The sequence below is a fragment of the Nostoc sp. LEGE 12454 genome (assembly GCF_056620565.1).
In genome coordinates this window covers 1-115,343 of the sequence record NZ_JBWQXL010000006.1, presented here as the reverse complement: position 1 = coordinate 115,343, position 115,343 = coordinate 1, and the positions used below count along the sequence as shown (strand labels likewise).

96 protein-coding genes, 1 tRNA gene and 1 pseudogene are annotated in these 115,343 nt (G+C 42.6%); 63 read left to right on the top strand and 35 right to left on the bottom strand.

Going from position 1 to position 115,343, the window contains the following annotated elements:
* Positions 1-167: 167 nt before the first annotated feature.
* Both AC1F2U_RS08610 and cax read right to left on the bottom strand, forming a co-directional pair.
* Positions 168-1,307, bottom strand: a complete 1,140-nt coding sequence (locus AC1F2U_RS08610; RefSeq protein WP_480260722.1) for a protein kinase domain-containing protein — start codon at positions 1,305-1,307, stop codon at positions 168-170.
* Between the two features lie 208 nt (positions 1,308-1,515).
* Positions 1,516-2,610, bottom strand: coding sequence for a calcium/proton exchanger (gene cax / locus AC1F2U_RS08605; protein WP_480260721.1), 1,095 nt, complete (start codon positions 2,608-2,610; stop codon positions 1,516-1,518).
* A gap of 531 nt (positions 2,611-3,141) precedes the next feature.
* On the opposite strand from cax, the gene AC1F2U_RS08600 reads away from it, so the two are divergent.
* A complete protein-coding gene (locus AC1F2U_RS08600; protein WP_480260720.1) occupies positions 3,142-5,883 on the top strand; it encodes a DUF3536 domain-containing protein in 2,742 nt (913 codons plus the stop codon).
* A 276-nt stretch (positions 5,884-6,159) separates the two neighbouring features.
* Here the strand turns inward: AC1F2U_RS08600 and AC1F2U_RS08595 are convergent, their stop codons facing one another.
* The 4 genes from AC1F2U_RS08595 to AC1F2U_RS08580 all read right to left on the bottom strand — a co-directional run bounded on the left by AC1F2U_RS08595 (position 6,160) and on the right by AC1F2U_RS08580 (position 8,428).
* Positions 6,160-6,405, bottom strand: coding sequence for a hypothetical protein (locus tag AC1F2U_RS08595; protein ID WP_480260719.1), 246 nt, complete (start codon positions 6,403-6,405; stop codon positions 6,160-6,162).
* Positions 6,406-6,440: 35 nt separating this feature from the next.
* Positions 6,441-6,686 carry an HNH endonuclease gene (locus tag AC1F2U_RS08590; protein WP_480260718.1) on the bottom strand — a complete coding sequence of 82 codons (246 nt, stop codon included), beginning with the start codon at positions 6,684-6,686 and terminating at the stop codon, positions 6,441-6,443.
* A gap of 7 nt (positions 6,687-6,693) precedes the next feature.
* On the bottom strand, positions 6,694-7,791 hold the full coding sequence (locus tag AC1F2U_RS08585; RefSeq protein WP_480260717.1) for a Gfo/Idh/MocA family protein: 1,098 nt from the start codon (positions 7,789-7,791) through the stop codon (positions 6,694-6,696).
* A 169-nt stretch (positions 7,792-7,960) separates the two neighbouring features.
* Positions 7,961-8,428: a DUF4870 domain-containing protein gene (locus AC1F2U_RS08580; RefSeq protein ID WP_480260716.1), complete on the bottom strand. Its 468-nt coding sequence runs from the start codon at positions 8,426-8,428 to the stop codon at positions 7,961-7,963.
* A gap of 1,043 nt (positions 8,429-9,471) precedes the next feature.
* On the opposite strand from AC1F2U_RS08580, the gene AC1F2U_RS08575 reads away from it, so the two are divergent.
* The 18 genes from AC1F2U_RS08575 (at position 9,472) to AC1F2U_RS08490 (ending at position 33,437) form a co-directional block, all read left to right on the top strand.
* On the top strand, positions 9,472-11,814 hold the full coding sequence (locus AC1F2U_RS08575; RefSeq protein WP_480260715.1) for an NACHT domain-containing protein: 2,343 nt from the start codon (positions 9,472-9,474) through the stop codon (positions 11,812-11,814).
* A gap of 404 nt (positions 11,815-12,218) precedes the next feature.
* Positions 12,219-14,306 carry a glycosyltransferase gene (locus tag AC1F2U_RS08570; RefSeq protein ID WP_480260714.1) on the top strand — a complete coding sequence of 696 codons (2,088 nt, stop codon included), beginning with the start codon at positions 12,219-12,221 and terminating at the stop codon, positions 14,304-14,306.
* Positions 14,307-14,330: 24 nt separating this feature from the next.
* Positions 14,331-14,897, top strand: a complete 567-nt coding sequence (locus AC1F2U_RS08565; RefSeq protein ID WP_480260713.1) for a hypothetical protein — start codon at positions 14,331-14,333, stop codon at positions 14,895-14,897.
* Positions 14,898-14,924: 27 nt separating this feature from the next.
* Positions 14,925-16,784 (top strand): ABC transporter ATP-binding protein, encoded by a 1,860-nt coding sequence (locus AC1F2U_RS08560; RefSeq protein ID WP_480260712.1) that lies wholly within the window; start codon positions 14,925-14,927, stop codon positions 16,782-16,784.
* On the top strand, positions 16,781-18,571 hold the full coding sequence (locus AC1F2U_RS08555) for an ABC transporter ATP-binding protein (RefSeq protein WP_480260711.1): 1,791 nt from the start codon (positions 16,781-16,783) through the stop codon (positions 18,569-18,571). The genes AC1F2U_RS08560 and AC1F2U_RS08555 overlap by 4 nt, the downstream gene beginning before the upstream one ends.
* Positions 18,572-18,722: 151 nt before the next feature.
* Positions 18,723-19,307, top strand: coding sequence for an acyltransferase (locus AC1F2U_RS08550; RefSeq protein WP_335191942.1), 585 nt, complete (start codon positions 18,723-18,725; stop codon positions 19,305-19,307).
* Complete coding sequence (locus AC1F2U_RS08545; RefSeq protein WP_480260710.1) at positions 19,307-20,032, top strand: acyltransferase; 726 nt, start codon at positions 19,307-19,309, stop codon at positions 20,030-20,032. The genes AC1F2U_RS08550 and AC1F2U_RS08545 overlap by 1 nt, the downstream gene beginning before the upstream one ends.
* Positions 20,022-21,203: a hypothetical protein gene (locus AC1F2U_RS08540; RefSeq protein ID WP_480260709.1), complete on the top strand. Its 1,182-nt coding sequence runs from the start codon at positions 20,022-20,024 to the stop codon at positions 21,201-21,203. The genes AC1F2U_RS08545 and AC1F2U_RS08540 overlap by 11 nt, the downstream gene beginning before the upstream one ends.
* Positions 21,204-21,205: 2 nt before the next feature.
* Positions 21,206-22,405 (top strand): hypothetical protein, encoded by a 1,200-nt coding sequence (locus AC1F2U_RS08535; RefSeq protein ID WP_480260708.1) that lies wholly within the window; start codon positions 21,206-21,208, stop codon positions 22,403-22,405.
* Positions 22,406-22,484: 79 nt separating this feature from the next.
* Positions 22,485-23,825, top strand: coding sequence for a glycosyltransferase family 2 protein (locus AC1F2U_RS08530; protein WP_480260707.1), 1,341 nt, complete (start codon positions 22,485-22,487; stop codon positions 23,823-23,825).
* Positions 23,822-24,961, top strand: coding sequence for a glycosyltransferase family protein (locus AC1F2U_RS08525; RefSeq protein WP_480260706.1), 1,140 nt, complete (start codon positions 23,822-23,824; stop codon positions 24,959-24,961). The genes AC1F2U_RS08530 and AC1F2U_RS08525 overlap by 4 nt, the downstream gene beginning before the upstream one ends.
* A gap of 24 nt (positions 24,962-24,985) precedes the next feature.
* Positions 24,986-26,161: a glycosyltransferase family 2 protein gene (locus AC1F2U_RS08520; protein ID WP_480260705.1), complete on the top strand. Its 1,176-nt coding sequence runs from the start codon at positions 24,986-24,988 to the stop codon at positions 26,159-26,161.
* Positions 26,158-27,288, top strand: coding sequence for a glycosyltransferase family 2 protein (locus AC1F2U_RS08515; protein WP_480260704.1), 1,131 nt, complete (start codon positions 26,158-26,160; stop codon positions 27,286-27,288). Before AC1F2U_RS08520 ends, AC1F2U_RS08515 begins: the two co-directional genes overlap by 4 nt.
* Positions 27,289-27,315: 27 nt before the next feature.
* Entirely contained in the window at positions 27,316-28,530 is a 1,215-nt protein-coding gene (locus AC1F2U_RS08510) for a glycosyltransferase family 2 protein (RefSeq protein WP_480260703.1), read from the top strand.
* A gap of 152 nt (positions 28,531-28,682) precedes the next feature.
* Complete coding sequence (locus tag AC1F2U_RS08505) at positions 28,683-29,978, top strand: efflux RND transporter periplasmic adaptor subunit (protein ID WP_480260702.1); 1,296 nt, start codon at positions 28,683-28,685, stop codon at positions 29,976-29,978.
* A gap of 157 nt (positions 29,979-30,135) precedes the next feature.
* Positions 30,136-31,314, top strand: coding sequence for an ABC transporter permease (locus AC1F2U_RS08500; RefSeq protein ID WP_480260701.1), 1,179 nt, complete (start codon positions 30,136-30,138; stop codon positions 31,312-31,314).
* A 614-nt stretch (positions 31,315-31,928) separates the two neighbouring features.
* Complete coding sequence (locus AC1F2U_RS08495; RefSeq protein ID WP_480260700.1) at positions 31,929-32,324, top strand: hypothetical protein; 396 nt, start codon at positions 31,929-31,931, stop codon at positions 32,322-32,324.
* A gap of 363 nt (positions 32,325-32,687) precedes the next feature.
* On the top strand, positions 32,688-33,437 hold the full coding sequence (locus AC1F2U_RS08490; protein ID WP_480260699.1) for a hypothetical protein: 750 nt from the start codon (positions 32,688-32,690) through the stop codon (positions 33,435-33,437).
* A 488-nt stretch (positions 33,438-33,925) separates the two neighbouring features.
* On the opposite strand, the gene AC1F2U_RS08485 is transcribed toward AC1F2U_RS08490, so the two are convergent.
* Entirely contained in the window at positions 33,926-35,197 is a 1,272-nt protein-coding gene (locus AC1F2U_RS08485) for a RuBisCO small subunit-like domain-containing protein (protein ID WP_480260698.1), read from the bottom strand.
* A gap of 342 nt (positions 35,198-35,539) precedes the next feature.
* Positions 35,540-35,788 (bottom strand): hypothetical protein, encoded by a 249-nt coding sequence (locus AC1F2U_RS08480; RefSeq protein ID WP_480260697.1) that lies wholly within the window; start codon positions 35,786-35,788, stop codon positions 35,540-35,542.
* Positions 35,789-35,893: 105 nt separating this feature from the next.
* On the opposite strand from AC1F2U_RS08480, the gene AC1F2U_RS08475 reads away from it, so the two are divergent.
* Positions 35,894-36,046 carry a hypothetical protein gene (locus AC1F2U_RS08475; RefSeq protein WP_480260696.1) on the top strand — a complete coding sequence of 51 codons (153 nt, stop codon included), beginning with the start codon at positions 35,894-35,896 and terminating at the stop codon, positions 36,044-36,046.
* Between the two features lie 130 nt (positions 36,047-36,176).
* A complete protein-coding gene (trmFO, locus tag AC1F2U_RS08470; protein WP_480260695.1) occupies positions 36,177-37,493 on the top strand; it encodes an FADH(2)-oxidizing methylenetetrahydrofolate--tRNA-(uracil(54)-C(5))-methyltransferase TrmFO in 1,317 nt (438 codons plus the stop codon).
* A gap of 101 nt (positions 37,494-37,594) precedes the next feature.
* Here the strand turns inward: trmFO and AC1F2U_RS08465 are convergent, their stop codons facing one another.
* Positions 37,595-37,882, bottom strand: a complete 288-nt coding sequence (locus AC1F2U_RS08465) for a hypothetical protein (RefSeq protein WP_480260694.1) — start codon at positions 37,880-37,882, stop codon at positions 37,595-37,597.
* A 357-nt stretch (positions 37,883-38,239) separates the two neighbouring features.
* Here AC1F2U_RS08465 and AC1F2U_RS08460 point away from each other — a divergent pair, with 357 nt between their 5' ends.
* The 6 genes from AC1F2U_RS08460 to AC1F2U_RS08435 all read left to right on the top strand — a co-directional run bounded on the left by AC1F2U_RS08460 (position 38,240) and on the right by AC1F2U_RS08435 (position 48,784).
* Complete coding sequence (locus AC1F2U_RS08460; RefSeq protein WP_480260861.1) at positions 38,240-39,418, top strand: murein hydrolase activator EnvC family protein; 1,179 nt, start codon at positions 38,240-38,242, stop codon at positions 39,416-39,418.
* Positions 39,419-39,462: 44 nt separating this feature from the next.
* A tRNA-Arg gene (locus AC1F2U_RS08455) sits at positions 39,463-39,535 on the top strand.
* Between the two features lie 327 nt (positions 39,536-39,862).
* Positions 39,863-40,441, top strand: coding sequence for a Uma2 family endonuclease (locus AC1F2U_RS08450; protein ID WP_480260693.1), 579 nt, complete (start codon positions 39,863-39,865; stop codon positions 40,439-40,441).
* A gap of 185 nt (positions 40,442-40,626) precedes the next feature.
* The gene (locus tag AC1F2U_RS08445; RefSeq protein ID WP_480260692.1) at positions 40,627-41,010 is read left to right on the top strand and encodes a VOC family protein; all 384 of its coding nucleotides are present in this window, start codon (positions 40,627-40,629) and stop codon (positions 41,008-41,010) included.
* A gap of 72 nt (positions 41,011-41,082) precedes the next feature.
* Positions 41,083-41,964, top strand: coding sequence for a ribosome biogenesis GTPase YlqF (gene ylqF / locus AC1F2U_RS08440; RefSeq protein WP_480260691.1), 882 nt, complete (start codon positions 41,083-41,085; stop codon positions 41,962-41,964).
* Positions 41,965-42,469: 505 nt separating this feature from the next.
* Positions 42,470-48,784: an ATP-binding sensor histidine kinase gene (locus AC1F2U_RS08435; protein ID WP_480260690.1), complete on the top strand. Its 6,315-nt coding sequence runs from the start codon at positions 42,470-42,472 to the stop codon at positions 48,782-48,784.
* 74 nt (positions 48,785-48,858) lie between these two features.
* On the opposite strand, the gene ctpA is transcribed toward AC1F2U_RS08435, so the two are convergent.
* Entirely contained in the window at positions 48,859-50,103 is a 1,245-nt protein-coding gene (gene ctpA, locus AC1F2U_RS08430) for a carboxyl-terminal processing protease CtpA (protein WP_480260689.1), read from the bottom strand.
* A gap of 408 nt (positions 50,104-50,511) precedes the next feature.
* On the opposite strand from ctpA, the gene petB reads away from it, so the two are divergent.
* From petB to AC1F2U_RS08400, 6 genes are all read left to right on the top strand, one after another.
* Positions 50,512-51,159, top strand: a complete 648-nt coding sequence (gene petB / locus AC1F2U_RS08425; protein WP_099102529.1) for a cytochrome b6 — start codon at positions 50,512-50,514, stop codon at positions 51,157-51,159.
* Positions 51,160-51,414: 255 nt separating this feature from the next.
* A complete protein-coding gene (petD, locus tag AC1F2U_RS08420) occupies positions 51,415-51,897 on the top strand; it encodes a cytochrome b6-f complex subunit IV (protein WP_181930359.1) in 483 nt (160 codons plus the stop codon).
* Between the two features lie 619 nt (positions 51,898-52,516).
* Positions 52,517-52,960 carry an ATP-binding protein gene (locus tag AC1F2U_RS08415; protein WP_292739730.1) on the top strand — a complete coding sequence of 148 codons (444 nt, stop codon included), beginning with the start codon at positions 52,517-52,519 and terminating at the stop codon, positions 52,958-52,960.
* Between the two features lie 521 nt (positions 52,961-53,481).
* Entirely contained in the window at positions 53,482-54,471 is a 990-nt protein-coding gene (locus AC1F2U_RS08410; RefSeq protein WP_480260688.1) for a GDP-mannose 4,6-dehydratase, read from the top strand.
* Positions 54,472-54,481: 10 nt separating this feature from the next.
* The gene (locus AC1F2U_RS08405) at positions 54,482-55,663 is read left to right on the top strand and encodes a glycosyltransferase (RefSeq protein ID WP_480260687.1); all 1,182 of its coding nucleotides are present in this window, start codon (positions 54,482-54,484) and stop codon (positions 55,661-55,663) included.
* Between the two features lie 84 nt (positions 55,664-55,747).
* Positions 55,748-56,119, top strand: coding sequence for a hypothetical protein (locus AC1F2U_RS08400; RefSeq protein WP_480260686.1), 372 nt, complete (start codon positions 55,748-55,750; stop codon positions 56,117-56,119).
* 42 nt (positions 56,120-56,161) lie between these two features.
* On the opposite strand, the gene AC1F2U_RS08395 is transcribed toward AC1F2U_RS08400, so the two are convergent.
* Complete coding sequence (locus tag AC1F2U_RS08395; RefSeq protein WP_480260685.1) at positions 56,162-56,593, bottom strand: hypothetical protein; 432 nt, start codon at positions 56,591-56,593, stop codon at positions 56,162-56,164.
* 298 nt (positions 56,594-56,891) lie between these two features.
* Here AC1F2U_RS08395 and AC1F2U_RS08390 point away from each other — a divergent pair, with 298 nt between their 5' ends.
* From AC1F2U_RS08390 to AC1F2U_RS08340, 11 genes are all read left to right on the top strand, one after another.
* Entirely contained in the window at positions 56,892-57,230 is a 339-nt protein-coding gene (locus AC1F2U_RS08390) for a hypothetical protein (protein ID WP_480260684.1), read from the top strand.
* Positions 57,231-57,521: 291 nt separating this feature from the next.
* Positions 57,522-59,660 (top strand): pentapeptide repeat-containing protein, encoded by a 2,139-nt coding sequence (locus tag AC1F2U_RS08385; RefSeq protein ID WP_335178865.1) that lies wholly within the window; start codon positions 57,522-57,524, stop codon positions 59,658-59,660.
* Between the two features lie 168 nt (positions 59,661-59,828).
* On the top strand, positions 59,829-60,317 hold the full coding sequence (locus AC1F2U_RS08380) for a hypothetical protein (RefSeq protein ID WP_194044196.1): 489 nt from the start codon (positions 59,829-59,831) through the stop codon (positions 60,315-60,317).
* Between the two features lie 124 nt (positions 60,318-60,441).
* Positions 60,442-60,648 carry a hypothetical protein gene (locus AC1F2U_RS08375; protein ID WP_104907762.1) on the top strand — a complete coding sequence of 69 codons (207 nt, stop codon included), beginning with the start codon at positions 60,442-60,444 and terminating at the stop codon, positions 60,646-60,648.
* A 208-nt stretch (positions 60,649-60,856) separates the two neighbouring features.
* Positions 60,857-62,113, top strand: coding sequence for an N-acetyltransferase family protein (locus AC1F2U_RS08370; RefSeq protein WP_480260683.1), 1,257 nt, complete (start codon positions 60,857-60,859; stop codon positions 62,111-62,113).
* Between the two features lies 1 nt (position 62,114).
* The gene (ruvX, locus tag AC1F2U_RS08365) at positions 62,115-62,591 is read left to right on the top strand and encodes a Holliday junction resolvase RuvX (RefSeq protein WP_480260682.1); all 477 of its coding nucleotides are present in this window, start codon (positions 62,115-62,117) and stop codon (positions 62,589-62,591) included.
* Between the two features lie 147 nt (positions 62,592-62,738).
* Positions 62,739-63,311: a DUF3727 domain-containing protein gene (locus tag AC1F2U_RS08360; protein ID WP_480260681.1), complete on the top strand. Its 573-nt coding sequence runs from the start codon at positions 62,739-62,741 to the stop codon at positions 63,309-63,311.
* Between the two features lie 226 nt (positions 63,312-63,537).
* Positions 63,538-64,149 carry a hypothetical protein gene (locus AC1F2U_RS08355; protein ID WP_480260680.1) on the top strand — a complete coding sequence of 204 codons (612 nt, stop codon included), beginning with the start codon at positions 63,538-63,540 and terminating at the stop codon, positions 64,147-64,149.
* Positions 64,150-64,217: 68 nt separating this feature from the next.
* Positions 64,218-64,757 carry a YqeG family HAD IIIA-type phosphatase gene (locus AC1F2U_RS08350; RefSeq protein WP_480260679.1) on the top strand — a complete coding sequence of 180 codons (540 nt, stop codon included), beginning with the start codon at positions 64,218-64,220 and terminating at the stop codon, positions 64,755-64,757.
* A 257-nt stretch (positions 64,758-65,014) separates the two neighbouring features.
* Positions 65,015-66,124, top strand: coding sequence for a glutamate 5-kinase (gene proB, locus AC1F2U_RS08345; protein ID WP_480260678.1), 1,110 nt, complete (start codon positions 65,015-65,017; stop codon positions 66,122-66,124).
* 51 nt (positions 66,125-66,175) lie between these two features.
* Entirely contained in the window at positions 66,176-66,763 is a 588-nt protein-coding gene (locus AC1F2U_RS08340) for a Uma2 family endonuclease (RefSeq protein WP_480260677.1), read from the top strand.
* A gap of 77 nt (positions 66,764-66,840) precedes the next feature.
* On the opposite strand, the gene AC1F2U_RS08335 is transcribed toward AC1F2U_RS08340, so the two are convergent.
* The 3 genes from AC1F2U_RS08335 to AC1F2U_RS08325 all read right to left on the bottom strand — a co-directional run bounded on the left by AC1F2U_RS08335 (position 66,841) and on the right by AC1F2U_RS08325 (position 70,456).
* Entirely contained in the window at positions 66,841-67,482 is a 642-nt protein-coding gene (locus AC1F2U_RS08335) for an HAD family hydrolase (protein ID WP_480260676.1), read from the bottom strand.
* Between the two features lie 59 nt (positions 67,483-67,541).
* Entirely contained in the window at positions 67,542-69,125 is a 1,584-nt protein-coding gene (locus AC1F2U_RS08330) for a right-handed parallel beta-helix repeat-containing protein (RefSeq protein ID WP_480260675.1), read from the bottom strand.
* Positions 69,126-69,481: 356 nt separating this feature from the next.
* Positions 69,482-70,456 (bottom strand): ROK family protein, encoded by a 975-nt coding sequence (locus tag AC1F2U_RS08325; RefSeq protein WP_480260674.1) that lies wholly within the window; start codon positions 70,454-70,456, stop codon positions 69,482-69,484.
* 109 nt (positions 70,457-70,565) lie between these two features.
* On the opposite strand from AC1F2U_RS08325, the gene AC1F2U_RS08320 reads away from it, so the two are divergent.
* The gene (locus AC1F2U_RS08320) at positions 70,566-70,787 is read left to right on the top strand and encodes a hypothetical protein (protein WP_194045201.1); all 222 of its coding nucleotides are present in this window, start codon (positions 70,566-70,568) and stop codon (positions 70,785-70,787) included.
* Positions 70,788-70,791: 4 nt separating this feature from the next.
* On the opposite strand, the gene AC1F2U_RS08315 is transcribed toward AC1F2U_RS08320, so the two are convergent.
* On the bottom strand, positions 70,792-71,544 hold the full coding sequence (locus AC1F2U_RS08315; protein ID WP_480260673.1) for a Mut7-C RNAse domain-containing protein: 753 nt from the start codon (positions 71,542-71,544) through the stop codon (positions 70,792-70,794).
* Between the two features lie 90 nt (positions 71,545-71,634).
* On the opposite strand from AC1F2U_RS08315, the gene AC1F2U_RS08310 reads away from it, so the two are divergent.
* Together AC1F2U_RS08310 and AC1F2U_RS08305 are read left to right on the top strand one after the other, a co-directional pair.
* On the top strand, positions 71,635-71,820 hold the full coding sequence (locus AC1F2U_RS08310) for a hypothetical protein (RefSeq protein WP_480260672.1): 186 nt from the start codon (positions 71,635-71,637) through the stop codon (positions 71,818-71,820).
* Between the two features lie 829 nt (positions 71,821-72,649).
* Positions 72,650-73,633 (top strand): sucrase ferredoxin, encoded by a 984-nt coding sequence (locus AC1F2U_RS08305; RefSeq protein WP_480260671.1) that lies wholly within the window; start codon positions 72,650-72,652, stop codon positions 73,631-73,633.
* A 168-nt stretch (positions 73,634-73,801) separates the two neighbouring features.
* On the opposite strand, the gene AC1F2U_RS08300 is transcribed toward AC1F2U_RS08305, so the two are convergent.
* Positions 73,802-75,397, bottom strand: coding sequence for a helix-turn-helix domain-containing protein (locus AC1F2U_RS08300; RefSeq protein WP_480260670.1), 1,596 nt, complete (start codon positions 75,395-75,397; stop codon positions 73,802-73,804).
* Between the two features lie 1,074 nt (positions 75,398-76,471).
* Here AC1F2U_RS08300 and fdxB point away from each other — a divergent pair.
* From fdxB to ctaD, 3 genes are all read left to right on the top strand, one after another.
* Positions 76,472-76,765 carry a ferredoxin III, nif-specific gene (gene fdxB, locus AC1F2U_RS08295; RefSeq protein ID WP_334956926.1) on the top strand — a complete coding sequence of 98 codons (294 nt, stop codon included), beginning with the start codon at positions 76,472-76,474 and terminating at the stop codon, positions 76,763-76,765.
* A gap of 477 nt (positions 76,766-77,242) precedes the next feature.
* Positions 77,243-78,232: a cytochrome c oxidase subunit II gene (locus tag AC1F2U_RS08290; protein WP_480260669.1), complete on the top strand. Its 990-nt coding sequence runs from the start codon at positions 77,243-77,245 to the stop codon at positions 78,230-78,232.
* A 122-nt stretch (positions 78,233-78,354) separates the two neighbouring features.
* On the top strand, positions 78,355-80,043 hold the full coding sequence (gene ctaD, locus AC1F2U_RS08285; protein ID WP_480260668.1) for a cytochrome c oxidase subunit I: 1,689 nt from the start codon (positions 78,355-78,357) through the stop codon (positions 80,041-80,043).
* Positions 80,044-80,095: 52 nt separating this feature from the next.
* Here ctaD and AC1F2U_RS08280 read toward each other — a convergent pair whose 3' ends face one another.
* The gene (locus AC1F2U_RS08280; protein WP_480260667.1) at positions 80,096-80,365 is read right to left on the bottom strand and encodes a hypothetical protein; all 270 of its coding nucleotides are present in this window, start codon (positions 80,363-80,365) and stop codon (positions 80,096-80,098) included.
* A gap of 329 nt (positions 80,366-80,694) precedes the next feature.
* On the opposite strand from AC1F2U_RS08280, the gene AC1F2U_RS08275 reads away from it, so the two are divergent.
* The 4 genes from AC1F2U_RS08275 (at position 80,695) to AC1F2U_RS08260 (ending at position 83,528) form a co-directional block, all read left to right on the top strand.
* Positions 80,695-81,294, top strand: coding sequence for a cytochrome c oxidase subunit 3 (locus AC1F2U_RS08275; RefSeq protein ID WP_334838857.1), 600 nt, complete (start codon positions 80,695-80,697; stop codon positions 81,292-81,294).
* Between the two features lie 128 nt (positions 81,295-81,422).
* Positions 81,423-81,908, top strand: a complete 486-nt coding sequence (locus tag AC1F2U_RS08270) for a hypothetical protein (protein WP_480260666.1) — start codon at positions 81,423-81,425, stop codon at positions 81,906-81,908.
* Between the two features lie 360 nt (positions 81,909-82,268).
* Positions 82,269-82,880, top strand: coding sequence for a cysteine dioxygenase family protein (locus AC1F2U_RS08265; RefSeq protein WP_480260665.1), 612 nt, complete (start codon positions 82,269-82,271; stop codon positions 82,878-82,880).
* A gap of 198 nt (positions 82,881-83,078) precedes the next feature.
* Positions 83,079-83,528 (top strand): ArsC/Spx/MgsR family protein, encoded by a 450-nt coding sequence (locus AC1F2U_RS08260; protein WP_480260664.1) that lies wholly within the window; start codon positions 83,079-83,081, stop codon positions 83,526-83,528.
* A gap of 117 nt (positions 83,529-83,645) precedes the next feature.
* Here the strand turns inward: AC1F2U_RS08260 and AC1F2U_RS08255 are convergent, their stop codons facing one another.
* From AC1F2U_RS08255 to AC1F2U_RS08245, 3 genes are all read right to left on the bottom strand, one after another.
* Positions 83,646-84,725: a fatty acid desaturase gene (locus AC1F2U_RS08255; protein WP_480260663.1), complete on the bottom strand. Its 1,080-nt coding sequence runs from the start codon at positions 84,723-84,725 to the stop codon at positions 83,646-83,648.
* Positions 84,726-84,945: 220 nt separating this feature from the next.
* Positions 84,946-85,998, bottom strand: a complete 1,053-nt coding sequence (locus AC1F2U_RS08250; protein ID WP_480260662.1) for a fatty acid desaturase — start codon at positions 85,996-85,998, stop codon at positions 84,946-84,948.
* Positions 85,999-86,196: 198 nt separating this feature from the next.
* On the bottom strand, positions 86,197-87,018 hold the full coding sequence (locus AC1F2U_RS08245; RefSeq protein WP_480260661.1) for an acyl-CoA desaturase: 822 nt from the start codon (positions 87,016-87,018) through the stop codon (positions 86,197-86,199).
* Positions 87,019-87,104: 86 nt separating this feature from the next.
* Here AC1F2U_RS08245 and AC1F2U_RS08240 point away from each other — a divergent pair, with 86 nt between their 5' ends.
* Positions 87,105-88,340, top strand: a complete 1,236-nt coding sequence (locus tag AC1F2U_RS08240) for a methionine gamma-lyase family protein (protein WP_480260660.1) — start codon at positions 87,105-87,107, stop codon at positions 88,338-88,340.
* Between the two features lie 54 nt (positions 88,341-88,394).
* Here the strand turns inward: AC1F2U_RS08240 and AC1F2U_RS08235 are convergent, their stop codons facing one another.
* On the bottom strand, positions 88,395-89,111 hold the full coding sequence (locus AC1F2U_RS08235) for an SGNH/GDSL hydrolase family protein (RefSeq protein ID WP_480260659.1): 717 nt from the start codon (positions 89,109-89,111) through the stop codon (positions 88,395-88,397).
* 48 nt (positions 89,112-89,159) lie between these two features.
* On the opposite strand from AC1F2U_RS08235, the gene AC1F2U_RS08230 reads away from it, so the two are divergent.
* From AC1F2U_RS08230 to AC1F2U_RS08220, 3 genes are all read left to right on the top strand, one after another.
* Entirely contained in the window at positions 89,160-89,303 is a 144-nt protein-coding gene (locus AC1F2U_RS08230) for a hypothetical protein (RefSeq protein WP_480260658.1), read from the top strand.
* A 206-nt stretch (positions 89,304-89,509) separates the two neighbouring features.
* Positions 89,510-89,794, top strand: a complete 285-nt coding sequence (locus tag AC1F2U_RS08225; RefSeq protein WP_480260657.1) for a hypothetical protein — start codon at positions 89,510-89,512, stop codon at positions 89,792-89,794.
* Complete coding sequence (locus tag AC1F2U_RS08220; protein WP_480260656.1) at positions 89,794-90,642, top strand: alpha/beta fold hydrolase; 849 nt, start codon at positions 89,794-89,796, stop codon at positions 90,640-90,642. Before AC1F2U_RS08225 ends, AC1F2U_RS08220 begins: the two co-directional genes overlap by 1 nt.
* A gap of 170 nt (positions 90,643-90,812) precedes the next feature.
* Here the strand turns inward: AC1F2U_RS08220 and AC1F2U_RS08215 are convergent, their stop codons facing one another.
* From AC1F2U_RS08215 to carA, 5 genes are all read right to left on the bottom strand, one after another.
* On the bottom strand, positions 90,813-91,115 hold the full coding sequence (locus AC1F2U_RS08215) for a DUF1816 domain-containing protein (RefSeq protein WP_480260655.1): 303 nt from the start codon (positions 91,113-91,115) through the stop codon (positions 90,813-90,815).
* 86 nt (positions 91,116-91,201) lie between these two features.
* The gene (gene rlmB, locus AC1F2U_RS08210; RefSeq protein WP_480260654.1) at positions 91,202-92,383 is read right to left on the bottom strand and encodes a 23S rRNA (guanosine(2251)-2'-O)-methyltransferase RlmB; all 1,182 of its coding nucleotides are present in this window, start codon (positions 92,381-92,383) and stop codon (positions 91,202-91,204) included.
* A gap of 93 nt (positions 92,384-92,476) precedes the next feature.
* Complete coding sequence (locus AC1F2U_RS08205; RefSeq protein WP_194044898.1) at positions 92,477-92,956, bottom strand: Mini-ribonuclease 3; 480 nt, start codon at positions 92,954-92,956, stop codon at positions 92,477-92,479.
* A gap of 582 nt (positions 92,957-93,538) precedes the next feature.
* Positions 93,539-93,904 carry an STAS domain-containing protein gene (locus AC1F2U_RS08200; RefSeq protein ID WP_084227153.1) on the bottom strand — a complete coding sequence of 122 codons (366 nt, stop codon included), beginning with the start codon at positions 93,902-93,904 and terminating at the stop codon, positions 93,539-93,541.
* A 270-nt stretch (positions 93,905-94,174) separates the two neighbouring features.
* Positions 94,175-95,341: a glutamine-hydrolyzing carbamoyl-phosphate synthase small subunit gene (gene carA / locus AC1F2U_RS08195; protein ID WP_480260653.1), complete on the bottom strand. Its 1,167-nt coding sequence runs from the start codon at positions 95,339-95,341 to the stop codon at positions 94,175-94,177.
* A 257-nt stretch (positions 95,342-95,598) separates the two neighbouring features.
* Here carA and AC1F2U_RS08190 point away from each other — a divergent pair, with 257 nt between their 5' ends.
* Positions 95,599-96,648 (top strand): retropepsin-like aspartic protease family protein, encoded by a 1,050-nt coding sequence (locus AC1F2U_RS08190; RefSeq protein WP_480260652.1) that lies wholly within the window; start codon positions 95,599-95,601, stop codon positions 96,646-96,648.
* Here the strand turns inward: AC1F2U_RS08190 and trpD are convergent.
* From trpD to AC1F2U_RS08175, 3 genes are all read right to left on the bottom strand, one after another.
* Positions 96,578-97,645: an anthranilate phosphoribosyltransferase gene (trpD, locus tag AC1F2U_RS08185; protein WP_480260651.1), complete on the bottom strand. Its 1,068-nt coding sequence runs from the start codon at positions 97,643-97,645 to the stop codon at positions 96,578-96,580. The two genes, AC1F2U_RS08190 and trpD, sit on opposite strands and share 71 nt — an antisense overlap.
* Before the next feature lie 80 nt (positions 97,646-97,725).
* Positions 97,726-98,607 (bottom strand): DNA adenine methylase, encoded by an 882-nt coding sequence (locus AC1F2U_RS08180; RefSeq protein WP_480260650.1) that lies wholly within the window; start codon positions 98,605-98,607, stop codon positions 97,726-97,728.
* A gap of 18 nt (positions 98,608-98,625) precedes the next feature.
* Positions 98,626-99,762 carry a hypothetical protein gene (locus AC1F2U_RS08175; RefSeq protein ID WP_480260649.1) on the bottom strand — a complete coding sequence of 379 codons (1,137 nt, stop codon included), beginning with the start codon at positions 99,760-99,762 and terminating at the stop codon, positions 98,626-98,628.
* 304 nt (positions 99,763-100,066) lie between these two features.
* On the opposite strand from AC1F2U_RS08175, the gene AC1F2U_RS08170 reads away from it, so the two are divergent.
* Positions 100,067-100,246 carry a high light inducible protein gene (locus tag AC1F2U_RS08170; RefSeq protein WP_069071239.1) on the top strand — a complete coding sequence of 60 codons (180 nt, stop codon included), beginning with the start codon at positions 100,067-100,069 and terminating at the stop codon, positions 100,244-100,246.
* Positions 100,247-100,348: 102 nt separating this feature from the next.
* Here AC1F2U_RS08170 and AC1F2U_RS08165 read toward each other — a convergent pair whose 3' ends face one another.
* From AC1F2U_RS08165 to AC1F2U_RS08140, 6 genes and pseudogenes are all read right to left on the bottom strand, one after another.
* Positions 100,349-101,440: a hypothetical protein gene (locus AC1F2U_RS08165; protein WP_480260648.1), complete on the bottom strand. Its 1,092-nt coding sequence runs from the start codon at positions 101,438-101,440 to the stop codon at positions 100,349-100,351.
* Between the two features lie 117 nt (positions 101,441-101,557).
* Positions 101,558-104,533: a molecular chaperone gene (locus tag AC1F2U_RS08160; RefSeq protein ID WP_480260647.1), complete on the bottom strand. Its 2,976-nt coding sequence runs from the start codon at positions 104,531-104,533 to the stop codon at positions 101,558-101,560.
* Positions 104,533-104,667, bottom strand: coding sequence for a hypothetical protein (locus AC1F2U_RS08155; protein ID WP_480260646.1), 135 nt, complete (start codon positions 104,665-104,667; stop codon positions 104,533-104,535). The genes AC1F2U_RS08160 and AC1F2U_RS08155 overlap by 1 nt, the downstream gene beginning before the upstream one ends.
* Positions 104,639-104,902, bottom strand: a complete 264-nt coding sequence (locus AC1F2U_RS08150; protein WP_480260645.1) for an aspartate aminotransferase — start codon at positions 104,900-104,902, stop codon at positions 104,639-104,641. Before AC1F2U_RS08150 ends, AC1F2U_RS08155 begins: the two co-directional genes overlap by 29 nt.
* Positions 104,903-104,958: 56 nt before the next feature.
* Positions 104,959-105,783, bottom strand: a pseudogene (locus AC1F2U_RS08145) (Rpn family recombination-promoting nuclease/putative transposase).
* Positions 105,784-105,814: 31 nt separating this feature from the next.
* Positions 105,815-108,361 carry a proteasome protein gene (locus AC1F2U_RS08140; RefSeq protein WP_480260644.1) on the bottom strand — a complete coding sequence of 849 codons (2,547 nt, stop codon included), beginning with the start codon at positions 108,359-108,361 and terminating at the stop codon, positions 105,815-105,817.
* A gap of 936 nt (positions 108,362-109,297) precedes the next feature.
* On the opposite strand from AC1F2U_RS08140, the gene AC1F2U_RS08135 reads away from it, so the two are divergent.
* The 3 genes from AC1F2U_RS08135 (at position 109,298) to AC1F2U_RS08125 (ending at position 114,866) form a co-directional block, all read left to right on the top strand.
* Positions 109,298-112,162: a PAS domain S-box protein gene (locus AC1F2U_RS08135; RefSeq protein ID WP_480260643.1), complete on the top strand. Its 2,865-nt coding sequence runs from the start codon at positions 109,298-109,300 to the stop codon at positions 112,160-112,162.
* Positions 112,163-112,537: 375 nt separating this feature from the next.
* Entirely contained in the window at positions 112,538-113,260 is a 723-nt protein-coding gene (locus AC1F2U_RS08130; protein WP_480260642.1) for a cyclase family protein, read from the top strand.
* Positions 113,261-113,369: 109 nt separating this feature from the next.
* A complete protein-coding gene (locus tag AC1F2U_RS08125; RefSeq protein WP_480260641.1) occupies positions 113,370-114,866 on the top strand; it encodes an aldehyde dehydrogenase family protein in 1,497 nt (498 codons plus the stop codon).
* Positions 114,867-115,343: the final 477 nt, after the last annotated feature.

The following is a 115,343-nucleotide window of genomic DNA, read 5'->3' as shown; positions in this document are numbered from 1 at the left end:
TTTCCCTTCACCTTTACCCCGACTTTTGCAACAGGTCTAATTAACTTGCATCTTTTTCATTTTAGAGAAAAGGCATCAATCTTTCTCTCTTGTTCCTCTGCCCCTCTGCTGCCTAAATGTGCTTTCTTAGATGTATAACATCTTATGTCTTTCTCACTACCTTAATATTAAGGGTTGTTATTTCCAAGATATTTGGTTTTTAATTCTTCTAACTCTTCATCTATTTTACTTTTATTAGAAGGCTGAGGTGTGGGGTTTTGTGGCTGTATTTTATTTGGTTGAGGTTTGCTACTACCCAAAAATTGGGTTTTCATTTGTTCTAATTCTAGATCAATTTGACTAGGAGATTTTGAGACAAAATTGGGTGGAGAATTTGATGGTGATTGAGGGATAGGTTTTGGTGTAACCGCTGGGTTTGATGCTGCTGGCGAGTATTTATTTAAGTCTTTGAGAACTTCGTCTACAGTTTGATAACGCCGAATTGGAATACTTTCTAGCATCTTGTTGAGAATGCGACTCAACTCATTACTAACGGGAGTTTGCAAGTATTGCTGCCATATCCAAGTATCGTTGTTAGTATCATAAGAATCGAAGGGCGATCGCTTAGTTAATAAATTAATACAAGTAGCACCCAAACTGTAAATATCGCTGGCAAATACAGCCCTACCTCTCATTTGCTCTGGGGCTACATATTCTGGACTACCAATACTTGTACCAGTTTGATTTAAGGCAGCGCCAGTGGCAGATTTAGCAGCACCGAAATCTACTAATACTAGTTTGCGATCGCTCTCGCGTAAAATAATATTTTCTGGCTTGATATCGCGGTGAATTACGTGTCTGGCGTGACAAAATTGCAATACTGATAATAAATCATTTAATAGTTGCCGGATTTGTATTTCATTGAAAGCGCCTCTATGTGCTAATTCTTGAGCTAAGTTTTGCCCGTCGATAAATTCTTGTACGAGATACTGCCGAGCTTCTTGGGTAAAATATGCCAGTAGTTCGGGAATTTGGGGATGTTTGCCCAATTCATCTAACTGCACCGCTTCTTGATTAAATAACTCTACGGCTTTTGCCAGAGTGTTAGTGCCTTGAGATTGAGGATAAAATTGCTTAATTACGCAGCGTGGTTTTGAGGGTTTATCCTCATCTACAGCTAAGAAAGTTTTGCCAAAACCACCTTGTCCGATTGGTTTTATAGCACGATAACGTTCTTTGAGGAGTAATTTTGCACCGCAAGTCACGCAAAAATTTACATGATTGGGATTTTCAGGCTTAGGACAATGAGGGTTAAGGCAGTAGCTCATACAGGCGATCGCTCTTATATCTCTTTATTTTACTGGCGTTAAGGGTGGAGACTTTTGCGAATCCGTTAAAATATGAGCGATCTCTACGACGGGCTACTCGGCGTCGCACTACTAACTAGTACAGCGCGGCGGAAATCAAGCCACTATTTTAAACAAGCAAAAGCCTTGATATACAAAACTTTTAACTTTTGACTTCCGCCTTGCGGTACTACCCCATACCTTCCATAACTGGATGGAAGTAGAAGGCGAACCCCAATACTGTATAAGCAGCTAATAACAAAGTGCCTTCCAGCCAATTGGACTTACCATCAGAACTAATACTGTTGGCAATCAACACTGACACAACCACAGCTACTAATTCAAAGGGTTTGAAATCTAAATCCATTGGTTTACCTAATATCCGCCCTGCTATAACTAACACGGGTGCAACAAATAGGGCAATCTGCATACTCGATCCCACAGCTACCGAAAGGGAAAGATCCATCTTATTTTTCATTGCCACGGTGACTGCTGTAGCGTGTTCAGCCGCGTTACCGACGATGGGAACCAATATCACCCCTGTAAACAGTGCCGTCAAACCTAGCTGAGATGTGGCCACTTCTAGAGAATCTACTAGCATTTCTGACTCAATTGCCACTAGTAAGGTACATACTAGCAGCACACCAACCCACAACATCATATTTGGTTTTGCGTGAGGGGTTTCTTCTTGTTCTTCTGTCTCCGCTACACCTACATCATACAAATAGGAGTGGGTTTTCATCGAAAATAGCAGCGTTAGGGCATAAACCAAGATTAAGACTACGGCAACAGCAATAGAAAGATTTTGCAGTGTTTCTTCGTTAATTCCTTGAGAAGTATAATTCATTGCCGTTGGCATCAAAATGGCAATCACTGCCAAATTCATCGAAGCAGCATTCACCCGCGCCACAATTGGCTGAAATGTCTGTTCTTTGTAGCGCAGTCCTCCCAAAAGCATGGAAAAACCCATCACTAGTAGTAAGTTGCTAATAATCGATCCCGTGATACTAGCTTTGACTACATCGATTAACCCAGCGTTCAACGCTACTAAGGCGATGATTAATTCTGTAGCATTGCCAAAGGTGGCGTTTAACAAGCCTCCCAGCGATGGCCCAACTACGACAGCAATTTCTTCTGTCGCTGTACCCATCCAAGCTGCTAAGGGCAGAATGGCTAATCCGGCTGTAATGAAAACTGTCAATTCTCCCCATTCCAGAAAGTGGGCTGCTACAGAAACCGGGATGAACAGTAGTAAAACGAAAAGAATAATGTTTTTGGTTGACATTTGTTGTCTTAAGTTGAGGGTATCATTCACAGCGAGCAATCCTAAGTTTCAAATTTGGAGTGTTGAATTAACAATTATTTTCATTCAGCACTCCGATATGGTACTCTCAACCGCCTGTAGAACCATTCAGAGATTGTACTGTTTTCCATTCAACGCTGCGGATGTTGTGTAACGCAAAATTGCGATATAATCAGTTCTTGTAATCTTTTGTTGCAAAAGTATGAATTTAAGCCAAAATATTACATCAAAAATGGGGTTTAATATATTAAAAGACAATTAAAATTTTGATTGGCGCTAAAGAAGAAAAAAACCCTAACTGAGGCTTTGTTCAATGGCTAATTATTTTAAGCCTCCAGGGAAAGGGCTGTGCGATAACGCAGATTTCCCACTACAATAAAACAGCTTTGTCGAAAATTTAATTGGATTTCATAGTTGTTGTTTATACCGGATTTTGTGTTCAAACTATTGGAGAAAGGTTTACGCACAATGTTTTCGGTGCAACTGTAAGTTTTTTGTTTTGGATAAATATACATGACTTCTGCTGCTGAAATGCCAGCTAGCTCTGGCTCAACGTTAACATTACATTCAGATCCCAATAACACTAAAGAAACCGATCCCCTGAACAAGGCTAATGGTGTTTATGTGACGGTGCATGGTCATTTTTACCAGCCACCAAGGGAAAACCCTTATCTGGACGCAATTGAACGCCAACCGAGCGCTGCACCTTTCCATGACTGGAATGAGCGGATTCATTGGGAATGCTATCGTCCAAACGCCTTTGCCAGAGTCTTAAATGACCAAGGTGAAGTGGTGGGGATCGTCAATAATTACGAGTATTTCAGTTTTAATATTGGCCCAACGCTGATGTCGTGGCTAGAACGCTACGATGTGGAAGTTTATCAGCGGATTTTAGAGGCGGATGCCAAGAGTAGCCAACGCTTACATGGTCACGGCAATGCGATCGCGCAAGTATACAATCACATCATCATGCCCCTGGCGAATGAACGCGACAAATATACCCAAATTCGCTGGGGTAAAGAAGACTTCCGCTCCCGCTTTGGACGCGATCCCGAAGGGATGTGGCTAGCAGAAACTGCTGTAGACTACGCAACCTTAGAAGCTCTAGTTGCTGAGGGTATTCGCTTCATTGTCCTGGCACCGTCTCAAGCACTGCGTTGTCGTCCCCTCCCCACAGAAGATCGTCCCCATCCTGAATGGATCGAAGTCGGTGGTAGTCAGATTGATTCCACCCGTCCCTATCGTTGTTATTTGAAGCCGACACTAGACACTTCATCTTCACCTCTGAGTGCGATGGGCTACGCCCCGCCGGAGGCGATCGCCACTAGCCCCAACAATAGCGGGACAGAAGAATTACCCTACATTGATATCTTCTTCTACGATGGGCCGATATCGCGGGATATGGGTTTTAGTGATGTCGTTTATAATTCCACTCACTTTGCCGGACGTATCGGTTCGGCAGTGCGTGGGGATCATCGTCTTGCACAGTTAATCTCGGTGGCGACAGATGGGGAAACCTTCGGACACCACAAAAAGGGAACTGAGAAAACTTTAGCCTATGCCTTTACCAAAGAGTTTCCTCAACAGGGTTGGACGGTAACAAACTTTGCCCACTACTTGAGCTTAAATTCTCCCAGTTGGGAGGTGGAATTAAAGTCAGTCACAGCCTGGAGTTGCGCCCACGGTGTCGGCAGATGGGAGGATGACTGTGGTTGTGGTGGAGAAGGCGGTGTTTGGCATCAGAAATGGCGTCGTCCCTTGCGGGATGCCCTAAATTGGCTGCGGGATCAGCTAACTGAAGTGTATGCAGAACATGGTAGACAGTTATTTCGCGATCCTTGGTTAGCACGGGATGAATATATCCAAGTAATGCGCGATCGCTCTGCTACCAATGTCAACCGCTTCCTCGCCCGTCATCAAACCCACAAACTAACAGCAGCCGAACAAGTAGACGCTTTGCGCTTGTTAGAAATGCAGCGTCACGCTTTGTTGATGTTCACTAGTTGCGGTTGGTTTTTTGAAGAAATTTCCCGTCCAGAGGGGACGCAAATTCTGCGCTACGCCGCCCGTGCTTTGGAATTGGCAGGGGATGTGGCTGGCGTGCAGTTGGAAAAAGGCTTTGTCAAACGTCTTGGTTTAGCCCCCAGTAATGTGGATCAGTTCAAACACGGTGCGGAAATTTATCGGCAACTCGTGTTAACTGCCCAGCTTGGCTTTAAGCAAGTAGCAGCCCATTACGCCATTACTTCCCTATTTACTAATCAGAAACCAGCACAGACGCACAATTCTTTGCCTAGAAAAGATGTGGCGGACAAACAGTCTCAGCGTTACCACAAAAAAGTTTATTGCTACGCTGCTAATGAGTTAGATTACCAACTGCAACGGATGGGATCGCTAACTCTGGCTGTCGGAAATTTAAAGCTGGTATCAGAGATTACTTGGGAAAGTGAGCATTTGGTATTTGCCGTTTTGCATTTGGGAGGCTGGGATTTCCACTGCTGCATTCAACAATTTACTGGACGGCGTAACTACAGCCAATTAAAAGAAAAGCTGTTTGGGGCGCTAAAACAAGCTAGTGCGGCTCATACTATCTTGGCGATGACACAGCTATTTGGAGAAGAAGCTTTCAACTTACAGAATCTATTTGCTGAAGAACGTCATCGGATTATGGGGCTGCTGAGTCAGGAAACACTGACACGTTTAGGACAGCTGTATACCCAAGCCTACCGTGATAATTATGGTGTGCTGATGGCGTTTCATCGAGATGAAATAGCAGTACCGCAAGAATTACAGGTTGCAGCAGATATTGCTTTAGGGCATCGCTGTCTGATGACATTACGATCGCTTGAGCAAGAGATTGCCGATCCCCAAAAGAGTTGGAGTCACATCCTAGAATTAGAGGCGATCGCTACTGAAGCAAAACATCTGCGTTGTCGGCTGAATATTCCCGACGGTAAGCAAATGTTAGAACAGTTAATTGCGCGATCGCTCTGGCAATTGTTGCACGATGCCAATGGTAGCTTTAATGCAGATATCCAACTATTGGAACGATTGATTGATGTCGGGGATCAACTAAATATTCATATTTCCCTACAGCGATCGCAGGAACTATACTTTAGTTGTCTGCAAAGTCAGATAGCACCAGTGTGTATTACTAGCCTTGGGAATGAAGGAGATAATCAGTGTCTTCAGTTGCTCAAGTTGGGTAAAAAATTAGCCGTTGATGTTAGCTCGATCTCAAATCAGTTGAAATAGATGTAGGGACTCACGACGGTACATTGGTGTCAACTTCAGCCATAATAAGCAGTTTGTAGTGGGGACTTCAGTCCCCAAAGCCAGGACTAAAGTCCTTACTACGAACAAATATTTTTATTCAGCTTGATTTACCGGACATGGATTATATAAAATCATGTCCGGTAAATTAGTTTTGATATGTCATTGCGAACGGAACGAATTGCAATGAAGCAATCGCAAGGGTGTTGTCATTGCGAGCGAAATGAAGCAATGACAAGTATTTAACCAGAAATGATATTACCTAACGTGAGAGCGATCGCAATGGTAGGGATAAAGCCACTCACACCTGAAGAGTCCGAAGGTATGTTTCTCAAAAAAGGTTCCTGCGTGGCGGCTATGTGATATGTTGATCCCAGCTTTAGTTTTAACCTCATATAGCCAGGGAAAAGCTATTACTAAAACAGTCATGAAGGTGAAGAGATAAAGAATTGTAGTTTTAATATTGGGGAATCTTCGGGAATTGCTATTGTGATTTTGAGGCATAGAAATAAAAAACGAATAGCCCACACAATTCTAGCCTAATGCTGAAAATATCGCCGGAAACGGGTATCAATGTTGTCTGTTTTCTGCTGATTGCAGGTAAGACAGAGAGTTTGTAAATTGCTGATATCATTTTGACCGCCACGGGCGAGGGGAATGATATGGTCAATGCTGAGGTAAATTTCTGTAGTAGTTTTACCGCAGCTTTGGCATTGATATTTGTCACGTTCAAAAACATATTTTTTGACTTCTGGTGGGATACGAATGCGGGGAGTTTTGCTCATTTTCTCTCTAGTTGCTAAGAAATCCTTCCAAACTGGGTACGTCTACCCAACTTGCTTTTGTATGCGATTCATGGGATAAATCCATCAACAACTGAGAATAAATTCCTTCGCGTAGTGATGGGGTAATTTCCTGATTGCGGTCAATTCCTTGCACCCATTGCTCTACTACGCGGATAAATGCCGAAATCCGGCCATCAGCATAATTTTTGGGAAAAATTAACCGATTCGGTATTTCTATTTCTGTTAGAGATTTACCTGGCTGAGAACCCCAAACACGAAAACCATGTATATAATCTTTTTGATTTTCACTGCCTACGATTAATGTACCGCGATCGCCATATACTTCTACCCAATGCGTTCTTGCTGCATGAACAACCGCACTGATAGAAAGTTGGCAAGGTGTACCATTGGCTAATTCCAGCGTTAATATACAATTGTCATCTGTATTCACTGCCTTAGATTCCCCATTAATCGGGTCAACTCGTGTAGGAATAGCAGTAGTTAAATGAGCGTTTAATCTACGCACTGGCCCAAATAACCAGTGAATATAATCGAAGGCGTGAGAACCCAAAGATCCCAATGCACCGCCTCCTTTCTCTTTATCAGAATACCAATTCCAAGGGCGTGAAACATCAGCACGAGAAGAACCTAACCAATCAATTTTAATTAGGCGTAACTCACCCACATAGTTTTCTGACAATAATTCTGCAAACAATTGCCATGCTGGTACAAAGCGAAATTCAAAGTCTACAGTTGCAATGACGCTTTTTGCTTTAGCTAACTGATAAAGTTCTTTTGCTTCAAATGCATTTAAAGTTGTTGGTTTTTCTAGTAATAAATGTTTTCCAGCTTGCAGTACAGTTTTTGCCATTTCATAGTGCAAAAAAGGCGGTGTCGAAATGCTGACGGCTTGCACTTCTGGTAATGCCACAATATCTGCAAGTGAGTCGTAAGCGTGACGAATATTATGAGATTCTGCTATGGCTTTGGCTTTATTTATATCGCGGTGGTAAACAGCAACTACCTCAGTGCGAGAATGTGCTTGGAATCCGGGTATGTGGACTTTTTGACCAAATCCAGTGCCTGCGATCGCAACTCCAATCATCTAATTTTTATCCTCATATTTATGTAACTTATTATTTACTTATAATTATCATCTAATATGTAGTTATATCAAAGTTTCTAGGCAATATTTTTCTCCTGCTTGGCGGTTGTTATTGAGTAGATAACATCTAGCGATCGCTCTTTTGAATCTAGTATACTATCAGATAGGCTTATCGTAAAACTCTAATTGTAAAGGGGTAACGATAATGCTCGCCATTGTAAGCTTTAACAGCAGCAAAAGTCACTACAAAGGATTGTAGTAGCAGTTTGAATAAAATTAATGACATAAGTATAATTAGTAAGTTATCTAAAGTATTTTTTATTTGATTAATTGAACCATTAGTAGTCAATGCTAAACTCAAGCTAGTTACTACTAAAATTAAGGATGCTGTTATAACAATAAAAGTGTAAAAAGTTAAAGAAAGTTGGAAATTTAATGATTCCTTACCTTGTAAATCAATCCAGGGATATTGAGATTTTTTAAAGTGCCAAATTATGAGTGGAGGCAAAACATTTAAAGGTAAATATAAAGGAATGCCAAGAAATACCAAAAAACACAATAATATCCACCCTAACAAAGCCGAGAGATGACACAACATCGCCCATATACGCATTTGTTGTTTAGGTTTTGCTTTCATGGCTTTTTATTTGTAAGTGGATTTAGCTGATAATTCCCCACTATAATTATCTATAAAAAAGCCAAACTAGAGTTAAAATATGAGTATTTATCGGTCATAATTGACGAAAACTCGAATCCCAGCCAGTGGGTTGAGCGTAGTCGAAACCCACGATCGTGGATATCAGGTACTTTATTTTAATGCACATCCCTAAGTAGTTAAGTTTTAAAACCACCATAGCTGCACCCATAGTCAGGTTAAGCAACTCGAAGTAGCAAACACAACTGTTTGGTTCAGATTGTGGTATCACTTGCAACTTTTAAATTATACCTGCGTAGGCGTAGCCAGTTGATACCGTGTCCGCTTAAAAACTTATCATTAAGAGCGCAGAGATGCAGATGGAAGAGGTTTTTAGGCTTTCTGCTTCCCTCTTTTGGCATAAATTTCGCAGATCGCACTGCTAAAGATGGCCAAGGCGTAGCTTTTTCAAGTAAAACCTTTGAGAATTTCATCAAGGCGATCGCAATCTAAAAATAGTCTGAAAGTTTACATTCAGTACTGGGAAAATAGCAACTATCTTTTGGGATACCTAATAGCAAGGTTCTTCTAAATAAGGGATGAATCCAATAAATCTGTTTGCGATCGCGTTCAGGAGCATGTATGACTTAACGTATAAGTTATATCAGATTGGTTTGCTTTAATTTGTATATCTATCCTACCTTTCCTACCTTTCCTACCTTTCCTACTTTTAATTAAATTGTTTTCATTCGTATTTAAAATCACGAATCATAAAAAACATTTTTTTCAAAAGAAAGGTAAAATATAAGCCATAAGAGGGAAGAAAACCTCCAAATAAATTAGTTAGTTTTAAAAACCAGCAATTAAACCGATCGCATTAATAAATATCAGTGAAACTACATCGATTACGTTAGCTACATTTTTTTGTTTAAATATATCAAAAAAAATTGATAAAACTTAAACATGAAAGTGACATAATTATGAATCAATAATTAATTGATTAAATATTTCCTTAAGTTAATAACTGGAGATTAAAAAACTGCTCTATGGCACGACGTTCGTTGAAAGCATCTACTGTAGGTATTGAGAAAGCAAAAAAGGCTTTTAAAATTAGAGAATGGACGCAAGAGTATTTAGCTAGCGAGATAGGGCTTGAGACTCGGCAACCAATCTGGAAATTTTTTACAGGCAAGCCGATTGAGCGTCAGAACTTTATGGAAATATGCTTTCGACTCGGTTTAGATTGGCAAGATATTGCTGAACTACCCAATCAGAAGCTACTGACAGAAAACAACCAAGAATGGGAAAACTGCCAAGATACCGAAAGCTTAGTGCAAATGTTGCGATCGCGTCTAAGTGATAAGATTACATCCCAATGTGCTACTACGCGATTGTTAGATATCGATCAACCAATTCAACTAGAAGAAATTTATGTCAGCACCAATATTCTGAATCATATTACAAGTCGAAGATGGGTAGATATCCTCGATCTCCAAAGCTTAATTCCCGAAGAGTTCAACTGTTTTGCTTGTAATCAACTTTATCAAGAACGAGTTTCTGCAATCCAAGCAGTTATCACCTATCCCAAACTCATGGTACTAGGTAAACCAGGGTCTGGTAAAACCACGTTTTTACAGTATATTGCCATGCAATGTAATCAAGGCAAATTACTATCAGACCGGATACCAATTTTTATTCGCTTGAAAAACTTTGCCGAGGATGCTAAAGAAACCGGAGATTATAGTTTATTAAACTATATTAGTCAAGAGCTTGCTGACTGCGGTGCTTCAGACCAAGAAATTCAAACATTACTAGTTAGTGGCAAAATATTAATTTTACTGGATGGCTTAGATGAAATTCCAGAAGATGATAGCGCCAAAATCATCACTAAAATTCGCAGCTTTGCTGCAAACTATTACCAAAATAAGTTGGTCCTAACATGTCGTATCGGTTATCAACAGTATCAGTTCGAAGAATTTAGCGATGTTGAAATCGCTGATTTTGATTGTTCTCAAATTGAGGCTTTTGTACAAAATTGGTTTGTCAATGTTAGCAAGAATTCCATCGAAAAGGGAAAAACTTTAGCTTGTCGATTCGTGCAAAAATTACAGTTATTAGAGAATCAACAAATTCGAGAACTAGCTGTCAGACCACTTTTGCTTAATTTGGCTTGTTGTGTGTTTCAAGCTTGCTCGGACTTTCCAATTAGAAGGGTCGAATTTTACAAGCAAGGATTTGACATTTTGCTCAATCGCTGGGATAAAGTGAGGAACATTAAACGAGATGAAACTTATCTTCATTTGTCTTTAGCTCAGAAGGTTGAACTGCTGAGTCAAATTGCTGCTAGTACGTTTAAACAAGGTCATTACTTTTTCACACAAAGTATTGTCGAGCAATACATTACAGATTACCTCTGTAACTTACCCATAGCCCAAACTGAGCCTGATATACTACAACTCAACAGTGAAGCAGTGCTGAAATTGCTTGAGACACATGGATTACTGATAGAGCAGGCGCGGGGAATTTACTCGTTTTCGCATATAGCTTTTCAGGAGTATTTAACAGCTAAAAATTTTGTTACTAGCGCCAACCCCCAAATATTAGAAAAAAAATTAATCGATCTGGTTAACCATTTAACTGAACCACGTTGGCGCAAAATCTTTTTACTAACCGCTGGTATGTTGGATAATCCGACTTGTCTGTTGCAATTAATGAAGGAACATATCGAGCGGCTTGTCGCCTTCGATCGGCAATTACAAAAGTTCTTCAACTGGCTTAACCATAAGTCTCTTTCAGTTCAGTCTACTTATAAAAGAGTAGCTATACGCGCCTTTTATCTAACCCTAGAACTTCTCGACGATCTGAGCTTGACTAATGACTTGGCTTTTTCCCTTGGCATCGATCTCAGACTTACTAGTAATCTTACCCCTGATTTAGCTCTAGATATAACTCTTCAGTGTGCCCTTCACTTAAGCGTTGCCCTCTCTAACGAGCCGACTTTAGATCGAGTTTTGGCTTTAAGCTTTGCTCTCCCTGATGACCGAATTCTTGCCTGTCACCCTGAGTTACAGCATTCTTTGCAAAAACTTAAAGAACAATTACCAACTCCATTTCAAGGCAGAGAAAAGTCAAAAGAATGGTGGAATGCTAACGGTCAAACTTGGGCTAATAATTTGAGGTTGGCGATAGTTGAGTGTCGCAACATTGGTCATCAATGGCAGTTCAGCGAGGAGCAAAAAGAAATACTCAAGCAGTACTACACAGCCACTCAGTTATTGGTAGATTGCCTTAATAGTGCTTGTTGTAAAGTCACTCCCACCGTACCAGAGAGTCTTTTAGCAACGTTATTGTTACCCACCCCTAAAATATTCATGAGATACAGCAGCTAGCAGTTTTATGAAGTCATAGTAGTAACAAGCTTTCAAAGTACTCTTTTTAGAGTGAGTATATGTAGTATAAAAGTTTTGGCAAAATTTCATCCATTGGCTGAAATTGAACGCTGAATCTATGTATTCAACTACACATTTTTCAACTGACTCAGCAACTAGCGTTGCTAGTTCGATCGAGCAACTGCATACAAAACTGGACTGAAAGTATACGTTAATTCATACATTTTCGTAAACGCGATCGCAAACGCACTTCTGACACACTCTTAAGTATTACAAGGTTGTTAATTAATCGCGATTGTGGCGGTACTAACGCAAAATATGCTGCCAATACATTGAACTAAGTATATGTGTGTTTCTTTTTTTTGAGCAAACTGACGTAGCGTTTCAGCAACAAGGAAATAAATTTGCAGGGAATTGTCGGGGGTAATTTGCGAAACTTGACTTCAACACCTTCTGGCTTCTGTGCTGAACCACTTGCACAAGGCGAGGCAGTCACAGTAAAAGGTAAGTTTTTCTTTATTAAGGATAAAAAGTTTTTTCTTAAAGGAGTTAGTTACGGCCCTTTCTCCATTGGTAGCCACGGTGAATCCTTTCCAGAAAAATCAGTTGTGGAAAAAGATTTCGCCATGATGGCAGAAATGGGGGCTAACTGTCTGCGTACCTATACTGTTCCACCTGATTGGTTGTTGGATCTAGCTGCAATCTCTGGTCTGAGGCTGTTAATTGGTATACCTTGGTCTCAGCATATTGCCTTCCTTAACTCTTCTGCTGTAAAAGCAGAAATCCGTAACTGCATTGTTCAAGGAGTTAAAATTTGCCGGAATCATCCCGCCACCTTTGCCTATTTGGTGGGCAATGAGATTCCTCCAGATATTGTCCGATGGCATGGAGCAAAACCAGTTCGGGCTTTTATTAAAGAGTTAATGGCGGTAGCAAAAGACAGCGATCCCGAAGGTTTGGTGAGCTATGCCAATTACCCCTCTACAGAGTATTTAAATATTGACTTTACTGATTTCTCATGCTTTAACGTTTACTTGCATCGGGAAACAGATTTTCGTCGCTACCTCTCACGACTCCATAATCTAGCCGAGGATAAACCTCTAGTGCTGAGTGAGTTTGGCGTTGACTCGATGCGCGAAGGAACCCAAGCCCAAGCGGAAATTCTCTCTCAAAAGCTGTCATCTAGTTTTGAGATGGGAGCAGCCGGGACAATAATATTTTCTTGGACGGATGAATGGTTTACTGGCGGATATGCCATACAGGACTGGGCTTTTGGTCTAGTTGACGCCGAACGGCTCAAAAAGCCCGCCTTCGAGACAGTTCAGGAGTATTACACAGCGCCTCTACCGCCAGCGCTATCTGAGTATCCTAAAGTCTCAGTGATTGTATGCGCTTACAATGCTGAACGCACGATGGATAGTTGTCTAGCTTCTCTCAAAGAACTCAACTATCCCAACTATGAAGTCATTGTAGTTAATGATGGATCGAGCGATCGCACTCTCGAAATTACTCAGCGTTACGACTATGTACGCCTAATTAGCCAAGAGAATAAAGGATTAAGCGTCGCCCGCAACGTCGGTATGACCGCCGCAACTGGCGAGATTGTGGCCTATACAGATTCTGATTGTATGGCAGATCCAGACTGGCTCACCTATCTAGTCGCCAAGTTTCTCTCCTCTGGTCTAGCTGCTGTAGGCGGGCCAAACTTATCTCCCCCGGAAGACTCTCTTGTTCCCGCCTGCGTTGCTGTCTCCCCTGGCGTACCTACCCACATACTTTTGAGTGATGAAGTAGCCGAACATATTGCTGGCTGCAACATGGCTTTTCGTCGGGAGGTTCTACAAGAAATTAACGGTTTCAACCCGATATTTCGTACTGCTGGTGATGATGTCGATATCTGCTGGCGACTGCAAGATCGAGGTTACACCATTGGTTTTAGCCCGACTGCAATCGTATGGCATTTTCGCCGTAACACAGTAGCTGCCTATCTCAAACAGCAGCAAGGTTATGGCAAGGCAGAAGCGCTCGTTTATTTTCAGCATCCCTACCGCTTTAACCTTTTGGGACAGCCTTCTTGGTTGGGGAGAATCTACGGGGATTTATCAACATTTCTTCGTATTGGTCAACCAATTATCTACTCCGGGGTGTTTGGTCGGGGTCTGTTTCAAACCTTGTACGAGCCTTCCTCGTCTCTGATCTCTTACCTCCCGCTGACACTGGAGTGGAATGTCGCAGCTTCGATCCTATTTGTGTCTGCGCTTTTATCTGGCGATCGCCCGTGGTTGGGTGCAGCAATGTTCCTCATCTCTTTTACCTGGTGTGTAGCTGGTGCTATACAAGCGCGGATTGACTCTCGTTTTCTCAAAAGAAGGGCACGGTTGCTGGTGGCGCTACTAATTTACTTGGGGCCAATTGTACGTAGTATAGAGCGCTATAAGTGGCGGATTAAGGAACTTAAGAAAGCCGAGCCGATAAAGTTTGACGAACTGTAAATAAAAATAGAAGCATTAAAAAAAATGACTCAAACACTAACTCAAGCAGATTTAATTCAATTTGATTCGCCAGCGCACAAAGTAAATATTTCCTGGCGCGATCGGGCCTATGAGTTGTCCTATTGGACAGATGCAGGAATAGAGAAGGAGAATCTGCTGCAAAAAGTGATGGATTTACTCCTGCCTTGCAAGTATTTCATTGCAATGGATCAAGGCTGGAGCGACTGGGATTTAGAGATTTACCAGGGGATTTGGTCAAAAGTTCAGCTGAAAGTATGTACTGAAAATCATGGAGGTAACAAAAGAGTTTTGAGAGTGCGGTGTGCCCTGAGAATGTCACAGTTAGCCATTATGGCGATGGTTGGCTATTGTCTGTTCGCAATTTTGGCGATCGTTCTGGGAATGCCAGAAGTAGCAACACTCACAATTGCACTATGTACGCTGAATGCCACTGTCATCTTATATCAGAACTTCCAGTTGGGACGTATTCTTTACCAAGTACTGGAGATTGTTGCCAAAAGAGTTTACTTGCTGCCAATACAAACCACCAATAACCAGTCTGTCGCAGAAAGTGTAATATTACAGCCATGACAAACGTCTTGGTACTCCAGTAAGCAAATGGCCAGACGAGAGGTAAATCTGCAAGTGAGGCAAGAGATCAAAGCAATAATGCATCGATACGGACAGATGCTCCGATATCCGCTGCGCCAGTGGCGTACCTTAATCGCAATCCTCGGTCTCACGGCTGGCACTTCAGCCACCGCCACACTTCAACCTTGGCCAATGAAAATCTTGGTGGATTATGCTTTCGGCCAGGCAGTCATCCCCCCATCGGTTCGCTCATTCCTGGAGACTTTTAACTTGGCGCTCACACCAGCGTTGCTGGTTGTTGTCGCCGCTGTTTGTAGCCTTGGACTTTATGCTTTAAACGCTACCCTAGAAACTAGCCTTAGCTGGGCCTGGAGCGCTGCTGGGCAAGGTATGGTCTACGAACTTGCCCAAAGACTGTTCTATCGTTTGCAACGCCTTTCACTGCTGTTCCATAGCCAACGGACTGTAGGTGATTCCCTCAGCCGTCTGGCCGGAGATACCTATTGCGTTTATACCTTAAGCGGTGCTTTGCTGATTTCACCTGTGCAATACCTGCTGACACTAGCAACTATTAGCCTCGTCGCCTGGAATTTGAGTCCTTTACTAACGCTGCTTTCGCTTTTCGTAGCCCCAATGATGGGCGGTTCAGCCCTTGTTTTTGGTTCCCGACTCAAGCGCCGGACAAAACTTAACCGTGAAGCCCAGTCCCGCCTCACCAGTTTTGTCCACCAAACGGTAACAGCAATCCCGATGATTCAGGCATTTGGTAGAGAGAGTTACAATACCCGGCAATTTGAGCATTTAGCGGCAGACGCAGTTGTTCTCTCACAACGCGAAACTCTGCTCAAGAGTGTTTACGGTGTGGCGAATGGTACTGTGACAACGATTGGTACTGCGATCGTTCTGTATGTGGGCGGGCAGCAAGTGTTATTGGGGGCTATGAGTATTGGTAGCTTGCTCGTCTTCTTAGCATATCTACAATCTATACAAGGAGCATTTAAGGGTCTATTTGGCATCTATGGAAGTCTGAAGTCTGTAGATGCAAATATAGATAGAGTTTTAGAAGTTTTAGATGCTCAAGATGGGGTACAAGATGTTCCTAATGCCAGACCATTGCCAGTTCCTCCAGTGGGAAGACGCGGACACGTATGTTTAGAGAAAGTCACCTTCGGTTACGAACCTAACTATCCCGTCCTCAAAGAAATTACCCTGGAAGCGCGATCGGGAGAAACGATCGCCCTAGTAGGCGCGACAGGTGCTGGTAAGAGTACACTGGTTTCCCTGATTCCCCGCTTTTTTGACCCTTGGCAGGGACGAGTCCTCTTTGATGGGGTGGATGTCCGAGATGTACAACTGAAAAGCTTGCGCGAGCAAATTGCTCTAGTGCTGCAAGAGCCGTTTTTACTGCCGCTCTCGGTGGCAGAGAACATTGCCTACGGGTGTCCAAAAGCAAGTTTAGAGAAGATTGTCGCAGCAGCTAAAGCAGCTAAGGCAAACGACTTCATCCAACAGTTGCCCCAAGGGTATGACACCCCAATCGGTGAAAGAGGAGCGCTCCTCTCTGGAGGACAGAAACAGCGAATAGCGATCGCCCGCGCGCTGCTCAAGGATGCGCCAGTACTGATTCTCGATGAACCCACTTCTGCCCTGGATGCCCAGACTGAGACTTTACTGCTGGAAGCTTTAGATCGCCTGATCGAAGGACGGACTACGTTTATCATTGCCCATCGGCTTTCCACGATTCAACGAGCAGATCGGATTGTGGTTCTAGAACAGGGAAAGGTTGTGGAGATGGGAACGCACCAGGAGTTGCTGGCTGTCGGTGGTTTCTATCATCGTTTGCACTCCTTGCAGTTTTCCAAACCGGCGCAGGAGGTCGTTCTATGAAACTGTGGTGGCTGCGATTGGCACGTTACGCCCTGGTTCGTTGGCGCGGACTCACCTTTGTCATGCTGCTAATGCTGATTAATGTCGGGCTAAATGTACTCAAGCCTTGGCCTTTGAAGTTGATTGTTGATTGCGTCCTGAACAACCAATCGCTGCCAAATAGCGTTCTTTGGCTCAAAACCTTGCCTAGTAGTGAATCCGATATGCAGTTGCTCGCTTGGTTAGCAGCTGCCACAATCGTTTTATTTTTATCCAGTGAGGGAGTTCGGCTGATACAGGAATATGTTGGAGCTGGTGTTGGCAGCCAGATGGTTTATGACTTGGGAGCAGCACTGTTCGATCGCTTACAGCATCTTTCTTTGAGATTCCACAACCAACAGCGTGCAGGCGATCTGGTCAGGCGGGTAATGACCGATAGCATCTGTATTCAGAATCTGGCAATGGGGGTTTTTCTGCCCGTGCTTACTTCCTTGGTGAATTTGGTCGCAATGTTCGCCGTGATGTGGCAGATTAATCACCTGCTTTCACTGCTCTCGCTGATGATTGCTCCTTTAATAATGTTATTAATTTGGGTCTTTAACCAGCCCATGACTGAACGAACCTATCAGTATCAACAATATGAAGGTGAGATCGTCGCACTCAGCGAGCAGACTTTGACAGCAATACCGATTATTCAAGCATTCGGACGTGAAGCACACGAAGATGAGCGCTTTCGCTACCTGTCTCAAAAAGCCCTGCAAGCTTATGTACGCTCTATCCTTGCCCAAATGCAATTCAAAGTTGGGGTGGGAGGTGTAACCGCAGTTGGAACAGCAGCAATCATGGCTTACGGTGGCTTTCAGGTTTTGGATGGGTCACTGTCAATTGGTTCTTTACTAGTCTTCCTCTCTTATCTCGCATCCCTGTACGTGCCAATGGCGACTCTAGCTTATATGTCGTCGAGTTTTGCTGGTGCAGCTGCTAGTGCTCGGAGAGTGTTAGAGGTTTTGGATGCTCAAGATGGGGTGCAGGATGCTCCTAATGTTAGACCATTGCCAGTTCGTCCAGTGGGAGGACGCGGACGCGTATGTTTAGAGAAAGTCACCTTCGGTTACGAACCCAACTATCCCGTCCTTCAAGAAATTACCCTAGAAGCGCGACCGGGAGAAACGATCGCACTGGTAGGCGCAACGGGTGCTGGCAAAACTACCTTAGTCTCCCTGATTCTCCGTTTTTTCGATCCTTGGCAGGGACGAGTTCTCTTTGATGGGGTGGATGTCCAAAGCGTGCCTGTCAAAAAGTTGCGTGAGCAGATTGCCCTAGTACTGCAAGAGCCGTTTTTACTGCCGATAACTATTGCTGAGAACATTGCCTATGGCCGCTTTAATGCCAGCCGGGAAGCGATCGTCAAAGCCGCCCAAGCTGCCAATGCTGACACCTTTATTCAACGATTACCCCAAGGTTATGACACGGTAATTGGTGAGCGCGGAGCCACACTTTCAGGAGGAGAGAAACAACGGTTAGCGATCGCCCGCGCCCTACTCAAGGATGCTCCAGTGCTAATTCTGGATGAACCCACCTCCGCCCTAGATGCTCAAACCGAGTTTCTGCTGCTGGAAGCTTTAGAGCGACTGATGGCAGGACGGACTACGTTTATCATTGCCCATCGCCTCTCGACAATTCAACGAGCCAACCGAATCGTAGTTTTGGATCGGGGGAAAGTAGTAGAGATGGGAACTCATGAGGAGTTGCTAGCGGTTAGTGGCTATTACAAAAAACTGTATAAATTACACTTTGGCTCAACTTAACCAGCATCAGCTTAGAAACTAGACACAGCAATTGCCCAAACTATTCGAGGATTAAAACACTGAATATATTGATTAATTTAATAACGAAATTATACTGATTTTTCACACTCTAACCGACCGTTTACCAACCCACTTTGATTCGCATTACAACATGCAGCGCTCCTCTGAATTTGTGAATGATTTACCCAGCCAAACAATAGCTCTTCCACCCAATGTCCAGGTGGGACTCAACAGTGTTATCAACCATGATGAGCGCTGTTTTGCTCGCTTTCAGAGCCGCGTCAATCCCGCGCTGCTCGTTGGAGAAAACTGCACGTTGGATTATGTCCACTTGGCGCTAGGCGAAACTGCTAGGGTTGAAATTGGAAACTATTGCTATTTGACAAGTGTCATCTTGCTTTGCGAACAGGAAATTTGCATCGGCAACTATGTGGTTTTGGGATGGAATACCACGATCGCTGATACTGACTTTCATCCAATTGCACCAGCAGAACGAATTGCAGATGCGATCGCCTGCTCTCCTCTGGGAAAAGGACGGCTCCGCCCTCCTGTGATGCGCCAGCCGGTGATTATCGAGGATGATGTTTGGGTTGGTCCCAATGTCACAATCCTCAAAGGAGTTCGCATCGGTGCGGGAGCTTGGATTGAGGCTGGAGCATTGGTGACACGGAATATACCGCCCCGTAGCAGGGTGATGGGCAATCCAGCCCAGGTGATTGGGGAGGTAGAAGCCTAATGGAAGCCACACGAACATTACCGTGGGACTGGTATCCGGGAACAATTCCCGACAATGTTGTTTTAGGAGACGACACTTACATTGAGACTAGTCTCAGCTTTAAACTTTACCGCAGCCAATTGCCAGTAGGGCTACGATTGGGTAAAGCATCTGCTGTATATAAAGATACTATGTTTGATCTGGGTTCCGACGCTCAGGTAAAGGTGGGTGAATATGCATTGATTCATGGTGCCCGCATCGTCTGCGATGCCGAATTGAAGATTGGCAATTATGCTTTAATCTCCTGGCAAGTCGTCCTCATGGATACCTACCGCTTACCATTCGACATTGCCAAGCGACGACAGATTTTAGAACGAGCATCGTGTCAAGCTTCTCAATCTTTTAGCGCCGATGTCCCAGCCCAACCAATTTGGATTCAAGATAACGTCTGGATTGGATTTGATGCCTGTATTTTGCCAGGAGTGACAATCGGTGAAGGAGCGATCGTTGGTGCCCGATCTGTTGTTAGCCAAGATGTTCCACCATACACTGTTGTGGCTGGTAATCCTGCCCGGATCGTTCGGCAGTTAGAGGCAGGAGGTAGGAGGCAGGAGGCAGAAGGCAGAAGGCAGGAGGCAGGAGGCAGGAGGCAGAAGGCAGGAGGCAGAAGACAGGAGGCAGGAGGCAGAAGACAGGAGGCAGAAGACAGGAGGCAGAAGGCGGGAGGTAGCGAGCATGAATCGTGAACTCCTCAGTAAGGGAAAAATTATTGTCTTCGGGATTTTGTTTTGGTATCCCCTAGCAGGAGTCACCTATCAATTTCTCCACTATATGTTGGGGCTGCGTCAACTCGGCTATGACCCCTACTACATCGAAGATTCAGGACGCTGGGTTTACAACCCCTTAATCAACGATCTATCTCCAGACGCTACCGAGAATATTAAGCGAGTCGCACCAATTTTGGAGGCCTATGGCTTTAAAGAGCGTTGGGGATTTCGCGGTCATTATCCAGGGGGTGAGTGTTATGGGATGAGCGAAACCCAAATCCTCAAGCTATATAAGGAAGCAGATGCATTTTTGAATGTAACTGGCGCTCAAGAAATCCGTGAGGAGCATTTGGCTTGTCGTCGCCGCATCTATGTTGAGTCCGATCCAGTTGGATCTCAGATTCGGGTTGTTCAAGGAGACGAAACCTTAATTGCCGATCTGGAAGCTCATGACACACACTTTAGCTTTGGAGAAAATCTGGGTGCGCCTGATTGTGGAGTACCAACTTCCCGCTTTCAATGGTTGCCGACTCGTCAACCGATCGCAACAGATTTGTGGCATACGTCAGATAACACGCTAGGCATCGCTTACAACACCATTACCACCTGGGACAACAAGGGAGGTAAAGATATTACCTATCAAGGTGAAACCTATTACTGGCGGAAGGCACGCGAGTTTGAAAAATTTATCGAGCTGCCGTTGCTGCGTTCAGTGCAATTTGAGATTGCGGCGGCTGATATTAGTCAGGATGTGCGATACCTGCTGCAAAAATACGGTTGGAGCCAGGTAGATTCAATGGAACTCTCCCAAAATCTGAATTCTTACCGCAGTTATATCCAGCGATCGCGCGGTGAATTTACTGTAGCAAAAGATCAATACACGCGACTGCATAGTGGCTGGTTTAGCGATCGCTCTGCCTGCTATCTGGCAGCAGGGCGTCCTGCGATTACCCAAGAAACAGGGTTTAGCAAGTTCTTGCCCACGGGTAAGGGATTGTTTTCATTCAACACTATGGAAGATATTCTCGCGGCAGTGGACGCGATCGAAAGCGACTACGAAGGCAATTGTCGGGCAGCTCGTGAAATTGCCTCAGAGTACTTTGCCGCAGAGAAAGTGATTGGCAATCTCATGGAACGAGCGGGGTTATAAGTATGGCACGCATTGTTGTTTGCGGATATATGATTCGACATCCTGTAGCTGGCAATCTCTTAGCCTACTTTCATTATGTTTTAGGGCTACATTATCTGGGGCATGAAATCTTATACCTGGAGGAAAGCGGCTGGGCTGGGTCTTGCTATAACCCCATCGCCCACAATTACAGTGATGACCCAGGCTTTGGACTTCAGGCAGTCCAAACACTAATGCACAGTTATGGCGTGAATGCAACAGTTTGCTATGTGAATCGGGATACAGGAGATGTCTACGGTGCAGATTGGCAAGAAATAAAGCAAATGCTCAGGACGGCGGATCTGCTATTAAATATCGGTGGAGTTTGCTGGTTATCTGAATTTCTTTTATGCAAACATCGAGTATTAATCGACATGGACCCGTTCTTTACCCAGATTGGGACGTTCGCCGCAGAGGGTCGCAACGAGTATCACGCCTACTTTAGTTATGGCGTTAATATTGGACAACCCGATTGCGGCATACCGAGTGATGGAATTGAATGGCTCCCCACTGTGCCGCCTGTTGTACCAGAGATATGGAAAAGCCCGATACTTATTCCCGAAGATCGTGGCGAAGAACGCGCAGATTTACCATTCACGACAATTGCTAATTGGAATGCTTATGGAGGCGTGACTTATAAAGGTGAGGATTATGGACAGAAAGATCGGGAATTCATGCGCCTGCTGGAACTCCCTAGTTACTGTTCGCAGAAACTCGAACTTGCTCTTGCTGGCAAGGATGCAGAAATAGTAGAGGTTACGAAATCTTTAAAGGCAGCAGGTTGGTTAGTTCGAGATGGTAAGGAAATTAGCGCTAGTCTGTCAACCTACATAACTTACCTGACTGGCTCCCGTGGGGAGTTTAGCGTTGCCAAACAAGCTTATGTCAAAACCCGTAGCGGTTGGTTTAGCGATCGCAGCGTCTGCTATCTCGCTGCTGGTCGTCCCGCGATCTTACAAGATACCGGATTTAGCGATTGGTTGCCGACGGGGCAAGGTGTGTTGGCGTTTTCATCTTGGGAAGAAGCGGTAGATTGCATCGAGCGCGTTAATACAAATTATCTAGCTCACTGTCAGGCAGCAAGGGAATTAGCCGAGCAATTCTTTAGTTACAAAGTAGTGCTCCCTCGACTTTTGGAGACAGTTTTAACTACGAATATACCTTATATATCTTCATTTTCCTGACTGCCTATAAAGAAAGAGAAATTATCAGTTAAATCAAATCTTTAACAAATTTAAAATAAATGTGAGAGATTAATAAAAAATGAACCATCAATCACCAAAAGTAAGTATTGGTCTTCCTGTTTATAACGGAGAAAATTTTATCAAAGAGGCGATTGATTCTATTCTGAATCAAACATTTGAGGATTTTGAATTAATCATCTCGGATAACGCTTCGACCGATCGCACTGAAGCAATCTGTCAGGTCTATGCAACTCAAGATCGGCGAGTTCGTTACTATCGTAATTCAGAAAATCTTGGAGCTGCCGACAATTTTAACCGTGTGTTTCGAGCAGCTACTGGCGAATATTTCAAATGGGCCGCTCATGATGATGTCTGTGCGCCTACTTTTATAGCCGAATGTGTCAAAGTTCTCGATCGAGAGCCGACAATCATCTTGTGCCATGCCAGGACAATCACTATTAATGCTCAAGGAAAACCTTTCAAACAGTTAAAATCTAACCTAGAGATAAATTCAACAATTCCCTACAAAAGATTTCGGGAGTTTATTAGTGAGGAAATTTTCCAGTCATCTAATCCGATATCAGGGTTAATTCGATCGGATGTTTTGAACAAAACTCCTTTGTTGGGAAATTATCCGGCCCACGATCTGCCTTTACTTGCGGAATTAAGTCTTCATGGAAGATTTTATCAGATTCCTGAGTATCTCTTCTACAGTCGAGACCACAGTCAACGAGGATCGCGTGCCTTTGATTATCGACAACCTCATAAGGCTATTGTCTGGTTCGATCCCAAAATGGCTGGAAAGCTGATTTTCCCTTCCTGGAGGATGTTTGCCGAATATATGGCAGGCATCAATCGAGCGCCTTTGAGTTGGCGCGATCGCTTACTTTGCTACAGTGAACTAGCCAAATGGGCGAAAAATCATCAACAAAATTTGGGGCGCGATTTAATTGTTGCCACTGAATACTTACCTGTTATTGGTTCAAAGCTTGCAAAATCTTATAGCCAAGGCTCTGAAGCACGCTGGCTAAAGCAGGTTAAACAATCGGTAAAACAATTGGAAACCATTATCTCCAAAGATGAAACCTTTATTCTCGTTGATGAGGACAGACTTGGTAAAGAGACTTTTGCCCAGTGGAAGACTATACCTTTTCTAGAACGCGAAGGAAAATACTGGGGTTTACCTGCGGATGATAGCACTGCCATTCAAGAGCTAGAGCGGTTGCGCCAATTAAAAGCCAACTTTATTGTTTTCGCTTGGTCTTCCTTTTGGTGGTTCGATCACTATTCTCAATTTTACGACTATCTAAAGACAAAGTTCGACTGCATCCTAGAAAACAATTATTTTGTTGTATTCAATCTCCAGCGCGAACTGGACTTTACAGTTCAAGACGAGTTAGAAAGAGTTGAGGTCGGATGATTATAATTTTTGCTAGTGCTATCGGTCGATTTCCTATAGGGGGCAACGCCTGGTCTGACCTACAATACCTTCTGGGTCTGCGTGCCCTTGGGCATGATATTTTCTACTTGGAAGAATGCGGTTTAGAGTCGTGGGTTTATAACTGGGAAACCGAGCAAATCACGACGGAGTTAGACTATCCGACAAATTATGTTAAAAACTGCCTAGAACCGCTTGGTTTCAAAAACCAGTGGATTTATCGTTCAGGCGATCGCTCTGTCGGGATGCAGGTTGACGAGTTTAAAGACATCTGTTCCCAAGCTGATTTAATGATTGTCCGTGGCTCACCAATTTCTTTCTGGAGAGAGGAATATAGGCTGCCGCAACGCCGGATTTATATTGATGCCGATCCCGGTTTCACTCAGATTAACATTGCTAGCGGTCATGGGGAATTAGTACAGACGATTGAACATTGCGATCGCTTGTTCACGATTGGGCAACGCATTGATGCTGAAGACTGTCTCATCCCCACAAACGGTAGGCATTGGCTCAAGACATTACCTCTTGTAGTACTGCCTTACTGGCCAGTGAATGAGAACGATAACTCTACCCACTTCAGTTCGATTATGCAGTGGCACAGTTATCGTGAGGTGGTATACGAAGGAGTCACTTACGGTAACAAGGATAAAGAATTTTTAAAGTTTATTGATATACCACAACTTACCAAACAGCAGTTTCGGATTGCCTTAAGCGGCGGCTTTCCTAATGAACTATCACAGTCGGGCTGGGAGGTGATTCCCGGATGGCTGGCATCCTTTACACCAGAATCTTATCAGAAATTCGTCCAAGCATCCCGTGCTGAGTTTGGAGTCGCAAAACAGGGTTATGTTGCTACCAAAGGTGGCTGGTTTAGCGATCGCAGCGTTTGTTATCTCGCCTCCGGTAAGCCCATTTTAGTTCAAGACACAGGCTTAAGCGATTGGCTGCCCATCGGAGAAGGGATTTTAACTTTCCGCGACCAACAGGAGGCAGTCAAAGGTGTAGAAGCCATCAACGCTGATTATAAGCAACATCAGTATGCAGCACGGAGGTTAGCAGAGGAATATTTTGATTCAGATAAAGTTCTTTCGTCTCTGCTAGAGGCGGCAATGAACTAACTGCCATTGAGTTTTGGAGATATTATGATGTCAACAGTAACTATCGGCTTTTCTCCTCGCGAACAGTTTTCTCTGGCTGCTGAATGTTTGCAGCGAATTTTTGATTACACCTGTATCCCCTTTAACCTGATTGTGGTGGATGGCAACACCCCAAAGGTATATTGGCAGCAGATGGAACAGGTGTTAGAAGGGCGTAGTAATGTCAAAATCCTGCGCGCGGATCGTTATTTAATGCCTAACCAAGCAAAAAACTTGGTGATTCAAGAAGCTAAAGATGATTTTGTGTGTTTTATCGAGAATGATGTTCTGGTTGAGGAGGACTGGTTATCCTATTTGATCGCCGCCTGTGAAGAACATCCCGCAGATGTGGCAATCCCACGCATTATTGAAGGGGTTCCAGGAGAGACAAAAATTCACTGGGACCCAGGCTTGGGTGAGGTTCAGCCAGTGCAAACAGCCAACGGAGTCAAATGGGAAATCTTGCCACCGACAGGCGATCTCCAACTCGATAAAGGTTGCGATCGCCGAACGATAAAGTTATCTGGAGAGGCTCACTGTCAGCTTTATCGCCGGAGTGTTTTTGACAAAGTTAATCCTTTCGATGGAGATGTTATTTATCTAGATTGGATCGATTCTAGTTTGGCTTTATATAATGCCAAAATTCCAGTTGTGTTTGAGCCGAAATCTGTTATTCATTTTTGGCATCCTTATCCTCCCCATTTAGATGAACTCGACTATTTTTGCCAAAGATGGGATCTTCAACAAGCTGCTAGCGAGATCGATCGCATTCAAAAAAAGTGGAATCTGGTTGGTCTAACCGCAGATTTAGATTTTGTTATGGAGCGAAATCGCATCGGTCAGCTTCATGCAATTAGAGAAGAACTCAAAACTCTGATATCACCGCAGGAATCCTTTATTTTGGTCGATGAGGACATCCTAAACGGTAACGAAATCATCAAGGATTTCCAGACTATCCCCTTTATAGAACACAACGGGCAGTATTGGGGGCAACCAGCAGATGACGAAACGGCTATTCGAGAATTTAATCGCCTGCATCAAACAGGTGCTAGTGCGATCGTTTTCCTTTGGCACACTTTTTGGTGGCTGGACTATTACGTTGAATTTTATGACTATTTAAGTCAAAAATTCCCCTGTGTGTTGCGAAATGACTGTGCGATCGTATTCGACCTACGCTCATGAAAAAACCTTTAGCTAGTATTATCATCAATAACTACAACTACGGGCATTTTCTGCCTGAAGCGATTGAAAGTGCTTTAAATCAAGATTATCAGCCGACAGAAGTAATTGTGGTTGATGATGGCTCAACGGATAATTCACGGCAGATCGTTGCTGATTATGGAGAACGAGTTATCCCTTTGTTCAAGGAGAATGGCGGCCAAGGCTCTGCATTCAATTCCGGGTTTGAGATTAGCCAAGGTAAAACGATCTGCTTCTTGGATGCAGATGATGTTTTACTCCCTAGTGCTATTGGAAAAGCAGTTGAACTGCTGCACGATCCAAATGTAGTTAAGGTACATTGGCCTCTGTCTGCCATTGACCCTCATGGCAAGCTGTTAGGAAAGTTAATTCCCGAAGATCCTTTGTCAGAGGGAGATTTGCGTGATGCCCAGATTAAAGGTGGTATAGAAGGTCATATTTTCTCCCCTACCAGTGGCAATGCTTGGTCGCGCAGCTACTTAGAAAAGATTTTGCCCTTGCCGGAAAGCCGCTATCGATTCAATGCCGATTCCTACCTAGCAATTCTTGCTCCCTTTTCTGGCAGCATCAAGCGCATTCCTGAATATCAAGCTTTGTATCGCATTCATGCCAGCAATGGCACTAGCAAGCGTACTTACAATTGGCGACTTAACCACTATCACAATGAAGTGGCAGTTCTACGCGAGTATTTACAAGACCAGGGGATTGAAATTGATGATGCTTTTGAACATTGGAAAGGTTCTTATCATCAATCTCTGCAAAGTATGGTCGATTTAGGGCAAGAACTAGAACCTTTCATTCCTGGAGAACAAGAATATATTTTAGTTGACATGAATGAATTCGGGCAACATCAACTACTTGAAAATAGTCAGTCAATCCCCTTTCTAGAAAAAAATCGTCTCTATTGGGGCCCACCAGCAAATGATGCGATCGCAATTCAAGAATTCGAGCGATTGCACCGTGCAGGCGCAAGTTTCATCGTATTTGGATGGCCTGCCTTCTGGTGGCTTGACTACTATGTTGAATTCGCTCGCTATTTGCGTACTAAGTTTCGTTGTGTTTTGGAAAATGAACGCTTGGTTGTCTTTGATTTACGGATTTTAGCTTGAACTACCTGGCCGTTATTACCAAACGATATGAAACCTGAAAGCAAAGTTACGATCGCAATCCCAACTTACAATCGCTCGGAGTTACTAAAAGCTAGCCTTGAGAGCGCATTGGCACAGGACTATCAAGATTACCAAGTTCTTGTATTGGATAATGCTTCTAATGATGATACAGAGGCGGTTGTCCGCTCATTCGCGGATTCCCGAATCACTTATGTCCGTCACGAAACTAATGTTGGAATGTTTCGGAATTGGCAGCTGGCTGTTGAGCTAAATTCTAGCCCTTATCTCAGCATCTTGTCGGACGATGACATTTTGCTACCCAACTTTATCCGTGAATCTATCTTAGCATTAGATAACCATCCAGATGTTGGTTTCTCCGTTGCCCAAGCTGGGTTTATTGATATTTATAATGTCCGAGTGGATGTAACAAAGACGGAACTTTCCGACAAATTGCCAGTAGGAGCGATCGACGGGCTAGAGTTCATCCACCAAATTGTTGATGGGCAAAAATGGATTTTGCGCTCCTCAGCCGTGATGTTTCGTGCTTATGCACTTGCAGTAGTTGGCACATTTGATATACCGCACTCTAGATATATGCTAGACCTGAACTTATACTTGCGGATAGCGGCGCAATTCCACATCTTCTTTATTGCTCAAGAGTTAGCCCAAGTCAGGTTTCACGTCGAACAAGATTCCCAGATTACCTTCCATTCTCCAGGGGGAACAGGTTCGCTCGCTGTGGTAGCAGAACGTACTGATGCGATCGCTTATTTATTAAAGTCGCCGCGTGCAGAGGATGCATCTTATCGGCAGTGGCTAGCAGAACGCCTGTTGCATATAAGTATGCGTCGTAGTCAATTCACGTCTGAACTGATACCTAAACTTAATTTGAGTTGGTCAGAACGCCTGCAAATTGCTATGCAGGAAATTGCATCTGTGATTCCCGCCGGGAAGCGTTTGATTTTGGTCGATGAAAATCAATGGAGCTGCGAGATTCTGCCGCAATTCGATGCTCTGCCCTTTTTAGAACAGGACGGTCAATACTGGGGAGCGCCACTGAATGATGAGATTGCCATCCAAGAACTGGAACGAATGCGTCAAGCGGGAGCAAGTTTCATGGTCATCGCCTGGCCCGCCTTCTGGTGGCTTGATTATTACTCTGGTTTGCGAAATTATCTCAGTTCAAATTTCCGCCGCGTTTTGGACAACAGTCGCCTCGTCGTGTTCGATCTTTCGCTATGAGATTCTCCAACATTAATTATGTCCCCAGAATAAAACCTCTTCCCTCCTGCCTCCTGCCTCCTGCCCCCTGCCTCATCCCAACGATAAATATTTACGCCTATCTACGTTGCGCTCGCTTGTAATTAACTGCAAACTCACTGGATCGAGTTGTCATGAACTGGAAATATGAAAAAGATAAATTTAATATCCCAAGTCGATGGCTAGCCTGGTCAGGAGTTTTGGCTTTAGCCGGTGCTGGCGGTTGGCTAACCTACTTCTTAGCTCTGAATCAACCTGCTGAACCATTAGCAGTACGCTTGCTAACTGTGGAGCGAGGTAATGTTGAAACCACAATCAATGAGAGCGGTACTGTTGAGTTACGCGAACAGCGAATCTTGAAGTCCCCAAAAGAGGGTGCAGTCGAACGAGTCATGGTCAAACCTGGTGAGAGGGTAAAACTTGGTCAAGTGCTGCTGACTCTGCGCTACCCTGAGCGAAAAATTGCTCTTACCAATCAGCAGTTGCAAATACAACAAGAGCAAATTAACCTAGCACGTAGTCGCCAGAAAATTATTGAAGACCAAGAACGATTAACAGCCGAGGAACGACAACTCCAGAGGCTTGCTCCTCTGGTGCGAGAAGGAGCTATTGCCCAAGAACAAGCCAAAACGCAAGAAGATGCAGTACGCGTTGCTCGTGCTAGTCTGCGAAATAGTCAAGCAGAGGCACGTACAACCGCCCTCAAAATTCAGACTTTGCAATTGGAGCGCCAACTTATTCAGCAACAACTCCAGGATAATATTGTGACTGCACCATTGAATGGCGTAGTCTTGGGTGTGAATGTAGAAAACGGTGATGGGGTAGAGTTGCGTACCAATCTGCTCACTTTGGGCGATCCCAGAAAAGTCTTAGTGAAACTCCAACTTTCTACCCTCAACGCTGCTCAAGTTCGCGTCAACCAACTTGTCCGCATTAATGCGATCGGGCCGAATGCAAGGAGATTCTCTGGACGCGTAAAAAGCTTGTATCCTCAAGCACTCAGCCCTGAAGCCCAAAAACAAGATGGTAGCAGTTCAAAACAATCAGAGCAACCAACAGTACCCGCAACGGTTGAGCTTGATAGCCCGACTCGCACACTGCTCCCTGGTAGCAGGGTAAATGTCGAGGTTGTGTTGCAGCAACGCCAGAACGTAGTAGTTTTGAAGACAGAGGCAATTGTGCGATCGCAACCACGCCCCTTTGTATGGGTTCTGGATAGCCAAAATCATGCTCAAAAACGCACCATTAATCTGGGATTGGAAGGGTTAATGAATGTAGAAGTAACTTCTGGTTTGCATCCCGGCGAACAAATTATACTGCCGCCCGTTGAGTCAGAACTCAAGCCAGGGCTGCCAGTTAAGGCAGGGGAGCAGGGGAGCAGAGGGGCAGGGGAGCAGGGGAGCAGGGGAGCAGGGGAGAAGTTGCAGTAAGTTTTTCCCCTCCGCCCCTTTGCCCCTCTGCCCCTTTGCCCCTCTGCCCCTCCGCCTCTCTGCCCCTCTGCCCCTCTGCTCCTCTGCCCCTCTGCCCCTTTGCCCCTCCGCCCCTCCGCCCCCTGCCCAATCCCCAAGCTAGAGCAAAGCGACTATTATGGCTCTTTCAGCTTTTGACTTATTAAATATTACCTTTCACTCTTTAGGTAGAAACCCCTTGCGTTCTGCTCTGACTACTCTAGGGGTATTTATGGGTGTGGCTGCTGTCAGCGCTACACTTCAGGTTGGTAATATTAGCCGCGATGCGATCGCTCAACAATTAGCAAAACGAGGTGCGCCTCAAGTTTCAGTTTATCCAAATTGGGATTCTGGTGGTCAAGCTACCCAACTCAAGTTGGAAGATATGGAATTCTTACGACAGCGAATGGTGGGCTTGCAAGCGATCAGTTCTTTTAATTGGGCTGGTTCTACACCAACTATATTTCGGGACAAGGAATTTACTCCAACCTTGTCACCTGTTTCCCAAGATTTTTTGTTGACTTCGGGGATATCCTTAGTATCTGGAAGGTTTTTCACTTCTGAAGATTTTGCCAACTACCGCCCGGTAATCGTAATCGATCAATTGCTGGCAGAACAACTTTTTCAAAAGCAAGAACCTGTGGGGCAGCTGATTTATGCTGGGGATAGACCCTATATCGTCATTGGGGTGGTAGCAACTATTTTAAGTGAAAATGCACCTCCGGCGGGTCAACTGTATGTGCCGATGTCTATTTACAACGCTTCGACTGGTAGCCGCGACATTGGGAGCATCCAAATGCGCCCTTATTCACTTAAAGATATCGAAGACTTAAGCCACCAAGCAGAGGAGTTACTGTTACAAAGATTTCCAGGTTACAAATTTAAATTTTGGAATAATGTATCAGATATTATACAGCAGCAGAAAACTCTAGAGATGGCTTCTCAAGGTCTAACAGCAGTCGGAGCGATCGCATTGTTAGTTGGCGGTGTTGGGATTGCAAATATTATGATTGCCTCAGTAAATGAACGAACCGCTGAAATAGGCTTGAGACGGGCCATAGGTGCAACCCAACGCGAAATCATGCTGCAATTTATTTTAGAGGCGATGCTTTTAAGTCTAATAGGAGGAACAGCAGCTCTTGGAGTAGTGCATGGATTGACTGTTGTAATTACCGATACTTTTAGCTTGCCTTATAAGTTTGATAGCAGAATTGCAGTGCTAGCAGTGGGTTCAGCCCTACTGGTGGGGGTGGGAGCTAGTTTGCTTCCCGCCGTGCGGGCTAGCCAGATCGATCCAGTCAAAGCCTTACGCTCATAAGTTTTTTTCTACATTTTGAGGCAAGAGGAATTGAATGTCTAGCTCCCCTCTCCCCAAGGGCTACGGTGTACACACAAGTCGGAAATAGTAGTATGTATTGGAATAATTGACGAGTCCATTCTTTGTAGAGACGGCGATTTATCGCGTCTAAAAGACTGACACGTAAGACAGACGCGATAAATCGCGTCTCTACATGAAAGTTTCTGGCTTATCCCAAGCGTATTGGCATAAAACTAAAACTGGATCTGACTTGTGTGTACACCGTAGGTATTCGCATCAACATTGCAATATTCTTCATCAGCATTGCAATATTAATCATCAACATTGCAACCTTCCTCACAACATTGCAACGTTCTTCATAAATATTGCAACCTTCCTCATCAACATTGCAATATTCCTCATCAACATTGAAATATTCCTCATCAATATTGCAAGATTCATCATTAATATTAAAGCAATTGCAAAGAAAAACAGGTAAAAACTGAAAATATAGAGAAATTACCCAGATTAGTTAGATTTTTTTTAACAAATATAATTATCACTAATTTTACTGAACCAAAAAACAGCTTTAGTAAGCCAAATTAGCTTTAGAAACCTCTCTAAGGAATATATTGATGTCTCGTAAAAAACGTACATCCCGTGTTCTCGAAAAAGCTGAGTTGAGATCCGCTGGACTAAAAGCAATTGATTCAAATATGAGTTTTGGTGATAATTGCGATTTGCAAAACTTGAGTCAAGCAATTGAACAGCTAAGAACCATGCTTGATGGTTATAACACTGCATTAACTTTAATTGATTCTTCTAAAACTCAAATTGATGCGATGGAGAAAACCCTAAGTAATCTTACAGACAAGATGGTAAGAGGGGTTGCTTTTAAATATGGCAAAGATAGCAGCGAATATGAAATGGCGGGTGGGGTTCGCGATAGCGAACGGATTCGCAAAAGCAGATTGAGCCGCCTGAAAGCTGCTGCCGGAGAAGCATCAGATAAAAATCCTAAAACTACCTAATACAGCCCGGATAAAAGCATAAAACACAGGGAAAGCAATGTCATTACAAGGGATGTAGGGAACGCACAAAGGCTACTTGACTGATTAAAATTATTTTCTCAATTACTGCAATTGTTTATGCTAAAGCATAACCCATTGCATTTTTTTATAGTTACTAATGCTCTTTGATAAACAACAATTATATACAGCTACTATCATGCATCATCATGCCTATTAGATCGGGCATTTTGTAGTTATCCCTAATATTTTATAGTACTGAGACTCTTGCTGCATAGTGTTTTCAACCATTTTGCTTGTCTAAATACTGATTAGAGTTTATAGTGATACGGTGTTTTCCGTTCCTTGTCTCGGCAGATTCATAACATGATTTATTCTGGCAAATTACAAAAGTATTTTGCGGGCATTTCTTTGTCTGTAATTTTAGTAGGTGACTTAGTTCTCACACAAAAAACTGCTCCAGTTTTAGCCGAAACCATAAATACATCATTCGGTGAAGCTGTGACATTCAGTTGCAATGATAGTGAAGCGACAATCGCAGCTAAAAATGGCCCCAAAGTAGTTAATGGAACAGCAAGAATTTACATTGGTTATCAGCAATTCTCAAATAACAAAAACCCTGTAACTATCCGCTTTAATAATGGGATAAAAGCATGGTGTCGCAATGATTACGAGACCACAGGTGACGATAGTACAGGTTACGGATTGTATTGGAATGGAAGTGATGTTTTATATGGCATTTACTCTTCTACAGGCAGTCAGACAGGTAGTGATTTTCGCCGTTTTGCCAGTGGTCGGTGGATGCCTAGCTATGGTTATGGAGGCGGACCACAAGCCGCAGTTATAGCCCGGATTAATCCAGATAATGGCCAGGTTGATTATGCCACGTTTTTATCTTCTAAAAAGCCAGATAATGGAGAAACTAATTCTTTACTTGTCAATTATCTATCATGGAATGGCACAAATTTAACTGTGAAAGCAACGTCATGGTGGACTCCTCGTGGCACTAATACAAATTCCATGAATTGCTATGGTGCATCACCTTATCAATACACAGCCGCATTTACTAGCGATTTAAGAACGATGACCTCAGCTTCAGCTAGTACTTGTAGGTAAAAGGGAAAAATTCAGCTTTCAAATTGAGGAAACATATAGTTTCTAGTTGTTTAAGAATTAACAAAAAATCTGGCGAATCGAATTCGCAGCTTCAGATACCCGACTTCTCCAAGAAGTTGGGGTTTTTGTTGTTCACAAATGATTTAAAATTGACTTTGTAGAGACGGCGATTCATCGCGTCTCTTGCCTTAACCGAACAGCATTGGCATTGCTATAGCTAAAACATCATCTCTTTAGCAGCTAATACCAATTCAATTAATGATTGCAACAACATATTTTTGGGTAAAGACGCGATGAATCGTGTCTCTACAAATGGTCTATTTGTTGCATTCTTTTTTCAAATTGGTATAATTACCCAGAAATGATATGAGCTAATAGAAAATAAAGCTTTTTAAACCCGCCCACGCGGGTTTAGTCTGTTTAGATGCAGTTTCTAACCGTCGATTGAACTTCCGATTTCTAACTCCCGGATTGTGCTGCATCTATCCCTAATTGTTTCCATTGGGACGCTGAATAATTGTCTCCACCACCCGCCGCTTGGCTTTAGTATCGATACCTACTAAACGCACATACTCACCGCTATATTCTGACAAAGTTGCCTCTAAATTTGAGATGGCATCAGACTCGGCATCAATGTGGCTATGAACACAAGTTTGCCAAGAACCTGTGCGAAAACGGCGCTCATCTACGTGTTCAATACTAATTTTGTAACCTTGAGACAATAATTGCCGAATCTGTTCTTGTGTCTCTAAAGTTAAATGGGCACTTGATGCTTGCTGTTTCTGGAATTGATTAGTTTTTACTTCTTTGGTTGCGCCATTTGATGGCTGACTAATTGGTGTCACAGCAGCAGGTGGTGCTGATTGAGAATTTCTACCTCGATTGAGTCGATTGTAATCATCAACCAAATGAGAACTTTCTACCCGTTTTTGTTCGCCAACCAGGAAGTTACCAGACTCGATTAAGTGAGACAGCCTGAAATCTGGCTTTTTAAACTCTGGTGGCCCTTGAGTGCTGTTAACCACATTCAAGGATATCTGCTCAAAACCTACTTTATGAATGTAGTTGCGGATTTGTTCGTCATAAATGCGCGATCGCAAAGCGCTAAAAAAGTCAATAGACTGATTGACAAAAGTATCAACGAGCTGTTCAACTTCTTTCTGTGACAGTCCATCCGGTTCAAAAATCCCTTTGACAATTCCTACCTTATCGTCTCTATCTGGTTCCCAGTAGAATTTCTCCATCCGTCCATCCCGAATTAACGGTGCATAGAGGGTAGAAAAATCATTACCTGTGACAATAATCGGCACGCGATGTAAAGGTGTGGAATCATAGCTTCCCGGCAACTGCACATCTGTGGGATTATCAGCAATATTCATCAGTGTGGCATTCACCAACTGCGTGTTTACAGTATATTGAGTGCCTTCATCAAAGCGTCCAGCACCGGCATCTAAATCGTTAATCATCAGTACACACATTTTGCCGCGTACTTTGATCAGTTCAGCTGTTTCCCGATAGCGCAACCGAATCAACCGCGCTGGATCTCCCGCATCTGGACTTTCCAGTTCGCCGCCAGATACGTGAGTCACTTCGATACCCATTTTCTCGAAGACTAATTGACATTGAAATGTTTTACCTTCTCCTTTGCGTCCATGAATACCCAGGATCACGGGAACTCGCACGCCAGGAAGCTTCAGGAAATTTTTGGTGATGTGGACAGCAAGTTTGTCCAAAAAGCGGGGAGCGATGTAGTAACCCATGAGTTTATGTGATGAAAAATTAACACTTCTAAGGTTAATGTTAATTTTTTTTTGGGGATAGCGATCGCTTTTCTTTCAGACAAGCTTGTGCTTGTTCATCTGTTGGGTTGATTGTCTGTTGCCAAAGTTGAACGCGCTCCCAAGCATGGAAGGAGTGAAAACTGCTGTTATTTGGTAGTGCAAAAGATTTGATTACAATATCAAATGACTTTGATAAGCCATGAGAATAATTTAAAGATTACTGAGATTAACCTATTTTTTAGAATAGAGCGTGTTTTCAAACACGCCCTAGTATTGCATATCGCTACAGTTAATGGAAATCATTTGTATCTACTATGCTGTCTAATTAACCCAAATTTCTTTTAAAGCAGATAACGCCTCTTCTGTTAATATATCTGGGTTGTTAGGATCGTTAATATCTTTAATACCGCGCTTTTCAAGAGCAGCAATAATTTCAGGGGTTAGTCGCGAAACAGGAGGCGTTACGCCACCGTATACACTTTTCAATTCCCGATCATCTGTTACTTCCTCAATAAACATAACTGGAGCTAGATTTAAAGCGACGTTATCTTTAATTTTGTTTTTAGTCATAAATCACGTCTTAATTACGCCTTTTTAACTAATTATTGAATATGTACTTAATGTATCACCTAGAAAAAGGAGAAATCAAGGTTTTATACAAAATATCCTAGTTTTATGACTAATTTTGCTACCTTTTTGATTAATCCAATTAGGCAAGGGCTGAGGACGCGATCGCACTTGCTGGCAGTGTGCCAGTTGAAAAATGTTCAGCCCAGCGTTGCTGGTGGCTTTTCATATTATGGCAAAAACGATTGTAAAAAACCTTGAAAGTCTAGTCTCGACGTTACAATTGACCCAATACTTTATTTGCACTTGTTGTGGTTTAACATCACTTTTTATTTAATTTGACTTTTGTAATGCTGATGGATACTTATAATATGGGAATTAAAATTTAACTATGGAAACACAACCGATACAAGTAATTGGAGGTGGACTAGCTGGGACAGAAGCAGCTTGGCAAATAGCGCAAGCTGGAGTGCCAGTAATTCTGCATGAAATGCGTCCAAAGCGATTTAGTCCGGCTCATCATACAGAACATTTAGCAGAATTAGTGTGTAGTAATTCCTTTGGGGCAATGGCAAGCGATCGCGCGGCGGGATTATTGCACGAAGAGTTACGCCAACTCGGTTCGATTGTCATCTCAAAAGCTGATGAACACGCCGTACCTGCTGGTGGGGCGCTAGCCGTAGACAGGGGACAATTTGGCCAAGATTTAACTGAAACTTTAGCGAGTCATCCTTTAGTTGAATTCCGCCGGGGTGAAGTGTCTGCGATTCCTGAAGGGATTGTGGTTTTAGCAACCGGGCCTTTAACTAGTCCCGACTTAGCAGAAGATTTGCAACGCTTTACAGGGATGGAATACCTCAGCTTTTTTGATGCAGCTAGTCCGATTATCGTTGGAGAATCGATTAACCGTGACATTGCTTTTATGGCATCACGTTATGACAAAGGTGAAGCCGCTTATCTCAACTGCCCAATGAATAAAGAGCAGTACTTGCACTTTCGGGAAGAACTCTGTAAAGCCGAACAAACAGAACTCAAGGGTTTTGAACGAGAAACGGCGAAATTTTTTGAAGCTTGTTTACCCATAGAAGAACTAGCCCAGCGCGGAGAAGATACCATGCGCTACGGCCCCCTAAAGCCAGTGGGATTGTCAGATACTCGCACAGGAGAACGTCCTTATGCTGTGGTGCAGTTACGACAAGAAGATAAAGCTGGTCAGCTGTGGAATATGGTAGGATTTCAAACAAATCTGCGTTGGGGCGAACAAAAGCGAATCTTTCAATTAATTCCCAGTTTAGAAAAAGCAGAGTTTGTCAGGCTGGGAGTAATGCACCGCAACACTTTTATTAATGCTCCTCAGTTAATGCATCCTACCTTGCAATTTAAAGAGCGTCCGACATTATTAGCTGCGGGACAATTGATTGGTACTGAAGGTTACACTGCTGCGGCTGCGGGTGGTTGCTTGGCAGGAATTAATGCCGCGCGGTTAGCCTTGGGTAAAGAAGCTTTGGTTTTACCACCAACAACAATGATGGGTGCATTATTAGAATTTATTAGTTCCGCTTCGCCGAAGCATTTCCAACCAATGCCGCCTAACTTTGGGATTTTTCCCGATTTAGGAATGAAAATCAAAAGTAAACCAGAACGTTATGGACGTTACCGCGATCGCTCTTTAACTGATTTGGCAAACTGGAAAGCTAATCGTAATTAATGGGGATTGGGTAGAGGGGCAAAGGAGCGGAGGGGCAGAGGGGCAGAGGGGAAAAACTTACTGCAACTGCTCCCCTGCTCCCCTGCTCCCCTGCTCCCTATCTATTCTTTAATAGTGACTAATCCATGTATACCTAGCGCTGTAATTACACCTCCCAGTAATCCCCAAGTACCATCGGCAAATACGTTGATGCGATGAATGTAAGTGCGATGATAGGCATACTCTAATTGTCTATCATTTACTTTTCCAACCTCTACCAGGTTTTCCACATACTTTTCAGCTTTGATCAGTGCTGCATAATCGAGATTAAACCAATACAACGATACTCCCACCACTGCCAAACCTGGAGCAACCAAGGTAATTAAGAGAATTGCTATACGTGCGTTCATACATCTCACCCACTCACATACCTGCTCAATGCTGACATAGCTGGAATCCTTGTGTTACAACTTGGCATACCAATTTAATAATGCTTTGGCGTGGGTGAATCAAATTTTGGGAATAATCCTCATAGTGTTTGAAAGTATCGTTTTGATTAGGTTCGCACTATGAGAGGGCGATTTCTAGAAAAAAAGCAGATTTATCGAGGAAGGCAGGAGGCAGAGGGCAGGAGGCAGGAGGAAGACTGCCCTCTGCATCTGCCTCCTGCTACAACCAGAGAGAGCAAGAGTTTAAGACCTCCAGGCAGTTCAGCACTGCTCAATTATCTGGGATCGAATCCCCTTAGAGTTGCCTTTTTCTGCCTCCTGCCTCCTGCCTCCTGCCTCCTTCAATGCTGTTTATCTATTGTATTTTGCTGTATTTTGTGGATTTGTTTGGGATTAATTCCAGCCGACGCAACATCTACAGGGTCTATTGATACTCTGCGACAACAGCAGCAACAAATGAACCAGCAGCGTCAGGGTGTAGTTGGAGAGCGCGATCGCTTAAATAATCTCCAACAGGAGGCCCAAAAACACCTGACTGGTTTAAAGCAAAATCTGCAAACGACAGATAGCTATCTTCTAGAGAGCGAATCGCGATTACAACTTGCTACCCAACGCCTCCAGCAGTTAGAGACTGATTTAGATGTGGCAGAACGTTCGTATCAGGAGCGGCAAATTGCAACAGTAGCACGATTGCGTTATCTTCAGCGATCGCCTGCTTTTGCGGGATGGGCAGTTTTGCTCGAAAGTGAAAATATCAGCGACTTTTTCAGCCGTCGTCATCAGTTGAAGTTAGTGTTTCAAGCAGACCAGAAAATTTTGCTAAAACTCAACACCCAAGCAAACTCAATCGATAAACAAAAAACGGAAGTAGAACAGCAAAAAAACGAAATTGGTTTAATTCGCGAGCAACTGTTGGCACAAAAAGCCGATTATCAAACCCAGGCGCAATCGCAATCAGAATTGATTCAACGCCTCAATAGCGATCGCCTTGCCTTAGAAGCTGCGCAAAATCAGCTAGAAAGAGAATCCAAAAATCTGGAAGTCTTGATTCAACAAAAGGTAGCCGAAGCCCAAGGAAAAACCAACAGCAGAACAGGTATCATCATTCGAGGAACTGGGGTAATGGCATATCCTAGCGATGCTTCTACTAGCAGTCCCTTTGGCTGGCGGGTACACCCAATTCTTGGCTATCGTCGCTTTCATGCTGGGTTGGATTTTGCCGCCAGCTATGGTAGTAAAATTCGGGCAGCCGATTCAGGAACAGTAATTTTTGCTGGATGGTATGGTGGTTATGGTAGAGCGGTAATTATCGACCACGGTAATGGCATGACTACACTCTACGGTCATACCAGCGAGTTATATGTTTCTGAGGGACAAGCAGTTGAACGCGGACAAGCGATCGCTGCTGTCGGTTCCACAGGTTTCTCAACTGGCCCCCACCTCCACTTTGAAGTTCGTCGGAATGGTACACCTGTAGACCCAGCTAATTATCTTTAAAGCTGCGAATTTTATCACAGACGTGCTATAATATGGAAGATTAAGGGCGCGTAGCTCAGTGGATAGAGCAACAGATTCCGGTTCTGTGGGTCGGGGGTTCAAATCCCTCCGCGCTCGTTACCTTTACAAGACTAACGAAAAAATCGAGAGGTCATTTTCTCTCATAGGATAAACCTAATTTACCCTATGAGACAGAATGGTAACGGTTAGTCTAGAATACAAAAATTAGTGTACGTATGTGGTGATTGATATAACACTATACTAGAGATTTTGTTTTCTCATTCAATCTCTCACCCCTATTACCTACCCCAAAATTGTTTTAAAAAATCAAACAATGGGGCATTTGTTGGAGGGAATTCCTAAAGTATAGGTAGAGGCTAAATCTTCCCTATTAGCAGCAGATGGGTTTGATGCAACTAGAATTTTTGTGGAGCGCAATTAATTATGACTGCTTTAACCTTACAGTTACCTTCTAATCTGCAATTTACGGATGAGGAATTTGCACAGGTTGTCGCTGTGAATAAAGAATTACGACTAGAGTTAACTGCTGAGGGGGAATTAATTATCATGTCACCTACTGGGGGAGAAACGGGAAACCGTAATTTTGATTTATTAGGTCAGATATGGTTTTGGAGCAATCAAAATAATTTGGGAAAAGCTTTTGATTCTTCTACTGGGTTTAAATTGCCAAATGGGGCAACTCGTTCACCTGATGCCTCTTGGATAAGGATAGAAAGATGGGATGTTCTTACCCCAGAACAAAGAAAGAAATTTCTCCCTTTGTGTCCTGATTTTGCAGTGGAATTAGTTTCTGAAACTGATGATGTGGAAGATACTAAAGCCAAAATGCAGGAATACTTAGCAAATGGTTTACAACTGGGTTGGTTAATTAATCCTAAAGATAAACAAGTAATAATTTATCGCCCAAATATTGTACCGGAAGTTTTACAATCTCCCACAAGTTTATCGGGTGAAGATGTTCTCCCTAGTTTTGTTTTAAATTTACAACAGATTTTTGTATAGATGACTGATATCTTGATTTTATTTCTACTCAAATTCGCGTAAACCATCGACACTTCCTTTAAAGCTCAAACCAGATTCGAAACCGCAGCAAGTGCTAAGTGTAAGAACTTTAGAAAAGTGAAAATCTTTTTTGATTGGCGATCGCACTTCTTTAGCAAAAAAAAATCAACTAACTTAAAGCCAAGATGGTTTTTCAGTACACTAACGCATTTGTCACCATAGCATCGGTTGATTTTGAGAATTTAGTTAATTTCTATACCAAATTGCTGGAGCAAAAGCCAGTTATTTTGATTCCAAATGTCTATGCTGAGTTTAATTTAGTTAGCCTAAGATTAAGTATTTTTAAACCAAAGAACACAAACGAATCGGAATTTGAAGCGATCGCCAAAAGTAAGATAAGTTTGTGTTTGGAAGTAAGTAACTTAGAAGATGCGATCGCTCACCTAACTGCTTTGGGCTATCCTCCACCAGGAGACATTTCCATTGCTTCCCACGGCAGAGAAATTTATGCTTATGACCCTGATGGCAATCGTCTGATTTTACATCAAGCTGCTATGGGGAGTCATTAGTCATTTGTCATTGGTCATTTCAAAGGACAAATAACAAAAGACAAAAGACAAATAACAAAGGACAAAGAACAAATGGCTATAACTCAAAACTATAGATTAAACCTGATTCAATGGTATCCAGGTCACATTGCGAAAGCTGAAAGGAAGCTCAAAGAACAGCTAAAGCGCGTAGACGTGGTGTTTGAGGTACGAGATGCTCGGATTCCCTTAGCGACTCACCATCCCCAAATAGGTGAGTGGGTAGAAGGTAAAAAACGGGTGTTGATACTTAATCGAGTAGATATGATTACACCACAAATGCGATCGCTGTGGATCGATTGGTTTAAACGTCAAGGGGAAGTCCCTTATTTTACCAACGCTCAACATGGTAAAGGTATAGCAGAAGTAGCGCGGGCAGCGCAAGCTGCTGGGGTAGAACTCAATCAAAGAAGAAGCGATCGCGGGATGTTACCCCGTCCAGTGCGGGCTGTGGTAATTGGTTTTCCCAATGTCGGTAAATCAGCTTTAATTAACCGCCTGTTGGGAAAGCGAGTTGTGGAAAGTGCAGCTCGTCCTGGGGTAACTCGCCAACTACGCTGGGTGCGAATTTCCGAACATTTAGAATTGCTTGATGCTCCTGGTGTCATCCCTTTAAAATTAGAAGACCAAGACGCAGCCTTGAAATTAGCTATTTGTGATGATATCGGTGAAGCATCTTACGATAACCAGCTAGTAGCAGCAGCCTTAGTGGATTTACTCAACTATTTAGAAGCTGTAGCAGAAGATTTATTACCAAAAAAACCATTACAATCTCGCTACCAACTCGATTCAACATCAGACACCGGAGATACCTATTTACACGCCTTGGCAGAGCATCGTTACAAAGGTGATGTAGAGCGAGCAGCAAGGCAACTTTTAACAGATTTTCGTAAGGGGTTGTTGGGTGAAATGAGTTTGGAATTACCACCGAATTAAATCTAAATTCAAATAGTAAAAATTAGGAAACCTATTTGATTAACAGGACTTACGCAACTGTCACCAGCAATGGCGCGGCTATGCCGTGCTGCGCGCCAAACAACTAGGCGATAAACATGGTAACGTCTTAACTTTCCCTCATGAGCGACTGCTGAATCCGGAGGGCTTGCCGCAGGCTACCACTCCAGGCGCAGAGAACACAAAAGAGAAGAAATAGAGAGAATTTTTGCGTCAGTTTTGGGATATTTTTTTATTTGGAAGTCCTTTAATACTTCTTTACTGTTGCCTCATGCCTTTATTTGTCAGCTCAAAAAGTCTTTGACGGAGTTCTGATACTACTTTGGGAAATCATCAAAACGCGTTCGCTACATCTACATGAAGGTGTTTGCATTCCTACTCTTCGCCTCCAGTGCCCCATACCCAATATAACTTTTCTAACGCTTGTTACCCAATTTATGGTAGTGGGAATTATAACACTAGTATAAAGAGATTTTCGTAAAAATTTATGAGCGCAAAAGTTGATGGAACTTTAAGGATTGCTGGCTACCAAATCGTCGAGCAACTTTATTCAGGTTCTCGTACTCAAGTGTATCGGGCAATTCGAGAATGCGATACCTTCGGTGGGCTTCGCCAACGCCTACCAGTTGTCATCAAGCTCTTAAAACGAGAATACCCAACATTTACCGAATTAGTCCAGTTTCGCAACCAATATGCGATCGCTAAAAACCTAGATATTCCCGGCATTATCAAACCCTACAGTCTGGAAACCCATCATAATGGCTATGCCCTGGTAATGGAGGACTTTGGTGGTGTTTCCCTGCGGCAATTTACTCAAGGAAAAACACTGACATTAGAGCAATTCTTACCCATTGCTCTGCAACTGTTTGACACTTTACACCAGTTACATCAACAGCGCGTCATTCACAAAGACATCAAGCCAGCCAATATCTTGATTCACCCTGACACGAAACAAATCAAGCTGATTGACTTTAGTATTGCCTCGCTCTTACCACGAGAAACCCAGGAACTTCAGAGCCTCAATGGACTGGAGGGAACGCTAGCGTATCTGTCGCCAGAGCAAACCGGACGAATGAATAGGGGCATAGACTACCGCAGCGACTTTTATTCTTTAGGTGTGACTTTCTTTGAGCTACTGAGTGGAAAATTGCCCTTTGAATCCCATGAACCGATGGAGTTGGTGCATTACCACATTGCGAAACTTCCACCCTGCCTCTGCGATTTCAACCCCAAATTGCCCTTGATGCTGGGCGAAATTGTCCGCAAACTGATGGCGAAGAACGCCGAAGACCGCTATCAAAGTGCGCTAGGAATTAAACATGACCTTGTTACCTGCTTAGAACAGTGGCGAGAAACAGGCAAACACACCTGGTTTGATTTAGGACAGCGAGATATTAGCGATCGCTTTCTCATACCCGAAAAACTCTACGGGCGGGAATCGAAGGTAAAGACCCTATTAGAAGCATTTGGTTATGTGGCCAATGGTGGCTCTCAACTGATGCTAGTGGCAGGTTTCTCTGGTATTGGCAAAACCGCAGTCGTCAACGAAGTGCATAAACCGATTGTGCGCTGGAACGGCTACTTCATCAAGGGCAAATACGACCAGTTCAACCGCAACATTCCTCTGTCTGCTTTTGTGCAAGCCTTTCGCGATCTGATGGGACAGTTGCTTAGGGAAAGCGATATTCAACTGGAGCAATGGCAGAACAAGATTTTAGCAGCAGTTGCAGAGAACGGACAACTTCTGATCGAGGTGATTCCTGAACTGGAGCAGCTGATCGGCAAACAGCCTGCGATCGCTGAACTATCGGGCGGTGCGGCACAACACCGTTTTAATCTGCTGTTCCAAAAGTTCATTCAGGTGTTTGCGACAAGAGAGCATCCGTTGGTGATGTTTCTCGATGACTTGCAGTGGGCAGATTCGGCATCGCTGAATTTGCTGAAGTTGTTGATGGCTCAGAGCGATTGCAGCCATCTATTCATTATTGGCGCATACCGCGATAACGAGGTGTTTGCGGCTCATCCACTGATGTTGACGCTAGATGAAATTGAAAAGGCATCTTCCTGCGTCAATACTTTGACCCTAGTTCCGTTGAGTCAAGCAGATGTGAATCATTTGATCGCCGATTCGCTCAGTTGTGCAACAAAACAGGCACTGCCGTTGACAGAGTTAGTTTATCAAAAAGCCAAAGGCAATCCTTTTTTCACAACTCAGTTTTTGAAAGCGCTACATGAGGATGGGCTGATTACCTTTAATTGGGAGGCAGGTTTTTGGCAGTGCGATGTAGCACAAGTGCGATCGCTTGCTCTCACTGATGATGTGGTGGAATTTATGGCACAACAACTTCAGAAGTTGCCTGACATCACGCAAAATGTTCTAAAACTGGCAGCCTGTATCGGCAATCAGTTCGATTTGGCGACGTTAGCGATCGTTTATGAAAAGTCGCAGGCAGAAACCGCTTCAGACTTGTGGAAAGCACTGCAAGAAGGATTTATCATTCCTACCAATGAAATTTACAAGTTTTATCAAGATTCCTCATTGGCGATCGGTCATTTGCAAATGACAAATGACAAAGGACAAATGACGGTTTACAAATTCTTGCACGATCGCGTCCAGCAAGCTGCTTATTTCCTGATTCCAGAGGAACAAAAACAGATAGCTCACCTCAAAATTGGGCAACTATTACTGACTCATACACCTGTTGCCAAACAAGACGAAAAATTATTTGAAATCGTTAACCAACTTAATATCGGCAAATCCCTAATTGTCGATCTATCTAAGCAAATAGAACTCGCCCAACTCAATCTGAAAGCTGGACAAAAAGCCAGAGCCACAACTGCCTATACAGCCGCATGTGAGTATTGCACTACAGGCATCGCCTTGTTAACTGAGGATATGTGGCAAACGCAGTATGAGTTAACCTTAGCCCTCTACGAAGCTGCCACTGAAGCCGCTTACCTGAGCGGCAACTTTGAACAGATGACACAATTAGCGGCAGTTATAATAGAACGCTCTAGAAATTTGTTGGATACGGTCAAGGTCTATGAAGTTCAAATTCAAGCTGCTCAAGCCCAACATCAATTTATAGAGGCAGTGCAGATTGCCCTAAAGATTGTAGAGCATCTAGGAACGAGTTTTCCCAAGCAACCCAGTCAATTAGATATTGCACGGGCATTCGAGACGACTAAATCGATCCTGGCTGGAAGGCAACCGTTAGACTTAATGACTCTGCCCCAGATGTCAGACCCTAATAAGTTAGCTGTTGTACGGATTCTCGCCGCTGTCACTTCTGCTGCCTTTGTTGTAACTCCAGCGTTGTTACCGTTTATTGTCCTCGAACAGGTCAATTTATCCGTTCAATATGGCAATAGTTCATTTTCGGCAATTGGCTATGGCTACTATGGAATGATACTTTGTGGGATGACAGGAGAAATTGACTCTGGCTATGAGTGTGCACAACTAGCACACTTATTGCTCGAACATTTCAATGCCAAAGAACTGAAGTCTAGAGTCTATGTCGGAATTTACTGTTGCGTGTGGCATTGGAAAGAGCCGCTCAAGAACTCCTTACCGTTTCTCCGGGAAGGCTACGAAGTTGGATTGGAAACGGGAGATTTAGAATCGGCTGCTATTTGCGGATTCATTTACATCTCATACTGTTGGTTTATGGGCAAAGAATTAAGCGATCTCAGCCGAGAGAGTGCTGCCTTCCGAGATCAGCTTGGGCAGCTCAACCAAGAAGGTCTTACCAGCCATCTGACCGTTTTTCAGCAACCAATTTTGAATATGCTTGGCGATTCTGCTGAACCTTGGCAGCTGACTGGAAATGCCTTTAATCGAGAGGAAATTGTGCCAGCCCTCCAGCGATCGGGCGATCAGACTGCGTTGTATTATTTCTATGCCAACCAACTTGGTCTGTGTTACATGTTTGGCAAGTTTGAGTTGGCGGTGTCAGCGGCGATCGCTGCTGAAAACTATATAGGTGGTGCTACAGGCTTATTCATAGTTCCGCTCTGCTACACCTATGATTCTCTAGCCCATCTGGCAATCTATTCTCAGGTTTGTGAGGCACAACAGCAAAACATTCTGCAACGGGTGGCTAAAAACCAGGAAAAAATGAAAAAGTGGGCCGATCGCGCTCCAGAAAATTACCTACACAAATTTTATTTAGTTGAAGCCGACCGATACCGAGTCTTAGAGCAGAAATCAGAGGCAATAGATTTGTACGATCGCGCCATAACTCTAGCTAAAGAACACGGTTACACCCAAGAAGAAGCACTTGCCAATGAACTGGCAGCTAAATTCTACCTTAATTGGCACAAAGAGCGAATTGCTCAGTCATATATGACCCAAGCCTACTATGGCTATGCTCGTTGGGGCGCTAAAGCCAAAGTCGCCGATTTGGAACGAGGTTATCCCCAACTCCTCGCCCCCATCTTAGAGCAAACCCGTTCTCCCCTTTCAACTAACGAAACTATCTTCACATTGGAGAGTGTTACCTCCACCAGTTCCGCCACTTCCAATAGTAGCAGCGTCTCTGTTGCTTTAGATTTAGCTACCATCCTCAAAGCTTCCCAAACTCTTTCTGGGGAAATCGAACTCGAAAAACTGCTTTCAGCTTTGCTGCATATCGTCATTGAAAATGCTGGAGCCGATAAATGTGTATTCATGCTTTTAGAGTCAGATCGGTTGCTAGTTCAGGCTTTAGCACAACTTTCCGTGAGCAGTCTACAGAACCAGGCTGTCAAAGTTGATTTTTACCCGATGTTATTCAACCCACAGCCTATTGAAGACTCAGTTGATGTACCAGTTGGCTTAATTAATAACGTCAAACGCAACTTACAACCAGCAGTAATTACTGATGCCACGGTGCATCCGCAATTAATCAATGACCCGTATATTCAGCAACAGCAACCCAAGAGTATCTTGTGCAGCCCGATTTTGAATCAGGGTAAGTTGTTGGGCATATTGTACCTGGAAAATAATTTGGCAACCGGAGCCTTTACAAGCGATCGCGTCGAACTGCTGAACTTACTTTGTGCCCAAGCCGCAATTTCTCTGGAAAATGCCCAAATTTACGAAAATTCTCAGAACTATGCGCAACAGTTGGCACAATCTCTAGCAAAATTGCAGGCTAGTGAAATCCGCTTCCAAAATTTGGCAAATAATATTCCTGGGATGGTGTACCAATTCCGTCTGGAGGTGGATGGTTCAACTTCAACACCCTACGTTAGTTCTGGCTGTCTCGATTTGTATGGGTTAGAGCCAGAGTTGCTGATGGCAGGGACGCATAGCATTTACGCCATGAATCATCCTGACGATCGCCCAGCTATTGCCCAAGCGATCGCCGACTCTGCCCAAAATCTTACACCATTTGAGCAAGAATGGCGGATTATCCTGCCTTCAGGAACCGTGAAATGGATTCAATCTGCGGCTCGGCCAGAGCTACAAGCCGATGGGGCAATCATCTGGGATGGGGTGGTGATTGATATTAGCAATGGCAAAGAGGCTGAAGTATCTCTAGCCAAAGAACGAGAGTTTTTGAATGCGATCATTCACAATATTACCGATGGGATTGTTGTTTGTGATGGTACTGGCAAATTGACTCTATTTAACAAAGCAACTCGTGAATTTCATGGTCTACCAGTAGAATCATTACCAGCAGAACAATGGGCAGAACACTTCGATCTCTATCAACCTGATGGTCAAACACCCCTATCAATCACGGAAATTCCTTTATTTCGTGCTTTGCAAGGAGAAATCGTCGAAAATGCCGAAATGGTAATTGCGCCGAAGCATGGTTCTAGGAGAATTTTGTTAGCTAGTGGACAAGCGATCTTCGATGCTTCGGGTAACAAACTCGGTGCAGTCGTTGTGATGCGAGACATTAGCGATCGCAAACTTGCTGAACTTACCTTGCAGCAAAAATCACTTGACTTAGAACAAGCGCTAACCGATCTGCAAAACACCCAATTACAAATGGTGCAAAGTGAGAAAATGTCTGCACTAGGGAACTTAGTTGCTGGTGTCGCTCACGAAATGAATAATCCTCTCGGTTTTATTGCTGCCAGTCTCAAACAAGCTAAACCTACCATTGCTGATATTGTTGAACACTTAAAACTTTATCAATCAAGCTTGACTAATGCAAGTGATGAAATCAAACACCATGCCGAAGAAATCGACTTGGATTATAGCTTAGAAGACTTGCCCAAGATGATTGATGCCATGTCGATGGCGTGCGATCGCCTGAAAAACATCAGCACCAGTTTACGAACTTTCTCGCGTGCCGATAAAGATTATAAAGTACCATTTAATATTCACCAAGGCATCGACAGCACGATTTTAATTTTGAAACATCGTCTCAAGGCTAACGACCAACGTCCAGCAATTGAAGTGATAACTGAATACAGCAATTTACCTCAAGTTGAGTGTTTTCCTGGACAATTAAATCAAGTATTTATGAATATTTTAGCAAATGCCATTGATGCCTTAGAGGAATCGAATCTTGGACGAAGTTTTGACGAAATTAAAGCCAATCCGAACTGCATTACAATTACCACTACAGTAGAAAATAATTTAGTTAAAATTACAATTGCTGATAATGGTAAGGGTATCGAAGAAGAAGTAAAACAAAAAATATTTGATCATTTATTTACGACAAAAGCTGTCGGTAAAGGCACAGGATTAGGATTGGCGATCGCTCGGCAAATTATTGTAGAAAAACATGGCGGAGCGATCGCGGTGAATTCCCAATTTGGGGAAGGAACTGAATTTGTGATTCAGCTACCGTTATCGGCATAACTAAATCTTATTTGTTAGTTATGAAATCAGATGGAGTCTAAATCTCCACCTGATTTGTCTCCTTGTACCCTTTTTCAAGCTTTTTCCGCTACCACCGAGTTTTTCTTCAAAAGTTCCACAGCAGCTTGATATTGCAGATCCGCTTCGGTACCAATTTGTTCGCGGTTAATCGCTGGTTGAGAAATAACTTTATCCGGCTTAATACCTAGTTTGTTAATATCTCGGTGTTCAGGAGTTTCATACTTAGCAATTGTGACTGCTAAACCCGAACCATCTGATAATTCAAACAAGGATTGAATTAAGCCTTTGCCAAAGGTGGTTTCGCCTACCAACTGGGCACGACCGTTATCTTGGAGTGCGCCAGCAAGAATCTCACTGGCGCTGGCAGTTCCTTGATTTACCAAAATCACCAGAGGATCTTTCGTAAGGGCCGGGCCAAAGGCTTCAAAACTACCCTGAATGCCTTGTCGGTTAACTGTGTAAACGATAGTGCCAGAGTCTAACCACAGACGGGCAATTTCAATTCCTGATTGCAATAACCCCCCAGGATTATTTCGTAAATCTAGAATGTAGGCAGCAGCGCCTTTTTTTTCTAGACTAGAAATAGCGTGTGCCAATTCCGTTGAAGCGTTGGCATTAAATTGTGTCAGACGTAGGTAGCCAATGGGTGTACCCTCAGCAGAAACACGCAAATCTGAAACCACAGGGTTAAGGGCAATGCGATCGCGTGTCAGTCTAATTTCCGTTTCTGCCTCTCCGTCCCGTTCGATTACGAGAGTCACAAGGCTGCCACTCGGCCCGCGCATTTTGGTAGCAGCTTCATCAAGGGTGAGATTTTCTGTGGAAACGCCTTCAATTTTGAGAATGCGATCGCGTGGTCGAATCCCCGCTTTATCTGCCGGTGAGCCGGCGATAGGAGCCACTACTTCCAACTTCCCATTCTCAGAATTCAAGGCAATTTGCAATCCTACCCCAGTCAGTTCCCCAGAAGTATTGACCTGCAAGCTGCGGTACTGTTCTGGATCTAAAAAGCGGGTAAAAGGATCGTCGAGGCTGTTGAGCATCTTCCCAATTGCCTCATAACTGGCATTTGAGTCTGGCAGTGGTTTTTCCAGAACCTTTTGCCGCACAGCCGCCCAGTTTTGATGATTAAATGTCTCATCTAGATAAGTACGATTAACAATTCGCCAAACTTCCGAAACCAGCTTTTGTTCTCCAGTCAAAGCCAGCGATGGCTGAGTGAGCGTACCCAACGCCAAGCAAACCGCCATTAACAATGAAAATCCAACCCGAAAGACTTGTTTATTCATGAACCCCATTATCAATTCCACCTCAACCCAAATTGTCTAGATAATGCCCACTTCCTCTGTTGTTGATGAAATCTATCTCTCGATTATGTTACTTTTTTTATAGAAGTGGTGCATTTTTCTCATCAAGTTGTTCAGTCAACTGATGCATCGTATCCACTCACCAAAGGATAAAATCTACTTTGTGTCCACCATTTTGTGTGTAGGGGCGTAAAGAGATCGCAATATATTCCATCTTTACAGAGTGTAAAGTTTCTGAAGTCTCTTAGCACACTGAAAGCTGAAAAGCAAACAAAAAAAACTCCCCTTTATTAAAATCCCAAAATTGCTAATTGGGAGAGAAGTCTGAGCGAAGGCTTCTGCCGATTCAGAACTTCGGGATTTATCAACCGCAACCGACTTTTAGGAACTTGAGATTGTATGGCCAACGTTTACGACTGGTTTGAGGAACGCCTGGAGATTCAGGCACTTGCCGAAGACGTTACTAGCAAGTACGTCCCTCCCCACGTCAATATCTTTTACTGCCTGGGTGGAATTACCTTGGTTTGCTTTCTCATCCAGTTTGCTACTGGATTTGCCATGACGTTCTACTACAGGCCAACAGTCACTGAAGCCTTCTCCTCAGTGGAGTACATCATGAATGAAGTAAACTTCGGTTGGCTAATTCGCTCCATCCATCGCTGGTCTGCCAGCATGATGGTATTGATGATGATTTTGCACACCTTCCGGGTTTATCTGACTGGTGGTTTCAAAAAGCCCCGCGAACTGACCTGGATAAGTGGTGTCATCCTGGCTGTGATTACAGTTTCCTTTGGAGTTACCGGCTATTCTCTACCTTGGGATCAAGTTGGCTACTGGGCTGTGAAAATTGTTAGCGGCGTACCAGAAGCAATTCCCGTAGTTGGAGTTCTGATTTCCGACCTATTGCGCGGCGGTTCCAGTGTTGGTCAAGCAACACTAACTCGTTACTACAGCGCACACACATTTGTACTGCCTTGGTTAATTGCAGTATTCATGCTGTTTCACTTCTTGATGATCCGCAAGCAAGGCATTTCCGGGCCTTTGTAATCTCAGCTATTAGCGAAAGGCAACATTTGTTAGTTTTCAGATCGAGTGGTTTGTTTTAAACTTATGAAACACAAGAAATTAATTGCACATAAGTTCCAAAAAACAAATACTTGTATCTGAAGCCTCAAGCTATAGAAAACTTCAGACCGGATAACTGTAGATATAGAAACGCTGTTTCCCGCCTGTTGGTTGCCTAGTAGCTGATAGCTTTCATAAATGCTTTAATTTAACTTAAGCAGGAGAGCACATTTCAAAATGTCAACACAAAAAAAACCTGACCTGAGCGATCCTCAGTTAAGAGCCAAACTCGCTAAAGGCATGGGTCACAACTACTATGGTGAACCCGCTTGGCCTAATGACTTACTTTACGTCTTTCCAATCGTGATCATGGGTTCCTTCGCTGCGATTGTGGCTCTAGCCGTGCTAGATCCGGCAATGACGGGTGAACCAGCAAATCCTTTCGCCACACCATTGGAAATTTTGCCAGAGTGGTACTTATATCCAGTCTTCCAAATTTTGCGATCGCTTCCTAACAAACTTTTAGGAGTGTTAGCAATGGGTTCCGTACCAGTAGGGCTAATCCTCGTTCCCTTTATTGAGAACGTGAATAAGTTCCAAAACCCCTTCCGCCGTCCAGTTGCAACCACAGTATTCCTTGTTGGTACTCTTGTCACCGTGTGGCTAGGTATTGGTGCTGCTTTGCCATTGGATAAATCTTTGACCTTGGGACTATTCTAAATTAGTCACTACAAAGTGCTTTGACGCCTGTGAGTTTCAAGAGCAGATGCAGATGTGCTTTTGAAAGCAATCAACAGGCGTCAATTTTAACAGGAAAGAATTCAGAAGTCAGAAGCCAGAACTCAGAATTAAATTGTGAACTAAAAAGTGGATAACGCCAGCAAAGCGAGTCCGTGTCTCTTACGGGAAAGCAAGTTATGCATAGCGTCTTATAGATAGTGTCTGCATAAATGGGTTTAAGTTCCCCACTAAATATGCTTTTTTTAGTGGTCAACAAGATAGTGTTGGATCTGTAGCAAGATCCCGCAGTGTATCTCTCACTGATTTCCTTCTGAATTCTAAATTCTTCTTCAAGAGTTTAGATTGCATCTAGGATTTGAAGTTTTGGATGGAAAAGCTATTCCAAAATCTCAAATCATCAAAAAACAAATACAAACATTTCTTACTTACTTAACGTAAGTTGCTAGTTACAACCCTGAGAATGCCAAAATCATTCATATTTTGTATTTTGGTACATAGAATATGTCAATTTAGATTTTTTTATGTCAGAGAAATTTTGCGAATAGTGCAGAATTTAATAACTAGCAACTTGGGTTTACTTATATTCAACTCACCGTTAATGCTTAGTATAGTGCAGCAAGACCATCTGACGGTTAAGAGCGAACTCAGGCTCTTAAACCAGGTGCAAGAATGGTTTGAGCAATTTTGTCTGCAACACTTGTCTCAACTTGGCTGGTCAAAAACCCAACTCGATCGCCTCAATTTAGCATTAGCAGAAGGCTTTACTAACGCTGTTCGTCACGCTCATCATGCTTTACCCCCAGAAACAATCATTGAAATTAACGTTTATCTGTGGATTGACCGACTAGAGATTAGAATTTGGGATTATGGAAAACCTTTCAATCCTGATGCGATCGCAGAGCCAGCCCCAGGTACTCTGCAAGTAGGTGGGTATGGGTGGTTTCTCCTCCGGCGGTTGGCCGATCGGGTTGTATACGAACGTGGTGCGGATGGTAGAAATTGCCTGCTCATTGTCAAATACTCTGTAGAAGCACAAAAGTAACAGTGAAATAGTCAAGGCTAAAGGAAAGAATAATTCTGATGTCAATTTTGGCTTGTGAGGGGAGTGGAGCGTAGGGAAGGAGTCTCGACAAAAAACGAGGGCTTTTCTTCTCTACAATACTCTCTTGTACTTAGGAGTCAAATAAATAAAACTTCTCATATAACCGTCACCAAGCTAACGAAGATTTTGCCCAAAGTTGAGCTACACACTTTCAAACAGAAGTGGTTTTTGCTAAAATACATGGCTATTTGATTGATAAAAGTATACTCCTTTTTCAATATTATTTAAATTGGAGAAATATATTTTTTATGTGAAATTGCTTATCATTATTATGATTTTTTTGTAAAACTTTAAGTAAAATTTTTGTATAAAAAGAACTAGTAAATATAGTAAAAATAGCATTCGAGCTACACTAGCTCCCTTGTTAAGATTTGTCAGCAGTGTTGAGAGTCTTAATGTTTGTTCTCTAACAAGTGCCATTTCCTGATTAAAGAGATAGACAGAATAGGGGACAAAATATTATGACTAAAACAGCCCTAATTACAGGAATTACTGGTCAAGATGGCTACTATCTCAGCCATTTGCTCCTCAACCGCGGTTATCGAGTTGTCGGATTAGTACCCCCACATCGACAGCCTAATTTAACAAAACTGGGAATACTGGCAAATCAGGTAGAAATTTTTACGGTTGACTTGAGGGATAATACGGCACTGTTGACCGCAGTTGAACAACTGCGTCCCCAAGAGATTTACAATTTGGCGGCTCCCAGTTTTGTACCCGACTCCTGGAACGACCCATTGGGAACTCTGGATTTAATAACTGGTACAGCTACTAGGCTCTTGGAAGCAGTACAAAAAGTTGGTTTGTCTACCAGATTTTATCAAGCCAGCAGTTCAGAAATGTTTGGCGATGTATTCCTCTCGCCTCAAGATGAGGAAACCGCTTTTCGTCCCAAAAATCCTTATGCTGCGGCTAAAATGCACGCTCACTGGACGATGGTGCATCATAGACAGCGCTATGGACTATTTGCCTGTAGCGGAATTTTATATAATCACGAGTCTCCTCTACGCGCACCTCAGTTTGTCACACGCAAAGTTTCTTTAGCGGCTGCATCAATTAAATTGGGTTTAACTGACACCTTAGAAATGGGTAATCTGGATGCCAAACGTGATTGGGGTTTTGCAGGTGATTATGTAGAGGCAATGTGGCTGATGTTACAAGTTGATGAGCCAGAAGAATATGTGATTGGCACTGGTAAACTACACAGTGTAAGAGATTTAGTTGCCACAGCCTTTGAGTCAGTCGGCTTGGATTGGAAGCAGCATGTAGTTTTAAATACTAGCTTGTTGCGACAAGATGAGCATTTTCAACTAGTAGCTAACCCCAGTAAAGCTAAAAGAAAACTCGGCTGGGAACCCCAAGTAAGCTTTGAGGAACTTTTAGAAAACATGGTAAAAACAGATTTAGAGCGGTTAAAAAGCGGTGCGCTCGCGCCCTTACCGCGAGTGTAAATAATCTAAGATGCAAATCACTACAGTGACAGAAAACCTGAATTTAGGTGATAAAGTTAACAAAAAAACTAACCATGTCTTCGTCTTTTTAGAAATTTTTGCTCACGAAGGTGGTATTCAATCCTATATAAAAGATATTTTTCGCGCCTATCTGGGATTGAGCCAAGACTGTAAAGCAGAAGTTTTTTTACTGCGAGATAGTGCTGATAGCTTAAATCCGTTTGAAGACGAGAACTTAAAATTTCATTACTTTAAAAATCAGTCTCCCTATTTGGGAAGATTGCAAATGGCAGCAGCTTTACTGAAATGTCTATTGCAGAGCCGTCCGCAGCAGGTTTTCTGCGGTCACATTAACTTAGCAGTATTAATCCAAACACTTTGCCAGCCCTTGGGGATTCCTTACACCGTGCTAACTTACGGCAAAGAAGTCTGGGAACCGTTGAAAAATCAGGAACGTCGCGCCCTGACATCAGCAGAGAGAATTTGGACAATTAGTCGCTACAGCCGCGATCGCGCTTGTGTTGCCAATAGTCTAAACCCAAAAATGGTACAGATGATGCCTTGTGCCATTGATACGGATAAATTTACTCCTGGTTCCAAACAACCAGAATTAGTCCAGAAGTATGGCTTAACTGGTGCGAAAGTGTTAATGACAGTAGCGCGGTTATGGTCAGGAGACATTTACAAAGGTGTAGATGTCACCATTCGGGCGTTACCACAAATCGCTGAAGTTTTCCCAGAAGTGAAATATTTGGTAATTGGTCGCGGCGATGACCAACCGCGATTAGCTAAACTTGCAGAAAATTTAGGTGTGAGCGATCGCGTTGTATTTGCTGGTTTCGTTGCCACAGAAGAATTAATGGAACATTATCGCCTTGCTGACGCCTATATTATGCCTTCGCAAGAAGGCTTTGGCATAGTTTATCTAGAAGCAATGGCTTGTGGAGTACCTGTATTATCCGGTGACGACGATGGTTCCGCTGACCCCTTGCAGGATGGTAAACTGGGATGGCGAGTACCACACCGCAATCCTGATGCTGTAGCAGCAGCTTGTATAGAAATGCTTCAAGGGGATGACCCGCGATGTGATGGAAAGTGGCTGCGAGAACAGGCGATCGCTCTGTTTGGCATCAATGCCTTTCAACAGCACTTACAAAAAATGCTGCTATCCTCAGTAATAAAGTCCATTTGAGTCCAAATGACAAATGACCAATGACCAATGACCAATGACTAAAATCGCTATCCTAGAAGGAGAGCAGGACAAAATTTATTAAAAATGAGCTTTAAGTCATTTCAATTGAATCTTTTAAATCTCCGCCCTTGGCTCACCTTGCTAGCAGTTGTTTGGCTGCTGGCATCAGTGGGCTTGGGTTGGTTAGTTAATTCATTGCTAATTATTTTCGGGTTACTGTTGTTGGCACCTATTGTGGCTTTTTTTGGCTTTCGTTGGTGGCTGCAACGCAACTTGGTTGCCGATCGATGTCCCGTCTGTGGATATGAATTTACAGGTTTAAATAACAGTCAGTTGCAATGTCCTAACTGTAAAGAGTTGCTGTTAGTACAAAATAGTCATTTTCAGCGCTTTACACCAGAAGGCACAATTGATGTCACTGCTGTCGAAGTTCCAGCCAAATCACTGGAAGAATAGTCCAGGATCGTTAGTCATTAGCAAAGCATAAATGACTAATGACTATTTATTTTTTTGCGAGATTGAGAGGTTGTAAGTATACTGTTGCGGGGATAGTTCGCCCACATACAGAGAATATTTTCCTGCCTGCCAATAACCAGACAGTTCTGACTTACCTCCAGAGTAACTATCTGCTAGTACACAAAAACGCCCCCCAGGCCCGTCGATCAGCAGTGTTGGCTTTCCTTGACTCTCTACTGTTAATCGTAAATAAGGTAGTGACTCTGTTACTTGGATAACTTGGCTAGGTTCAGTAGTAATATTGCCACAATTACTTTTGACAGTTCCCCCAGATTTCCCATTTAAAATCAATGGATCGGGTTGGGAATTTCGATTAATTTGGATTGTTGGTGTCTGTGCCAAATTAGCCTCAGTGAAAGCCAAACTCATCGCCAAAGTTGTGGGAATAATTGCAAGCAGCCTAAGAGTCTTCATTTTAATTAATGCTCCAGATTTTTTTAGAGCAATATTGTTATACAGTCCGATTTATATAGACGACAGCAATCACTCTTGGTTCCGAAAGCTGCCGTATAAAGTAATACTAGTCAGTTAATGATTATTTGTGAAGATTTGATAGGTGTATGTAGAGACGTTGCATTGCAACGCCTCTAGAATTGATGTCTGAAAGGTCTTGCACCCACAAACATTAGCTAAAATCACTAAGACAACCACCAAAAATAGAATTTGGTTGGTCTATTGTTGAATAAGTATGCTAATGAGGTAGGAAAGATTGATGAATCCTCAACCAGAAGAAGACTTACAGCGTCGCCTCAATAAGCTAGAGGCAGAGATTAATTCCCCGCCAGGGGTGGTTTCACAAGAACAAAAACAAACGCCTCAGTCTGTTTTTGCCAACTTCAACTTGCAACTAGAGCGATTTCAGATTTGGTTCAATAGCTTATCTGGTGTGAAAAAGCTGATAGTTTCAGGTGTGACGGTGCTAGTAGGCTTGGCGATACTGCAAGCAGTGTTTAAACTAGTTGCATCTGTAATCAGTCTGGCACTTTTGGCAGTGTTAGTGTATGTTGGATACAAATTTTTTGTGTCTGGTAGCTTTCAACGTAAGCAATAAGTTGATATGCATTTACTATGCACTCTGCCCGGCGTTATGAAAGTTAGGAGCCGAAATAAAAACGGCTTCTGACTTACAGAGGATTTCAAGGAAGTTGAAGTAGACAAGCTAAGTGTCAAAACTAGGTATAAAGCCTATTTTATTTCTGTTAGCGCAGCCCATTCAGACTCCTGAATTCTGCTGCATAACTCCTAAATCCTATTTCAATATGCTTTTCTTTTTGCTGACGAGCTTAGTCTATTTTAATTGTGCCGATCGCGGCGTAGAAATAATATCAAAGGAATTTATACGATGACGTCACCAATTGTCAGAAGAACTAGTAATCAATCTGGTCAGTCAAAAAAATCGGAAAGAGCCAATTCGCTGCTGCTAGGAAGTAGGCGTTTTGCTGCTTGGGCGGCTGAAATCACACTAGTGGTGACTAGTGGGTTGATTCCCTTTGGCATTGGTGTCTATGCCAATTCTAGAAGCGATCTGAACCGAGTGCCGCTTAACCCTGTGCTGGTAGTCACAGAAAGAGCGATCGCCAGACCTTTAGCTCTACCTGTGAGCTATGGCATCCGTAACGTTGCATGGCCGACTAATATTTTGTGGACAATCGCCTTGTTAGCGCCTGTAACTCTCTCTTGGTGGCAATTGTATTTATTAGCTAAGACTGGTAGCACAATTGGGAAACGTTGGTTAAATGTGCGGGTTGTCAACGAGCAAGGGAAGCCGCCCGGACTGGGGGCAGTTGTAATTAGAGAAGGCGTTGGGCGTTGGACTGTACCCATTTCCATCGCCTATTTGCTGTGGCGCTACAGCTTTGCTTTTCCTAATTTAGGATTATTCACATTTTTGTCTTTATTAATGATTGTGGGTGAAGGGATTGGCTTACCGTCACGTCGGGGGCGTCGCGCACTCCACGATCGACTCGCAGGTACTTATACAATCGATGCAATCTTAGCTAGCAACAGACAAGCTCAGTCTGCTGACGGTAACGATCGAGCAGAAGAAGAACGGGAAGATGAAGAATTTGCGGCAGTCGAAACCAGCCAGTCAGCTAATTTGTGGCGGCGAATACAGCAAAATCCCAATCTGACTTTGTTTGGGGTAGGACTGACGAGTATGACTGCTGTGCTGGCAACTTTAATCGGCACTCAAGTTTATATCCAAATTCAACAATCCCAGCGAGCAACCAAGCAAATCAACAGCCAACAATTCCTCGAACTCGTCAAACAATTGACTCCCAACTCTGGGGCGACTAATGAGCAACGTCAAAGTGCAATTCTGGCTATGGGTGGTCTTAACGACCCACAATCAATTAAATTTCTGGCGGATTTATTAGTTAGCGAAACTGACCCCAGCCTTCTGGATACAATTCAACAAGCTTTGACAACTGTTGGGCCCCAAGCCATCCCGGAACTCAAAAATAAGAATCAGTTTTTGGTCAGCGAACTGGAATCTGTGGGTAGCACTGCAACCAAAGAGCGGGAATTACGCCAAGGGCGGCTACAAAGAAACCAGCGGACAATTAACAAGATTCTCTCTGTTTACAGCGGTAAAATCGAGGGTGTTGACCTTAGTAGAACCCAATTAGGTCAAAGCGGTACTTCAGGAAGTTCTTACTTCAACTTAGTACTGGACAATCTTGATTTATCAGGAGTTAAGTTTAAATCTGCAAATCTTAACCAAGCCAGCTTTAAGGGTACCCGCTTCCGGGGCGTGGGTGAAGATGGACGCTGGGATACCTACGACGATGTAATGGCTGATTTAAGCCAAGCTCAGTTGCAGCAAGCCAATCTCACTGATGCTAACCTCAGTCGCGTCTTGATGAACCGGATCGATTTGAGTCGCGCCACTCTTAACAGAGCCAACTTATCCAATGCGCGTCTGTATGATGCTAAACTCAACAGCACCCAACTAGTAGGAGCCGATCTGCGAAACGCAGTTTTGGAAAAAGCCAGCTTGACTGGGGCAGATTTAGGCGATGCCAAATTGAACGAAGCCAATCTGTATGCAGCGCGTTTAGGTCGCGCCACTGCGATCGGCACGCAATTATCTTTTGCCAACTTAACTAACACTGATTGGCAAGGGGCAGATTTATCAGGAGCCTATTTGGATCGTGCTAATCTCAGCAATGCTAACTTTAGCGCTACTCGTTTAACTGGTGCTGTTTTACGTTCTGCCCAAATGGAAAACGTTAACTTGCAAAATGCTGACCTGAGCCTTGCAGATTTACGAGGGGCAAATGTTGCTGGAGCAGATTTTAAAGGAGCAATTCTCGCTCCAAGCAAACAAGATCCAGCAGATCAATTTGTCCAAACTCCAGATTTAGGCTCAGTATCTGCCGTAGTCCAAGGGGTTGATTTTTCTCAAGCCAAAAATTTAGATGCCAAGCAATTAGCATACATTTGTACTCAAGGAGGCATTCATCCCCGTTGCCCGTAGAATGAGAGAGTGAACAGGGGCAGGGAGCAGGGAGCAGGGGAGGATGAAGAGACAAGGGGAAAAGGAGAATAACCAATGCCCAATACTTCGACTTCGCTCAGTACAAGTGCCCAATGCCCAATGACTAATGACTAATGACTAATGACAAATTGGTGTGAGGAGTTGGTTATGAAGTATATTCCATCTTTGGTTTCAGTTTTGGGGGCTGGCCTGGTCTTGAGTCTGGTTAGTACGAAACCAGCACAAGCTCAAGTAGCTTATGGCAGTTATATTGGTATCGGCCCCACTGTTGGTTTTACCGATGGTATCCAATTTGGGGGAGTAATCGCGGGGCGCTACAAGCTTCTGGAAGCACCAATTTCACTCCGCACTCAAGTGTTAATTGGTAATAATACGGCTGTTGTACCAACGGTTTCTTACGATTTCCCCCTCAACTGGCAAGCTGATGCCTACCTGGGCGCTGGATTAGTGTTGGCTGGTGGTGGTTCTTCTCCTGTGGGCGACAAAATTAGTTTTGCTTTACAACCGGGCATTGATTATATGATCCCAAATAGCAATACTGTCCTTTTTGGCAATGCCATTATTGCTTTTGATGCCTACCGAGATAGCAGTGGTACAGCTATCTCCGTACAAGGAGGCGTTGGTTTAAGATTTTAAGGGACACGCTATCCCTAAGAAGCGTTAAACTTCATTGCAAATTAAGAAGTTAGTCCAAACAACGTGATAGTTTTTGGTCATGAAGAGAGACAGCACAGGATTAACACAGGAGAACACAGTGGCAATGGAATCAAATTTATTAACGGATGCGGGCGCAGATGAAATGAATCAAGATTTCAGTGAATATGTTGCCAACCTGCAACTTCACATGACTCTGCAAGCTCGTAATCTTGTTCCAACCCTGAAGCAAACACTGGTAGATAGTCGCCACCAATTACTCCATCAAACCCAAGCCCACTTTGAAAAGCTAGTTTCTCGGCAAGGGTTATAAAATATATACAAATTTTAATCAAAATTCAAATAAAATAAGGGCAGATGTTGTTGGGTCAATGCCAATGGTGTTCTCACAAGGTCTGCTTTTTCTGCTTTTTAAGTATTAAGTTACTAAAATCACCCTTTTGGCACAATAGTAGAGAGCAGAAACTAGTTAAGATTATTGCAGCAGTTCCTTCCTTTGAAGAGCAGTTAGTTAAGGCTAAATGGCGGCTCGAATAAAAATGACTTCATTACTTCCCAGAAACCTCAGCGTTATTATCCGACCAGTCCAATATCGGGATCTGGACGGAATTGAGCGCATAACTCAAGAGTCATTCGCAGCCCTTACTCCGAAGGGAGCAGGTTTTGCCATCAGCCAGATGCAAAGGCTGCGTCGTTGGTATGGATTACTCAAATTTTTAAGTTGGTTTCCTAATCCACTACAGTATCGCCTTTGTGCTTTTGTTGCAGAGCAAGGGCGGATACTTTTAGGAATGATTCAAGTGTCACCCTTTAACCGCACACGTAGCACTTGGCGGATCGATCGAGTGTTGCTAGAGCGTGGTGTCGATAAACAAGGAATTGGTTCGCAACTTTTGCGTCATTGCTTTGAATCGATTCTGGAAGCTCGAACTTGGTTACTGGAAGTTAATATTAATGACATAGAGGCGCTGGCATTATATCGACAAAATGGATTCCAGCGTCTAGCAGAAATGACATACTGGGAAATTGGGCCAGAATTACTGGCTGAATTGGCACAAGCAGAGCCAGACTTGCCCAACCTGTTGCCTATAAGTAATGCTGATGCCCAGTTGCTATATCAACTAGATACGGCATCAATGCCACCTTTGGTGCGTCAGGTTTTCGACCGCAATACCCGCGACTTTAAAACCAGCTTGTTCGGCGCTTTAACTGATGCAGTGAAGCAATGGCTGACCAAAACAGAAGTAGTCAGTGGTTACGTATTTGAACCGCAACGCAAAGCTGCGATCGGCTATTTTCAGGTGCAACTCGATCGCAAGGGTGAAGTTCCCCATGCTGCAACGCTGACAGTTCATCCTGCTTACACCTGGCTTTATCCAGAATTACTATCTCAACTGGCTCGTATTGCCCAAGATTTTCCCCAGCAAGGGTTACAACTAGCCTCCTCAGACTATCAGGCAGAGCGAGAAGAATATTTGGAGCGAATTGGGGCAAAACGCATAGAACATACATTAGTGATGTCTCGCTCTGTGTGGCACAAGCTACGAGAGTCGAAATTCGTCTCCTTAGAAGGAATCCAATGGACTGATATGCTGCAAGGTTTACAACCAACTCGTAAACCTATACCAGGTGGGATGTCATGGATACAACCAGGAAAGTTGCCATCATCAGATAAACCTCTGCCAAGCAAGCCAGAACCGATTAACTTTTCGGTAAAAAACCCTAGCATAGAAACACCGCCGATTACTGAATCAGCAGATGGACAGCAGGAGAATTAATGTGATATCCCAAGAGCAACCAAAACCGTTTATTTCAGCCTTGGGGCTAGATTTTGGTCGCAAGCGGATTGGTGTGGCTGGGTGCGATCGCACGGGTTTAATTGCCACGGGTATCACTACAATTGAGCGTACATCTTTTGACCAAGATGTCGAGCAAATCCGACAAATAGTTAATGAACGTGAGGTGCAAGTTCTAGTTATGGGCTTACCTTATTCAATGGATGGCTCGCTAGGATTTCAGGCTCGTCAAGTTCAAAAATTTACTAAAAGACTTGCTAAAGCACTAAACTTGCCTGTGGAATATATGGATGAGCGGTTAACTTCATTTCAAGCAGAGCAACTGCTGATAGCTGAAAACCGCTCCCCATCACGCCATAAAGGTTTAATTGATCGCAAGGCAGCGGCTTTAATTTTGCAACAATGGCTGGATATTAAGCGTGCCAACTACCGCAGTTCAGTTGCGGCTATTGAGTATTGATACCTTTTAACATGATATTCTGAAAACGATTAGCCAGCAGTTGTAACTACGTATAAAGCTATTTGCTTGACATAATAATATGTCATTAACTTATAGTTAAGCGATTTTCAAATTTGCTGGTATTTATTAAATTTCTACATTTCGGCTATGTTTTCCTCTCCATTTCCTGAAGAAAATGATAACGCTCATGAGGGTTCCATCACTTTAACCGATGACAAAGGGCGATCGCTCGACTGTTATATAGAGCATCGCCTTGAGGTTGATGAGCAAGAATACGTTTTGCTTCTTCCTGTAGACTCACCTGTAGAAATTTTTTCTTGGGAAGGTGACGGTGAGGAAGAAGAAGCGGTTCTGGTAGAAGATGACGCCATTATTGAGCAAATTTTTGCTAATGCCCAAGCTGTACTATCTGAACAGAACCTGATATTGAAGAACACAGCTTATGCTCTGACTGTTGCAGGTGATTTACCGCCAGTTGAAGAATCAGAACTCTTCACCTTAGAAATCGAAGACGAAGGGGAAGATTTAGAGCCAGAACAATTACAGCTACTCGCTAGCTTCTATGATGAAGATCAGGAGTATGCAATTTATACACCCCTAGATCCACTGTTGTTTTTTGCACGGATAACAAAAACAGGTGAGCCAGAATTACTTTCTCCAGAGGAGTTTCGTAAAGTGCAACCTCTGTTAGAAGAACATCTTTTTAATGAAGTGGAATAAGATTAAAAATTCAAAATGTAACATTTTCATTTTGAATTTTTAATTGGGAATTTTCATTGTAATCAAAATCTACCTAAACCTTTTATCATGTCCCATTAAACGTGGAAGCTATAAAACCTTGACACTAAATTGGGACAATTAGTATTGTTTAAGATTCTGGACAAGCATTTTGGTCGTGATTTTCAATTCCATTATCTAAATCTAAAATTGGTATGAGGTGCTGAAAATGGCTTATAGCGATTTTACATTAAGTAAATTTAAAAAGTCATTCAGCATCCGCATTGATGAAGAAACTGATTTATGTGCTGACATACAACCTCTACAGGCAAGTGAGAAACTCAAAAATTCTTTAGAAGAAACTACAGAACTGGCTTTAGCAATTAATACTGAAAAAGCTCGTTCAGAAATGATTGTCACTCCGATATTGTTGGAGATAAGACGCAGAGCGAGTTATCCAATTAGCTTATTTTCGGGAACAGATTTTAATGTAGATGCAGAAAAAGGTCTGAATGGATACTGTGAATTTATCATCAGTCGTTCTAAAGAACAGCTAACAATTAATGTGCCAGTGGTGGTTATTATTGAAGCCAAAAATGAAAATATTAAAGGTGGATTAGGTCAATGTGCAGCCGCAATGTTGGCAGCCCAATTGTTTAATCAACAAGAAGGAAATGAAATTAGAAAAATTTATGGTGCGGTAACAACAGGGGATATTTGGAAGTTTTTGAAGTTAGAAGAAAACGATATATTTATTGATTTGAGTAATTATTACATCAAAGAAATAGATAAGATTTTAGGGATTTTATCTCAAAATGTTCAGGGAGACATTCCAGGATAGAGTTCGACTAACTAAACTATATTAGGTTATGCTCATTTGTCTTTGCTATCTACATTTGACTGTTGACTATGGTCTGGAACAATCTTTTACAGCCTGACTTGATTTTAGAGGGTTCAGTGTTGAACCTAACACCAGATATTATCCAAAAATACGGGCTTAAAGGGCTGGTATTGGATGTAGATGAAACTTTAGTACCTTTTACAGTTGGAATAGCTTCCCCAGAACTACGAGAGTGGGTAGAGCAAATCCGTACCTGTACTGCACTGTGCTTGGTGAGTAACAACCTGAGTGAAGCGCGAATTGGTGGAATTGCGCGATCGCTCAACTTACCTTACTACTTAGGTGCAGCCAAGCCTTCCCGACGCAAAATTAGAGCGGCACTGAGGGGAATGGATTTACCAGTGCATCAAGTGGGGATGGTAGGCGATCGCTTGTTTACCGATGTTTTAGCTGGTAATCGTTTGGGAATGTTTACCATTTTAGTCGAACCGATTGTTCATGCTGACGAGGCTCTGCGCTCTCATCCCGTCCGCAACTTTGAAGTTTGGATATCTGAAATTCTGGGAGCCTCTATTACCCCTAAGAAAACCAAGATTCACAAAAGTTGAGAAATCGTCAGGAAAGTAAATCTAAAGAAATGATTAAGGAATCTTACTGGAACAAAAAAATCGGGGATCATAAGTATTAATAACAAGGGGTCAGCCAAAAAAGACCCTAACTCATACTAAGTAAATATACTTCCGTAAAGCGTCAACCTTCACTATAGAGGGATTGGCGCTTTACAAATTGAGTTAGGAGTTAGAAGTTATGAGTTATGAATTAAATTTAACTCCTAACTCCTCACTCCTAACTCCTCACTTTTTAGATGCCACTAACAATTGTTGTCAAAATCGGTACTTCCAGCCTAACTCAACCAGAAACGGGACAATTAGCACTTTCTACCATTGCTACCTTAGCGGAAACACTCTGCAATTTAAGACGCCAAGGACATCGGGTGATTTTGGTTTCTTCTGGCGCTGTAGGCGTGGGTTGCGCGCGGTTGGGTTTAACTGAACGTCCTAAAGCGATCGCACTCAAACAGGCTGTAGCAGCAGTTGGACAAGGCAGGTTAATTCGGATATATGATGATTTATTTACTACTCTGCAACAAGCGATCGCTCAAGTATTATTAACACGCAGTGACTTGGTACAGCGCAGCCGCTATCTTAACGCCTACAACACTTTTAAGGAACTACTGGGATTGGGAGTGATCCCCATAGTTAATGAAAATGATACCGTAGCAATAGACGAACTAAAATTTGGTGATAATGATACCCTTTCAGCATTGGTTGCCAGCCTAGTAGAAGCAGATTGGCTATTTTTGCTTACCGATGTCGATCGGTTGTACTCAGCAGATCCGCGTTCCGTGCCAGATGCGCGGCCGATCGCTTTAGTTAGTAGCATTAAAGAATTAACAGAATTACAAATACAAACAAGTTCCCTAGGTTCCCAGTGGGGTACTGGCGGCATGGCGACAAAAATTTCGGCTGCCAGGATTGCCATTACGGCGGGAGTACGTACCGTAATTACCCAAGGGCGATTTCCCCGGAATATCGAAAAAATTATCCAAGGTGAATTGATAGGGACGCATTTTGAACCGCAACCCGAACCAACTTCGGCGCGTAAACGTTGGATAGCTTACGGACTTGTACCTGCGGGGAAATTGTATTTAGATGAAGGTGCGATCGCGGCAATTTCTCTAGCAGGAAAATCCTTATTAGCAGCTGGAATTAAGCTAGTAGAAGGAGAGTTTGACACACAGGATGCCGTGCAATTGTGTGACACCAACGGTAATGAAATTGCCAGAGGACTTGTCAATTACAACAGCAATGAACTGCAAAAGATTTGTGGGCGTCATTCGCGGGAAATTTCCACAATTTTAGGTTATGCCGGTGCAGAAACCGTGATTCATCGGGATAATTTGGTTTTGACTTAAAATGGAAATGAGATAAATATTGTGACTATTAACTGAGAGAGTACAAATATTATGACTCAAACGTTAAAAAATGCTGTTAACTTACCAGAAGAACAACGCTTCTTTCGACATGGGTTAAGTTGGAAAAAGTTTAAAGCGATTCAAGCTAGCTTTGAAAATGTACCAGGGGTGCGGTTGTTTTATTGTGAGGGAATTTTAGAAATTGTGAGTATTGGTAAGCCGCATGAGGCGATTAAGTGTTTAATTGGTTTGCTCTTGGGACAGTATTTTGTGGAACAGGGTATTGAATTTTTTCCCAGTGGGAGTTTTCGCCAGGTTATTCCTGAGATAGTAGAATATCAAGCTGACTTATCTTATTGCTTTGGAACGGACAAACCTATACCAGACCTCTGTATTGAAGTAGTCATTACTAGCGGTAGTCCCATAAAGTCACAGAAGTACAAATTAATGGGAGTCCCGGAAGTTTGGTTTTGGGAAGATGGCACAATTGAAGTCTACTGCTTACGAGAACAAGAATATGAGAAAGTTGTTAAAAGTGAGCTATTAGCAGAATTAGATTTATCCCTGCTCAATCGTTGTGTTTTGTTATCGTCTCCCTTGAAAGCGATTAAAGAGTTTCGTCAAGGCATTCAACAGTAATAGCAGGTTTAAATGAAAGAAATACTTTAATATCTTCTCAGAGTATTAATTTTTATATCAGACTCATAATTATAAGTTTAATGGTGCGACAACAAAGAAGGCAGTTGGTACATAGAGTAAAAGACACGCGCTCCAAATCCCTCAAGTAGATTAGCCTCACTTTGCTCGGTGTAACCTAAAACTCTCATCCCAGCGGCAACACCTGCACGCACACCCAAAACACTATCTTCTACAACAGTGCAAGATGCAGCTGGAAATCCCATATTTTTAGCTGCATATAAGAATAAGTCAGGTGCTGGCTTCCAACTTCCAATTTGATATGAGCTAAAGATACGTCCTTCAAATCGAGGTAGTAGGTTAGTTACACGCAAAGCTAACTTAATTTTTTCCGGTGGGCCACTAGAAGCAACGCAAATAGGTAAGTTAATCTTGTCTAAAGCTGCTTCTATTCCTTCTACAGGACGTAGTTCACGCTCGAATGCTTCAGCAGTACGGGTACGAAGCTGAGTTACAAAATCTTGCGGCATCTTTTTCCCAAGTCTTTGCTCAATGACAGCAACACAATCAGCCATTTTGCAACCCTTAAATAACAAAATGGCTTCTTCAAGTTTCATTGCAAGTCCAAACTCAGCGACAAATTCCACAAGAACGCGATTGCCTAATCCTTCGCTGTCTACTAACACCCCATCACAGTCAAAAATAACCAATTCTGTTTGCACTTATACACTCCACCCTCACTCATTTACAAATTTGGGATTGTTATAGAAGCGAACGTTCCTTACCACTCCCATCGAGCGATGTCAGGTGCCGAACCGGAGTAAGGAAGTCCGACATCAGTTCCTCTATCTACCACAAGACTGCGTGGCGAAGCTGGCTTATAGTAGGAGTTCCAACGATCGCCCGTGCCTGTAAATCTTGGATCTCCCTGGATGTTTGTCGCATTAACCGCGAATTGGATTTGCCAAGTTGGCTTTGCTGGGTTTGTATTTCTGCGGAGATTATTAGTGAAAGCAATGTTCTTACCTCCTTGCACATCGTCTCCTTGAGAGTTCAAGAACACATTATTTTTGATCGATATCTTGTCTGCGGAGTTTATCTGTAGGCTATTCCCTAAGTTATCGAACACGTTGTTGTGAATCTTGATGTTGGAAGCTGAATCGGGAATGAAGACGGCAGCACTGTTCCCGAAACCAAATTGAACTTTACGAGCGACATTTGCGAAAATATTATTGTGGATATTGATGTCGTGATTTTCTATACTTCCGCCCCATGCTTTCCCTCCCCAAATCGCAATACCGAAGCCCTTATCCTGAAAGTAAGAGTTGGATATCTCGACTCCGCTCAAGGCAACTTCGATTGACTCCTTAACACTGTGTCCGTCAATATCTTTTATTCGTAAGTTTCGTATCTTGAGATTGCTTGGGTGTGTAGCTGTCGGCTGGTATTCATTCATGATTGAATGATTGACCATCGATAACCATGTATTACAGGTAACATTGTAGATTTCGTTTCCATAACTCAAATTCCAAAGTTCAATGGAAGCATCCTCGCTCCACTGGGAATCTACTTCTGGAACCTGGATGTCGCAATCGTGAATCTTCACGTTACGGATATGACCTACATGCATGAACTTTATGCCGTATCCTTTATTTTCTCGGATAGTAATGTTGTAGATGTCAGCGCCATCTAGCCCTCCAAGTCTCAAGTTCCCGGTAGATGCTCCCGATACTCCATCCGCCGCGGAGTTGATAAATGTGCAATCATGTATCGTTGTGTTTTTCATCCACTTTTCCTCTGGAAGCGGGACGTACCACCACATGTTGCCACGGGTAAAAACTGCACCACTGTGCTGGAAGTTTTTGAACGTGACATTATGCGTAGTCACATTGTTACGATTTTCTACCCAGATGTCGGCTTTGATGGTTTTGCCGTTTCCATCTATGGTGAAGCCGCCTAACGTCTGATTGCCGTCTGTCGCTTCAATCATCTCCGAAGGAGACCCATACCGAGGGTTCGAGCCGGAGTAGCTAGGCGAGACAAGCTGAATAATGCTTCCATGATGCCAAAGACTCCAGTCACTGCTGCCAGTATTTACTCCTGGAGCAGGAATAGCACCGTTGCTAGTGATAGTCACGCTTGATTCACCTGCTCCCTCGATATTTACTCCCTGTGGAAGTACCGTCGCTTCCGTTTCCCTGTAGACGCCTGGGTTCAAATAAATCGTGTAGTTTTGATTCGGTTGAACTTGTTTTGCTGCATAGGCCAATGTCTTCAATGGCTTGCCTAGCGATCCATCGCCTTCGGTATTGCTTCCCGTGGGAGATACGTAGACGTACAAGCTCCTGGTAGATTCGGCAGCCACAATTTTCTGCGTAGTTCCTAACTGGGTTGTGACTACAGCTACTAAAACAATAGTAGCTAAAGCTGCGTAGGAAAGAAGGGAGCGTAGAGTCTTTATCATTACTCAAAGGAGGGGAGGGAGCTGAGAAATGAGAATAGAATGTTTTCTACCGTAAGAAATACTACGGCGGCGAAATCTTTCTCGTCTCTGGAAGCAGGAAAAAATGCTACTTGGAAATTTTTGTCTAGTACCTATCGATAGATAAGCTGTAAAAAACTTACCATTCCATCTTTAACCTGAGTATTAAGATTTATTCGCCTAAATTTACATCCTCTACCCAGTTCTGTTTGCACTTATGCATTCCACACGTCACTCATTTACAAATTCGGGATTGTCATAGAAGCGATCGCCACACCCCCCCACAAAGGCGCATCATCCCCCAACGTTGCCGGCACAATTTCAAAATCAACCTCCGGTAAAGCCGTCTCCCGCGCCACCTGACGCACCACCCGCCAAAAATCCTCCCCCGCCTTCGTCACACCACCTCCCAACACAAAGCGCTGCGGATTCATCAAGTTCGCCACATTGCCAATACCCACACCCAGCGCCCAAGCAGCCTTGTGCAATACTTCCTTCGCCAAATCATCTCCAGTCGCCGCCGCTTCACTTACCAACTGCCCCGTCAGCAACGTTAAATTATTCCCCACCAAACCCCTCAACACCTCTCCTCCTTGGCGTACTTGGCGACTTGGCGGTTCGTTCTCCAAAATTTCCCTAACATTTTGCGCCATATAAGGCCCCGAAGCCAAACGTTCCACACATCCCCGCTTCCCACACAAACAAAGTGGCCCAGCAGGATCTACAACGATATGTCCAATTTCACCAGCCATCCCACCAGCACCCCGCCAAGGCTGTCCGTTGAGTATCCAACCACCACCCACGCCAGTGCTGACAGTAATATAAAACAGGCTATCGTATCCTTGACCAGCACCAAAACGGTGTTCAGCCAAAGCAGCAATATTGGCATCATTATCTACACCAACAGGAATACCAAACTCCTCCTCCAACAACGCTTTGAGAGGAATATTTTCCCATCCAGCCACATGATGAGATAGTCGCACCGTTCCCGTGAAAGCATCAACCGGGCCGCCAAAGCTGACACCGATCGCAGCAGGTTTTGCGTCTTCTAGCAGCGAGTAAATGAGCGATCGCATTATTTCCAAGTCAGTACTAGCATCTGCATTCGCTGGCGAGAGACGACGTTCATAACGCAACCACTTTCTCGAACCGATATTAACTGTTGCTGCCGCCAGCTTTGTTCCGCCAAAATCGAGAGCTAAAATTAATGTCATTCACTCACCTTTTATTACACCATCACACATGTAGTTTCTTTCTGAAGAAAGATGTTTGCACTAAAGATACATTTAACACTAGAAAAACTACACTATTATTTAGCAACTCATGACTACTGAGCAACCCGATCCACTTATCGATTTCTCTCATGCTAAAGAACCTCCTCGCTCTCTTGATGTTGATAAAGCTCAAGAGGCAGATCCCATTGAACCAGAAGAAGTTAGCGGACAGAGTAAGCAAAATCCCACTCCTGACGATTTGAATCGTGAAGATGAAGATCCCAGAATCGGGGGTAGTCAAATAATCAGTGGGAATATTTCAGCTGGGTAAATAGTTACTCATTTCTTTGTGAGTTGAGTACTCCATCAATAAACTGTTGCAATCGTTCATAATGTGAACCTTTCCAATAAATGCGATCGCAGTCTTGGCAACGCTGGAATTCATCAATCTGCGATCGCACCTTTTCTGGCACTTGTTCAATAATGGATTGCTTATCTACAGATTCTAATAATCCATTGCAACGCAAACACCGTTTAAATGGTGAGATTAATTCAAACAAGTCGAAGCGTTGCAGTACTTCTAAAATTTGTTGTTCAGGGTTAGTGTTTCTAACGTAATACCCATGCGTTACCAAACTACGCATCAATAGACCTTTATCACGAGTCAAGAGAATCCGCGCTTGAGTATAGGATATTTGGGCTAATTTTTCGTCCTCGTAGTCATTGCGGTATAAAGTATCAAAACCTAAAAGTCGTAAAGATGTCGCCAGCTTCCCCAAATGAATATCTAAAACGAAGCGGATAATACTGAGAGGTTTTGGCAGAACAGAAACGCTTGGTATAATAAAATTCCTAGCTGAAATTGGATAAACATTGATAGTGTCTCCATCGGAAACTATGTAAGAAAAATTTACATATTCACCATTAACATTTATAGAATCCACCTCTGGATGAGGGACACCCAAGGACTCAATCATGTCCTTAATTGAGGCTTTCTCCTCAAACACATGAGATATTCTCACCTGTTTGTGATGGCGTGGTAAAAAATGATTCAATTCTGCGTGAAAGTAGAAATATGCGATCGCCATAGCTAGTAGATATTTGAACTAGTAAGTGCGCCTTTACTAGCAACAATTTGTCACAATTGCAAAACTTTATCTATTATATTCAAACTCTGAATGCTTGTTGTAGTAGGCTATTTTTACTATGAAATGCCTGTTCACCTTGATTTAAGCAATGTCCAAGAAGCAACAAACTGTAAAGAAGTCATAAAGAATCTTAAAAACTTGCATTTCTTATTGACTTCAGTTACAGTCAAAGCAGATGCCTATCATCAAACCCTGACACAAGCTTCGGGAAGTTAGATTAGGTAAAATGCTAAATAGCAAATTTGTTAATGTTAATGTCAGTGACACTGCTAATAATTAGTCACTACTTTTAATTATTAACTTATCGCAAATGGAGTATGGGAAAGTAAAGCATTTACCCCTAATTTGACTTTTTTTATTTTCTCAAACTATTGAGAATTATTTGCAATATAAATAATTCGATAGATAAATTGAAAGCAAATAGTGTGGAAGAAGTCTTAAAACAGTATTGGCTTACTAAAGTTAGGACTGTTTGTTAAATATTTCCGCATCTAGCTTTAGGAATATATTTTTCAGATGATCGGCACAAAATTATATCTTTATATGTAAAAACAGGATATGTAACTAGCTATGTAAATAATTTCAGCAAAACTTTAAACAACTAGGTTGCTGCTAGAAACATTTTTGATTGTACTATCAGCTACATCAATATTGTAAGCAAGTTAATCGTCGGTAACTCTCCAAGTCGCTTTGTGTCTATGTACTAGGTTTAATATATTTGATTTTGCTAAAGAGACCAAATTCAGAAAAACTGAGTTTCCGCTAATAAAAATTTATTAAATACCAAATAACAATAAAACTAGATACAAAATTAACGCCACTCATACGGAAAAATATCTCTTGACACTGTTTATCTTTATTGTGGAGAATTTATTAACCGGGAAGACCTCAATCGATAATGATGTTATAAAGTGGCTACCTAGTTTTAACTGGGAAATAAATATTGTTCTTTTTTATCTCCTTGAACCAAGGATATTGTAGTTAAGAACACAATTGTATTTTGTAATACCTTTTGTCCATAAAATATGCTAATGAGTACAGCGAGATGAATACTTTTTTTTGTTCTGATGATTCGCGGCAAGTAGGAGAAGATGTTATTGGTAGTGCCACCAATTATCAAACTTATATTTTAGTTGAATGTCCTTTACCTTGGACATCAGAAGCCTTTAACTCCAAGTGGGTGCCTCAGAATTTGAGGATTTTGGTAGAAGAAGTGAAGCGTGCGAAACTGCCGATTAGATTTCTCCTAATTGCTAATAATTTATCACACAAGGTAAATCACACTACGCTTTTGATTTATCAAAAAAAAGAGGGACTAAGTAATGGATACCATAAGCAGGAGTTTCAGCTAGCAAATATTGAGCAAGTAGCAGGGGTTGTCCAAAAATGGATACGGGGTATCGATTCTAATTTGGAAGTAGAAACTAGTACAACTAGAGATATTTTAGTTTGTACTCACGGCAGCCATGATAAGTGTTGTGCGAGATATGGCGCTCCTTTTTACTTCCAAATAACAGCGAATAATGCTGATTTGTGCTTAGATAATGTGCGAATTTGGAAATCATCGCACTTTGGTGGACATCGGTTTGCACCAACAGTTATAGACTTGCCAGAAGGAAGATACTATGGTCGTCTCGATCGAGATTCATTTAGATCGATTTTGACTCGTACTGGTGATATTCAATGTTTACATCAAGTCTATCGAGGCTGGGGAATTCTGCCTGCTGCACTTCAGGTTTTGGAAAGAGAGTTAATCCTCTGTAAAGGATGGGATTGGTTTAATTACAAAGTTGCAGGCAAAATTTTAGAGCAAAGTTTAGACAATAGTACTATTTTAGCTGAACTTAGTTTTGAACAACCTTGTGGTTCTCTCTATACTTACCAGGCTAAACTTGTGAAAGATGAAACGAAGACTCAACAACTGAAGAGTTCATGCAATGCTACACGAGAGTTGGTAGTTACTAAATATGCTGTCGGTAGTTTTTGGATTACCTCTAGTAAGGTAATGAGTTATAGTACACAGAAGTAGAGAGAGAGTTTTTAAACGCAGAGGGACGCCAAGGGAAGCGCAGAGTAACGCAGAGTATTGCTAAGTTTAGTTCGCTACGAATTAATTAAATACTGTATTTAGGATAACGGTATAGAGATTCGTAATAAAATCTCTGCATCTCTCTGTGTTTAAATTCCAAATATTGAATCAAGATGAAGCCATATTTAAGACTTTTCGTAATAGTACTTGGTCTTCTAATTTGACTTTTAAACGACCATTCTCGATATCTCGAATCCAGCTTTGGCTTTTACCTGTAAGTTTCGCCAATTCTCTTTGGGAAAGATTTAAATTTTTTCGCGCCTGCAAAATCTGTTCGCCTAGCAAATCGTTTGTAGTTTTGGGCTTCTTTTTGGCTTTAGCAGTTCTTGTTTTCTTTTTTTCCGATTCTGAGATTTGCTGTTCCCATTCTGGCGGGAGTTCAAAAGCCAAAATCCGCGCATTCATTAGCAGATTCCATTTACCACGGGGCCCTGTGTCTGTGAGGCGAGTTTCAGCACCACCGTCATTAGTCCAAAACTCTAATGCTTCATCTGGATCTTCGGGAAGATCGATTAATTTCGCCCACAAAGGTTGAATTTCTGGTGGGTAAGTAACTGGATCGAAAAGTGGTTTCATTCCATAGTGATTGAGAATTTCTAAATCGCTTTCAAAGGTTCGCAGCAGACGTTTGCGTTCTTCCCGTTGTCTGGATGCAAGGGCGACTTTTTCTTCACCGTAAGCAATACGCAGCAAGGTAGGAATGGTAATGCGTTGTTCTTTGCCCATCTTGGTTTTAAACAGCAACCACAGCATTAGTCGAACTGCGCCTTCATGTTGCTGCCAAATGCTCATGACTGTGGTTAGCAGTGTTTTGGGAAGACTGCCGTATTGATAGAATGCGGTTCGCTCTTTACATGCTTGTTTGTTTAAGAAATATTGCGCCCATAAGCCTGCTTTGACTTTAAAAGTTAGCCCAATCAGATATTTGCATCCGAGATTGTCTTCTTGAAAGTGGTGCTGAATATCTACTAAGTGCCATAAGCGGCTGCCGACAAGAGAGAATCCGTTAATTCGGCCTTGTTGGGGCCAGTCAATGGAGATAATCAGGGAGCAAGCTTGCTGAACGATATTTTTCATTAAAGCTAGCTTGGCAGCTTTGCTTAAGTCTTTGCGTTTCTCCATCCCCAAATATTTCTCGATTTGGCGCTCATCGATCGCAAATTCTTGCTCCCAAGGTTGATCTAAGGCTGTAGCGTAAGCTGCAAAAATCAGATGTATGCAAGCGGCTCTGATGTCAAGCCCCTCAATTGCTGCTATATCTGTGGCCTTGTCGTTCACTTTGAAGGGATCTTGGATGTGAAAAGCGATCGCACCTCGTCCTTGATTGACTTGTCGGCTGTAACTGATGTACCCTTCTTCATCGGTTTCCCAATGTAGGGATGTGCGCTGCGCTAATACATTACAAGCTTCCCAAATTGCGATCGCTGAAGCAAATGGATTATTCTTGCCATTAGAAAATAAGTCTAAGCTGCTAGCATCTCTTGGTTCAACTTTGCATCTTCCCTTTTTCGCCTGCCAAGGAATCGGAGAATTAGTTGGACAAGCTATTACACATTGCGGTTCTGAATAATAGCCCTCACAATTATTACAAAGACCAGGATCGACCCAGTATTCATTGTCCTCTATTCTGATTGCACCCGTAGGACATTGGGGGCGGCAGTTGTCACATCCAACGCAACTGTTGTTAGGAATTGTATAAGGCATTTGGCTCTTTTCCCACTCTAATCGTTGAGATGTCTGGTTCAGGTCTCCCCCTGGATGAGTCCTGTTTATTCATGACTCGCTACCACACGATATTTCTAGTGAGAATAATCTTTTCTCACCACATTCACTTCCCACATCCACTTGTTAAATTCGTATCCAACTACAAGCTATTTAAAGCTTAAAAAATAGCCTAATAAAACTTCTTATTAACTATACATTTCACGATCAAAATGATTAATTTGTTCGGATTGAGCTTAGAAAAAAATCTTAACATTTATTTAAGCTAGTACTTAATGAACATTTGAGCTTTGACGATAAAACCTTACATAAAATATTTTTCGTAAATCTTCGAGCCTCCTATACTTGAGCTTCCTCTGATTTGTTAATAATTTTAATATTTAAGGCACGATCGTATTCTGCCATAAACTTTACAGTTCCTTTATAAATTAATTATGTGTATTCAGATGAAATAAAAATATTCCTTTTGTCATCATTTATCTAAATATTTAAATCAAACTAAATTGAAAATTGTTGCTTTCTAAAATACATATTGCATATATCAAAATGTCAATAGCGAACATTTATTTTGGTATACATATATACTGTTTATGTAAATTTGTTTGCCCAAGTCTATAAATATTTGAAAAAAAATATCATTACTCTTATAGATATAGTTGCATTTGCTGTAAATAATAGTTAAATCGGCAGGTATAAACTACATATACATGAGGCTTTACTCACCTGTATAGGTTTCAAATCCTCAACTTTTTACTTCTTCTCTATATGGAAATTGGCGATCGTGGGCTGCTGCCTCTAGTCAGACATTGAGTCAGAGGGTCAATGAATGCATTTCCATGTAGAGCATGTAAATGAAGAATACTAAATATTCATAAGAATTATTTGCAATAAATTTTATCTAGAAATTGACATAAAAAACAATTCAGCATTGTGTTCAAAGTCATCGAAAATTGATGTGGTAAAAGTAAATTTTGAATACAAAACAATAAAAGATTAGGATAATATGATGATTAATGCACCAACAGATTGACAGGCAAAATTGCTGAGGATTTATTCATGGCACAACTAACAGGTTTGACATTTGGCGGTAAGGCTTGGACACCAAAATTTGCTCAGGAAATCGACAAGGACAAATGTATCGGCTGTGGCAGATGCGTTAAAGTATGCGGATACAATGTGCTTGGTTTGAAGGCACTCAATGAAGAAGGCGAATTTGTAGAAGATGAAGATGATGAAGAAATTGAACGGAAAGTAATGGCAGTTACTTCTCCAGATAACTGTATTGGTTGTGAAGCATGTTCGCGGATTTGCCCCAAGAATTGCTACACCCACGTTGCATTAAACAACTAAGGTTTTTGAAGTTAGTCAAAATTGTTGTTCGTCGAAGGAGGCACTGTTTGAATAAAGCGCGAATGCGCTAGGCAAGGTAACTTGAGGGGAATACTCAATACTTACTGGAACTAATAAAAAGTTCACGGTAAACAAATCCGTAAATCGCAAAATGTCAGTTATTAACAAATTTAAACTTGCTGCTAATATAGCCTAATCAATATTAGGTCTAACAGTGCCCTCTTGGAACAACTAGCTTTTCTGGGAGCAGGGGGCTACCTTTTTCATAGGAGTTGAAATATAATTTGTAAGTTTATGGGGGAAAGATATGGAAAAAATCTGGAAGTTTCCCCCATTTTTTATGGCTGCACGTTAGAAAGTTAATAAGTGAAAAGGGAATGGGGAATGGGGAATGGGGAATAGATAATAATGCCCAGTGCCTAAATACCTAATACCAGAAAATCGTACCTTTAAAGACTGTTTACACAGGTAGCATGTATGCAACAAGTTCCTGTTTCACTATGGACTCTGGTTGCTGGGATAGTAGTTACAGCAATCAGTATTTGGATTGGTCAGAATCACACTTTGATGCCGGTGCAAGCATCGTTACAAGCGCCTTTGGTAGACGGTTTTTTCAACGTTATGTTTACCATTGCGATCGCACTCTTTTTAGTGGTAGAAGGAACAATTGTACTTTTTTTGATTCAGTTTCGTCGCCGTCGCGGTGATGATAGCGATGGCGTCCGAGTAGAAGGCAACGTTCCCTTAGAAATCTTTTGGACAGCAATCCCAACAGTGATTGTCCTCTGCTTGGGCATCTACAGCGTAGATGTTTTTAACCGAATGGGCGGCTTTGAGCCTGCGGGTCATCCTCATTCAGCAGCTCATGTTGCTCATAAGTCGGGAACTGCTCTTGCTGCTACACTCAGCGACACCTCTGAAGCAACAACTGCCCCAGCAATAGCCCCAACAATCGGTATTGGCGCGTCTCCTCAAACCCTAGACAAACCAGCCGATTTAGTTGTTGATGTCAAAGGGATACAATACGCTTGGTTATTTAATTACCCTGATAGTGGCATCACCTCTGGGGAATTGCATATACCCGTTGGTGCTGATGTGCAACTCAACCTTTCAGCACAAGATGTAATTCATTCATTCTGGGTACCAAACTTCCGCTTGAAACAAGATGCACTTCCCGGTATTCCAACTGAACTACGATTTGTTGCCACCAAACCAGGTACATATCCCGTAGTTTGTGCTGAGTTGTGCGGTGGTTATCACGGTTCAATGCGGACACAGGTAATTGTCCACACACCAGAAGAATATGATAGCTGGCGGACAGAAAACCAGATTGCTCAACAACAAAACCTAAATCAAGTCGTTGCAGTTAATCCAGCCGACTTATCAACATCAGAGTTTCTCGCGCCCCACACCCATGAGATGGGAATTAGTGCAGCAACTTTAGAGTCAGTAGTCATGAGTCATTAGTCACTTGTACTGAGCGTAGTCGAAGTATTGGTCATTGGTCATTAGTAACTGACAAATGACAACGGACAAAAGACAGCAGACAAAAGACAAATGACAAAGGACAAAGGACAAAGGACAAAAATATGACACAGGTAGAATTTCCACGGAATACTCCACCAGAAGAAAAAAAACCGGAAATGGTGGCTGGCCACACCTCTCATCCGAAGGCGTGGAAATGGCAGGACTATTTTACATTTAATGTCGATCACAAAGTTATTGGTATCCAATACCTGGTGACGGCGTTTGTGTTTTATCTCATCGGCGGACTGATGGCTGTTGCTCTGCGTGTCGAATTAGCAACACCAGATGCAGACGTACTCGACCCCAATCTGTATAACGCTTTCATGACCAATCACGGGACGATTATGATCTTCCTGTGGATTGTTCCTAGCGCTATTGGCGGATTTGGTAACTATTTAGTGCCGTTGATGGTCGGTGCTAGGGATATGGCTTTCCCGAAGCTGAACGCGATCGCCTTTTGGTTAAATCCACCAGCAGGTGCGCTCATTTTAGGTAGTTTCATTTTTGGCGGTTCCCAATCGGGTTGGACAGCTTATCCACCTTTGAGCTTGGTGACAGCACCAATCGCTCAAACTATGTGGATACTTGCGATCGTTTTGGTGGGAACTTCTTCAATTTTGGGTTCGCTCAACTTTGTAATCACCATTTTGATGATGAAGGTTCCTAGCATGAAATGGGATCAAGTGCCCCTATTTTGCTGGGCAATCTTGGCAACCTCCCTGCTGGCGCTTCTCTCCACACCTGTATTAGCAGCCGGTTTAGTTCTGCTGTTGTTCGACCTCAACTTTGGTACTTCCTTCTTCAAACCAGATGCAGGCGGTAACGTTGTAATTTATCAACACTTATTCTGGTTTTATTCTCACCCGGCAGTATATTTAATGATTCTGCCCATCTTCGGCATCATGTCGGAGGTAATTCCAGTTCACTCCCGCAAGCCAATTTTTGGTTATAAAGCGATCGCTTATTCTAGTGTAGCCATCTGCGTTGTCGGTTTGTTCGTCTGGGTACACCACATGTTCACCAGTGGCACACCCGGTTGGATGCGGATGTTCTTCACTATCTCCACTCTTATAGTTGCAGTTCCCACTGGCGTGAAGATTTTTGCCTGGGTTGCTACCCTTTGGGGTGGTAAAATCCGGTTCACAGGTGCGATGCTTTTCGCCATTGGCTTGTTGTCCATGTTTGTCATGGGCGGCTTAAGTGGTGTGACGATGGGAACAGCCCCCTTTGATGTTCACGTCCACGACACATATTATGTAGTTGGACATTTCCATTACGTTCTGTTTGGCGGTTCCGTGTTTGGCATCTACGCCGGCATTTATCACTGGTTCCCCAAAATGACCGGACGAATGCTGAATGAAAGCTTGGCACGCATTCACTTTGCCCTTACTTTCATCGGTACTAATCTGACCTTTTTACCCATGCACGAGTTGGGTTTAAAAGGAATGCCGCGACGAGTGGCAATGTATGACCCCCAATTTATCGACCTCAATCAAATTTGTACCTTTGGTTCATTTGTTTTGGCGATATCGGTAATTCCTTTCACCATCAACATGATCTACAGTTGGCTGAAAGGGCCTTTGGCTGGTGATAATCCTTGGCAAGCTTTGACTTTAGAATGGACAACTAGTTCACCACCTGCAATTGAAAACTGGGAAGTGTTGCCGGTTGTGACTCATGGCCCTTATGACTACGGTCATGATAACACTCTGGAAATACAGCCATCTGCAACGCCGGAAGCTAATGCTTAGGTAGTAGAGTGAGTAATGCGATCGCACTTAAAGTCACTGAAACTTCTAGTCATTAGATTTGAAAACTCGAAACTCCAAGCTTGGAACCTGAAACTTCAAGCTTGGAACACAAACGCCCGAATTCAATAAACGAACGCCCGAATTCAGAAAACGGACGCCCGAATTCAATAAACGAACGCCCGAATTCAATAAACGAACGCCCGAATTCAATAAACGAACGCCCGAATTCAATAAACGAACGCCCGAATTCAATAAACGAACGCCCGAATTCAATAAACGGACGCCCGAATTCAATAAACGGACGCCCGAATTCAGAACACAAAACTCGGAATTTTCAAAATTCCTGAACAAGTCAAGAGTTTGGCTAAACAAGGATTTTGGATGAATGGCACGCTTGATAACGGCAAACCTAATATCTATTAGGCTTTTGGTGTCGGGTGTAGTGAGGAAGAAATTTATTTGTGTCCACACTCATATTTACTTCTCTTGATTTTTCCTACACCCTACACCCTACACCCTGCCCAGACGGGCTTTCAGCTTTTCTTAGTGCCATTCGATTTTGGATAAAGAATGGAAATTTTGCCGCCTCAGAGTTCATTCTTCATTCAAGCTTCCACAACAGACAGAGTAGATCGTATTGTCAAAAAATCTATGACTATAGCTACAACCACAAGCGAAGATCGCAGTGCAGGACACGAAGAACATCCAGATTTAAGAGTTTGGGGATTGTTAACGTTCCTCGCTTCTGAATCCCTGATGTTTGGAGGATTTTTTGCCACCTATTTGTTTTTTCGAGGTACTACAGCAGTTTGGCCTCCAGAAGGAAGCGAAGTAGAACTACTTGTACCGACAATTAACACCATTATCCTGGTGTCTAGTAGTTTCGTCATTCACTTTGGTGATACGGCGATTAAAAAGAATAACCTCAAGGGAATGCAACTGTGGTACGCAATTACTGCAATCATGGGGGCAATTTTCTTGGGTGGTCAGGTTTATGAGTATTCAACATTAGGATACGGACTGACTACCAACGTCTTCGCCAACTGCTTTTATATCATGACAGGGTTCCACGGTTTGCACGTTTTTGTAGGACTGTTATTGATATTACGTGCATTGTGGCGATCGCGTCTTCCCGGTGAATATTCTGCAACCAATCATACTTTCATCGAAATGACAGAAATTTACTGGCACTTCGTAGACATTATTTGGATTGTATTATTCACTTTGGTGTACATTCTCACTTTGTTTTAACAAAAGTTAGGAGTGAGGAGCCAGAAGTCAAGAGTTAAGAATTTATAACTTCTAACTCGTAATTCACAACTTCTAACTCATAACTCCTAACTCCTAACTCCTAACTCCTAACTCTCCAGGAATTCATTATGCAAGCTAATACAAACCAATTCTCATGGTTCCAGGTTCCAGAGGACATTAAAAACTTATTAATTTTAGCTGCACAAAACTGGGATAACACATCAGAATCAGAAAAATATATTCAACAAGCTTTAGCCAAAACTGGTGAAAATACAGATGTATTGATAGCAGCATATAGATTTTTCTATTATAAAAATAATTATTCGCTTGCACTACAAACAACAATCAAATTATTAGATAAAATTAAAGAAATAGAGAAATTTCCTGATGACTGGGAGCAACTTAAGCCGATATTAGTCAGTCGCAAAGAAGAACCACAAATTCGATTGTACTTAAATGCTTATGCTGCTTCTGGATTAGTACTAGCAAACTTAGGAGAAATTGAGCAAGCAAAAGAAATCAGTACCAAAGTCAAAGAGATAGACGAAAAGCAAGATTTTGGTGCCGGGATTCTCCTGGATATTTTGACACGTCCAGCAGAAGAAGATGATTAATTAGTCAATGCACTTCTCGACAAGAAAGAGTCGGGGTCGGTAGAGACGCGATTAATCGCGTCTGTAAAATAACCAATGCCCACTTGCCCTGAGCGTATCGCTAAAGCGAAAGCTCCGCTAACGCACAGCGTCTCGCAGAGAAGGGATGTCCAATGCCCAATGAATGCCCTTTTTGTGAAAAATCATGAACAATTGGTTATCTACCAGATCGTATTCCTCTTACTCCCTATTAGGAGCAGCTACTGATAGTAACTCTATCTTTCCTCCTATCACGATACCTACTAAACTTCCTGTAGGTAATATTCCTAATGTCTCTCCGATTCTGATCGTCCAATCTTCTCCGTTATCAATTTAAAAGTTATGAAAGGTAGAGATTGGCTGCTAACGGGGGATGGTCAGTATCAAGCCTGTAAATCTGTAAGGGCATGGGATTTATTGAGAGAAAATTACCGCCTTTATCGGTTTTTAACTGAGGTGGAAGATGTTCTCAATAGTGGGAATGATGAAGTCAGTTGTCTGCCAGAAATTCGGATGCTCGTAAGGCGCTTGATAGTAAATTCCTACTGGGTACGAAGTCAAAATTTAGAGCCTTCGCCCAAAACGGGAACCTCTGTTTTACTCCTATACGATGAATTGGGTTTTCCCTTAACTGTGCAAACAGTAACATTTACACCGGGAACCCGATCGAACATTCATAATCATGGGACATGGGGAATAGTTGCGGTGTTAAAAGGTCAGGAAAAAAATACTTTTTGGCGACGCACTAATAGCCCCGAATTTCAGGACAAAATTGAACAGACGGGAGAGGTAACTCTATTTCCAGGAGATATTATTAGCTTTACTCCGGATGCAATTCACTGTGTAGAAGCAGTGGGTGATGAACCAACTGTGACTTTTAATATCTACGGCGAAACCGATCCGAATGAGAGATTTGAGTTTGACCCGATTAAGTATAGTGCTAAAAACTTTTAGCACCACGCAGTAGGGGCGCATAGCCGCGCGTCCCTACACAATACTGCTCGGTTAAGTATTTTTAACTCGACATTGGGTTTGGGGAAAAGGTTAAAGGGTAAAGGTTAAAGGTTTTTTCTTTCCCCTTCCCCTTTTCCCCAAAACCCGACAAGTATTGCGTCCCTACAAACGAATCGTATTCTACTAAGAGGTAGTTAAATGGCAAGAGTAATTTTCTATAGCAAACCAGGCTGTAAAGGTGGTACTAAGCAAAAAGTTTTGCTTACAGCTGCCGGTCATGAAGTGATACCATGCAATCTGCTAACAGAATCTTGGACAGTTGAGCGGTTGCGTTCATTTTTTGGCGATCGCCCCGTAGCCGAATGGTTTAATCTTTCCGCTCCCAAGATAAAATCTGGTGAGGTGGTTCCTGAAAAAATCGATGCCCAAACCGCCTTGACGTTGATGCTGAAAGAGCCACTTTTAATTCGCCGTCCTTTGTTAGAAGTAGGCGATCGCCGTGAGGTAGGATTTGATGTCCAAAAGATTGATACTTGGATTGGCTTACAAGCTGTGGATGAATCCTTGCAAGAAATCAGCGACAAGCTGATGAAGCAAGATTTGCAAAACTGCTCCCACGGCCCTGGTCATCATCACCATCATCATTAGGATGGCTGTAACCATCATGGCGAACAACATCAAAAGCAAGCCAGCTTAAGTTATTAGACTTCTTCTATGAATCAAAAGCCCTCTCCCAAGGTTGGGAGAGGGCTTTTGAAATTGGCTCTAGTCTTTAGCTAACTTGTTGTTGGATGTGTAGTAAACCCTACTACCACTATCAGGTACAAAATGGCAGCTGACACATGAACGCCATAATGACTTCCAAATTGGTTCTTCTGATTTGTGGAAATACTCACCCATCACTGGTTTTATTGCTTCAGTTGCCTTCAGCAAATTGTAGTGAGGGATGTTAAGGAATATATGGTGAGCAACATGAGTACCAATATCGTGATGGATATGATTAACCAAACCATAATCACGGTCAATACTAGAAATTGCGCCTTTTAAGAAAGTCCAATCTTCTCCACGATACCAGGGAAGCTCTGGCTCAGTGTGGTGCAAAAATGTCACCAAATCTAGCCAAATTATGAATACAAGGTAGGGCACGGCATAATATTTCAGCAACCACATCCAACCCCATTGGTAGGTGAGGAAGCCGAGCAAACCTACCATGCCAATCAAAAGTACAGTACTAGTGATGACATCCCATTTTTCCGATGGTTTGAAAAGCGAACTGCTGGGCATAAAGTGGGAGCCTTCTTTATTAGGAGAACGCTTAAACAGATACACAGGATAAGCCAAGAGAAAAACATAATATCTGCCTATCTTTTGGGCTAAAGGCATCTCCTTATATTGTGATTCGCTTACAGGATACCAGCTTTCATCGTTATCGATATTGCCAGTATTTTTGTGATGGGTTCTATGGCTGATCCGCCAACCATGATAAGGAACAAGTATTGGTGTGTGAGAAAGATGTCCAATCAAATCATTGAGCCACTTTTGCTTAGAAAAAGATTGGTGTCCGCAGTCATGCCCGACTACAAACAAAGCCCAAAACATCGTTCCTTGCATTAGCCAGAAAATCGGAAAGAAAAGCCAAGAATCCAGGTAATTAGCTACTGCATAAAGCAGACCGATAATCAGAATGTCACGAAAAAAGTAAAAAAGTGATTTTGTTACATTGGGCTGAAAGCATTCAGCGGGGATTGCAGCTTTTAAATCTTGAAGAGTGAAAGGTAATTTAGTGGAATCCTCAGACGTTTCGTAGCCAGTAGGATTATTGAACGTGACGAGATTTGATTGCACTGGATTCTTTTGTTGGATATAAATCGGAACTTTATTTGAGACAAGATAATCTCACCTCTAGGATGCCCACGAAACTAGCGATCGCTAACACCAAAGAAGATAATTTTTGGCAATTTACCTAACAATTTTTAGTTAGTAAAAAGTCGCCAAATTCTATTTAAACACAGCATAATAAACGCTCTCGTTGAGTTCAAGAGCGTGAGTGTAGTCACAGTGCTATTTATTGCTCTGTATAATGTTCGTCGAAAGTCTTATAGCCAACATCAGTTGTGTATAGTTGACATTGGTCTGTAATTTGCTTCATTAAAGGCCAAGAAAACTGACACTCATCATGTAGATAAGGCTCCCAATTTTCTTTGATGCTGCTGTAAGCTAGCCGCAAATTATAAGAAGGAATCGCAGTGGAAATATGATGAGGAACATGAACATTGATATCGTGGCACAGGATTTCTATCCAACGCGGATAATCACAATGAATAGTTCCAGATAACTGTGCTAGAGCTTCGTTCCACTTGTTCGCTGTCGCAAAAGGAACATCTGCGGCAGTATGGTGAACAATAGTAAAAGTACTCATCCAAAAATGGTAAATCATCCAGGGCACTAGCCAAAACTTGACAAAGCCCCAGATACCAGTTGTGGCGATGAGAGTCGGGAAAGCGATCGCTGCAAACGCAACTACTACAGCCACAGACAACTTGATACTAGATTGGTCTTTCGTTTTGAAGTTTCGCCAATCAAAATGCACCACAGCCCAATGTCCAATGGAACCTACCCACCAGAAGCGTTTACGCATGAACAGTTCAAAAGCAGACTGTCGGGTTTTATCCCAATTTTCAAACACTTCTGGTCTAATGGGATGCCAAGCGTTGTCCTCATCCAGTTTGTTGGTATGAGTATGGTGGTAATTATGCTTAATCCGCCAACTGTGAAAGGGGTAAATTAACGGCATCATGAAGAAATGCCCCACCAAATCATTTACCCAACGACGTTTGGCAAAAGACCTGTGACCGCAATCATGGCCAATTACAAAAAAACCTGTTAAAGCAGTGCCCGTAAAAATCCAAGCTAGGGGCAAGAGAAACCAAGGAGTGATAATCAGGCTGTAATAGCCCAAGGCCACTGCCAAGACACTTAGTACGACTTGTGTCCAAGCTTTGCGACTGTTCTGCTGAAAACATTCGCGTGGCAGGGTTTTGACAATATCTTTGAGCCGGAAGTCGGAATTACTAGGCTCGTCACTTAGTTTCTGGCTATTAATTATTGATGTAGTCATGGACACCTAAAAAACAACAAACTCCTCCACCAAGTCACTAAAAAGTAACTTGCCGTAAAAATTCTTCACATTAGCGCTTCGGATTATAGCAACCTAACCGACACAAGCGCACCCGTAAGTAAATAGCTTTTTGAGAAGTTAGGAGTTAGAAGTGATGAATTATGAGTTAAAAAGGCTACACATCCTAACTCCTAACTCTTAACTAACTTTTGTTGGGGCCAACTTCACATTAGTTGCCAGACCAACTGCTTGTAGCAATTGAACTGTCATCCAGGTTAAATCGATTTCCCACCATTCCAGCCCATGACGAGCTGAGTATTGAAAAGCATGATGGTTATTATGCCAGCCTTCACCGAAAACTAGTACGGCTACCCACCAGCAATTAGTCGATCTATCGCCAGAATCATAGCTCCGATAGCCAAATTTATGAGTCGCGCTGTTCACCAACCAAGTGCAGTGGTAAACCCAGACAATGCGAACAAAAATTCCCCAGACGACGAATGACCAGCCACCCAGAAGCAAAAGCAATACACCTAGAGCAACCTGGATTAAAATGAAATATTTTTCTAAAAACTGATAAACTGGGTCTTCGGCAATGTCTTTGGTGAAACGAGGAACATCAGCGTGAGCGGGACAATAGTGAATCAGCCAATCCATGTGGCTCCACCAGAAGCCTTTATTAGAATCATGGGGATCGGCATCAGTATCAGAGTTTAAATGATGAATGCGATGTGTCCCGACCCACTCAATTGGACCTCCTTGACACGAGAGTGTGCCGAAGAAAACCAGGAGATACTCTAGCCACTTGGGAGTTTGAAAACTGCGGTGAGTAACAAGGCGGTGAAATCCGAGAGTAACTCCTAAACCACCTGTTATCCAGTACAGCAAGAAACCCACACCAACTGCCGTCCAGCTAAAGTTACCAGGAACAAAGGCAAATAAAGCGCCGATGTGCAGTCCAATGAAAAACAGGGTATTAACCCAGTTAACTTGAGGTTTGGTTGAAGTAGCAATTGTCATGCAGTAACCTGAATTTGAATTTTCCAGCCTAGTTTGCGCGATCTTAAAATCCGCATATCTATAATTTTTTTTTGAAAGAGGAACTGATGAACAGCTTAGAACAGCTGCGGCAAGCAGAACATGCACTATTAGAAATTTTTTCTGGAATTGACACTCAGGTCAAGCATAATCTAAAACGAGTGCTGGATGCCTTTCGTAATCACCGTGTAGGCGCACACCACTTCGCTGGTGTAAGTGGCTATGGTCATGATGATTTAGGACGAGAAACTTTAGATAAAGTTTTTGCCGAAGTTATGGGTGCTGAAGCAGCGGCCGTGCGAGTGCAGTTCGTTTCAGGAACTCATGCGATCGCCTGTGCTTTGTTTGGTGTTCTCCGTCCTGGAGATGAAATGTTAGCAGTGGTCGGTTCTCCTTACGATACGCTTGAAGAAGTCATTGGTTTACGAGGTCAAGGTCAAGGCTCTCTTATCGAGTTTGGCATAAATTACCGTCAATTGGAGCTAACCCCAGGAGGAACTATAGATTGGCAAGCTTTAACTACTAGTGTGGCTGAAAACACTCGTTTAGTCTTAATTCAGCGCTCTTGTGGCTATTCTTGGCGTCCTAGTTTATCAATTGCCGATATTGAAAAAATCGTCCACTTAGTCAAACAGCAAAATCCGAACACCGTTTGCTTTGTAGATAACTGCTACGGCGAATTTATTGAAACCAGGGAACCCACAGATGTAGGTGCTGATTTAATGGCGGGGTCATTGATTAAAAATCCTGGTGGCACCATTGTCAGCGCTGGTGGTTATGTCGCTGGTCGCGCCGACTTAGTTGAAGCATCCGCCTGTCGCCTCACTGCTCCCGGTATTGGTAGTTATGGTGGTGCTACTTTTGACCAAAATCGCCTGCTGTTCCAAGGTTTATTTCTGGCTCCGCAAATGGTAGGAGAGGCGATGAAAGGGACTTATCTTACTGGTTATGTATTTGATAAACTCGGTTATCCAGTAAATCCCGCTCCCCTAGTTCCCCGTGGAGATGTAATTCAGGCAATTAAACTCGGTTCTGCTGAAAAGCTAATTGCTTTCTGTAAAGCGATACAACAGCATTCTCCTATCGGTTCCTACTTAGATCCTATTCCAGATGATATGCCGGGGTATGAGAGCCAAGTGGTTATGGCTGGGGGGACATTTATTGAAGGGAGTACTTTGGAATTATCAGCAGATGGCCCTTTGCGTGAGCCGTATGTAGTTTATTGCCAGGGTGGGACTCATTGGACTCATGTAGCGATCGCCTTGGAAGCTGCGATCGATGCAGTTGGCATTAGTGGCTTGTGATTAAGGATTGGGTTGGTAACGCTCAACTATATATCGACACAAGAAAAAATATCTTTATTTACCGACAACATAGGGGAGAAAAGCCCGTCGCACTTCGGATGCACCCAACAGGCTTGGCTCGATAGTCGCTGTGAACCAGGATGGATCGCCCTTTAGGAAATGGGCGTGGAGATCGACAAATTTCCCATAGCGATTAGCGATTTCTTGAATTGCAGTGTTCATACGCTGGAGGTTCTTGCGGGCGATCGCCGACTCAACCCCTACAAAGTTGCGCCTGTCATCTCCAAAGGTAGGATCGTACACATTACCAAGTACAACGGGGCGAATTGGCAACTGCTGTACAAATGTGTCCAAAGTATTAGCAAAAGTTGCAATCCCTGCACCAGTATCTTGAATCAATCCCCCCAGGAGATCGTTACCACCGATAGTGATTAGTGCGATCGCCCTTCCTTGCACCCGCAATTGGTGAGCCTGAGAAGGCAACCCATCAACCGTTGCACCATCACGCGCACGATGTTCCAATTGAGCAGGCCCGCGTGATGTCAGATCCTGACCTTGAAATTTAGGAAACAGGCGATCGTCATTCTGAACGAGGAGTTGCCCTGGATGAACGCCAAACTCGTTATATCGTCCGCAATCTAAAATTGAGTCGCCAAAGGTATATAGCGTCACCATTTCTTGCTCCCGTCGATTGCAGCCAAAGAGAGTTAGGACACTTGTCCCGCCAAATACTTGAATAAAGTGTCGTCGCGTAGGTCGAAACGCAGCCATCACACTCTCCTGTTTGTCCGACCCTAGCATGAGGAGATGGTAGACAATATGAATCAGAAGATGGATTTGCGGTTACAAGCCATAAATCTTGAAATACTTTTTGCACTGGTTGCAACCCATATCAACGTTGAGCCAGTAGAACTTCAGCTTGTGCGATCGCTACAGGTAAACATAATTTTTCATTCTGGGTAGATGATATACACCGAGCGATCGGCAGTTTATGTCTAATCTTTTACCAGAGATAAATTATCACTATCTGGATTGCGTAAGTATAACCTCTAATATTTATAAATCTTATAGTAGCGGAATGCCGAGTAGTAACCTCAGCGCTTTACCTGTAGTAACAAACGCTTCGCTGTTCGCCTATGACACAATTAGAAGAATAAGATGGAACTACTATGACAGAAAGGCTAGACCGGATTGAGGCAATCGTAGAACGGACAGCAGAAAGGGCTGAAGCGAATAGAGGCGCGATGTCTGGCGACAAGCCGCTTCTCTACAAGACGCTCCCCGAATGCGTCTACGCCCAACTAAGCTCAACCGTAAATTTCTTGTTGAAGGTACGTAACTTTGAAGCGATTGTCATTGAACGGAAAGAAGTTGTGACTGAGATTAAAGGCTTGAAAACTGAAAGTCAACACATTTTAGAACATTTGTTCGGTAGACAGGAGAAGGGCGAGTAATGAGCGATCGCCATACCACAACTGCTGCACGTCTCAATGTTTACACCCAAGGTCAAGGATTCCCAATTTTAGGCTTACATGGTCATCCTGGTACTGGTCGTAGTCTTTCTGTTTTTACCAATCATTTATCAAAACGCTACAAAACTTTTGCCCCTGATTTACGCGGATACGGCAAAAGTCGCTACAACGGCAATTTTGACATGAATGACCATTTGACTGATTTAGAAGCACTTCTAGACCGTTTGCAGATTGAAAAGTGCCTAGTATTAGGATGGTCACTTGGAGGCATTCTGGCAATGGAGATGGCATTACGTTTGCCAGAGCGCGTTACTGGGCTGATTTTGGTGGCGACAGCTGCAAAACCTCGTGGCAGTCATCCTCCTATCAGTTGGCAGGATAATTTATATACTGGCATTGCTGCGCTATTGAACTATATAAAACCGAGTTGGCAATGGAATATTGAAACTTTTGGTAAGCGATCGCTTTTTCGCTACCTAATCCAACAACATACATCTACCAGTTACAATTACATCGCCAAGGAAGCAGTACCGGCTTATTTGCAAACCTCCCCTGCTGCTACTCGCGCCCTCTATAGTGCAATTCAATCAGGATACAATCGGCTTCTAGATTTACAAGAAATACAATGTCCTAGTTTAGTACTTGCTGGCGAAAAAGACCGCCACATCACATCTGATTCCAGCCTACAAACTGCTCAACACCTCAAAAATTCTCAGTGGCAGTGCTATCCCAACACCGCCCATCTTTTTCCGTGGGAAGTTCCCCAGCAGGTGCTGAATGATATTGATCGTTGGCTGAAAGAACATCCGCAGGTAGTTGGTAGTCAATAGTCCAAATATTTAAAAAATTTTGACTATTGACAACGAAGAAGAAATGGAGAGAGAAGATGTGGTGACGCGATGAGCGAAAAAGACGCAATAACCCCCGCTAAAAGGATTTTCTGTGTCTCCATGTCTTTGCGTCCCCGCATCAGAGCATCCTTTTCATTTTCTGGCCTAACTTAAATTTGACCGCCAAAGGCAGGCTGTACTTTGCGGTCAAATCTTTCCCCCAAGTCGTCAGCAATTGTTAAGTTACTAGGTTTGCAGCGCTTGACATTTACAACAATTCCCTGCGCTCCTTCAAGCTCCAAATCTTCTATGTATCCTTTGCTTGCTAATGTTGCATCAGAAGAACTTAGAAATGGCCCGAAGTAATACGTGCAACGGGGATTCTGTGTCACAATCTCTACCCACCAAGCCAAGCCGATGTAGTCGAATGTGTTAATTAACACTTCCTTGAGGTTATGCCAAATGGTTTTCATGATTTTCGCCGATTTATAAACGTCTACAGGGTGTTAAACGATATGCTGCTTTATTATCTTTTACATTTCTTTATACTCTGTTACTGTTATTTTTTCAAAGAGATTTTTTGCAATTTATCTAAGTGCAGCGTATTTAGCGATCGCTGGCGATAAATCTCATAAAGCGCCATACCCGCTGCTACAGAAGCATTCAGGCTGGGAGTCTTACCTTGTAGAGGAATCGATACTAAAAAATCACAGGAGCGCTGAGTCAACATACTCAGACCTTCACCTTCTGAGCCGATTACCAAAACGATTGGGCCAGTGAAATTGACTGTATGCAAAGGTTCGCTGCCACTTGCAGCTGTGCCGTAAATCCAAAAGCCAGCTTCCTTTAATTCTTCTAAGGAACGGCTGAGGTTGACAACTCTAGCTACAGCAAAATTTTCTAAAGCGCCTGCTGCCACTTTCATTACAGTGGAAGTGATCCCAGATGCCCTTCTTTGAGGAATCACTAATCCTTGAGCGCCTATTGCTTCGGCAGTGCGAATAATTGCTCCCAAGTTGTGGGGATCGGTAATTCCGTCAGCCACGACAATTACAGCATCGGTTACAGATTTGCATTGCTCAATTAGATCGGGCAATTCCATGTAAGCGTAGGGAGCAATTTGTGCTGCCACACCTTGGTGATTAGCGCCATTGGTGAGATAGTCTAAACGCTTGGGTTCAACCTCATCAATAACTGTGCCATTTTCCTTTGCTTGCAAGAGAAAATGGTGAAAGCTGGGATCGTACCGCAGACGGGTAGTAATCCAGAGACGGTTGAGATTGCGCTGATTTTGCAATGCACTCAATACGGGATGACGACCGTAGATGAGATCGTTATCTTCTTCTGTCGGCTGTGTAGATACAGACGGCTGGGAGAAGTTGCTATTTCGTTGTCGCGAGTTTCCATAACTGGGCTTGCTATCTATTTTCCGGGGATTGCGAGCCGGATTAACAACAGAGATGGTGTTGCCATCTACTTTTCTGGGGTTGCGAGTTGGATTCTCAACAGAGATGGGATTGCTATCTACTTTCTTGGGATTGCGAGTCGGATTCGCAACAGAGATGGGATTGCTATCTGCTTTCTTGGGATTGCGAGTCGGATTCGCAACAGAGATGGGGTTGCTATCTACTTTTCTTGGATTGCGAGTCGGATTAGTTACAACGCGCTTACCTTTAATTTTTACGGGTTGTCTCCGATTGGGTTCGCTAGAAGTCTTGGCTTTTCTGGGTTGATCCTGCATTTGAGTTATCGATATAGCGTATGGTTGAATTGTTCCGATTACCTCAATTTTTTGAACCTAATCTAGTGTTGTGGCTACTGCGAAATTGAGTTTTCACTCTTTTTCTAGATGAAGTATTTGCAACAGTTCGGTTAGACGTTGGTAATCGGTGATATATAAGTAGCCTATTAAAGTTTCTAGACTAGTTGCCTGTTGATAAATTTCGGGATTAAGTCGCTTAGGGCGTCCTGTTGCGGCGTTTCTACCCCGTCGGACAATTTCTAATTCGGTATCCCTGAGATGAGGAATTAGCGATCGCAAATGTAGCGCTTGTGTTTCTGCTCTTACCTGCTCCACTACCAGACGATGGTAAATTCCTGACCGCTGCAATGGCAGCAGATAGAACATTCTAACATACAACTCATAAATTGCATCCCCCAAATATGCTAAAGCACTAGGAGAAATTTGTTGCACTTGTGAGAGGGAAATCTGTTGGAATGGCCCTGTGGTTGCCAAGAGTGCTTCAGTCCAAGACAAGCTCTGTTTGGGAGTTTCATCTTGTCCATCTAATAGCTCTTCCTCCTGTGACTTCACAAATAAATCATTCCTTGACGGGCTACATTTTGCAGGCATTCTTGGCAAAGACTGATTTTTCTGAAGTCTGCCGTGATAGTATACTTAGCATAATAAATACTATCAAAATTACTTCCTAATTTCATCTTTTTGATTGAGAGTTGGCATTTAAAATCACCCTGATGTCAACATCTATAAACCAAATTTCGCCTACTTCTTGTGGTCTGCGCCTAAGATAGGGTAAAATTTTAACATCAAATTCACCCTTTTACTTGGTAGCATTGCCATACTTACTGAGTAAACGACAACTTTTAACTATACAGCATCAAGTCAAGTCTATCTATAAACAAATCTGCTGGCTTTGTATTTCTTACAACAAATATCTCAGACTTGATTATTTATCCAATATTCTAGCCAACGATTACATACCCAAAAATTGGGTGTCTATATCTTTAGTTATTACTCAACTTTAAACATAATAGCTCAACTGGCTTTATGCCTCTCCCACAAGGAGAGAGGTTTTCTGCCAGAAGTTTTAAAAATTAAGCTATCCGATTTTGAGTTTGGATAGCTAAATTTACCTCTCAGATCGAGCAATCAAGACTACTTGACGTTTTCTAGAGCGTCTTCAACTGATTTTTGCAGGGAGAGAAACTTCTCTAGGCGAACAAGCTTGACCGTTTGAGTTACGCGGGCATTCGTGACAATTTGCAAAGTGCCATCAGCAGTTTGAGCTTGCTTGGCTAGCTGCACCAGAGCACCCAAGCCAGAGCTATCAACAAAGTCAATTTGTGAGAGATCCAAAATAATGTGCTTAGGGCCCTCGTCTATCTTGCTGCCAAGTGTCTTGCGAAATGTCGGCTCAGAAAAAGCATCTAACAAACCTGTGAGGCGGAATAGCTGACAGTTATCCCGGACTTCACGAGTGCCCCTCAGGCTAACGGTTAGATTCAGTGGCTCAGCAATAATTCCCTCCTCATGAGTTAAAGTGAACGCTCAAGTATAGATGGTTTTTGACCAAGTTGTCTACAATCTGTTGAAATAGGGGATTAGGGATTGACTATTGGGTAATGGGCATTGGAAAACTTTTCCCCAGTCCTTAGTCCCTGAACACCCATTTGCATTTTGCTATTTTTATTTAATCTCAGATGCGACGACTTGACTCTTGCTTTTTGCTCCAATTCCAAATTAAAAATGCCATAGTTCAAAAAGAAATCTTTCATTTTGAATTTTTTATTTTTAATTTTGAATTCCCCCAAGGGGTTGACGTGCTGTTCGCATAGCTTGAACAAATTGCTCAAACAAGTAATCAGCATCGTGTGGGCCAGGGCTAGCTTCTGGGTGATACTGTACGGAGAACACAGGTAGAGATTTGTGCCGTACTCCGGCAATGGTGCGATCGTTTAAGTTGAGGTGGCTGATTTCTACAACTGCCGTAGGTAAAGAATCTGGATCAATAGCAAAACTATGGTTTTGGCTGGTAATTTCTACTCGTTGTTGTAAACCGGCAGGCTGATTCAAACCACGATGACCAAATTTGAGTTTATAGGTTTCTGCCCCTAGTGCATGACCTAAAATTTGGTGTCCCATACAAATACCAAAGATGGGTTTTTCACTTAACAGGAGTGCTTTGGCAGTTGCAATCCCTTCGGTGACGGCAGCAGGGTCGCCAGGCCCATTAGAAAGAAACACACCATCTGGATTGTATTTGAGAATTTCCTCTGGTGGTGTATCAGCGGGTACAACAATTACCCGACAACCATAACTTACTAAGCGACGTAATATATTACGTTTAACGCCAAAGTCAAGGGCAACAACGGTAAAGGCTTCCCCAAGATTTTCCCCAGCCTCAGAGTTGAATTCCCAAGCTGGAATTGTGGGATCGGACCATTCATAAGCCGTTGAGGTGGTGACTTCCCGAACCAGATTCAATCCTGCCATGTTGGGAGCTGCCTGTACCTGCTCTAGCAATTCCGTTTCATCGAGAATGGTTGTAGAAATGCCACCGTTCATCGCTCCGAACATCCGAATTTTGCGGGTGAGGGCGCGGGTATCGATGCCGTAAATCCCTGGTATTTGGTTTTGCTTGAGGTAGTCAGGTAAAGTTTGTGTCGATCGCCAGTTACTTGGACGGTGACAAATATTGCGGGCGATCGCACCCCGCACTTGGGGGCCATCTGATTCTTCATCTTCCAGATTTACGCCAGTATTCCCCAATTCAGGATAGGTAAAAATCACAATCTGACCGCGGTAACTAGGATCGGTCAGGACTTCTTGATAGCCGGTCATGCCAGTGTTGAACACCACTTCTCCGATCGCGGTTCCCGTCGCACCAAAAGACCAACCGCGATAAGTGGTTCCATCTGCTAGGACAAGTAAAGCTGGTATTGAGTCAGTCAGGGGCATAGGTGATAGGATTGGGGATTGGGCATGGGGCATTGAAAAGAGGCAGAGGGGCGGGGTGCGGGGGGCAGAGGGGAAAACTCTTCTCCCTGCTCCCTGCTCCCTGCTCCCTATTCCCCACTCCCTATTCCTTAATACTGCGATTGTTAATTATCCCATGAGTTGAGCAATTGGGAGTTTTTAAGATAGTTAATTAAAATTAAAAGGGAATTAAAGTAGCGGGAGTGGATTTGGCAAAGCTTGGGCAGTTAAAATTAATTATGCTTCAGTCTTTTTTATCCCGTGCAACCCTAATTTTTGTATCAAGCACTCTAGCGGTTTTGTGCGTTGCCTGTAGTGAAGACAAACAAAACACTGCGATTGTTGGCAATGAGCAACCAACACCAGTTGGGGATCTAGCACCAGTCCAGCCTAGCGTTAAACCAGTAAGACCAGCAGCTAGCCCAGAAGCGCAGCCGCTAGATCCGTTTGAAAGTGAACCAAGTCTTTTTGAGATCGGACGAGACAAAGCTGTTGGCGCTTGGAGTATCAGCCAATCGGCTCAATCTCCAGATGATTGGAAATTGGTGGCGAGTCAGTATCAGGAGGCGATCGCGCTGATGCAAAAAGTGCGGCGAAAAAGCCCAGAATTTGCGATCGCTCAAACCAAGATTACTGAATATCGGCGGCAAATCAAATATGCCCAACAGCAAGCTCTTCCTCGCCCTGTGCGCCTTGCCGAACCGAAGAGGGTAGTAGTTGTTGTTCCCCACACAGTAACCACACCAAAGTATACTTCACCTCTATCGCCTCCACAAGAAATAAACCCGTTACCACCAAAACCAGCTTTGCCCTCATCAGCAGTGGTAATTCCAGATGAAGCAGTATTTACAGCCCCGATTAAAAGGCGGATTGGTGGAACACCAATTGTCGAAGTCACCTTCAATGGCCAGCAACAATTTGACATGATTGTAGATACGGGAGCCAGTGGCACTGTAATTACCCAACAGATGGCCGATGCTTTGGGAATCGTGCCAGTTGGGAGAGCTAAGGCAAATACCGCTAGTTCCAGAGCTGTAGAATTTCCTGTAGGCTACGTTAATTCGATGGCAGCTGGCGGGGTAACAGTGAATAAAATACCAGTAGCGATCGCAGGTGCGGAACTAGAAACTGGACTTCTAGGACATGACTTTTTTGGTAATTATGATGTCACCATTAAGCGTAATGTGGTAGAATTCCGCCCGCAATTGCGATCGCAAATCAATTCCCCAGAAACTCAACTAACTCCTCCAACTTCGTCCAAGCTGCCCCGCTTTGTAGGATATCCTTAGCGATTTTAATCCCTTGGGCGTGATCTAGGAGTGCGATCGTACCCGCTACTTGCAGCGCCAACGAGGCATTCAACGCTACTGCATCTTGTTGCGCCTGAGTTCCCTTACCTTGGAGTACAGCCTTGAGAATCTCCGCATTCTCTTGAACATCTCCACCCCGAAGCATACCTATAGGAGCAGGCGTTAAATCCAAATCTAGAGGATTAATAGTAGTTAACTGTACTTCTCCGTCTGATAAAACCGCCAAGTCAGTTTCATCTCCCAACCCAGCCTCATCAAGTTTTTCTCGCCCGTGCAACACAATCGCCTTTTCCTTGCCCAAATTCTGTAAAGCTTCAGCAACAGTTGCCAAAAGCTTGGGAGTAAATAAGCCCACTACCTGCCCAGTTGGACGCAAGGGATTTACTAACGGCCCCAGCAAATTAAAAATTGTTCGCACTTTCAAAGTCCGCCGTAATGACGCAACGGCCTTGAGTGCTGGATGCCAACCAGGGGCAAACAAGAAAGTGATCCCGACTTCTTGTAGTGCTGCTTGTACTTTTTCACTAGAAGCACTCAAGTTTACACCCAAGGCTTCCAATACATCTGCACTTCCTGTGAGACTTGAAGCTGAACGATTGCCATGTTTGGCGACAGGTACGCCAGATGCTGCGGCGACAAATGCAACGGCTGTAGAAATATTAAAGGTTGATGAACCATCTCCACCAGTGCCACAGGTATCTATGACAGTGTTGAGTGATGAGGAGTGAGGGCTGAGTGGGGAACATTGAGATTGTAATACTTCAGCCATGCCGGTCAACTCGTCGGCAGAAATGCCTCTAAAGTTGAGCGCTGTTAAAATAGCCCCTGATAACTCTGGGGGAACCGCTTCACTGAGCCAACCTTGCATCAATTCCGCAGCTTGAGTACGGGACAAAGATTGGCCATCTATTAATTGTTGCAGCAGGACATACCAGCTAGCAGAGAATTCTTGAGCAGGGATTGGGGAAGTTATCATAGCTAAGGTTTGTATGTTGTAGCTATATTGAGAGCTATGGGGTTATCCTACCGGAAAATTGGAAGCTATCAAAGTTAGGTTTAAATCTCAAGGCTTAATTGCAAAGCTGGATTAGCAAGATCCTGAACTTGTGATTTTTTCTCCAAATCAAGTTTAACTTTGTAGTTTGTAATGAATAACTCTTTTCCTTTAGCTGCACCACTCTGCTTATAGTTATTCATCCCATACTGTAATTCCCACTCTGAGATATTAGCCCATTGAAAATTGTCTCGAATTTGCGTTGAGTTGTCGTAGGTAATTAGCCAGCGATGATGACATTGTTGCAAAAGTTCAGCAAATCTATGGTCCTCAAAAGATGTGTGCAAGTCACCATCTTTACCATATAGCTTTGATTTTTTAGCGCTAAAATATGGTGGATCTAAAAATAAAAATACATCTTCTCCTTCTGGTTTTAATAGGTGACTGTAATCTAAATTAGTAATCTGGACGTTTTCTGATAAGATATTTTCTAACTTTTCGAGTCGTTCTATTGAAGAATCAGTAAATCTTTTATGGAAAGCTTGTTCAGAAAAACCACCTGATTCTACAGTTCCTGAAAAAGTAATTCTATTGAGTACGAAAAAGCGAACTGCTCTTTCTAAGTCAGATAAATTATTGACATCTACACTAGTTAATTCTGTAAAGAGTAATTTACCATCTGTATATTTTACTTTAAGATGTCGAATTTCTTTAACTAACTGAGCTATATCAGATTGGGCAAACTTCCAGAATAAGAATAGTTCGCGGTTTAAATCGTTAATCCAAATCTTGAGAGCAGGAAACTTTTGCCTTAAATAAATAAATACAGAACCACCACCCACAAAAGGCTCTCGATATTCCGAAAAGCTCTCTGGCAAGTATTCAACTATTTGATTTATTGCTTTTGACTTACCACCAGGATATCGGAGAGGACTTTTGATCATAATTCAAAATTATAAGGTTTAAAAATTACTGGATACTTCTATTTTAAGTTTATGATTATTTTGAGCTTCTAAAGCCAATTTTTTAATAACTGATTTTTGATTTTTATTAAAATTTTTAATATTAACTTCTAAAAAAAATTCTAGTTCTTCTAGTGATGCATCAGGAAAAACAATAGAACCAACAACGTTGTTACCTGTAAGCTTTAGCTTCGTAACAAATAATACTGGTTCACCGTTCAATATTAAAGAATCTAAATTAGAAAATAAAATTAGCTTAAATAAACTATCTTGAATATCAGGGAGCTTTGGCAAAGATGCTGTTGAAGTATTTTTTGACTCTTGTATAATATACATGTTGTTCTCGAAGATTATCTCATCAGGAGTCAAATAGTAAATTCCGCCAAGATAGTTTTCAATACTAAAAGTTGCTTTTAATCCATCTACTAAATATTCTAGTTTATGAGAAGTCAGCGCTTCTCTCTTACTAGCACTCTGAGAACCTTTAAGAGAAATATTCTTAAATTCCTCAAACTCTTCTCTGATTTTATGTAAATATTTATCTGCTCCTTCTCGTGAGTGAATTATTACTCCAGTTTTATGATAAATAGAATCATAAGAATCTAGAGCTTTTTCAAAAGTTTGCGTAAATCTTTCTTCAAATAGATTCTTATTCCAATGAAGTGCGCTTTGGCGATATGCTAATATCTCACTGATTTGAAATTTAACAAAATCATTAGCAAATTTTTGATTACTCAACTTATTCTTATTAACTTGACCCTTCTTAGTACTTTTTTTTGCTGTTTCGTAATAAGCAAGTACTATATAGATATTAAGCAAATTCATCCAAGAAATTGTAGAGTATTGGATTTTATCTATATCGCCATCTTTGCCCTCATCTTTAATCACCGGGATTATAGTTATAACTTTGGAGGAATTATATGTATTATAAATTCTGGCAAATGGATAACTTCTGGTTCTCTTAGGTGATACCCATTTTGAATAAGCAATTTCAGTTGTAGGTGACTGGATTAATCCATAACCCCTTTCTTTATTGACATCAAATACATCTAAACTAATCCTACTTAAATTATCATCCAAGTAAGTTTTATAGGTTACTCCCTTGATAAATCCTGTAAAATGGAGGACTTCTGCCATATATTCAAATTTTCTTAATATTTCTCTTTGCCATAGTTTAGTTCAGCATTGGCTATTAAAGCATAGAAATGACCAAGCAAGAGTTAATTTTCTTTTGAAATGGCTACAATTTTCTGAAGGAATTGGCTCTTGGAGTGTAGCTTTCCCTCGTAGGCGATCGCAAACCTGCCAACAAAAAACTACGTACCCGTAATACCTCTCACTGAATTTTATATCGAGTTTATGTTGCAATTTCGTAAAAGTCTGTTACATTACTTTACAGGCAGTTATAACTGTTACAACATAAAAGCTCGGAGTATTATTTATGGCAGACGTTAAGAAGACTACGCCTTCGGTTTCAGAAGATCCTAATGCTTTGCGCTGGGGCTTCACTCCTCAGAGCGAAAACTGGAACGGTCGTTTTGCAATGATTGGCTTTTTATCTGCTGTTGCACTTGAAGTGTTTTCTGGTCAAGGGATTTTACACTTCTGGGGCATCCTTTAGATTTAAACGTTTTTACCTTCATTAGATTATGAGGCAAGGCGGGGATTAGTAAAATTGTCTGCCTTGCCTCGTAATCTCAAGAATTAGAAAAGTTGCTAGCAACTAGCGTGATGAGCGAAATATTACACGGCCTGGAGATTCTTCTTGATTAATTCGCGCATATACCCGAAGAGAAGTTAAGACTTCGCCAGGAATACCACCACAGTCTAGTTGTAAGTCATCCTTGGATAAAGCACAGATATCTGCATAAAGTCCCGATAATTGGCGGATTCGCACTTCATTACCTGCATTAATCGCTTCATCAGCGACTTTCTTCAGGATGCGCCGTGATTCATGTTGTAGCTTCCCCCACCAAGAATAGCGTTCAGCCGGTGGTACGAATACTAGGGAATGTATCGCTTCGTCCATGTCAATCCAAGCACGGAGAATTGACAGGGGATCGGTGTTTTTCTCTGCTTTTTGGGTGCGTTGGAAGCGATCGCTTAAAGCATCAATATATTGATCGCGCTGTTCTGGTTTAGAGTGTAAGGAAACGACATCGAAGCTAAAAACGCTCTTTAAAGCATGATGTAAATCTGGGTCTATTTCGATAAAATTCATATATAAAAACAGGAATGCTGCTGGTAAATCGGATGCATTGCCTTGAGTAACTAGTGGATTTGAAAGTGCTTGTTGATATAAGCATAATCCCTGAGTTTGAACAGTACCACTAAGTCCAGGGTAGATAATTTCATCGCGGATAAAAGGAAGTTGAAAGAGATTAGAATTATCTGCGATCGCACCAACTTCTTGAGCTAAATCTAAGGTGCGCTGTTGCCAAGATGCAGCTAAATCCTCTGGGACTCGTAGCAGTTTGCGTTGAATTTCATTCCACAAATCTGAATCTGTTTGGCTTTGCAGTTGGGAATTACCCAAATAATAACTAAGTTCTGAGTCAGAATTAAAAGCTTCTCGAAGGTGATTTAGTTTTAACTCATCTTGTATATCTTCCCAACCAGTATTTTGCTGTGGCGGTTCAGGTTGTAAGAGGTTACGAAGTTCTTGCAGCACCTCATCACATATTTTAGATCCTGGATCTAGTGGAAATTCGGCGCGAGCCTGATTTAAACTAGCCTCTAGTCCATACAAACTAAATCGCAGTAATTGGGCTAACTCCGAGTTTTCTATCTCTAATAATTGACGCAACTGCTGCATGAATCTCACCTCCAAAGCGAATAAAACTTGGCAAATCTCTGCGCTCCTCTGCGTTTACTCCGCGCCCCTTTGCGTTTAAAAATATTAATTTTTTTCAACGCAGAGGAATGCAGAGGTTTAATGTATGCCGCAAAATGGATCGCGTTCTTTATCAACTTCATTAGGTTGCAATTCTAATTCAGCACGATAAACACATCCTTCTTCTTTCAGGCATTCTTGATTTTGTGATGTCCAGTAAGGTACTTCACCGGCGTGCATCCTTAGAATACCTCGATCGTCGAGAGTTACACGATATTGGCAAGGGTAATCTGTTGTTACATCTGGTTTGCTGAGTGCGCCAATTCTTATCCATTTTTTGCTGTTGGTTTCGACATCTGTTTGATAAACATAGAAGGTGTGCTGTCCAGTTTGTGGGAATGGAGGTAAAGGATTACTAATTAACCCAATTCCCGGTTGCGTCACTCCATCGCGTAAATAGTGAAATTTGTGAAACGTTTTAGTACCATCATTTCCAACTTCAAATACAAGATGATAGGCATCTGGTTGATCGACAGTTGCTGATTCAATAACATTGACGGCAATATCACCATCATTCAAGTCTTTATTGAAGCCTTCCACAGCAATATTCCAGTTTAATTTACCATCAGCAAATAGCGATGAAGTTTCTGAAACTACCGATTCTAAATCAATACCAGAAATGTCAATCAAATAATGGGGATTTCCTTGACAAAGCAATACGTTAAATTCGAGGGTTTGGTCAATCTCAAACTGGACTTTGATTTTTTTCAGAAATTCTACTTCTAGCATTTCCAGTTGATTCATCAGGTTTTTGCCGTCAAAGCTTCCCCATAGTCGTAAATCTCCTTCTTCGTAGTCCTGACGGTAGATAATATTAGTTAATTGTATGCCTTGCCAATGAGTACGAACTTTAGCAACAGTTTCCCAAGGTGCGAGTTGATAGAGTTCTTGTCCGGCTTTGAATATAGTTAGTAAATCGTTGCTTTGGGTTTTGCGTTTGAAGTTGCAAGGTAAATAATAAAACAGGTTTTTGACATCAATTTCTAGCTGGTTGGCTCCCTTACGCAGCAAGCTTTTAGACTCTTCTGGATCGAATCTCAATCTTCGTAGCTTTTCGGCATAGCAAGCACCGGCAGAGGTGGCTAGCTTGGTAAATTCCAATACAAAGGTAATCCGTTCTGGATTCCAGACAAAATATGGAGATTTACTAAATTCTTGGTATATTTGGCGCTGTACTATGTCTAAATTACAAGTTTTACCAGACAAAATTAACCAATCAACTTTTTGGGAATTCCAAGAATCTTTGGTGAGATCGTCGGGACGCAAACGACTTTCCATTAATCCTTTGGCAATTCCGATCGCTTCTTTAATTCCCGAAGCGGCAGCTCGTTCAAATTGCTGATTATCTAAGGTGACGCAGATGTTATTTGGATCTGTGACTTGCAATTTAATGGCGCTTTGAGTGAGCAATTCGGAAATTTGCTGCTCAGAAAGTGTAAAGGTTAATAGAGAATTCTCTGCTGGTGGCTTTTGCCCAAGTTTAAGTTTGGCGGCTTCTGCATAATCCCAGAGAATATAAAAAGATTGCAGACGTTGAGGTGCTTGTTGCCAACGGGTGGGTAATACTTTTTCGGCAGTGTCAAGAGCATCTTTGTAAGAAATATCGCCTTCAGGATTCTCTCTATCTAAACATTTTAAAAGACTGCCAGTTTTGAATTTACCTTGTTCTAAGAAGCGCTCGTTTAATTCTGAGTTAATTAAATCTTCTAGCTTTTCATTTTCAATATCACCTGTTGTGACTGCTGTCAACAAAAAGTCTGCGATCGCAACTTTTAATAATCTGAAAATTCGCAGTGTAATTAATTCACCGCCTAACTGTAAATGACCAGATGAACCTAATAGTTTGGGGGTAAGTTTATAATAACGTCCTCCTAAACCTCGGTCTTCATAATCAGCAAAAGCTGGAGTTTTATCTTCTAAAGTCAGTTCAATTAAAGCTAAGTCTGTAGTTCCGCCACCAATATCCAAGACGAGGACATTTTGTGACCATTTGTTTCCGACTTGGCGACAACGGGTTTTGAATGACTCAATCCCAATGTTGAGATTACCGCCAAATTCTCGCCATAAAAAGAATATCGCCACAGAAACGGCTTCATCATAAGCAGTTTGTACATCATCGATCCCCAACTGCTCAACTAATTCCCTAACTTCCTTACGAACCACTGGTGGGGCGACAGTTGGGTAAGTGACAACTGCTGTTAAAAAATCTCCTTCAGAAAATCTGCGTCGTGCGTGTTGGCGGTAGTCTTCAGTTAACTCGATTAAATGCGCCCAAGCAGATTGGATTAACTGGTTGGCGGTAATCGTTTCTTCTTCGCCATCCAAAATAACTGAAAACGATCGCTCCTGGCCAAAATAGCGTTTAGGTGAATGGTGAAACCTGCTGATAATTTCCTTTAAAGAACCGCTTGTACCTTGAGCGATTGCTTTTTTCCGGTTATCTCTAGCTTCCCTTCCCATCCGCAGTTTTAAATCCCCTAAGTGTGAAATTTCCGACTCGCTAGGAATTTCCGTATCGCGGCGATCGATATCTAGCACAACTGGGATCAGATTTTGCGACTCTAGGGTAGGGACACGGAACACCTCATGATAAATTTGGTAAAGTTTTTTGCTGACAGCACGGCGGAATCTCTCGCTGTTTCCTAAAGAAAGTTCAATTTGGCGAATTGCTTCCAAAAATCGCTCTTTATTATCACTTTCAAATACTTCACTCAATCTGCTGGGTTCTATCTCCACATTTTTGCTAATCTCTGTGATAAACTTTGTCCAATCATCAGCGCTGACATCCGGTAAAGCTACGGAGGCGGGAGAACTTAGCCATTGCGATAAGCGATCGCGCAACCGAATTTCTTGTTCTTTGGGTAAGATTTCTGCGATCGGCACTTCAATTGGATCGAAAAGTGTAACTGTCGAATTTGACGTGCCAAAATCTAAAGCAAACCATCCTGGAAATCTTTTTTGTTGTTTCTCACTTGGTTCGCGATCGGTATAGTTGTTCAATTTAAAAGGGTTCATTATAGTATCAAATCATTCTGTTGAGCGATCGCTTTTTTATCTAGGGCGATGCCTACGCTTTTATATGAAAAAGCATAGGCATCGCTATGAAAATGCCACCAGTTACTAAGTTGATGTTGAAGATTCTTGCTCACTTGCAAGTCTTATTTCTTCAACTTGTTCGATAGTTAAATCAAGTATCCTCGCAACCTCTTCTATCGAAATACCATAAGCTAAACACCTAGGTATAAGTTCACGTTTTACTTCTTCTCGTCCTTGTTGTAGTCCTTTTTCTCGTATTTCTTCTAGTGCTTGTTTTATTCCTTCTTGTCGCCCTTCTTCTTTAGCTTCTCGATAAACCCTAGTTTCTTGTAACGTAATTTCAAACATAGCCTTTACCTTTTCACGACTTAAGTTGGTAAATTTATAACCAGTAATTGTTGTGATTACTCAGCTGCAAGTCTTACTTGTTCGATGGTTAAATTAAGTGATTGGGCAACCTCTTCCATCGACATACCAAGAGCTAAGAACTGAGGGACAACTTCAAGTTTCGCTTGTTCTCGCCCTATTTTCACTCCTTGTTCTCGCCCTATTTCTACTCCTTGTTGTAGTCCTTCTTGTTTCGCTTCTTAATAAACCCTAGTTTCTTCTAACTTAACTCCTAACATTGCTTCTACCTCTTCACGACTTAAGTTTGCGAATTTATAAACTGCAATTGTTGTGATTACATCTATTATCTCCTTCTTAGCCAAGACAGTTATCTGCTCTTGTTGCACCCGCTCAATTAAACGTTTTGCTTCCTGAACCATTTGAGTCTCTGAGGCAATAGTCAACTGCATCAAACTGATACCTACTTTTTGCTCATCAGGACTACCTAACTCATCTAAATAAATTCGTTGTACTTGAGAACTGTTCAGTAACGATCTATGAATAGTGGTGTTTTCCGGTTCCAAGCTGCGAGACTGTAAAATAATTACTCCGTACCAGTCATCGTAAAGCGACGGGTTACGATACATATACAGCATGGATTCGGAGAAAAAGCGATGGTACAGTAACTCATCCTTTTGGAATTGTACCTCAGCAAAAAAGATCGTTTGAGATGTTGCATCCGGTGGAGGTAAAAATACCCCATCAATCCGAAATGTTGGTTCTTTAACTTCAACTGATTCAAAGCGATAGTTAGCAGCTTCAGGCGGTGGTTGTTCTACTAACTCAAAAAACAATCCTGGTACACGCTTGAAAATTGTATAAAAAATCGCATCACGTCTCACAAATACACCGTCATATCTCTACGCGATCGCGTCATCCCAAATCCAAATCGTCTGAGTGAGAAACAGCCGCCATTTCAGAAATAATCTGCAACCAAGTAGGAATTTGGATCTCAGATGGCAATTCCCCAGCTGCCAAATATCTTAGTAAACTTTCTTTTTTTGAAAGGTTTTGCAGACTAGGAATAATTTGATCCAAAATACCTTCTAGTTCGGAATTAATTTGTTGATTAACTTCGCTAACATACTGCACAAGATGAAGGCTGGCACTAGCAGTAATTTCATCTCGCAGTCGCAGTACTAAAAGTTGGTGATTGCTCGATCTGGGTAAACCTTGGCTTTTCTCTGGTGCCCAATCAAAGATTTGACCAACGTTGTGTTTATCGTCTTGACGTGCTAAAGGAAAGATAATTTCGGGTGCAACAGTTTTATCTTTGCTAGTAATTTCCGAGATGATTGCCTCTTTCCATTCGTTAGGATCGCATCCTAGTAATAATTTATAAAAGAGATCGGCATCTTCAAAACCAAATTTTTCTTCGATTTCTTGTTCCATTTCTGGGTGGAAAAATGCCTGCAATTGTTCGCGTTCTGGGGCTATATAATTTGATAATTGGCTCAACAAATCTACCACGGCTTGCTGGATGCGATCGCGGGCAAAATCTTCTACTTCTTTAACGGTTTTCTCAAATACTGGATAAAAATCATCACTCTTAGTTGGAAGGGAAGTATTTACGCGGTTTCCCCGATCGAATAATTTCCCAGCTGCACCTTTAGATTCTGCCAGAGCGATCGCTCCATTATTGGCTTTGTTGAAGAGTAAAGTCCACTGGTTCCAATTGAGAATTCTAAAGGTGAGTTCGTCTTTTACTACATCGCTGACAACAACACCGCGCCGATCTTTGAGTGGTTCTTTGCCGATATCTTTTTGGAAATTTCTGTAGATTTTATCTAAGCTTTCGACCACAAAGCGCAATTCGATAAAAGCCGGACTATCGCCTGTGGGGATACCTTGCTCGTGAATTTCATCTATGATGTCTTTCAAGTGATCTTGTTGCTGACTCACCACATCAGCAGCTCTTCGGGTATCTTCATGCAGTTGCTTCAAACCATGAGTAGCTACGTGAGTTTGAATTAATTCCCGCAGCTTACTAAGTCCGCCATCTTGACTAAAATAACCCAACTGTTTGCCCAAATAGCTACGGGTGTTAGATTCTATCAGCCGTTCACTTAATAGCTCCCATTTCTGTTGTAGCCGTTTAGACCTGTCTAAGTAATCAGGATAGTCTAAGTTAGCCAAAAATTCTGGTGAGCCTGCTTTGACTGTACTAGAACGTTTTGCTAATTCAGTCAGTCCCAACAGTGGCGACAGTAAAACGATACGGTCTTTTTGGGTTGTAAACGCAGCTGCACCGTCAATGGTAGTTTGCAAAACTTTGAGTTTTTGGAGAACCGTTTCCTCTTCTAAATGGCTATCTTCAATGAGATGGTCAAGTTCTCTTTCGCCACCTTCACTATCTAGAGGTAGTTGATCGAAACGACCCACACCGACGATAATTAAATCTTTCAGGTCTTGTCCCGGTCGCTGCTGCTGCATCATCGTGAAGATTTTATTGGCGCGATCGCTTCCGGGAGATTTACCATTTAGCAATACCAAAATTGTCTGTACTTCTGCCAATTCCCGCAGTGACAAAAAGGTATCCCTAGCCCCGGAATTAGCAGCCCCCAATCCCGGAAAGTCGATGAGAATAAATTTAGCTGCGTCTGCAAAATCCCAAATTTCCCGTGAGATTTTCACATCGATATCGACGCGGCGAATTAGTGGGAAGCTATTTTGCAATAACTTTGTTGGTAGCCTCTGGGGTGGACTGGGTAATCTAATGTGCGCTGGGGGTAGATCCTCAAATTTCAGAGTTTGGATTGCCATTGGCTGCTCGACTAGCTGTAGCCCCTCGCGGGCAGTCACCGCATCAATTTGGTAGTGCCCACCACACATAACTTCCCCATAAGCTTGATAAGCCCGTAGGAATAATACCAACTCTCGGAGTAAATAACGTAGCTCTAAATTGTTACTGCTATTCCATGCTTCTTCACACCAGCCAATAATATCTGTGCCAGAGTTGAGTTTCGATACTGGTATCGGAGGAAGCCCTGCTGCTGTTGTTCGTTTATTGGCTTCTCCTAGCATGAAGCGTAGACACTCGTGTACGCCTTCATGGGAAAGATACTCTACCGTAAAGTTACTTAATTGAGTGGTTGCAAAATCGTCTTGTGGGATAATATGTATGGCGGTAACATTACCTGTAGTGGGGTTTTCACTGACTGGCAAAGCATCTGCATATCCAATTAGACTGCCTAAAAGTAAGGTTTTTCCACTACTAAATTCCCCCATTACCCCAATTTTGACAGGCGAAGTTGCCAGGTCTACAGTTTTCTGGGCAGCCGATCGCAAACGAAGAAGACAGTCATCAAGACTAGCTGGAACCCAATCTTCTTGTTTAGAAGGGTACTGGGGCACAGAATCTATCTTTCGGAGGATGAATTCGCCGTACTCCTTAAAACGGCCCAGTTGATCTGGTTCCATAAAGTAGTTTCCGTTTAACATTAATTTCTGTGAGCTTTATAACATATAAAATGCGATTACCAGGCATTGTTACAACCAGTTGATATCACAATTAGCATTTCTCTCATTTAATTTGCGATTTTGCTATAGCAATCCTAAATCATTCGTGAAATTTGTTCTCTTTTTATTGGCGTACTTTTCTACAAGATGCCGCGCGTATTCTACGAGGAAGTAAGCTATATGTAGTGTCTCGTAGATAGACAGTTTGTCATTACCTAGATCGATCGTCACTCAGATAAGATTGCTATATAAGCCATTTTGACTAGTCAAGACAATTTTAAAAAATTGGGTTTTGTTGAGAACAATAAAAAACAATACATTCATCATTATCCCAAATTCTAAATAAATAGGGTTGGTTTTTATACCCCTAATTCAATCTAATCTGCCGAATACAGATGTAGTTTTCAAATTTTTTTATACTCCCTTATTTTAAGCACGATAGATCCATCAGCCAGATTTTAATTCATGCTGAATTCTTCTTGATAAAAAATCAATATTTATTTTGAATGAAATTCTTGATTATTGTGAATTTCTTATAAAGATGTAAATGCCTTGCAGACAATCATATAGTTTCCGTAAAGCTAAATCAGGTTTTTGAGCAATGCAATTACATAGCTAAGATGGATTTATTAGTGACTTCAAAAAGAAACAAAGTCAAACAAGCTCCCTGATATATAGATAGTTTAAATTTCACACAAAATGCTGAAGCTAATCTTAATGATAACTTCAGCATTTTTTCAATTTATTTACAGTAAAAGAGGAATTGCTGCATATATAAAAATAAATAAAGTATTAAGATCGTTAGCAGGTTGGCATAAACAAGATTATATCCATGTATTAAGAAATTGTATTTTCAGCATATTACCTTAATAATTTAGGCAGAGCAGGCAGGCAAAAGTGTTTTCTAAAAAGGTGCAGAGCTACGTTAAACAAATCATAGTTGAAGAGGAAGAAATACAACAGGATGAAAAAGTATTCTGCCAGCAGGCGGATATTGCTCCTCTGATGATTTGGATGTCTGGATGTAATGCACTTTACTGTTACTTCAATTCTAATTGGCTGAAATTTACTGGAACACATCTAACAAAAGCCGCGTCTGCATCTGCGCGAGAAGAGGAAATAGGCAATATTTGGACTGGCAGCGTCCATCCAGAAGATAGACAGCGATGCGAAGATATATACCTAAGAGCATTTGCGACGTATGATTCCTTCCAGAGGCAATATCGCCTGCGTCGAGCTGATGGTGAATATCGCTGGATTTTAGATACAGCCGCGCCACGATTTGCCGCAGATGGTAGCTTTGTCGGTTACATCGGTTATTGTATCGATCTAACAGAAGTGCCGATAGGGATCGGTCAACCTTCCTTAACAGAAAGCTGCTCGCTATCGACAAATTCCTCTCGCCGCCTACGTAAAATTACAGATAGAGAACGGGCAACAGAATTAGCAAAAGCATTAGAGCAACTGCAAGCGGAAATTAGCAAACGTCAAGCAGTTGAAGCACAGTTACGCCAAAAAACATCAGAATTTGCCGCAATTTTGCAAGTACTTCCTGATTCCTACTTTCGTCTTGATGCTGCTGGAAGTATTCTGGATTACAAGCAAGGGTTGATGGAGAGTCTGTATATTTTACCAGAAGATTGTCAGGGCAAGAGTTTGCGAGAATGCTTACCGACTACTGTAAGCGATCGCTTCCATCAAGCAATAAATCAAGTACTTGAAACTCAATATGAAGTCAGTTTTGAATATACCTTAGCGCAACCAGAAGAAAAAAATAATTTTGAAGCTAGGTTATTACCATTACCAGACCAGCAAATCATAGTTCTTGTCCGTGACACCAGCGACAACATCCAAGCAGCCTTAATAGAAAGTGATGCCAAGTTCCGCAGCATTGTAGAAAATGCCAATAACGTTATTTTTGCGCTGACACTTGAAGGAATATTTTCCTACGTTTCTCCTAACTGGACTGAGATTTTTGGGCATGAGGTTGCAGAGGTTGAAGGCAAATCTTTTGTTCCCTTCATACATCCTGACGATGTGCATATCTGTGCCGACTATTTCCAAAGAATTTTGACAACAGGCCAGAAACAAGAGGCGATTGAATATCGAGTGAAACACAAAAATGGTAATTGGCGATGGCATACAAGCAACTCATCTGTTATTAAAGATGCTAATGGCAATGTTTTGTACTTCGTTGGTATTTGCTATGACACTACTGACCGTAAAGAAGCAGAAATTGCACTCAGAGAAAGCGCCCAGCGAGAAGCACTCCTCAATCGTCTTTCTAATCAGATTCGAGCTTCTTTGGATCTCAATCACATTGTGGAAACCGCAGTGCAGGAGATTCATAACTTATTTCAGATCGATCGCTGCGCCTTCCTTTGGTATCGTCAAGACGCTGATGTACCATACTGGGAAAAAGTATATGAGGCGAAAAGTTCCTTTTTACCCTGTCTACTGAACCAACAAGAAGCAACTCATGCCGAAATCAAACTAATCGCAGCCAAAACCTTGAACGGAGAAATCATCCGCATTGATGATATTGAGACTGTGGGCGATTCCATAGCACAGCAATTTTTGCAGGATTTTGGTTTTACTGCCTTTATGGCGCTACCCGTACACACTCAATCTGGTGAAATTGGTGCATTTAGCTGTGGTTATTGTAGTGGCTTTCGCCCTTGGCTGAACAACGAAGTAGAATTACTACAAGCAGTTACAGTTCAACTAGCGATCGCTATTGACCAAGCTAAACTTTACACCCAAAGTCGCATCACTGCCCAAACTGCCCAAGACAAAGCCCAGCAACTAGAAGCAGCACTGCTAGAACTTCAACAAACTCAAGCGCAACTGATTCAAACTGAAAAAATGTCCAGTTTAGGACAGTTGGTTGCAGGTATTGCCCACGAAATCAATAATCCCGTTAATTTTATCTACGGCAATATTAGCCACGCTCATGCATATACCAAAGATTTGCTCCACTTAGTAGAACTTTATCAACAGAGCTACTACCCACCAACACCAGAGATTAACCAACAAATCTACACCATTGATTTAGACTTTCTCAAGCAAGATTTGCCCAAAATGCTGGAGTCTATGAAGATGGGAGCCGAACGCATTCGGCAGATTGTCCTATCTTTACGCAATTTTTCTCGCCTTGATGAAGACGGTACAAAAGCAGTGGATATTCATGAAGGGATGGATAGCACCTTGCTGTTGTTGCAAAATCGTCTAAAAGCTAAACCAGGACATCCCGAAATCCAAGTAATTCGAGACTACGGCAACCTACCACCAGTAGTGTGTCATGCCGGACAGATGAATCAGGTATTTATGAATTTGTTGACAAATGCGATCGATTCTTTACAAGAGTCATACCCTGCGGGAAGGCGAAGCGCCTATGTCAATAGTCATACCCTGCGGGAAGGCGAAGCGCCTATGTCATTAGTAAACAACACTGAACAAAGGACAAATAACCAAGGACAAATAACTTTTCCACAAATTCGCATTTACACCCTCATTCAAGAAGACCATGTAATCATTAAAATTGCTGACAATGGCGCAGGCATGACTGAGGAAGTGCGCAAACGCCTATTTGATCCCTTCTTCACTACAAAACCTGTGGGTAAAGGTACAGGTATGGGATTATCAATTACCTACCAAATTGTAGTCCAAAAACACGGTGGAAAAATCCAGTGTATTTCAGCACCAGGAGAAGGAGCCGAGTTTGCTGTGATAATTCCACTAAAGCAAAAACCCTCTACCTAGATATCACACAATAGAGATGTGAGTGAAAAAACGTAGAAACCTAGTACTGCTATGTCTCTACAAGGGTTCTGAATAACGCATATTTAATTTCTGAAGATGTCTAATCTTAATCTAAGCTTAATCAAAAATTAACCTACGGGTTGTTAACTAAGATCAACTCACTTTTTGCTGCAACATTTGAATCCCCTCAATAACCTAAAATTTACAGGAATTGAGGGGATTATCTCTTTTAGTATAGGGAATTAGGTTTGAAAAACGTTGTAATGCTAGTACTATCGTTGCGTAGGCGTCGCCCAACCCAGACGATGTACACAATGAACTGCACCTACGCACCTTACAAAAAATCCCTGAGTACAAATAAAATAGAAGGCTGGGATGATACAACCCCAAAGTCAAAATAGTATCATTTACACACGCGTTATCCACCTAAGTCATGTAATTGACGTAGATATTCCCCAATGGTCTGGAGATCCCGCAGTAGAATTTGAAACTGTGGCTGAACTAAATAATGATGGCTATTACCTGCGGCGTTTCTCCTTGGGGGAACATAGTGCTACCCATATCAACGCCCCTAACAGTTTTCATAGTTCTGCTGTGGGAATTGACCAATATCCAGCCCAGTCTTTGGTTGTACCTGCGGTGGTTATAAATGTTTGTCAAGCTACAGCAGTTAATCCTGATTATGCCCTGACTATGGCTGATGTTTTGGCTTGGGAAGCAGAATACGGTGAAATTTCTGCCGGCTGCGTAGTTATACTGAATACTGGTTGGCAAAAGAAGTGGTTGGATAAAAGTGCATTCCTCAATCATGATGCTCAAGGAATTGCCCACTTTCCAGGGTTTGGCATTGATGCAACTCAATTTTTACTTGATGAACGGCAAATAGTTGGGGTAGGAATTGATACTCATGGTGTAGACCCTGGGCAAGATAACAGTTTTACGATTAACCGTCTAGTTTTAGAACAACCGCGCATTGTCTTGGAGAATCTGACCCATTTAGATCAACTGCCACCTAAAGGTACTACTCTAGCGATCGCACCTCTAAGATTACGTGGTGGTTCTGGTTCTCCTGTGGGCGTGTTGGCTTTCGTGCCTTAATTTTTATATCGATATTTGTTTATCGCGCCAATTTCCTAAACTTGAGGATAACCTAGAAAGCAACCAAACTTAATACACAAGTTTCAGTGGATCATCGGAGATTTTCAAAATGACAACTCCGCTATCTTGCCGCAATTATATAGACGGTCAATGGTTGAGCGCTGTAGAAGAAGCAACTCTAGAAAGTCGCAACCCTGCCGACAAAACCGAAGTAGTTGCCACATTTCCCCGTTCTCAAGTGAAGGATGTAGATACAGCGGTAGCCGCCGCCCGTAAAGCATACCGCAGTTGGCGCAAAGTCCCGGCCCCAGCTAGGGCAGAATACATCTTTCGCGTTGGGGAAATATTACTTCAGCATAAAGAAGAACTTGCCCAGTTAATCAGTCAGGAAATGGGTAAACCATTGACAGAAGCTAGGGGAGATGTCCAAGAAGGTATTGACTGTGCCTTTTACAGTGCTGGCGAAGGACGGCGATTATTTGGGCAAACGACACCCTCGGAAATGTCCAATAAATTCGCCATGACAGTGCGGATGCCCATCGGAGTCTGTGCCTTAATTACTCCCTGGAATTTCCCTGTGGCAATTCCTTGCTGGAAAGCTATGCCAGCCTTGGTATGTGGCAATACAGTCATCCTCAAACCTGCTGAAGATACTTCTGCCTGTGCAACTAAATTGATTGAAATTTTTCAACAAGCAGGTTTACCACCAGGAGTAATTAACTTGGTGCATGGTGTGGGAGAAGAGGCGGGGAAAGCTTTAGTTGAGCATCCCAATGTAGATTTAGTATCTTTTACCGGTTCTTCAGAAACGGGTGCTTTTGTCGGCGCTACTTGTGGACGCACTCACAAGCGTGTCTGTTTGGAAATGGGTGGTAAAAACGCTCAAGTGGTGATGGAAGATGCCGATTTAGAACTTGCTCTCGATGGTGCAGTGTGGGGAGCATTTGGGACAACTGGGCAACGGTGTACGGCTACCAGTCGCTTGATTTTGCATCGTGATATCAAAGAAAAGTTTACCGCTATGCTTTATGAGCGTACCAGTAAGTTACGCTTGGGTGCTGGCACTGACCCGAATACAGATATTGGCCCGATAGTCAATGAAAAGCAACTCCAACAGGTGAGGAAGTATTTGGATATCGCTCGTGAAGAAGGAGCAAAGGTTTTAATTGGTGGGGAAATTGCTAATGAAGGCTCATTGAAAAACGGTTACTTCTTTCAACCAACTATTTTGGATGATGTAACTCCTGATATGCGCGTTGCTCGTGAAGAGATATTTGGGCCAGTGGTGGCATTAATTGAGGTTAGTTCTTTTGAGGATGCGATCGCAATTCTCAACGATAGCAATTATGGTCTTTCTTCTTCAGTTTACACCCGCGATATCAATCGGGCTTTTACTGCTATGCGCGACATCGAAGCAGGTATCACCTATATTAACGGCCCGACTATTGGCGCAGAGGTACACTTGCCCTTTGGTGGTGTGAAACAAACCGGTAACGGACACCGGGAAGCTGGAACTACTGCTTTGGATGTTTTCACAGAATGGAAAAGTGTCTATGTTGACTTCTCTGGAAGTTTGCAACGCGCTCAGATAGATAACCGCAGTTAATTATCTGCAAATACCCTTGGGTTAAGGCTTGATTATCCCTAACCCTCCTTAAATTTGAATCTGCTCTGCTGCTTTAAAGCGTTGCAAACTCAGTGTATTTCCTTGCTTCTGGAGGATGAAAAGTCAACAAAACTTAGAGGTTGTTTGAAAAGTGGTTGGCTGTGATTTTAGGCACTAACTGATCCCCCCTAGCCCCCCTTAAAAAGGGGGGAACCGGAATCAAAGTCCCCCTTTTTAAGGGGGATTTAGGGGGATCTAAAACGTTTTATTACCGAGAAGAAAACTTTTCAAACATCCTCTTAGAAGGTAATAGGTTTTATCTGACTTGTGCAGGTATAAAACTCAGATAATAGACCTCTTGCAAAAGTCCCAAATACGTGGGACAAGTAGGTTAGAGTTGGGTAGCATTGATGACATACGAACAAGTAAAAATCTTAAAGCCAGAAGACTTTAAACGCTTGTGTGGTGTACGACCGG

What these genes read in the sequence shown, in the direction of transcription:
- AC1F2U_RS08315 (WP_480260673.1), bottom strand. Translation starts at nt 71,544, where the DNA reads ATGGCGATCGCATATTTCTACTTTCACGCAGAATTGAATCATTTTTTA.
- AC1F2U_RS08560 (WP_480260712.1), top strand. Translation starts at nt 14,925, where the DNA reads ATGGCCAGACGAGAGGTAAATCTGCAAGTGAGGCAAGAGATCAAAGCA.
- AC1F2U_RS08340 (WP_480260677.1), top strand. Translation starts at nt 66,176, where the DNA reads ATGACTCAAACGTTAAAAAATGCTGTTAACTTACCAGAAGAACAACGC.
- petD (WP_181930359.1), top strand. Translation starts at nt 51,415, where the DNA reads ATGTCAACACAAAAAAAACCTGACCTGAGCGATCCTCAGTTAAGAGCC.
- AC1F2U_RS08320 (WP_194045201.1), top strand. Translation starts at nt 70,566, where the DNA reads ATGACTACTGAGCAACCCGATCCACTTATCGATTTCTCTCATGCTAAA.
- AC1F2U_RS08385 (WP_335178865.1), top strand. Translation starts at nt 57,522, where the DNA reads ATGACGTCACCAATTGTCAGAAGAACTAGTAATCAATCTGGTCAGTCA.
- petB (WP_099102529.1), top strand. Translation starts at nt 50,512, where the DNA reads ATGGCCAACGTTTACGACTGGTTTGAGGAACGCCTGGAGATTCAGGCA.
- AC1F2U_RS08435 (WP_480260690.1), top strand. Translation starts at nt 42,470, where the DNA reads ATGAGCGCAAAAGTTGATGGAACTTTAAGGATTGCTGGCTACCAAATC.
- AC1F2U_RS08500 (WP_480260701.1), top strand. Translation starts at nt 30,136, where the DNA reads ATGGCTCTTTCAGCTTTTGACTTATTAAATATTACCTTTCACTCTTTA.
- AC1F2U_RS08540 (WP_480260709.1), top strand. Translation starts at nt 20,022, where the DNA reads ATGAATCGTGAACTCCTCAGTAAGGGAAAAATTATTGTCTTCGGGATT.
- AC1F2U_RS08265 (WP_480260665.1), top strand. Translation starts at nt 82,269, where the DNA reads ATGAAAGGTAGAGATTGGCTGCTAACGGGGGATGGTCAGTATCAAGCC.
- AC1F2U_RS08170 (WP_069071239.1), top strand. Translation starts at nt 100,067, where the DNA reads ATGGCAGACGTTAAGAAGACTACGCCTTCGGTTTCAGAAGATCCTAAT.
- AC1F2U_RS08525 (WP_480260706.1), top strand. Translation starts at nt 23,822, where the DNA reads ATGATTATAATTTTTGCTAGTGCTATCGGTCGATTTCCTATAGGGGGC.
- AC1F2U_RS08580 (WP_480260716.1), bottom strand. Translation starts at nt 8,428, where the DNA reads ATGAAAGCAAAACCTAAACAACAAATGCGTATATGGGCGATGTTGTGT.
- AC1F2U_RS08290 (WP_480260669.1), top strand. Translation starts at nt 77,243, where the DNA reads ATGCAACAAGTTCCTGTTTCACTATGGACTCTGGTTGCTGGGATAGTA.
- AC1F2U_RS08520 (WP_480260705.1), top strand. Translation starts at nt 24,986, where the DNA reads ATGATGTCAACAGTAACTATCGGCTTTTCTCCTCGCGAACAGTTTTCT.
- AC1F2U_RS08405 (WP_480260687.1), top strand. Translation starts at nt 54,482, where the DNA reads ATGCAAATCACTACAGTGACAGAAAACCTGAATTTAGGTGATAAAGTT.
- AC1F2U_RS08375 (WP_104907762.1), top strand. Translation starts at nt 60,442, where the DNA reads ATGGAATCAAATTTATTAACGGATGCGGGCGCAGATGAAATGAATCAA.
- AC1F2U_RS08380 (WP_194044196.1), top strand. Translation starts at nt 59,829, where the DNA reads ATGAAGTATATTCCATCTTTGGTTTCAGTTTTGGGGGCTGGCCTGGTC.
- AC1F2U_RS08130 (WP_480260642.1), top strand. Translation starts at nt 112,538, where the DNA reads ATGATACAACCCCAAAGTCAAAATAGTATCATTTACACACGCGTTATC.
- AC1F2U_RS08535 (WP_480260708.1), top strand. Translation starts at nt 21,206, where the DNA reads ATGGCACGCATTGTTGTTTGCGGATATATGATTCGACATCCTGTAGCT.
- AC1F2U_RS08400 (WP_480260686.1), top strand. Translation starts at nt 55,748, where the DNA reads ATGAGCTTTAAGTCATTTCAATTGAATCTTTTAAATCTCCGCCCTTGG.
- AC1F2U_RS08245 (WP_480260661.1), bottom strand. Translation starts at nt 87,018, where the DNA reads ATGACAATTGCTACTTCAACCAAACCTCAAGTTAACTGGGTTAATACC.
- AC1F2U_RS08485 (WP_480260698.1), bottom strand. Translation starts at nt 35,197, where the DNA reads ATGGGTTACTACATCGCTCCCCGCTTTTTGGACAAACTTGCTGTCCAC.
- AC1F2U_RS08310 (WP_480260672.1), top strand. Translation starts at nt 71,635, where the DNA reads ATGCTTGTTGTAGTAGGCTATTTTTACTATGAAATGCCTGTTCACCTT.
- AC1F2U_RS08270 (WP_480260666.1), top strand. Translation starts at nt 81,423, where the DNA reads ATGCAAGCTAATACAAACCAATTCTCATGGTTCCAGGTTCCAGAGGAC.
- AC1F2U_RS08275 (WP_334838857.1), top strand. Translation starts at nt 80,695, where the DNA reads ATGACTATAGCTACAACCACAAGCGAAGATCGCAGTGCAGGACACGAA.
- trmFO (WP_480260695.1), top strand. Translation starts at nt 36,177, where the DNA reads ATGGAAACACAACCGATACAAGTAATTGGAGGTGGACTAGCTGGGACA.
- AC1F2U_RS08475 (WP_480260696.1), top strand. Translation starts at nt 35,894, where the DNA reads ATGACTAATTTTGCTACCTTTTTGATTAATCCAATTAGGCAAGGGCTG.
- proB (WP_480260678.1), top strand. Translation starts at nt 65,015, where the DNA reads ATGCCACTAACAATTGTTGTCAAAATCGGTACTTCCAGCCTAACTCAA.
- AC1F2U_RS08190 (WP_480260652.1), top strand. Translation starts at nt 95,599, where the DNA reads ATGCTTCAGTCTTTTTTATCCCGTGCAACCCTAATTTTTGTATCAAGC.
- AC1F2U_RS08410 (WP_480260688.1), top strand. Translation starts at nt 53,482, where the DNA reads ATGACTAAAACAGCCCTAATTACAGGAATTACTGGTCAAGATGGCTAC.
- AC1F2U_RS08150 (WP_480260645.1), bottom strand. Translation starts at nt 104,902, where the DNA reads ATGTTTGAAATTACGTTACAAGAAACTAGGGTTTATCGAGAAGCTAAA.
- AC1F2U_RS08600 (WP_480260720.1), top strand. Translation starts at nt 3,142, where the DNA reads ATGACTTCTGCTGCTGAAATGCCAGCTAGCTCTGGCTCAACGTTAACA.
- AC1F2U_RS08260 (WP_480260664.1), top strand. Translation starts at nt 83,079, where the DNA reads ATGGCAAGAGTAATTTTCTATAGCAAACCAGGCTGTAAAGGTGGTACT.
- AC1F2U_RS08165 (WP_480260648.1), bottom strand. Translation starts at nt 101,440, where the DNA reads ATGCAGCAGTTGCGTCAATTATTAGAGATAGAAAACTCGGAGTTAGCC.
- AC1F2U_RS08125 (WP_480260641.1), top strand. Translation starts at nt 113,370, where the DNA reads ATGACAACTCCGCTATCTTGCCGCAATTATATAGACGGTCAATGGTTG.
- trpD (WP_480260651.1), bottom strand. Translation starts at nt 97,645, where the DNA reads ATGATAACTTCCCCAATCCCTGCTCAAGAATTCTCTGCTAGCTGGTAT.
- AC1F2U_RS08510 (WP_480260703.1), top strand. Translation starts at nt 27,316, where the DNA reads ATGAAACCTGAAAGCAAAGTTACGATCGCAATCCCAACTTACAATCGC.
- AC1F2U_RS08370 (WP_480260683.1), top strand. Translation starts at nt 60,857, where the DNA reads ATGGCGGCTCGAATAAAAATGACTTCATTACTTCCCAGAAACCTCAGC.
- AC1F2U_RS08140 (WP_480260644.1), bottom strand. Translation starts at nt 108,361, where the DNA reads ATGGAACCAGATCAACTGGGCCGTTTTAAGGAGTACGGCGAATTCATC.
- rlmB (WP_480260654.1), bottom strand. Translation starts at nt 92,383, where the DNA reads ATGCAGGATCAACCCAGAAAAGCCAAGACTTCTAGCGAACCCAATCGG.
- AC1F2U_RS08415 (WP_292739730.1), top strand. Translation starts at nt 52,517, where the DNA reads ATGCTTAGTATAGTGCAGCAAGACCATCTGACGGTTAAGAGCGAACTC.
- AC1F2U_RS08390 (WP_480260684.1), top strand. Translation starts at nt 56,892, where the DNA reads ATGAATCCTCAACCAGAAGAAGACTTACAGCGTCGCCTCAATAAGCTA.
- carA (WP_480260653.1), bottom strand. Translation starts at nt 95,341, where the DNA reads ATGCCCCTGACTGACTCAATACCAGCTTTACTTGTCCTAGCAGATGGA.
- AC1F2U_RS08395 (WP_480260685.1), bottom strand. Translation starts at nt 56,593, where the DNA reads ATGAAGACTCTTAGGCTGCTTGCAATTATTCCCACAACTTTGGCGATG.
- AC1F2U_RS08445 (WP_480260692.1), top strand. Translation starts at nt 40,627, where the DNA reads ATGGTTTTTCAGTACACTAACGCATTTGTCACCATAGCATCGGTTGAT.
- AC1F2U_RS08550 (WP_335191942.1), top strand. Translation starts at nt 18,723, where the DNA reads ATGCAGCGCTCCTCTGAATTTGTGAATGATTTACCCAGCCAAACAATA.
- AC1F2U_RS08555 (WP_480260711.1), top strand. Translation starts at nt 16,781, where the DNA reads ATGAAACTGTGGTGGCTGCGATTGGCACGTTACGCCCTGGTTCGTTGG.
- cax (WP_480260721.1), bottom strand. Translation starts at nt 2,610, where the DNA reads ATGTCAACCAAAAACATTATTCTTTTCGTTTTACTACTGTTCATCCCG.
- ctaD (WP_480260668.1), top strand. Translation starts at nt 78,355, where the DNA reads ATGACACAGGTAGAATTTCCACGGAATACTCCACCAGAAGAAAAAAAA.
- AC1F2U_RS08225 (WP_480260657.1), top strand. Translation starts at nt 89,510, where the DNA reads ATGACAGAAAGGCTAGACCGGATTGAGGCAATCGTAGAACGGACAGCA.
- AC1F2U_RS08450 (WP_480260693.1), top strand. Translation starts at nt 39,863, where the DNA reads ATGACTGCTTTAACCTTACAGTTACCTTCTAATCTGCAATTTACGGAT.
- AC1F2U_RS08575 (WP_480260715.1), top strand. Translation starts at nt 9,472, where the DNA reads ATGGCACGACGTTCGTTGAAAGCATCTACTGTAGGTATTGAGAAAGCA.
- AC1F2U_RS08480 (WP_480260697.1), bottom strand. Translation starts at nt 35,788, where the DNA reads ATGACTAAAAACAAAATTAAAGATAACGTCGCTTTAAATCTAGCTCCA.
- AC1F2U_RS08235 (WP_480260659.1), bottom strand. Translation starts at nt 89,111, where the DNA reads ATGGCTGCGTTTCGACCTACGCGACGACACTTTATTCAAGTATTTGGC.
- AC1F2U_RS08250 (WP_480260662.1), bottom strand. Translation starts at nt 85,998, where the DNA reads ATGACTACATCAATAATTAATAGCCAGAAACTAAGTGACGAGCCTAGT.
- AC1F2U_RS08355 (WP_480260680.1), top strand. Translation starts at nt 63,538, where the DNA reads ATGGCTTATAGCGATTTTACATTAAGTAAATTTAAAAAGTCATTCAGC.
- AC1F2U_RS08585 (WP_480260717.1), bottom strand. Translation starts at nt 7,791, where the DNA reads ATGATTGGAGTTGCGATCGCAGGCACTGGATTTGGTCAAAAAGTCCAC.
- ctpA (WP_480260689.1), bottom strand. Translation starts at nt 50,103, where the DNA reads ATGGGGTTCATGAATAAACAAGTCTTTCGGGTTGGATTTTCATTGTTA.
- AC1F2U_RS08325 (WP_480260674.1), bottom strand. Translation starts at nt 70,456, where the DNA reads ATGACATTAATTTTAGCTCTCGATTTTGGCGGAACAAAGCTGGCGGCA.
- AC1F2U_RS08495 (WP_480260700.1), top strand. Translation starts at nt 31,929, where the DNA reads ATGTCTCGTAAAAAACGTACATCCCGTGTTCTCGAAAAAGCTGAGTTG.
- AC1F2U_RS08230 (WP_480260658.1), top strand. Translation starts at nt 89,160, where the DNA reads ATGAATCAGAAGATGGATTTGCGGTTACAAGCCATAAATCTTGAAATA.
- AC1F2U_RS08240 (WP_480260660.1), top strand. Translation starts at nt 87,105, where the DNA reads ATGAACAGCTTAGAACAGCTGCGGCAAGCAGAACATGCACTATTAGAA.
- AC1F2U_RS08220 (WP_480260656.1), top strand. Translation starts at nt 89,794, where the DNA reads ATGAGCGATCGCCATACCACAACTGCTGCACGTCTCAATGTTTACACC.
- AC1F2U_RS08610 (WP_480260722.1), bottom strand. Translation starts at nt 1,307, where the DNA reads ATGAGCTACTGCCTTAACCCTCATTGTCCTAAGCCTGAAAATCCCAAT.
- AC1F2U_RS08175 (WP_480260649.1), bottom strand. Translation starts at nt 99,762, where the DNA reads ATGGCAGAAGTCCTCCATTTTACAGGATTTATCAAGGGAGTAACCTAT.
- AC1F2U_RS08505 (WP_480260702.1), top strand. Translation starts at nt 28,683, where the DNA reads ATGAACTGGAAATATGAAAAAGATAAATTTAATATCCCAAGTCGATGG.
- AC1F2U_RS08595 (WP_480260719.1), bottom strand. Translation starts at nt 6,405, where the DNA reads ATGCCTCAAAATCACAATAGCAATTCCCGAAGATTCCCCAATATTAAA.
- AC1F2U_RS08300 (WP_480260670.1), bottom strand. Translation starts at nt 75,397, where the DNA reads ATGCCTTATACAATTCCTAACAACAGTTGCGTTGGATGTGACAACTGC.
- AC1F2U_RS08465 (WP_480260694.1), bottom strand. Translation starts at nt 37,882, where the DNA reads ATGAACGCACGTATAGCAATTCTCTTAATTACCTTGGTTGCTCCAGGT.
- ylqF (WP_480260691.1), top strand. Translation starts at nt 41,083, where the DNA reads ATGGCTATAACTCAAAACTATAGATTAAACCTGATTCAATGGTATCCA.
- fdxB (WP_334956926.1), top strand. Translation starts at nt 76,472, where the DNA reads ATGGCACAACTAACAGGTTTGACATTTGGCGGTAAGGCTTGGACACCA.
- AC1F2U_RS08215 (WP_480260655.1), bottom strand. Translation starts at nt 91,115, where the DNA reads ATGAAAACCATTTGGCATAACCTCAAGGAAGTGTTAATTAACACATTC.
- AC1F2U_RS08545 (WP_480260710.1), top strand. Translation starts at nt 19,307, where the DNA reads ATGGAAGCCACACGAACATTACCGTGGGACTGGTATCCGGGAACAATT.
- AC1F2U_RS08305 (WP_480260671.1), top strand. Translation starts at nt 72,650, where the DNA reads ATGAATACTTTTTTTTGTTCTGATGATTCGCGGCAAGTAGGAGAAGAT.
- AC1F2U_RS08180 (WP_480260650.1), bottom strand. Translation starts at nt 98,607, where the DNA reads ATGATCAAAAGTCCTCTCCGATATCCTGGTGGTAAGTCAAAAGCAATA.
- AC1F2U_RS08350 (WP_480260679.1), top strand. Translation starts at nt 64,218, where the DNA reads ATGGTCTGGAACAATCTTTTACAGCCTGACTTGATTTTAGAGGGTTCA.
- AC1F2U_RS08530 (WP_480260707.1), top strand. Translation starts at nt 22,485, where the DNA reads ATGAACCATCAATCACCAAAAGTAAGTATTGGTCTTCCTGTTTATAAC.
- AC1F2U_RS08590 (WP_480260718.1), bottom strand. Translation starts at nt 6,686, where the DNA reads ATGAGCAAAACTCCCCGCATTCGTATCCCACCAGAAGTCAAAAAATAT.
- AC1F2U_RS08160 (WP_480260647.1), bottom strand. Translation starts at nt 104,533, where the DNA reads ATGAACCCTTTTAAATTGAACAACTATACCGATCGCGAACCAAGTGAG.
- AC1F2U_RS08515 (WP_480260704.1), top strand. Translation starts at nt 26,158, where the DNA reads ATGAAAAAACCTTTAGCTAGTATTATCATCAATAACTACAACTACGGG.
- AC1F2U_RS08565 (WP_480260713.1), top strand. Translation starts at nt 14,331, where the DNA reads ATGACTCAAACACTAACTCAAGCAGATTTAATTCAATTTGATTCGCCA.
- AC1F2U_RS08360 (WP_480260681.1), top strand. Translation starts at nt 62,739, where the DNA reads ATGTTTTCCTCTCCATTTCCTGAAGAAAATGATAACGCTCATGAGGGT.
- AC1F2U_RS08490 (WP_480260699.1), top strand. Translation starts at nt 32,688, where the DNA reads ATGATTTATTCTGGCAAATTACAAAAGTATTTTGCGGGCATTTCTTTG.